The sequence below is a fragment of the Aeromonas sp. 102P genome (assembly GCF_051920345.1).
GTDB lineage: Bacteria > Pseudomonadota > Gammaproteobacteria > Enterobacterales > Aeromonadaceae > Aeromonas > Aeromonas veronii.
In genome coordinates this window covers 1,611,569-1,725,103 of the sequence record NZ_JBQBCZ010000001.1, presented here as the reverse complement: position 1 = coordinate 1,725,103, position 113,535 = coordinate 1,611,569, and the positions used below count along the sequence as shown (strand labels likewise).

Here is a 113,535-nt window from a genome sequence, read left to right as displayed (position 1 = left end):
GAATGTTTAACAACCAAGCGCCCCTATTGCAGGATGCAGCACATCAGTATTAATTAGGCAGGCAATGACGATGGGCCGCCCCCATCGCGCTTTTCTGAGCCTGAGGCACCAAGATCCTGTAATTTTATTTCAGAACCACCGTCTCAAGCCCGCAACCCAGGGATTACTCCCTCATTAAGAGATGATATTCGCTATGGCCGATAAATTAACCCAGCTGAAAGCCCTGACCACTGTTGTTGCCGACACCGGTGATATCGAAGCCATCAAACGCTATCAGCCCATCGATGCCACCACCAACCCCTCTCTGGTTCTGAAGGCCTCCGAGATCCCCGAGTACGCTCCGCTGATCGAAGACGCCATCAAGTGGGCCAAAGCCCAGAGCCAGGACAAGGCACAGCAAATCATCGACGCGGGCGACAAGCTGGCCGTCAACATCGGTCTGGAAGTGCTGAAGATCGTTCCGGGCCGTATCTCTACCGAAGTGGATGCCCGTCTCTCCTTCGATACCGAAGCCAGCATCGCCAAGGCCCGCAAACTGATCCGTCTTTACAACGAAGCCGGCATCAGCAACGACCGCATTCTGATCAAGCTGGCCTCCACCTGGGAAGGGATCGTGCCGCCGAGGTACTGGAGAAAGAGGGTATCCAGTGCAACCTGACCCTGCTGTTCTCCTTCGCCCAAGCCCGTGCCTGTGCCGAAGCCGGTGCCTTCCTGATCTCCCCGTTCGTGGGTCGCATCCTCGACTGGTACAAGGCCAAGCACAACCGTGACTACACCGCCAGCGAAGATCCGGGCGTGGTCTCCGTCACCTCCATCTACAACTACTACAAGCAGCACGACTACCCGACCGTCGTGATGGGCGCCAGCTTCCGCAACACCGGCGAGATCCTGGAACTGGCCGGTTGCGACCGCCTGACCATCGGCCCGGCCCTGCTGGAAGAGCTGAGCAAGACCGAAGGGGCCGTAGTACGCAAACTGGACTACACCGGTGAGCGCAAGGCCAAACCGACTCCGATGACCGAAGCCGAATTCCGCTGGGAACTGAACCAGGACGCCATGGCTCACGAGAAGCTGGGCGAAGGCATCCGCATGTTTGCCATCGACCAGGGCAAGCTGGAAACCATGTTGGCAAGCCGCCTGTAATCGGTTCTTTTTTCTGATAAAAACCGGGCCCCTACCAAGGGGCCCGGTTTTTTTTCATGGGCTTTTTTAGCGCTGTCATAGAGTCGTCACGAAAACGTTTTAATTTCAGATTCGTTATGTTATACGGGTGGTGAAAACGATAAAAACCAAGGAGGGAGCCATGGAAATGTTCAACTTCGATTATGACGAGGTGGTTGAACTCGGTTCGCGTAGCCGCGGGACAACGGGAAAAAAACGTAAATGGCGTGAAATCGAGGCGTTGAAAGACAAACATCGCCTGCAGAAGGAGCTGCAATCCATCGATATCGCCTATGAAGGTCTTACAGACGAGATTGAACTGTAATACCGCCAGACACCTGTAAAAGCGCTCCGCACAGCCGGGGCGCTTTTTTATGCCGCAATCGGATGATCAAGCGTCTTGTCATGCCACCGCTAGTGATGCCACAGGATGCTGCAGGCTAATGACAACCCTCACGAACAGCGTGGCATACCAACCCTGCCCCTTACCCGCGAAGAGTGAGCAGCGCCGTTTCAGGGCGCGTTGGGGCAATCACCGCAAGACAGGTCTTCAGCAATAAAAAACCCCCGTCGCTGACGGGGGCCTGAATACTCGGGGCTGACGGCTGCGCTTAGCAGTAGCCATAACCCAGCAGACGCTGGTAGCGCTGCTCCAGCAGTTGCTCGGTATCGAGCGGACGCAAGGCGTCCAGATCCTGCTTGATGCGAGCCTTGAGGTTTTTGGCCATCTTCTCCACATCGCGGTGGGCACCGCCGAGGGGCTCGTCGATCACATGGTCGATCAACTTGAGCTCTTTCAGACGCTGGGCAGTGATACCCATCGCTTCGGCAGCTACGGAGGCCTTGTCGGCGCTCTTCCACAGGATGGAGGCACACCCTTCCGGCGAGATGACGGAGTAGGTGGAGTACTGCAGCATGTTGACGCGATCACCCACGCCGATTGCCAGCGCACCACCGGAACCGCCCTCACCGATCACGGTGCAGACCACCGGCACAGTCAGACCGGCCATCACCTTCAGATTGCGGGCAATCGCTTCGGACTGGCCACGCTCTTCGGCACCGACGCCGGGGTAGGCGCCCGGGGTGTCGATAAAGGTGATTATCGGCATCTTGAAGCGCTCGGCCATCTCCATCAGACGCAGGGCCTTGCGGTACCCTTCCGGACGCGGCATGCCGAAGTTGCGCTTGATCTTCTCTTTGGTCTCGCGACCCTTCTGGTGACCAATCACCATCACCGGCTCGCCGTCGAGACGGGCGATGCCGCCGACGATAGCCTTGTCATCGGCATAGGCGCGATCGCCAGCCAACTCGTCGAAATCGGTGAAGATATGCTCGATATAGTCAAAGGTGTAGGGGCGCTGGGGATGACGCGCCATCTGGGATACCTGCCAGGCACCCAGATCACCGAAGATCTTCTTGGTCAGCTCTTCGTTTTTCTTCTCCAGCCGGCGGATCTCGTCTTTCAGATCCACGGCGTGATTGCCTTCACTCACATGTTTGAGTTCATCAATCTGCGCCTGCAACTCGGCAATCGGCTGTTCAAAATCCAGAAAAAGACTCATAGGGCCTTAGAACCTCTAATCAAAAACCAATTCAACCCGCTCTCGTCCAAGCAGGACTCGCAAGTCATCTATCAGTTGATCGGTGGGCGTCACCCGCCACTCGGTACCGAGCGTCAATCGCACCCGGGAGCCGGGGCGACGATAGTTTACCTGAACCGGACAGACTCCGGCACGGGCGGGCTCCAAAATCTCGCACAAACGCGGGAAAAAGCGATCATCAATCCGCTGTTCATCGAGGGAGATGCGGATTGCTCTGGCAAAACGCTCCCTCGCATCGTTGATATCCAGTAATTCTCGAGCCGACATTTTAAGGCCACCGGAGAAGTCATCAAAGCTGACCTGTCCAGAAACCACCAAAATGCGGTCTTTTTGCATCAATTCTTCATATTTTTCCAGCGCTTCACTGAACAGGGTCACATCGAGGCGACCGGAACGGTCGTCCAGGGTGAAGATCCCCATCTTGTTGCCACGCTTGGTCACCATGCTGCGGGCCGCAATCACCAGCCCCGCCGCCGTGGTTACGGTATCGCGGGAGGTGGGATGCAGATCGCACAGGCGACCCGAGGTATAACGACGCAATTCGCTGCTGTACTGGTTGATGGGGTGGCCGGTGAGATAGAGCCCGAGGGTCTCGCGCTCCCCTTCCAGCCATACCTTGTCAGGCCAGTGCGGCACGTTGGCAAACGCCTTCTTGACGTCGTCAATCTCTTCGGTGAGCACGCCGAACATGTCGACCTGCCCCACCGCCTGCGCCTTGGCGTGCTGCTCGGCGGCACGCATCGCCTCCTCCAGCGTTGCCATCAGGGCGGCGCGGTGGGGGCCGAGCCGATCCATGGCCCCGGAGAGGATCAGCTTCTCCATCACCCGCTTGTTGAGCTTCTTGATATCGACCCGGTTACAGAAGTCGAACAGATCGCGGAATGGGCCGTCCTGATCCCGGGCGCTGAGAATAGCGTCGATGGGGCCTTCACCGACCCCTTTCACCGCCCCGATCCCGTAGACGATATGGCCATCTTCGTTGACCGAGAAGCGATAGCGGCCGGTGTTCACATCCGGCGGGATGACGGTGAGCCCCATCCGCTGGCACTCATCCACCAGGGTCACGATCTTGTCGGTGTTGTCCATATCGGCGGTCATGACCGCCGCCATGAACTCGGCCGGGAAGTGGGTCTTGAGCCAGAGGGTCTGGTAGGAGACCAACGCATAGGCGGCAGAGTGGGATTTGTTAAAGCCGTAGCCCGCAAACTTCTCCACCAGATCGAAGATCTTCATCGCCAGTTCGCCGTCGACGCCATTCTTGACGGCACCCTCCTCGAAACCGGCTCGCTGCTTGGCCATCTCCTCGGGCTTTTTCTTACCCATCGCCCTGCGCAGCATATCCGCGCCACCCAGCGTATAACCCGCCAGGGTCTGGGCAATCTGCATCACCTGCTCCTGATAGAGGATGATGCCGTAGGTCGGTTCCAGAATCGGTTTCAGGCTCTCGTGCTGCCACTTCTCGTCCGGATAGGAGATCGCTTCATTACCGTGCTTGCGGTCGATGAAGTTATCCACCATGCCTGACTGGAGCGGGCCCGGTCGGAACAGGGCCACCAGTGCGATCATGTCTTCGAAGCAGTCGGGGCGCAGTCGCTTGATGAGATCCTTCATACCGCGGGATTCCAGCTGGAATACCGCCGTGGTCTCGTAGCGCTGCAGCAGGTCGAACGACTTCTTGTCATCGATAGGGATGGCGGCGATATCCACCGGCGGCTTGCCCTCTTTGGCAAGACGCGGGTTGATCATGCCGAGCGCCCAGTCGATGATGGTGAGGGTCCGCAGCCCCAGGAAGTCGAACTTCACCAGACCGGCGTACTCCACGTCGTTCTTATCGAACTGGGTAACCGGGTGATGGCCCTCATCATCGCAGTAGAGCGGCGCAAAGTCGGTGATCTTGGTGGGTGCGATCACCACGCCACCGGCGTGTTTACCGGCGTTGCGCACCACCCCTTCCAGGCGGCGGGCCATGTCGATGAGGTCTTTGACCTCCTCATCCTGCTCGTAGAGCTCGGGCAGCTTGGGCTCGGCCTCGAATGCCTTGGCAAGCGTCATGCCCGGATCCGGCGGGATCAGCTTGGAGATACGATCCACAAAGCCGTAAGCGTGGCCCAGCACCCGGCCCACGTCCCGCACTACCGCCTTGGCCGCCATGCTACCGAAGGTGATGATCTGGGAGACCGCATCCCGGCCATACATGTCGGAGACGTGCTCGATCACCTCATCCCGTCGGTCCATGCAGAAGTCGACGTCGAAGTCGGGCATGGATACCCGCTCGGGGTTCAGGAAACGTTCGAACAGCAGGTCAAATTCCAGCGGGTCGAGGTCGGTGATCTTGAGGGCGTAGGCCACCAGAGAGCCCGCCCCCGAGCCCCGGCCAGGGCCAACGGGAATGCCGTTGTCCTTGGACCACTGGATAAACTCCATCACGATGAGGAAGTAACCCGGGAAGCCCATCTGGTTAATCACTTTCAGCTCGATGTCGAGACGCTCGTCATACTCGGGACGACGCTCGGCCCGCACTTGCGGATCCGGGAACAGGAACTCGAGACGCTCCTCCAGACCCTCTTTCGACTTGGCCACCAGAAAATCTTCGGTAGTCATGTCGCCGGTCGGGAAGTTGGGCAGGAAGTATTCGCCGAGACGCACCGTCACGTTGCAGCGCTTGGCGATCTCCACCGTGTTTTCCAGCGCTTCGGGAATGTCGGCAAACAGCTCCGCCATCTCCTCCTGACTGCGCAGGTACTGCTGGGGGCTGTAGCGACGGGGGCGACGTTTGTCCATCAGGGTATAGCCATCGTGGATGGCAACCCGGATCTCGTGGGCGTCGAAGTCATCGGCGTTGAGGAACACCACCTCGTTGGTGGCGACCACCGGCAGCTCGAACTCGGTGGCGATGGCCACCGCCATGTGCAGGTAGACCTCTTCGTCGGGTCGACCGGTACGCAGCAGTTCGAGGTAGTAGGCATCGGGGAAGTGGGTCTGATAGAAGGCGACGCACTGCTCGGTCATCTGCCGGTTGCCCTTGAGCAGGAACTTGCCCACATCCCCCTCGCGCCCGCCGGAGAGGACGATCACCCCCTTGGCATGCTCGGCGAGCCAGCTCTTGTCGATAACCGGCCGCCCCTGTACGTGGCCGCGCTGGTAACCGCGGGAAATAAGTAGGGTGATGTTCTGGTAGCCGTCGTTATCCATGGCGAGCAGGGTGAGACGGAACTGCTCGTCGCCGAGCTCATCGCTCTGCACCCAGAAGTCGGCCCCGACGATAGGTTTGATCCCCTTGCCGTGGGCGGCGCCATAGAAGCGCACCAGACCGCACATGTTCATCTGATCGGTCAGCGCCAGCGCCGGCATGTTGTTGGCCGCCGCCGCCCCGACGATGGGGTTGATCTTCTGCAGGCCATCGACCATGGAGAAGTCGGAGTGGACTCGCAGGTGGATAAAACGGGGTTCAGCCATCGTCATCTCCTCTCGCTGCTCAAACTAAATGGCATGGTCTACTCGATCCCCAGTGCGCGGCGCACCGGTTTGAAGCTCTTGCGATATTCGGGCAACGGGCCGCGCTCGGCCAGAATGGCGAGATGCTCCGCAGTCGGATAGCCCTTGTGGCGGGCAAAACCATACTCGGGATGACGGCTGTCCAGCTCGGTCATCTCCGCATCGCGGGTTACTTTGGCGAGGATCGAGGCGGCACTGATGGCGGCCACCAGACTGTCGCCCTTGACCACAGCGTGCGCTTCCATCGGCAGCGCCGGACAGCGGTTACCATCGATAAAGACCAACTCGGGGGTGACCTTCAGTCCCGCCACGGCGCGCTGCATCGCCAGCATGGTGGCATGCAGGATGTTGAGCTCGTCGATCTCCTCCGGGCTGGCGCGACCGATGGCCCAGGCGAGCGCCTTCTCTTTGATCTCGTCAAACAGGGCGAGGCGCTTCTTCTCGGAGAGCTTCTTGGAGTCGTTGAGCCCCGCGATCGGATTGGCGGGATCGAGAATGACCGCAGCGGTGACCACGTCACCCACCAAGGGGCCACGGCCCACTTCGTCCACACCGGCAACCAGCTTGTCGTCAGGAATATCGATCATCATCTTTTAGCCTTGAATCAAAACAGGCCCCGTGGGGCCTGACAGGGGTCGACTGGCGCGGCATCACCGCTCGGAAAACGGATTAACGGGCTGCGCGGCGCAATCGACGGTCCGAAATAGCGTTATCTGCCAAGCAGATCCGCCACCGCATCGGCGGCCTGAGAGTCGGCATTGCAGCGGATCAGCTGGTGCAGCTCGGTGAAGGTGTTGACCAGCGCACTGTTGTCGTGCTCGAAGTACTTGCTCACCTCTTCCACCAGATTCTCCGCGGTGCACTCGTGCTGGATGAGTTCCGGCACCAGCATACGACCGGCGAGCAGGTTGGGCAGAGAGACAAATTCGGTCTTTACCAGTCGCTGGGCCAGCCAATAGCTGAAGGGCTTGAGCTTGTAGCCCACCACCATCGGCTTTTTCACCAGCATGGCTTCGAGCGCCGCGGTGCCGGAGGCCAGCATCACCACGTCGGCGGCGATCATCGCCTCGCGGCCCAGCCCTTCCAGCAGCACCATGTCGAGACCCGGCGCCACCTCGGCCTTGATGGCCATAAACTGCTCACGCCGTTTCTGGTTGACCAACGGCACGATGAAGCCGAGATCCGGATAGCGCACCGTCAGGTGTTTGCACGCCTCGAGAAACAGGGGGGACATAAAGCCCACTTCTGCGGTGCGGCTGCCCGGCAGCACCGCCAGCCAGCGGCGATTGGCATCGATACCGAGATTGCGACGCACGGCAGCCTGATCCGGCACCAATGGAATATCATCCGCCATGGTGTGACCGACAAAACGGCAAGGGGCGTCGAAGCGGTCGTAGAAGGCTTTCTCGAACGGCAGGAAGGCGAGCACCATGTCGGTAGCGGCCTTGATCTTGTGAATGCGGTTCTGGCGCCAGGCCCACACAGAGGGGCTGACATAGTGAACCGTCTTGATACCGGCGCGGCGCAGTTTCAGCTCCACTCCGATATTGAAATCCGGTGCATCCACGCCGATGAAGATATCGGGCGGATTGGCAATAAAGTGGCGCAGCAGTTCGCGACGAACCTTGAGGATGCGCGGCAGACGGCCAAGCACCTCGGTAATCCCCATGACGGAGAGCTCTTCCATCTCGAACAGGGCCTTGACGCCGAGGGCCTGCATCCGCGGCCCGGCGATCCCTTCGAACTGCGCATCCGGGTAGCGGGCTTGCAGCTCGCGCACCAGACCGGCAGCCAGAATGTCGCCGGAGACTTCTCCGGCAACGATACCGATACGAACCGGATCAGGCACGGATGATCCCGCGCTCGTTATCTTTGAGGAAGTCCACATAGAGCTGGACGGCCGGTTCGGCTTGCGCCATCTCGATCAGCACCGGCAGCACCTCTTCGATGGTCTTGCCGGAGCGGAAGATCTCTTTGTAGGCACGCTTGACGGCGGAGATCGCCTCAGCGCTGAAACCGCGGCGACGCAGACCTTCGGAGTTGACCCCGAACGGCTTGGCGTAGTTGCCGGCGGCCATCACGTAAGGCGGCACGTCCTTGTTCAGGGCGGCGCAGCCACCGACGAAGGCGTGGGAGCCGACGCGGCCAAACTGGTGAATGGCGGAGAGACCACCAAAGATCACGAAGTCACCGATCACCACGTGGCCCGCCAGGGTCGCGTTGTTGGCGAAGATGCAGTTGTCACCGATGATGCAATCGTGGGCAACGTGAACGTTGACCATGAACAGGTTGCCGCTGCCCACCTTGGTCAGGGATTGATCCTGAATGGTGCCACGGTGGAAAGTGCAGTTCTCGCGAATGACGTTGTTGTCGCCAATCTCGAGGAAGGTGCGCTCACCGGCGTACTTCTTGTCCTGGCAATCCTCACCGATGGAGGTGTGCTGGAAGATCTTGTTGCCGCGACCAATCTTGGTCGGGCCCTTGATCACCACATGGGAACCTACCCAGGTGTTGTCACCGATTTCCACCTCGGTGCCGATGACAGAAAAGGGGCCGATTTCAACCCCTTTACCGATCACGGCAGACTCATGGACGATGGCAGTATCGTGAATGATGGCAGTCTGGTCGATCACGTGTGTTAAACCTCGCGTTTGGCGCACATCAGCTCGGCGGTACAGACCACTTCACCGTCGACGGTAGCGACACCGGTGAACTTGGCAATACCGCGACGCTCTTTCAGGAACTCCACGTCCAGCACCAGTTGGTCACCGGGGCCGACCGGGCGCTTGAAGCGAGCGTTGTCGATTGAGGCAAAATAATAGAGTTCGTTGGGAGACGGCTTGCCCACCATGGTAAAGGCCAGGATACCGGTGGCCTGTGCCATCGCTTCCAGGATCAGTACGCCAGGGAACACCGGCTTGGCCGGGAAGTGCCCCTGGAAGATCGGCTCGTTGAACGAGACGTTCTTGATGGCGCGCAGGGTTTTGCGCTCATCGCTGATCTCGTAGTCGTCTACACGATCCACCATCAGAAACGGATAACGGTGGGGCAGCAGATCCATGATTTCCTGGATACCCAGGCTCTTCTTTTCAGTAGTCAAAACAGTACCCTATACCAATCGTGATTATTCTTGATCCAGCTTCTTCTCAAGCTTGCTTAACCGCTTGTGCATCTCTTCGATACGCATCACCCGGGCGGCGGTCTTGCGCCACTCTTTATTGGTTTGCAGAGGGATGCCGGAAGAGTAGACACCGGGCTCGGTAATGGGTCGCATCACCATGGCCATACCGGTAACGGTGGCCTGGTCGCAGATCTCCATATGCCCGTTAAAGACGGAAGCGCCGCCAATGATACAGTATTTGCCGACCTTGAGACTACCAGCCATCACGGTGGAGCCCGCCACGGCGGTGCCGTAACCGATCTCCACGTTGTGGGCGATCTGGCACTGGTTGTCGATGATGACGTTGTCAGCGATGCGGGTATCTTCCAGCGCACCGCGGTCAATGGTGGTACAGGCACCGATCTCGACCCGGTTGCCAATGGTCACACCGCCGAGCTGGGGGATCTTGATCCACTCGCCACGCTCGTTGGCATAACCGAAACCATCGGCGCCGATCACTGTGCCGGATTGAACCAGACAGTCGGTGCCCATGGTCACATTGTGATAGAGGGTGACGTTGGCCCATAGCCGGGAGCGGGCTCCCAGCCGGGTATTTTTGCCAACAAAACAGCCCGGGCCAATGCGTACATCGTCACCCAGCACGACGCCGGATTCGATCACTGCATTGGCGCCGATGGCCACTCTCTCGCCCAGTTGCACGTCAGCCGCGATAACGGCGCTCGGATGAATATCCGTGGCCGGCTGCGGGGTAGTGTCCAGCAGTTGGGCTACCCGGGCAAAGCCCACATAGGGGTCTTTGAGCACCAGGGCATTGGTGGGACAAAATGGCAGATCCGCTTCGGTAATGAGCACGGCGGTCGCCTTGCTCTGCTCCAGATAGTGCCGGTACTTTTTGTTGGACAGGAAGGTGATATCCCCCTCCCCGGCCTTTTCCAGTGTCGCTACCTTGCGGATTTCCAGGGTTCCGTCGCCATGGACCTGGGCCCCCAGTTGCTGGGCCAGCTGTGCGAGAGTGAATGCCATCAATTAGTTGCTCTTGCTTACCTGAGAAATAACCTGGCCGGAGATGTCCAGCTTGCTGGCGGCATACGGGGCGGCATTGCGCTCCAGCACCAGATCGTAACCATTGCTCTTGGCGATGGAATCGATGGCAGCCTGCACCTTGGTCAGGATCTTGTTGCGCTCTTCGGACTGACGGCGACCGTTGTCCTGCTCAAAGGCTTGACGCTTCTGGTTGAACTCCATCTGCAGCTTGGCCAGCTTCTCCTGGTTCTGCTTCTTCTGCTCGGCGCTCATGAAGGCTTCATCCTTGCGGAACTTCTCGACCAGCTTCTGGCCTTCCTGTTCCAGCTTCTGCAGCTCACGCATACGCGGCTCGAATTCACCTTTCAGCTTGGCTGCAACGGCTTCACGCTGGGGCAGCTTTTGGAAGACTTCGCCCATATCCACCACGGCGATTTTGGTCTCAGCGAAGGCAGAACCCATGCCGGCAGCCATCAGTGCAAAGCTCAAACCAGCTACTTTCAACGCTTTATTCACACTTACTCCTTGTTCCCTCATGGCGAGGGCTACCTGATTTACCCGATTATGCAAGCGGCGTTAGGACCGTCTTGTTACCTGGTGAGGCACGCATACCGCGCGTCCCATCATTGAAGACCCCCACCGCATGGGTGGGGGTAAAACTCTGCTTAGAAAGTACGGCCGATGTTGAAGGAGAAGACTTCGGTGCGATCCCCTTCGTATTTCTTGATCGGCTTGGCCAGGGCGAACACCAGTGGCCCCATCGGCGAGAGCCACTGCAGGGAGACACCGGCAGAGACCCGGATATTGCCCGGGTTGGAGTAGTCCTGGCTCAGATAGTTGCAATCAGAACCGGCGGCGCAAGGATATGCTCCGTTGGCAAAATCGGTGCTCCAGACGGTACCTGCGTCCATAAAGACAGTGGAACGGATCTGCGGACGATAGGTCTCGGAGACAAACGGGGTCGGGAAGACCAGCTCCAGTGAGGCGACGGCCAGAGCGTTACCGCCCACCGAGGTGTCGGAACCTTCGTAGTAGCCAGTTTCACACGGCTGAGAACCCGTGCAACTGCCAGCACCCGGCTTGTTGTAGGTCTTGTAGATCGCCTTGGGACCAATGGTGTTGCTCTTGAAGCCACGTACCGTATCGAAACCACCGGCATAGTAGTTCTCGAAGAACGGCAGCATGGAGTCATCGCCATAGCCGTTACCGTAGGAGACACGACCCTTGCCGATCATTACCCAGCTGTGATCCGCATCGAGCGGGAAGTAGTGGGCATCTTCGGCAGAGAGCTTGTAGTACTGCAGCTCCATGCCCGGTACGGTCACCTTGGCGTTGATACGCTGACGATCGCCAGAAGTCGGGAACATCCCCTTGTTCAGGGTAGAGCGGGTCCAGCCAGCGGTGACATCAACGGTCACGAAATCGAGGTTGGAACCATCCTGTGAATAGGCATTCCAGAACTGATCCATCTGTACCGACTGGCGGTTATCATTCCACTGATCCCAGCAGTAGGTATTGCCATCAGTATCCGGATTGTCCTTCAGACACTCCTGATAGTTCTGGGCATTGAATGACGGACGACTCAGCTTGGTGCTCTCGATACCGGTACTGAAGTCGAGACGGTTGAACTCATTGACCGGGAAGCCGCTGGAGAGACGGAAACCGATGGTTTCGTTCTCGTAATCAACGATATCGGCATCATCGGCGCGGAACTGGTTGTAGTAGACACGACCACCCAGGCTGACACCATCCACTGTGAAGTAGGGGTCGTTGTAGCTCAGGTCAACGTTCTTGGAGTAGTCGTTGGTGCTGGCGTTGATGGAGACCTTTTTACCGGTACCCATAAAGTTGTCCTGGGAGATCCCTGCCTGCAGGCTCAGACCTGACTCGGTGCCGTAACCGATACCGGCGTTGATGGAGCCTGCTGGCTGCTCCTTGACCTTGAAGTCGAGGTCAACCAGGTCATCGTTGCCCGGCACCCGCTTGGTGTCCACTTCGACGCTCTCGAAATAGCCAAGGCGGTTGAGACGGCTCTTGGACTGCTCGATGTTGTCGGAGGAGAGCCAGGTGCCCTCCATCTGGCGCATCTCGCGACGCAGCACCTGGTCTTCGGTGGTGGCGTTACCGCTGAAGTTGATATTGCGCACATAGACACGGGGGCCAGGCTCAACGTTGACGATCAGCTCCACTTCCTTGGTTTTGTCATTGATCTGCGGGAAGGTGACCACTTTCGGATAGGCGTAGCCGTAACGGCCGAGGAACTTGGAGAGCACCTCTTCGGTATGGGTCACCTGACTGGCGGAGTAGGTGCTGCCGGCAGCGATCGGGATCAACCCCTTCATCTCGCCACCGCGGTCGATCAGGTCACCCTTGAGCTGGACACCGGAGACCTTGTACTGATCCCCTTCCTTGATGTTGAGGGTGACGTAGACACCCTTCTTGTCGGGGGTCATGGAGACCTGGGTAGACTCCTGCTGGAAGCGGATATAGCCGCGGTCCATGTAGTAGGAGCGCAGGGTTTCGATATCACCGGCCAGCTTCTGCTTCTGATAGCGCTGATCCGCGGTGAAGTTCCACCAGGGCACTTCGTCGCGCAGGGAGAGCTGGGCAATCAGCTTCTCTTCAGGGAAGACGCTGTTGCCGACGATGTTGATCTGCTGGATCTTGGCCGCTTCCCCTTCCACGAAGGTGAACTTGAGGTCGACCCGGTTGCGCGGCAACGGGGTGACGATGGCCTTGACCTTGGCGGAATATTTACCCACGCCATAGTAGAAATCTTCCAGCCCCTTCTCGAGGGAGGTGAGCACGGTGCGATCCAGCGGATCGCCCACACGGATACCGGAGGACTCCAGACTCTGGGTCAGTTGCTCCTCTTTGATATCCTTGTTGCCGGCAAACTCGATGCTGGAGATGGTTGGACGCTCCTTGACCATCACTTGCAGCACCTGGCCGTCACGGTAAACCTTCACATCCTCGAAGTTACCCGAGGCATAGAGCTTTTTGATGGCGCTGGCCAGAGCCACGGAATCGACGGTATCACCGACCCGGATCGGCAGGTTCAACAGTGCGGCACCCAGGGTCACCCGTTGCAGACCTTCGACCTGGATATCTTGCACCACAAAAGAGGCAGGGGCCGCCTGGGCCAGGAAACTGGCACCCAGCAGGCAACTCAACACCAATGCTTTTTTAACAGCCATTTTGTTCTTATGTGTCCTTGTTGATGCTCTGGCCTCAGAGGCGAGCGAAATCGTTAAACAGCGCAATGCCCATCAATAACATCAGAATGGCGGCACCGATCCTGAAACCCACTTCCTGTATTTTCTCTGATACCGGCTTGCCGGTGACCGCTTCGATCAGGAAATAGACCAGATGGCCACCATCGAGCACCGGCAGGGGGAACAGATTGATAATCCCCAGGTTGACGCTGATGAGCGCCAGAAAACTCAAGAAATAGACCAGACCATAGTCGGCACTGCTGCCGGCGCCCTTGGCAATGGAGATGGGGCCGCTCAGGTTGTCCAGCGACACGATGCCACCGATCAATTTGCCAATCATGTCAAAGGTGAGCGTGATCAGGCTCCAGGTTTTGTCCGCGCCATGCCACAGCGCCTGCAAAGGCCCATACTGTAACAGAATTCGATATTCATCCGGTAATGGAACCAGTTGCGGCGAGAGACCGACGAATCCTACCAGCTTGCCCTGCACCTTGCGGCTATCCGGGGTCAGGGTCACGTTGAGATCACTGTTGTTGCGCTCAACCACCACTTGCAGGGGTTCGCCCGGAGCCTGCTGCACCAGCTCGACAAACTGCGCCCACGCAGTAATAGGCTGATCGCCGACCTGTTTGATACGGTCACCAACCTGCAGCCCCGCCTTTTCACTGGTACTCTTGGCCACCACGGCAGCCACGACGGGCAGCACTTTGCCACTCAGGGGGACGATCCCCAAGCTGCCGATGGGCGACTCTTTATCCGGATCGAAGGTCCAGCCGGTCAGCGACAAGGTTTTATCGGTGGCATAGCTGGTATTGGGTGCCTGCACCTTGAGAGTCACAGCATCGTCACCCAGATGGCTGATAAGGGCGTAAGTGACGCTCTCCCAGTCACCGGTCTGCTCATCGCCGACCCCGACAATCTCCATCCCCGGCAGCACACCCGCCTCGGCTACGATGGATGCCGGACGCACTTCACCGATCACCGGCTTGACGCTCGGCACCCCGATGATAAACATCAGCCAGAGGGCAAACAGGGCAAACACGAAGTTGGCCATGGGACCTGCGGCAACAATCGCCATCCGCGCCCAGACACTCTTGTGGTTGAAGGCATACTGCTCGTCACCGGGCTTGAGTTCATCGACCCGGCCATCGAGCATCTTGACGTAGCCACCGAGGGGGATCAGCGCCAGCACATATTCGGTGCCATCTTTACCCATCCGGCGCCAGATCGCCTTGCCAAAACCGATGGAGAAGCGCTCAACCTTGACGCCACAACGACGGGCCACCCAGAAGTGACCAAACTCGTGCACCGCGACCAGCAGGCCCAGCGCAACAATAAAGGCACCGATATTCCACAACACACCGCCCATCAGCCAAGCTCCTCAATCAAAGTGTGAGCACGGGCTCTTGCCGCACCGTCCAGGGCAAACAGATCATCGAGGGAGCCAACGGCGCTGCTCTCCAGCGCCAGCATCACGGCCTCGTTGATCCGGGCAATATCCATAAAGCCGATGCGCCCGGCCAGGAAGGCGGCAACCGCCTCCTCGTTGGCAGCATTAAGCGCAGTAGTCGTCGCTTGTCCCTTCTGGCAGGCATTTATGGCCAGCGCCAGACAGGGGTAGCGATCGTAATCAGGCCGGATAAAGCTGAACTCTCCGACACTAAAGAAATCCAAAGGTTCCACACCGGAAGGGATGCGATTGGGATAAGCCAGCGCATGGGCGATGGGGGTACACATATCCGGATTGCCAAGCTGGGCCAGCACGGAGCCATCCTTGTACTGCACCATGGAGTGGATCACCGACTGGGGGTGGATCACTACCTGGATCTGTTCGGGCGCCGCATTGAACAACCAGCGCGCCTCAATGTACTCCAGCCCCTTGTTGATCATGGTGGCGGAGTCGACCGAAATCTTGGCCCCCATCGACCAGTTGGGATGCGCGATGGCCTGCGCCGGCGTCACCTTCGCCAGCTCGCTGATCTCGGTGTAACGGAACGGGCCGCCAGAACCGGTCAGCAAAATCTTGCTGATCCCCGCCGCAGCCAGATCGCAAAAACCGGGCTGGCGCTGCACGGCGGTCGGCAGACACTGGAAGATGGCATTGTGTTCACTGTCGATGGGCAACAGCTCGGCGCCATGTTCGCGCACGGCTTCCATGAAGAAAGCACCGGACATCACCAGCGCCTCCTTGTTGGCCAGCAAAATACGCTTGCCGGCACGTACCGCGGCCATGGTCGGGGCCAGACCGGCCGCCCCCACAATGGCGGCCATCACGCTATGGGCATCGGGGTGAGCGGCCACATCGCAAAGGGCTGCTGCACCAGACATGACCTGGGTCGCACTGCCGTGCGCTTTCAGACGGGCTGCCAGTTCACGGGCGGCATCCTCATCGACCATCACGGCAAAACGGGGGGAGAATTCGAGGCAGTCCCGCAACATGGCATCCACGTTGCGGGCGGCGGTCAACGCCAACACTTGCCAACTGCCCGGGTTATGGCGCAGCACTTTCAAGGTACTCTGACCAATGGAGCCGGAGGCTCCCAGAATAACCAGTGACTTGTGCATCAAAACTCCTGACTGAGTAGCAGATAACTGAGCAGAAATACCGGCAGGGCGGCGGTCAGGCTGTCGATCCGGTCGAGAATACCGCCATGACCCGGCAGCAGGGTGCCGGAATCCTTGATGCCCGCCTCGCGCTTGAACATGCTTTCGGTCAGATCGCCGAGTACGGATGCAAGCACCGCCAGCAGAGAGCAAAACAGCACTGTGATCATCTTGGCAGGAACAAATCCCATCGACCAGGTGACACCGATGGCCAGCAGGCTGGAGGTAAAGAGGCCGCCACACATTCCTTCGATGGTTTTGCCCGGACTCACAGCCGGTGCCAGCTTGTGCTTACCGAACGCCTTGCCGAAAAAATACGCGCCAGAATCTGCCGCCCAGACCAGTCCCATCACGAACAACAGGATCCAGGCCCCCATCATGGGGTCATGGTAAAAGTTGTAACCACGGATGGCGACCAGCGACCAGAAGAAGGGAACCAGGGTCACCAGACCAAACAGCGACTTGAGCCAGATAGACTCTTTCCACAGCCTGGCGCTTTGGGGATAACGCAACACCAGCAGCAGACCCAGCAACCACCAGCTTACCGCGGTCCAGAGCACGCCCATCACGAGGGGGTGCAGGTGGGGCGTCCAGAGTTGCTCCACCGGCAGCCAAAAGAGGCTGGCACCGAGCAACAGACAAAATACGATGGGTAACCATTGCTGCGGAGCAGCAGAGACAAACCCACTCCATTCGCGACTGGCCAACAAAAACACCAGCGCAGCCAACAGGGCAAAAAATTTCAATGGCAGAAAGAAGAGCGCCCCCAACACCAGGGGGATCAACATCAAAGCAGTAATAATTCGTTGTTTTAGCAAAAGAAACCTCTCTCTTGGGAGCGGGGTTTAGCCGGTCTGCTGCTCGGCGATCAATTCCCGTATCTGTTCACCCGTGCAACCGAAGCGACGCTCGCGGGCAACGAAAGAGGCGACAGCCTCACTGAACTCGGCCTCGTTGAAATCGGGCCACAATACCGGGGTAAAATAGAGCTCGGCATAGGCGAGCTGCCATAACACAAAGTTGCTGATGCGATGATCGCCACCGGTGCGGATCAACAGGTCCACGGGTGGCAGATCGGCCATGCAAACCTCACGGGTCAACATGGATTCATCAATGTCGTCAGCGGCCAGTTCACCGGCAGCCACTGCTTTAGCCAGCTTGCGGGCCGCCTGGGCGATATCCCACTGGCCGCCATAGTTGGCCGCAATGTTCAGGGTCAACCCCTTGTTATTGGCGGTCAAGGCTTCCGCCTTGGCGATTTTGGCCTGCAACCGCTCACTAAAGCGAGCAGTATCGCCAATCACCTTGAGCCGGATCCCGTTGTTGTGCAGTTTCTGCACCTCACGACCCAGCACTGTGATGAACAGTTCCATCAAGGCACTGACCTCCCCTTCCGGGCGGCGCCAGTTCTCGCTGGAGAATGCAAACAGGGTCAATGCCTCGATCTTGGCACGCGCAGCAAAGGTAACGGCCTCGCGCACTGACTTGACGCCCGCCTTGTGGCCATAAACCCGCATCTTGCCGCGGTTCTGGGCCCAGCGACCGTTACCATCCATGATGATGGCGACGTGACGGGGTAAAGACGAGTTGGCACAATCACCCAACGCAGCCAAAAGCGACATGTAATTCTCCCACAAAGACAAAAGCGCCGTGCAGGGGCACTACACGGCGCTCGTAATATACCTTTCAGACGGTTAGATTTCCATTAGCTCCTTCTCCTTTACGGCAAGGGCCTCATCGACCAGCTTGATGTAGGAGTCGGTCAGTTTCTGGATCTCTTCCTGGGCGCGACGGTCATCGTCTTCGGAGATCTCTTTGTCCTTCAGCAGCGCTTTCAGGTCGGCGTTGGCGTCACGACGGATGTTGCGCACGGCAACACGAGCGTTTTCCGCTTCGGCACGGACGATCTTGGTCAGGTCGCGACGGCGCTCTTCGGTCAGCGGCGGCAGCGGCACGCGCAGGGTCTGGCCATTGCTGGATGGGTTCAGGCCCAGATCGGAGGTCAGGATCGCCTTCTCTACCGCCTGGATCATGGAGCGGTCAAAAATGGAGATGGAGAGGGTGCGAGCATCTTCTGCCACGACGTTGGCCAACTGTTTCAGCGGAGTGGCAGCACCGTAATACTCAACCTGGATGCCATCGAGCAGGCTCGGGTGAGCGCGGCCGGTACGGATCTTGGACATTTGAGTCTTGAGCGCTTCTACGCTCTTGCCCATACGGTCCTTGGCGTCGTTTTTAATCTCGTTGATCACAGTGGTTTTCCTTTTGGCGAACGAGCCGCTACACGGCCCGTGTCTATCTAATTTACTGACGTGATGGATAGGATAAGAGCGCCAGGTGGCTCACTTTTATCTTATTTACCAACGTGGTGGATCAGAGTGCCTTCCGGTTCACCCATGACAACCCGGCGCAGGGCACCCGGTTTGTTCATGTTGAACACGCGGATCGGCAGATCATGGTCACGTGCCAGGGTAAAGGCAGCAAGATCCATCACCTTGAGCTCTTTTTCAAGAACTTCATCATAACTCAGTTCATGATACAGCACGGCATCCGGATTCTTGACCGGATCTTCGTTGTATACACCATCAACCTTGGTGGCTTTGAGCACCACGTCAGCTTCGATCTCGATCCCGCGCAGGCAAGCTGCCGAGTCGGTAGTAAAGAAGGGATTGCCAGTACCGGCAGAGAAGATAACGACTTTGCCAGCACGCAGCTGGCTGATTGCCTCGGCCCAGCTGTAGGAGTCGCAGACGCCTTGCAGGGAGATGGCAGACATCAGACGGGCATTCACATAAGCACGATGCAGGGCATCACGCATGGCCAGACCGTTCATCACGGTTGCCAACATACCCATGTGGTCGCCCACCACGCGGTTCATGCCCGCTTTGGCAAGACCGGCACCACGGAACAGGTTGCCGCCACCGATGACCAGACCGACCTGAACACCCAACTCAACCAGTTCTTTGATCTCTTGGGCCATCCGCTCCAGCACCGCCGGATCAATGCCGAAACCCTCGGATCCTTGCAGGGCTTCACCACTCAACTTCAGAAGAACACGTCTGTATGCAGGTTTGGGATTGGTACTCATGTCACTGATTCCTGGTCATATAAAGACCGCGACATAAGTCGCGGTCTGGGGAAACGGAAAAACCGGTTCGATTAGGCCTTTTGAGCGGCCGCGATTTGGGCTGCAACTTCAGCAGCGAAATCGGTCTCTTGCTTCTCGATGCCTTCGCCCACTTCGAAACGGGTGAAGGAGACAACGTCAGCGCCTTCTTTCTTCAGCAGTTCGGCAACGGTCATGGAAGGATCTTTCACGAACGGTTGACCAGTCAGGGAAACCTCACCGGTGAACTTCTTCATGCGGCCTTCAACCATCTTCTCGGCGATCTCTTTCGGCTTGCCGGAGTTGATGGCGATGTCGATCTGGATTTCGCGCTCTTTGGCAACGACTTCAGCAGATACGTCTTCAGGCTTGACGAATTGCGGGCTGTTGGCAGCAACGTGCATGGCCAGATCTTTGGCCAGCTCGGCAGAACCACCGGTCAGCTTGGTGATAACACCGATGCGGGAACCGTGAACGTAGGTACCCAGGTTGTCACCTTCAACCAGCATCACGCGACGCAGGTTCATGTTCTCACCGATCTTGGCGATCAGGTTGGTGATGGTCAGCTCGACGGATTCGCCGTTACCGAAGTCAGCGGCTTTCAGCGCGTCAACGTCAGCAATTTTCTGGGTCGCAGCGATGTCAGCGATCTTCTGGCCCATTGCCATGAAGCTGGCATCTTTGGCGACGAAGTCGGTTTCGCTGTTCAGCTCGATCATGACGGCAACGTTGCCTTCGGTGCGAGCAAAGATAACGCCTTCAGCGGCGATACGGCCAGCTTTCTTGGCGGCTTTGGCCTGACCGGATTTACGCATGTTCTCGATGGCCAGCTCGATATCACCAGCAGCTTCTTCCAGTGCTTTTTTGCAATCCATCATGCCAGCGGCAGTGCGCTCGCGCAGTTCTTTTACCAGGGCGGCAGTAACGTTAGCCATGTCCAGTATCCTCGGTCTTGAATTGACAAGAAACAGGGGCCACAAGGGCCCCTGCTAACCAATTACATCAGCTTGGTTAATAAGGGCTTTACAGTCCTTATCAATTACTCAGCTTCAACGAAGCCATCTTGTTCGGCTTGAACAACGATGTCCTGAGCGCGAGCTTCCAGTACGGTGTCAGCAGCAGCATTCAGGTACAGCTGTACGGCACGGATAGCGTCGTCGTTACCCGGGATGACATAGTCAACGCCGTCCGGGTTGGAGTTGGTATCAACGATGGAAACTACCGGGATACCCAGGTTATTGGCTTCTTTGATAGCGATATGCTCGTGGTCGGCATCGACAACGAACAGAACGTCAGGCAGGCCGCCCATGTTCTTGATACCACCCAGGCTCTTCTCCAGCTTTTCCATTTCGCGAGTACGCATCAGCGCCTCTTTCTTGGTCAGCTTGTCGAAGGTACCGTCCTGGCTCTGGGTTTCCAGATCTTTCAGGCGCTTGATAGACTGACGAACGGTTTTCCAGTTGGTCAGCATACCGCCCAGCCAGCGGTGGTTTACATAGAACTGGTCGCAACGCTCAGCGGCTTCTTTTACGGCTTCAGACGCGGCACGCTTGGTACCAACGAACAGTACCTTGCCTTTCTTGGCAGCTACGGAGCTGATGAAGTTCATGGCATCGTCAAACATCGGAACGGTTTTTTCCAGGTTGATGATGTGAACTTTGCTGCGGGCACCGAAGATGTAGGATTTCATTTTCGGGTTCCAGTAACGAGTCTGGTGACCGAAGTGAACGCCGGCTTGCAGCATGTCGCGCATAGAAACTTTAGCCATTTTATACCTCTGTATTGGGGTTAGGCCTCCACACATCCCATATAACCGACCCGTTAAGGCACCCCGGCATATGTGTCGATGTGTGTGTGTTGTTTAAGTAAGGGTGATGAAATCGGGACGCAAGTTCCCCATTCCGGCGCGCTTTATACCATAACTTTGATCAGGACACCACCGGCCGACACCCTAAACAGGTGTAAATATGGATCCCGCCAGAGGATGCTGCGACGCTGATTTGACGTTGTGATGACAATCACACTGGAAGTACGAGGGGGTTGCGGATAAAATTTTGCCCTGATTGCAAACGCATCTATTTTTCATTACCTGTCCTGTCTGCCCTCGCAGGCCCAGCGGCAGGCCGCAAGAGAGATCCCATGTCCATTAAAATCAAGACACCGGAAGAGATTGAAAAGATGCGCGTTGCCGGCCAATTGGCCGCCGATGTGCTGGTCATGATTGCGCCCCATGTCAAAGCTGGCGTCACCACTGACGAACTGAACACCCTCTGCCACGACTATATTGTCGACGTACAACAGGCGGTTCCAGCTCCGCTCAACTACCACGGCTTCCCCAAATCCATCTGCACCTCGGTGAACGATGTGATCTGCCACGGTATCCCGAATCACAAGAAGCTGCGTGATGGCGATATCATCAACCTGGATATCACCGTCATCAAGGATGGCTACCACGGCGATACCTCGGCCATGTTCATCGTGGGTGAGACCACCCCGCTGCGCCGCCAGCTCTGCAAGGTTGCGCAAGAGAGCCTCTACGCTGCCATCAAGAAGGTGCGTCCGGGTGCCTGCATTACCGAGATTGGCGCAGTGATCCAGCCCATCGTCGAGAAGGCCGGTTTCTCCGTGGTTCGTGACTACTGCGGCCACGGCATCGGTGCCGAGTTCCACGAAGAGCCGCAGATCCTCCACTACCGCAACAGTGGCAAGCTGGAGCTGAAAGCGGGCATGTGCTTCACCATCGAGCCCATGGTCAACAGCAAGAAGTATCACTGCAAGGTCAATCCGAAGGATGGCTGGACCGTGACAACCAAGGATGGCGGCGACTCCGCCCAGTGGGAACACACCCTGCTGGTGACCGAGGATGGCTGCGAAGTGCTCACCCTGCGCCCCGATGATACTATCGACCGCTTCATCAAACACAGCTAACATCGAACCCCGGCCCTGAACTTGCAAAGCGCCGGGGTTTTTACTTCTGTTTCAGCCGTTTGCCTGCCACTGTGTGTGAGATGCCATGGACGCCAGCCTGCTTTCCCCCATTTGTTACCCGATGACCAGCTCACTCGCGACAACTGCAAAGAGTACCTGAGCCGCTTTCTCGGCTGGCTGCACGCCCGTTTCGACGCTGGTGACAACATCATCGAGCTGGTCGCCACCCGCTCAGAATACATGGATCAGCTGCTCTGCCGGCTGTGGCAGAAGTTTGGCTTCGACAAGAGCGATTTGACCCTGATCGCGGTAGGGGGCTATGGCCGCGGTGAGCTGCACCCCCACTCCGATATCGACCTGCTGATCCTCTATGATGGCGATGAACTGGACGAGGTGCTGGGACTGCGGATCGGTGAGTTCATCACCTTGCTGTGGGATCTCAAGCTAGAGGTGGGTCAGGCGGTGCGCAACGTGGCGGAGTGTCTCGAGCAGGGGCGCGCCGATATTACGGTCGCCACCAACCTGATCGAAGCGCGCTACATCACAGGTCGCCAGGAGGGCTTTCGGCAACTAAAAGAGGCCACCGGCCCCCAGCACTTCTGGCCGAGTGAAGCCTTCTTTCGCGCCAAGCGCCAGGAGCAGGCGGAGCGCCATCAGCAGTTTCTCGGCACCGCCTACAAGCTGGAGCCCGATCTCAAGAGCAATCCAGGCGGCCTGCGCGACATTCAAACCCTCGCCTGGGTCGCCCGCCGCCACTTCGGCGCCACTACCTTGTTCGAGATGACCAGCCACGGCTTTCTCAACCGCGCCGAGTACCGCGAACTGCTCGACTGCCAGAATTTTCTCTGGAAGGTGCGTTTCGCCCTGCATATGGCCATCAACAAGGGAGATAACCGCCTGCTGTTCGATCGCCAGCGCACCGTGGCCCAGATGCTGGGGTTCGAAGGGGAAGGCAACACTCCGGTCGAGCAGATGATGAAGCGCTTCTACCAGACGGTGCGGCGGGTCTCCGAGCTCAACGAGATGCTGCTGCAGCTGTTTGACGAGGCGATCCTCGGCAACACCGCCATGGATGTGCGCCGCCTCTCCGACGAGTTCCAGCTCCGTGGCCGCCTCATCGATGCGGTGGATGCGGAGCTGTTTAGCCGTGAACCGGCCGCCATCCTGCGCCTCTTCTATCAGATGGCCCAGCATCCCGAGATTGCGGGCATCCACTCGGCCACCCTGCGCCAGCTGCGCGAGGCACGCCGCAAACTCAACTGCTGGTTGCAGGACTTGCCTGACTGCCGTCGCCTCTTTATGGCGCTGCTGCGCCACCCCAACGGCATCGGTCTGCCGCTCACCCTGATGCACAAATACGGCATCCTCGCCGCCTATCTGCCGCAATGGAACCTCATCGTCGGCCAGATGCAGTTCGACATGTTCCACGCCTACACGGTGGATGAGCACACCCATCGGCTGCTCAAGAACATTCACCAGTTCCCCAATCCGGCCAGTCGCCAAAGCCACCCACTCTGCCACGAGGTCTTCACCCGGCTGCGCAAACCGGAGCTGCTCAGCATCGCCGCCCTGTTCCACGACATCGCCAAAGGGCGGCGCGGCGATCACTCGGAACTCGGCGCCGTCGATGCGCTGGAGTTCTGCCAGCTGCACGGTCTGGATCGCTACGAGAGCCGACTGGTCGCCTGGCTGGTGCGCCACCATCTGCTGATGTCGGTCACCGCCCAGCGCCGCGATATCTACGATCCCGACGTGGTCACCGACTTTGCCCAGAAGGTGCGCGACGAGCAGCATCTCGATCTGCTCTACTGCCTCACCGTGGCCGATATCTGCGCCACCAATGACACCCTGTGGAACGACTGGAAGGGCACCCTGCTGCGGGAGCTCTACTTCGCGACCCAGAAGGCGCTGCGCCAGGGGCTGGAGAACCCGCCCGACATGCGGCTGCGCATTCGCGAAAACCAGCGTCAGGCCAAGCAACTGCTGGCACAACGGGATGTATCGGAAGAGGCAATCAACCTGCTCTGGGCCGATTTCAAGGCCGACTACTTCCTGCGTCACAGCCCGGAGCAGATCGCCTGGCACTGCCGCCATATCATCGAGCATGGCGACAATCCGGCACCGCTGGTGATCATCGGCAAACACCCGACCCGCGGTGGCAGCGAGGTATTTATCTACTGCCGCGACACGCCGAACCTGTTTGCCACCGTCGCCTCGGCGCTGGATCAGAAGAACCTCAACATCCACGACGCCCAGATCATGAACTCGCGCAGCAACTATGTGCTCGATACCTTCGTGGTACTGGAGCCGAGCGGCGAGCCCATCAGCCCCAACCGCACAGCCACCATCAAGAAAGCGCTGGAGAAGGCGCTGCAGGAGCCTGGCAAGCTGGTGCTGCGCAATAAGCCGCTGTCGCGGCGCCACCGCCAGTTCAGCGTACCGACCCGGGTAGTCTTCCTGCCTCATAAAGGGGAGAGCCGTCACACCCTGATGGAGCTGACTGCCCTCGATACCCCCGGCCTGCTGGCGCGCATCGGTGCGGTTTTCCAGCAGTGCGGGCTGTCGCTGCACGCCGCCAAAATCGCCACTTTCGGTGAGAGGGTCGAGGACTTTTTCAGCCTGACCAGCCTCAATGGCGAGCCATTGACCGCCGAGCAGCAGCTGCAGCTGGAAGAGCGACTGGTACACCAGCTCAATCCCCAACAGTCGGTGCTGGATTAAACGAAGAGTGATTCGAAAGAGGCTGGTTGTCGGGCGTTTTTTGCCATGCCAAACAACTGGTTGGCGCACACCGGATGAAGAAATGGCCACTGGCCGGAAGAATTCCGGTCAACCCCTTAAAAACAGTCGGAAAAGTGTGATACAACAAACAGAATTTTTTAAAGGAAACCTGTCATGACCGAGTTGCAACAGATCATTGAAGCGGCCTTCGAGCGCCGCGACACCATTACTCCGGGCTCCGTGGATAGCGCCACCAAGTCCGCCATCCTGCAAGCCATCGACCTGCTGGACTCCGGCAAGGCGCGGGTTGCAGAGAAGATCGCCGGTGAGTGGGTTGTCCATCAGTGGTTGAAGAAAGCGGTACTGCTCTACTTCCGCATCAACGACAACGGCATCATCAAGGGCGACGACGCCCAGTACTACGACAAGGTTCCCCTCAAGTTCTCCAACTACACCGCCGAGCAGTTCAAGGAAGCGGGTGTGCGCGTGGTGCCGCCGGCAACTGCCCGCAAAGGCTCCTTTATCGCCCCCAATACCGTGCTGATGCCCTCCTACGTCAACATCGGCGCCTTCGTTGACGAAGGTACCATGGTCGATACTTGGGCCACTGTCGGCTCTTGCGCCCAGATCGGTAAAAACGTGCACCTCTCCGGCGGCGTCGGCATTGGTGGCGTACTGGAGCCGCTGCAGGCCAACCCGACCATCATCGAAGACAACTGCTTTATCGGTGCCCGCTCCGAAGTGGTTGAAGGGGTCATCGTTGAGGAAGGTTCCGTCATCTCCATGGGCGTCTTTATCGGCCAGTCCACCCGCATCTACGACCGCGAAACCGGCGAAATCCACTACGGCCGCGTACCGGCTGGCTCTGTAGTCGTCTCCGGCTCCCTGCCCTCCAAGTGCGGCAAATACAGCCTCTACGCGGCGGTGATCGTCAAGAAGGTCGATGCCAAGACCCGTGCCAAAGTCGGCATCAACGCCCTGCTGCGCTCCATCGACGAGTAATCAGCATTGCTGTGATGAAAGGGCGCCTGATGGCGCCCTTTTCATTTTGGCGCCCCTGTCACAGGCAAGCCATGAGGCATCGGTTAAGATGGATGGGACAGGATCGTTTCAAACCGAGGAAGCCTGATGTACGAGAATCTGAAGAGCCTGGGGATCCAGGATCCCGCCTCCGTCGACAGCTACACCCTGCGCCAGGAGGCCAACCACGACATCCTCAAGATCTACTTCAAGAAGCAGAAGGGCGAGTTCTTCGCCAAGAGTGTCAAATTCAAGTATCCCCGCCAGCGCAAGACCATGCTGGTCGACTCCGGTACCCATGAGTACAAGGATGTCACCGAGATCAATGCCAACCTCAAATATGTGGTGGATGAGCTGGACAACCTGACCCAGGGCGTCCATCAGCAAGCCGACCCGGACATCAAGCAGAAGATCCTGCGCGACCTGCGCCATCTGGAAAAAGTGGTGCAGAACAAGATCAGCGAAATCGAGCGGGATCTGGAGAAACTCTAATCCCCCCGACTCGACAAAAGAGCGCCCAGGTGGCGCTCTTTTTATTGGCTGATTACTGGATGACTTTATCTGGCGATAGGTTGATCTGGTGATGGTGCGATAAGGCGAGCGAGACACAACGCCAACATAGGGCATCCCGTTACATATCGCCCCTTGGGCAACGAGACTCCTGCCGAGCTCGATCTGCTGTGACTCGCACGATCCATAACCAGAAATAGCAAGAGGGAGGCTTTCGCCTCCCTCTTCAAACACGCTGATATTCAGGCAACAGGATTAGTTGCTCTTCATCCAGATGTCCATGTCGGTTTTCAGGTTGTCAGACTTGGTACCGAAGATGGCTTGAACGCCGGAACCAGCCACTACCACACCGGCAGCACCCAGTTTCTTCAGACCAGCCTGGTCAACCTTGGCAACATCTTTCACACCAACACGCAGACGGGTGATGCAGGCATCCAGAGAAGCGATGTTCTCTTTACCACCGAAGGCGGCAACCAGAGCAGCAGACATTTCGTCTTTGCCTTGGCCAACGGTCTCTTCAGCAGTCTCGTCTTCACGACCCGGGGTTTTCAGGTTCATGGCACGGATAACGAAGCTGAATACGACGTAGTAGATAGCAGCGTAAACCAGACCCAGACCTACCAGCAGCAGCATGTTGTCGGCACGCGGCGATTGCACCACGAAGTCGATGAAGCCGTTGGAGAAGGTGTGACCGTGTACGATACCCAGAGAGTTGGTCAGCACATAAGCCAGGCCAGCCAGTACAGCGTGAATTGCGTACAGAACCGGAGCGATGAACAGGAAGGAGAATTCAATCGGCTCGGTGATACCGGTCAGGAAAGAGGTCAGGGCTGCAGAGGCCATGATACCAACGATCTTGGCGCGGTTTTCCGGCTTGGCAGCGTGAGCGATGGCGAACGCAGCAGCAGGCAGACCGAACATTTTGAACAGATAGCCACCAGCCAGCTGACCGAAGCCGTTACCGGCAGCGCGGGACGCGTCATCAGCAGTCAGGAAGCAGGTCATGATACCGTGAACAGTTTCACCGGCACCGTTGACACAGGTACCAGCCTGATAGAAGAACGGTACGTTCCAGATGTGGTGCAGACCGAACGGGATCAGGGAGCGCTCAACCACGCCGTAGATACCGAAGGCCAGTACCGGGTTCTGGTTGGCAGCCCAGTCAGAGAAGGCACCGATGGCGCCACCCACTGGCGGCCAAATCACGGACAGGATCACACCCAGACCGATGGAGAGGAAACCGGTGATGATGGGTACGGCACGTTTGCCCGCGAAGAAGCCCAGGTACTCTGGCAGCTGGATCTTGTAGAAGCGGTTGAACGCCCAAGCAGCGATACCACCGGCCAGGATACCACCCAGCACGCCGGTTTCGATGGTTTCAACACCCATCACAGGTGCCATGACCTTCAGGGTTGCGACCATGATGCCGTAGCCAACGATGGCTGACAGACCGGATACACCGTCGTTATTGGTAAAGCCAAGAGCAACACCCACTGCGAACAGCAGGGCCATCTGGCCAAATACAGAACCACCGGCTTGCTCCATCAATTGGGAGACAATTTCCGGCATCCAGCTGAAGTGGGCAGCACCCACCCCCAGCAGAATACCTGCGACTGGCAAGACTGATACTGGCAGCATCAGCGCCTTACCAACCTTTTGCAGATTAGAGAAAGCATTTTTGAACATTGTGTGCGCTCCTGAATGGATTGTCGTCCCTGAACGATCTATCTGGATGAAATAAGGACTGATTCATTCAGATATCTTCGAGTCGGGCTTGTTTATTTTGACCATCAGAATATAACCCGGCGGGTCATAAATTGCTGCTTTCGAAGGCGGGGGAATATTGAATTTGGAGGGAAGATCACAACTTGTTTAGCGGCTAAAAAACGCATCTAATATAAGTTAATAATCCGCATTATCACTCTATTACAAAGACATATAAATAGCAGTTTCACTTTGTATTTTAATAATGCCGTTTACATCAAACGGCAACTCATTGTAACCAAATGTAACGGCGTGATTTTTATTTATTACAGTCTACCGATTAAAAAGGCCTCCAACAAGGGAGGCCTCAATAAATATATCTGACCAGTAAATGGTCGTATTATTCTATTTTTGCGACCGCTTGACCGCATCAATAAACACGCTTTTTGCCTTGGTTGAACCAGCCCGCTCGGCCTCGTTCACCAGCTTCATCGCCTTGTCGATATCCCCCGCCTTGACTGCTTTTTCGATCTGGCTCTGATAGAAGGCTTCAGTTTCACTCAGCATGGCAGGTGCTGAAGTTGATGCTGGTAACACGATGGCACTTTTGCTATTGCCTACGGTAGGCTGAGGTGAGGGAGTGATGGACTGGTTTTGCACTGCACCTAATGACATTACCTGCCCTGAACTCAAGAGCTGGCCAGATGAACGCACCGACAGAGCTAAATTACCAGACATGCTGTGTGAGAACACAGGATCAGCTTCTACCGGCTCGGCCAAGCCAGTCTCCTTTGCCCATTTTCTTGCCGCAGACATTACCTTAGTCTCACCCTGACGACTTTTGGGGTCCGCCTTGATAATCATAAACTCAGCCTGCTGGCCAGATGACGCTTGGTCTAAGGTAATATGGCTATCCAGGGAAATGCGACGACCGATGCTGCCATAAACAAGCTGGAATTGCTCAGCATTGACTTCTTTTATAACTCTTAGATTTTTGTCTAAAAAAAGCACACTTGGCAACATAATGCTATCAGTGAAATAAGACTTAAGCGTGATATCTATTTGGCTACGCTGCTTGGGCAGCTGAAAGGCTTTGAAGTAAGACTTGCCATCATTGAAGTCAAATACAGGCGAAGAAGAATCCAAGACTACTTCCAGAGAGCTGTCATCATCTGGCAATGCATCAAGGGGCATCTGAGCAAAATCCGTGCAACATGCGGGAGACGCCATCAAGGTAGCGAATCCAGAATCCGGAATTGACTGTGAGCTATGACTGGCACATCCACCCAACAGCAGAACTCCAGCCACGATCACTGCCACTTTCGTGTTACGTCTCATAATAGCTATTCCTTTAAATCAAGAAGCGACGCATGAACATGCGCCGCTTCTTTTACTGTTAGCTGAGAATCAGCTTAGAACCACACTTCAGCTTCAACACCATAGAACACTTGGCTCTTCTTGTTATTATCAATGCCAATGTTACCAGCAAATTGTTCATCATCTGCGCTCACCCAAGATACGAAAGGCTTGATTTGCGGGCGACCTTAACCATCCCCTCATATGAGCGAGGCGTGGCGCGGCTTCTGAGGTATGATCGCCATCCTTGACCAGCTAATACCCAACAGACTATCCCCATGTTTAACCACGAACTAATCCTCAACCACATCGACGATATATTTGGACAGGACATGCATGCTAAGCGTGTTCTTTCCCTCGCCAATGCTACCCTCGGGGTTATCGAGTCAGGTTCACTGGCCATCCACGCCATCGGTAGTGGCCTCTCCTTGGCCAACGGTCTCGAACGTAAACATGCGGTTAAACAGGTGGATCGCCTGCTCACTAACACCAAGCTCAATGTCTGGAGCCTCTTTGACGATTGGGTGCCCTATGTGGTCGGTGAACGTACCGAGATCGTAGTCTCCATGGACTGGACCGAATTCGATGCCGATGATCACAGTACCTTGGTTATCAGCCTGCAAACCAACCACGGTCGCAGTACTCCGCTGCTGTGGAAAACCCATCGGAAATCGTTGCTCAAAGGGCAACGCAATGCCCATGAGAAAGAGCTGCTCACCAAGCTCAAGCAGACGTTGCCAGAGGGTATCTTCGTGACGGTAGTAGCTGACCGCGGCTTTGGTTACATGGAGCTGTTCGAACGCCTGGAGCAAGAGCTAGGCTTTGCTTATCTCATTAGATTTAAAGGAAATGTTTTGGTTGGTTACCCTGGTGTAGAGCAGGTTCCAGCTCGGGACTGGCTAACGCCGACCGGGCGCACCCGAACCCTCAAAGCGGTGGAGCTAACTGGGCAGCGACAGCCTGTCGAACGGGTCTATTGTTGTCATAAGAGTGGCATGAAAGACGCGTGGTTTCTGGCCAGTAACCGGACCGACCTGAGCGCCGCCAAGGCGTTGCAACTATACGGCCAGCGCTGGGGTATCGAGACCAGTTTTCGTGATATCAAAGATTACAAATTCGGCATGGGTATGGGAGATGTGCACATCAGTAATCCGGTCCGGCGCGACCGACTGTTTTTATTCAGTGCCCTGGCCATCGTCTTGCTGACGCTGCTGGGTAAGGCTGGAGACAGTGTCGGTCTAGAGAGAACGATCAAGGTCAATACCAGCAAGAGCCGAACCTATTCGTTCTTTCGGCAAGGGGTCATCTATTACCAGTTGCTACCTAAAATGAAAGAAGCCAATGCGGTCTTGTTGATGGATAAATTTATCTACTACCTGAAGCAACACCGCTTATATACCCGCACACTTGGAATTATTTGAGTCTCTAAAAATGAGGGGATCTCTGAGGCGGGCGACCCCAGTAGTCAGCATCAACGGTAAAGGCTACAGCGGCTTCCAGAGCGTAATACTTAGCAGTAGTATCGCTATTGTCTACGTCAGAACCAAACCAATTGGCAGCACCACCGGTGGCCTTCTCATTTTTCTCTACAGAATAAGAGCCGGTAAAGATAGCACGCAAATTATCATTGATTTTATAAGATGGTTGCACTGCCGCAACAAAACGAGATACGTCTAAGTCACCATCCCAACCGACATGTTGCGGTGCCCAGTAAGTGACCTCAGTGCCGATTTGCAGGCGGGGAGTCACGTCAGCCACCCCGTAAGAGGTCAAAAACAGCGCCTTGGAGTCTTTACCAAAGCCACCGTTCCAGGAACCGAAGTTAACCCCACGATTGGAGGCCATACCTTCGCCATAAGCGATAGCCGTTTTGGACCAACCTTTAAAACCATAATAATCACGGTTATAGGCAATAGAGGCACCAACACCGGTATCAGCATTGATGGTGTATTTTCCGGTCACCGGATCTCTGTTTGATGCGGCATCAGCATCGGTATTAGATTGCTTCATCCCCTTCAAATCGAAGTCGAAAGTGCCACCAAGAGCTTGCAGACCATAATAATAAATATTCAGTGACGTAGCGGTGCGATTTTCACCGGTTTTGCCGAAGTCATGGCTATTACGAACTTGGCCTGCATCATCAGCTGATACCACGGCCATACCAAAACCACCATTCTGGAAACCAGCACCGACACCGGAAGATTGTTTCCAGAACTCTTTGGTCAAGATCCCTTGTTCACGGTTCAAATAACGTTGACCTGCCCAAATCTTGGTATCCTTATCAAGGAAATCAAAACCAGCCAGCTCCACATAGGCTTCTTTCATTTCAAATTGGGCATCATCACGCTTTGTCTGCAGTGAGCCTTCTGAGGAAACAAAATAGCCTGTGTCACCTGCATTCTGGTTACCATATTCGGCACGAGTGACAAACTCACCCTTTACACCATTTTTTCCTTCAAATTTCTTTTTTACAGACAACTCGACCTGGTTGGCATTTTCATCCATAGAGGTCACAGTACGGTAGTCCTGTTTCCCCAAGGTGTTCATTTTGCTGGCGCCATCGCCATTCCATTGACCACCCAGACGACCATAACCATGTACTTCCCAACCATTATCTGCGTCAGCAGCAACAACAACACCGGAAGAGAGCGCCATACTTACTGCGGCAGCTATCGGAAGCCATTTTGCATTCATTGTCATTTTCCTTTTCCCGCTGAGGATGAGTGATGTCCTAATAATCAAGGCTTAGCCAGTAGATATATCCAAGTGACAAGCAGGTGCGATTATATGGAGCATGCCATCTGGGTGATATGACAACACTCACAAAATGAACGCCCATTGCCAAACCACAACAAAAAGCACATAAAAAACCCTCAAAAACGACAAACCAGCAGAAATAAAGCCCCAGAAAGCAAATTTAAAGCAATAAGAAACCACTTGAAAGCGATACCAACAAAAATATAAGCCATCAAGAAATGTCTCATTAGCTCCACAATTCTTTAAAAACATGATTGAAATCGCTTTCAGCGATTGAACTATTTAGAAAGAACTATGCACATATTTCCACACGAAAGAGGACTCAAAAGAGAAAAAAATAAAACAACAACAGAGATAATTTCTGGGAACATATGAGAAATGACAGTTCACAAATAACAATCCCCTGCCGGTTAAGGATCAGGGGATTGATATGGCTCTATTTCAGAGAATATTCAGGGCTGAATATCCCACTTTTTCAGCCAGCTGAGTGCCACCTGTTCGGATTCATCGTGCACGGTGGCATCCAGCTCCAGCGGGGGCATCACTCGCGTGGCGCCCAGCTCTTGCAGCAATCCGTCTAGCCGACGGCCCGCGCCACAAAAATGGTCATAGCTGCTGTCGCCCATGGCAATCAGGGCATACCGCAGCCCCTTGAGCCAGGGCGCCTTGTCAGCCAGCTCGCTGGCAAAGGGCTGCAGATTGGGAGGAATGTCACCCTGCCCTGTGGTGGCACTGACCAGCAATAAAAAACGGCCGGGGTCGATGTCCGCCAGCCGTGCTTCTTCGTGCAGAGAACAGTGATGCCCCTTGCGTTCCAGCTCATCTGCCAAGGTCTCGGCCACCAGCATGGCTGCGCCATAGACAGTTCCTACCACGATATCGATCTGCGCCATTCTCCTCTCCCTGCTTGAGTCACTCTTTTGAGCAACTCTATCAGCAAGCTGGCGTCAGATGCCACCGGTTCAAGGCTGAGGATCAGGCGCTTAGTAGTCGCTCTCGCTAGCGGGCCAGCCCAGCTCGGCAAACAGACGCAGCACATCCTGACCGAGCGGCGCCTGGATCCGCATCGGCACCTTGAGCACCGGATGGGTAAAGCTCAGGATGCGGGCCACCAGCAGCAGCCGTTCGCAGCCAAAGTGCTCGCGAAAGAAACGGTTGTGGCGGCCATCCCCGTGGGTGGTATCCCCGACAATGGGGTGGAACAGGTGATCCATATGACGGCGCAGCTGATGCTTGCGGCCGGTCTTCGGGAACAATCTGACCAGACTGTAACGACTGGTGGGGTGCTTCTTGGAGACCGCGTGGGGCAGCTCGACCTGATGCAGGCGACGGAAGGTGGTGACGGCATCCTGCGCCGGGCGATCCGGGTTGCTCATGGCATCGGCAATCTTGTCCAGCTGCTCCTTGAGGGGATAGTCGATCACCCCCTGCTCGGGCGCCCAGCCACGCACCAATGCCAGATACTCCTTGTGCACCTGACGTTGGGTGAAGGCTTCGGTGAGTGCGCGGGCAATCACCGGATCGAGCGCAAACAGCAGCACACCGGAGGTGGGTCGGTCGAGGCGATGCACCGGATAGACATGGCGACCGCCGATGAGATCCCGGGTCATCTGCATGGCAAAACGGGTCTCGCCCTTGTCGAGCCAACTGCGATGCACCAGCAGACCGGACGGCTTGTTGACCGCCACCAGCCACTCATCCTGATAGAGCAGAGTCAGCTTCAAGTCACTCTCTTCTCGGGTTTGATCTGGCATCATTGTTCGATCACTTTGCCGGACAGCAGCAGATCGAAGCGGGCGATCAGGCGCAGCAGCGCTTCTGCCTCGGCCAGATCCTCTTTGTAGACTTCGCTGGCCATGGGATAGAGGGAGACGCTGGTGGGCAGCGGCGCCTGCAACATCACCAGCTGCTCCATGCGCGGGATCAGCACGAACTGTAGCCACTGATCAAAGCTCAGGGTATCGACACAAAAAGGCAGGGTGCTTGCCAGGGCTTCGTCACCGGGATGGTCAGCTTGCCAGCGCTCGAGGCGCTGCAACTCGGCGGTGAGTTCCCCCAACAGGCCAGCTACCAGCAAATATTGATTCATCTCGCTCTCTTCCTCATAACCACAGATTGATCCGCTGACCCGACAGGGTCAGCCAGGATGCCGGTACATTCGGTCGCGCAGCACCGGCGATTCAGCCGGCTCGTCGACATACACGGCAGCCAGCGCGGCCTGCCGCCGTTAAAAAAGGGCGATACTATACACCTCCCCCCGCATGGCTGCCATGTTGATATCTGCCGCAACACGCGTCTGCTGCCACTGGCTATCCTCGGCAAGGGCCTTATAATCGGCCCGCATCACCATTAGCCGGATCTCACCATGTCTGCGACGCCTACTGCCATCAATACCTTGACCGAATTTCTGACTCAGGCTGGCACCCAGTTCCAGCTGTTTGACATGGGCCGCCAGGTGCGGCCACTGGCAAGCGATACTTTTGTGCGCATCGAACAGCAGCAAGAGCCCTATCCCTGGCCGCTGCAACAGCACGCTTGGCTCGGCGTACACTTCTTCCAGCCGAACGAGTCTCGCCACTACCTCTGGTTCCTCAAATTCGCCCTCGATGAGCGCGGCCTGCTGATGTCAAATGGTCCCAAACTGTTCATGGATCAGGTGGTGGAGACTCTGGGCTACAAGCTCACCGGCGATCTGGACGAGGAAAAAGCCCAGCGCTTGGCCGACAATCCCTACACCTTCCGCCCGGCGGAGGCAAAAATGGCCAGTCTGCACGCCAAGCTGGCGCGCCAGCTGGAACAGGCCCCTTCCGCCTATTACGATGCCCTCTGCCACTATCTGGCCACCCCCAACGACACCGGTTGGCAGACGCTGGGGCTGCAGGGCTTTGCCGACCTTGCGGAGCGGCTGCATGATGAGCGCAATCTGGCGCTGATCTGCAAGGCGCTGCCCAAACTGCCGCAGGAACCGCTCTATGCCCTCTGCCAGAGCCTTGAAAACGCCCCACTGCCGCCTGCAGTACAAGGCGCCCTGCTCGAGCGGATCGGCAAGGAGCAGGAGTGCGCCGCCCCCAACCCTGAGACCCTGGCCTACCTCTGCCGCGCCATGGCCTCCTGCCCCGGCAGCACTTTGCGCACCAACAAGCTGCTGACCCTGCTGCAAACCCAGCCGAGCCCGGCACTGCTGCTCGCCATCGCTGGCCGGCTCTGGCCCGATCTGAAAGATGCCAATCTGCTCAGCCACTATCTGGAACAACTGGCACTGCAACCGACCCAGTTCTTCAATCAGGTTTTTGCCGAGTTGGTCACTTTACCGGCCCTGCGCAATGATATGCTGGCCAGACTGCGTGACCCCGAGCGCAGCGATGCGCTGGGCAAGGCCATCGGCCGTCTGTTCGCCTCGACCTGACCCCTCGCCTCACCCTCACGCCACGAGGCAACACGGCGGGAAATAGAAAAGGAGATCGGGAGTGCCGAGCAGGACTCCCGGTTATCGACATCACGATAAGGAAGCCCGCCTATGGGAGAGATGCTCGGAATTTTGTTGCTGATTGCGATTGCTGGCCTGTTCTGGCTGCAACGCCAACAGGCAGAAGTGGCCTGGCAATACATGCGCCGCTACTGCCAGCACCATGACCTGCAACTGCTGTCACTGGCTCACCATCGGCGGGAGCTGGCACATAATCCCCTGCGGCTGCTGACCCACTATCAGTTTGAATTTTCCAGCGATGGTGAGAGCCACTATCAGGGCACCCTCAAGATGCAGGGGCTGCACATCGTAGGCGTTGATCTGCCACCCCATCGCATCCCCTCAGCCTGATCTCCAATCTCGTCTCTGCGCCCGATGGCTGTGCCTGTCTATAATCTCAGGGATTAAACAAAGGGAGAGACGAGATGGAACCCCTTGTCCACGATCTGCCAGCCCTGTTTGCCCAGCTCGGGATGGCCAACGACGAGCTGAGCCTGCACCGCTTTGTGCACGACCATCACCTCGACAATGAAACCCTGCTGCCGGAGGCCGGTTTCTGGAACGCCGCCCAGGCCAGCTTTCTGCGCGATGCCCTGTGGAACGACTCCGACTGGTGTGAAGCGATCGACCAGCTCGATGTGATGTTGCGCCAGCCCCGCTAGCCGCCCACCCCTTTCCTCCCCAGCCGGCTTTGGTTAAGATCCCGCCCCGATATCGATCCCCCCTTCTCACCCAGAGCATGCTTATGTCCGCCCACGAGATCATCCGAATTGCCAACGAGCTGGCCGCCAAGGGCCTGACGCCCACCACTGCCATGATCAAGGCCCGCCTCACTCAGCCCGTGCCGATGGCCGAGCTGCTGAAAGTGCTGAGCCAGTGGAAGCAGCAGCCCGTCGCGACCGCTGAGAGCGAGATCCTGCCAGAGGCTGTGCCTCAGCCAGCGCCGGAGCTCACCCTGCAGCAACTCGCCGAACAGCTCGCGCGCATCGAACAGAAGGTGGATCGCCTGACCGACCTGCTCCTCCAACAGGGGCAAGGCTGAACCATGTATATCGTCGAACTCTGCTTTGAGTGTTACCGCGATACCTCCCTTGGCGACGCCGAGCGGGCCATCGTCAACTACCTCGACATGCTGCGTTATCAGGGCCAGATCCTCGGGCGGGAGTTCCCCACCAGTATGCACGACGGCTATTTCGTCAGTCGGGTGGTCTGCCCGGAGCAGGATAGCCTGCACCCCGATAACCAGAGCGATCAGGTCAAGCTGGCGGAGCAGCAGCTCAATCAGGCCGGGCTGCTGGCGCCGAAACTCCAGCTGCAGGGGGCGGATCTGCTCTCCGACAGCACAGATCCTTGCGGCCAGCAGGGCGAGCGGCCGAGCTGGATGATGCTCTACACCAGCTTTTTGCATACCTGCTCGCCGCTGCGCTGTGGCGACCACTTCGCCCCCATTCCGCTCTACCAACTGCCCGCGGTCGCCAACGGCGATCAGAAGCAGATCATCAAGTGGCAGGAGGATTGGGAGGCGTGCGATCAGTTGCAGATGAACGGCTCCATCGCCGAACATGCGGCGCTGCACGAAATCGGCGAAGTGGGCAGCCGCCTCTACCGGCGCGGCAGCGATCTGGCCAAACGGTTGGAAGTGCTGAGCGGCATCCCCACCTACTACTACCTCTACCGGGTGGGCGGGTTGAGCGCTGCCGAAGAGAAGGCGCGCCCCTGCCCCAGCTGTGGCGGTGAGTGGGCGCTGGCAGAGCCGCTGCACGAGATCTTCGACTTCAAGTGCGACAGCTGCCGTCTGGTCTCCAACCTCTCCTGGGATTTCAAGGATTAAGCGCGTTCCCTGTACACGATGCCATAAAAAAGAGCCTTGCCGCATGGCAAGGCTCTTTTCGTTCCGATGAGTAACCTTGGCTCGAGCAGGTGCTATTGCGGCAACGTCTCCAGCCGTTCCAAAAACGCTGGCAAGGAGGACGCCAACGTCAGACGGCGACCAGAATCGAGCCACTCCAGCCACACCTGACCACTCTCGTTATCCAGCGAGATGAGCGTCATCTCGTTGCGGGTGGTGGCAATAAAGATGGAGGGGGCTCGTTTTAGCTTGCGCAACATCAGCAGATGGCCGATGAGGTTCTCCTTGAGCAGATCGAGATCCGCGTCGTTCCATGGCAAGATCAGTTCAAGGCGCAGCCCCTTGAAGAGGCAGGGGATGGGGCGGCTGAACCAGTGCCCGAACAGGGCAATGGCGCTGGGATGAATTGTCAGCTCAAGGGCATCGGCCATGGCCGTAAAATCGGCGGGCTCGGAGCGATAGTGAGGACGCCAGGCCACCCGACCATCGGCGGGCTCACCAAGCTGGCAGGGGGAACGCCAGTCCGCCTCCCACTCGCACAGGGGCAGGCCTCGTCTGGCCTCGCCATCCCGTTGCCAGCGGGCAAAAAAGTGCTCCAGGGCAGACAAAACTTGATCCGACATCGAAAATCCCCACAATTGCTGGCAAAGTCCGCTATTGCACCACCAAACTCGGTAACAGACAAGGTTGCCAGCCGACCTTGCGACCCGAGAAACAACAGAACCTGGGATACAGAGAGGCCGACGCCCAAGCCAAACGGCTGCGACCATCCGGCCCAGCAATGGCCTGTTTCATTCCACTCATCATGAGCACATTACGTGAGCAACCCTGTGAGCAAACAAGATAGATACGCCGGGGCCAGCGCCCTGACCGGCCTGAGCCTGGGCCAGCAATCCGATTACATCAGCCAGTACACCCCCTCCCTGCTGCAGCCGGTTCCCCGCAGCCTGAACCGGGATGATCTCCAGCTGGGCGATGATCTGCCCTTTAGCGGTTGCGATGTCTGGACCCTCTATGAGCTCTCCTGGCTCAACGCCAAGGGCAAGCCGATGGTAGCGGTGGGGGAAGTGACCATTCCTGCCACCAGTGCGAACCTGATCGAATCCAAATCCTTCAAGCTCTACCTCAACTCCTTCAACCAGACCCGTTGCGACTCTATCGAGGCAGTCGCCGCCATGCTGACCAAGGATCTGAGTGCCTGTGCGGGGGAGACCGTCAAGGTGATCCTGTTCCCCCTCGACAAGGCGCCGCACCAGATTGCCCAGCTGCCCGGCGAGTGCATCGATGAGCAGGATATCGAGGTAGACAATTACGAGTTTGATGCGTCCCTGCTGCAAGGTGCAGCCGGTAGCGATCAGGTAGAAGAGACCCTGCACAGCCACCTGCTCAAATCCAACTGTCTGGTGACCAGCCAGCCCGACTGGGGCTCTGTGGTGATCCGCTACAAGGGGCCGAAACTCGATCGGGAGAAGCTGCTGCTGCGCTATCTCATCTCGTTTCGCCAGCACAACGAGTTCCACGAGCAGTGCATCGAGCGGATCTTTATCGACCTCAAGCACTATTGCCAGCCTGAGCAGTTGACCGTCTATGCCCGCTATACCCGCCGCGGCGGCCTCGACATCAACCCGTTCCGCTCCGATTTCGAAGCCGTGCCCGCCAACCTGCGTCTGATCCGCCAATAAAGTCGAGCTGCGACAGAGAGGGCAGGTACGCTGCCCTCCATGACTGGCAAAAGGCTTCAATTGATGCTTTACGCAGCAGGGATAAGGGGGCTGGATAATAAAATCCAGACGAAACCCACTTGCCGGCCACCAGCAAACCACAGTAAACGCTGGACTCGCAGGGGGGGGCTTGGATAACATGCCAACACCTCTGCGCCGTCCTTAATCCAATGAATCAACTGTTTTTTCTGGCCATGATGATGTCCTCCCTGTCAGCTCCGAATCTGGATCTGGACAAGGAGCAACTCTCTATCGATCTGCAACAAGCGCAATCGATGGTACTGACCGATCCTGCCAGATGCGTCCAGATCACCACCGCCTTCCTGACGCGCGCAGCCAATAATCCCCAGCAAATCATCAGCAATCGCCAGGAGTTCGGTTATCGCGAGCCCATCCTGAGTTACAGCACGGCGGCCCAGACTATAGGCGCCCACCTGCTCAAAGGGGAGTGTCTGCTGCAACTGGGCCAATATCAGGCCACCCAGCAAGCGCTCGACAAGGCGATGGCGCTGGCAGACAAAGAGCGACAACCGGAACTCAAGGCCCACGGCCTCTATCTCAAGATCCGCAGTCAGGCCCTCAAACCGGATAACCAGAGCACCAGCCGTGCCCTGATGGATCAACTGGACGAACAGCTGGCCGTCCCCACGCTCAAGCAGAGCCAGCTCCAGATTTATGGCCGCCTGCAACGCACCAGCTACGACATCGAGAACCAGCACTTCGATGATGCCAAGGCCCACTTGGCAGATGCGCGGATCTGGGCCGCCAAGACCCCCAATCCTCTCGCCAGTGCCTGGGTCAGCGCCATCAGCGGCGACCTCTATCGCGCGCTGCAGCAGCCGCAACTGGCGCTTGGGGAATATATCGATGCCCAGCAACAGGCCAAAAGCCTCAATGACCCGCTCTTTCTCGGCCTGCTGTCGAACCAGATAGTGAAACTCTACCAGCAGGAGCAGGAGCCACAGAAAGCGCTGCAGTATGCCAATGAGGCGGCCAACTACTTCCACTCCATCGGCAACCCCTCCCTGCTGTGCGACTCCCTGATGGTGCTGGCGCGACTCAACCGCGAGCAGGGCGACCTAAATATGGCGCTGGTCTACTTCTTCAATGCGCTGGATCTGCTCGATGAGGGGAGCAACCGACCGCAAGCCTCCCTGCTCAAATACGAAATCGGCAAAACCTACCTGCAAAGCGGCAACCTCTCGCTGGCCAGCAACTACCTCAATGCGGCCCGTCAGTCCCACGAGCTGAACGATGCCAAAGAGCCGCTGATCGATACCCTGTTGCTGCTCGGCGAGCTCTATCTGAAGAAGCAGGAGGCCGCCATCGCCATCCTGCAGTTGGAGAACGCCCGCGCGCTGGCCAATCAGCTCGGTGATACCCGCCGTCAGTACGAGGTATTCCGCCTGTTGTCGCTGGCCTATGAGCAGAAGGGGTATCTGCGCCAGGCCCTCGACAGCTACAAGCGCTTCCACCGTCTTGGCGAGGAGGTGCGCCAGCAGGAGCAGGCTATGGAGCAGGCGGCGATCCGCGACAACTATGTCCAGGTCGAGCGGGTGCAACATATCAAAGAGCTGGAGCAGCGACTTAACAACAGCCAGCATCAGCAGGAGCGCTATCTCTGGTCGAGTATCACCACCAGCCTGCTGCTGGCGCTTTTTATCTACCTCTTCTTCACCCTCTGGCTCAAGCTGCGTACTGCCCGCCTGCAACTGAAACGGACCAATGAGGCCCTGCTGATCGAGCCACGTTCGGGGCTAGCCAACTGGCAGCGTCTGATGAACCGCTGGCCGAGGGAGATGGCAAAGCGCCAGCTGAAATCGGATCGCTGGTACCTCAGTGAACAGCCCTCCAGCGAGTTCGATGACAAGCTGCACTATCTGCTGTTCCGGGTGCCCTTTCTGGTCAACACGCTGGAGCGCCACGGCTATCAGGCCAGCAGAGAAATCGAGCAGGCCTTTGGTGCCTATATGGACACCCTGACCCCGCAAGATGGCCGTATCTATGACTTGCGTGAAGGACACATGCTCTATGTGGTGCCACAGCGCCACGTCACCAACCTGCATCAACTGGCGGGAGACCTGCTGACCGCCATCGCCGCCTTCCCTTGCAACTATCCGCTGGATCGCCGGATCAGCCTCGGGATTGTCAGTCACCCCTTCCTGCCGAAAGCGGCGACCGCGCTCGATCACAATGGCCTGTTTGACCTCTGCTATCTCGCCCTGTCGGGAGCCATTCAGCTCAGTGAAAAATGCCAGCAAAACGCCTGGTTGGAGCTCGCGGCGATCGATTGCCAACAAGCGGCATTTTTTAATGGAGATGTGTGGCAATGCGGCCTGATGGCAATTGACAAGGGACTGGTAAAAGTCAATTCTTCTCATGAAAAGCAATGGGTTAATTGGCCCAGCCTTGCAAGGAAGCCGGCAGCCGATAACCACCAGGAAATAATGTAGATAACAGGCGAGGATCGAAACCAGGTTCGACCACTGTTGCTATCCAACACCAAAAACAATAATGACAACAGGGCGACCTGATAATGAATGACATCGCTGCCGTAGCAGGACAATTGGCAAGACTCAGGGAATCCCTTCAGCAGAAACAGCTGGAACTCGACGGCGTGCTGTCGTTTTCCGATGCAGAGCGTGCTCGCGGCATCCAGTTTATCAACAAGTTGATGCTCTCCTGCCGTGGCTTCGACCGCGAGCTGGACAATCGCTTCGCCAAGCTCAAGCAGAAACTGGATAACAATCCCGCATTTACCTCGCTGGACGCCGACCTGCTGGCCATTGAAAAATTGCTGCAGCAGCACAGCAATGCGCTGGAAGAGTCGATCACCCTGACTCAAACTGCCATCGATCTTGGTTCCAAACAGCTGAAAACCATCAAGGGCTTCCCGGAAGAGACCCGCAAGTCCCTCAAGGAATTTCTGGCAAGTCCGGTCGGTTACGGCATTGCCGACCACCAGAAGAAGGTGATCAAGCTGCTGGAGTTCTACCAGCAGGCGATCAAGATCCAGCTGCTGCCAAGCCAACCCCTGTTGGCACCTTCAGGTGCAACTCAACAAGAAAGCGATACTGCCAGCAACGATGGCCAGCCCGATGTAGACCCGTTTGATCTAAAGGATCACGCTCGCATCGCTGATGAGCTGCAGCGGCTTATCACCGAACTCGACTTTGCCGGCGCCATCGGCGAGAGCCTGAGCGACATTCGCCGCCAACTGCTGATCGGGCTCAACCCTGCCCTGCTGGCGGAAACCTGCCTGCAGGTGATCGAGCTCATCATCGAAGGCACCCGTGAGGAGCGTAAAGCCTCTCGCGCCTTCCTCAGCTCCCTCAACGAGAGCCTGTCCGCAGTACATGTCGGCTTTACCGAATCCCTCGATGAGGGGCGCGCGCTGCAAAACGAAACCCGAGAGACCCGCGAGGCGCTGGTCAACGAGTTGCAGGCGATCGATCACTCCCTGGCCAGCCATAACTCCATCGATGCGCTCAAGCGCGCCATCTCCGGCCATATGGGCGCCATCAACCTGCTGCTTCAAGAACGGGAAAGTACCGCAGCACGGGAACGTCACCTGCTCACCCGCCTCTCCACCATGGAGTCCAAGCTGCGCTTGATGAAGGAGGAGACCGCCGAGTACAAGAAGCGGCTGACCATTCAAAAACACAAGCTGTTCCTCGACAGCCTGACCCAGGTACACAACCGGGCCGCCCTCGATGAACGGCTGGAGCAGGAATACAAACGTTGGCTTCGTTACCGCACTCCGCTCTGCATGGCGATCATCGACATCGATCATTTCAAGAACATCAATGACAACTACGGCCATATGGCGGGTGACAAGGCACTGAAAGTGGTCGCCAAAGCGCTGCAGAGCGCGCTGCGTGACACCGACTTCATCGCCCGTTTTGGTGGGGAAGAGTTCGTGGTGTTGCTGCCCAACATCAACCCGGACAAGTTCCAGAAGCCGCTGGAGACCCTGCGCCAGACCATCAAGAGCATCCCGTTCCGTTTTCGCGATGCCAAGGTGGAGATCACCATCTCCATCGGCGCAACCCTGTTCAAGGATGGGGATAACCCGTCAGATGTGTTTGAACGGGCGGACAAGGCACTCTACCACTCCAAGCACACCGGTCGGGATCAAGTGACACTGGCCTGACAAGCGGCTAAAAAAACAGCGAACAGTCGTCGCCCTATTTCCCTCCACCCTCTGTTACCACTACTATCGATCTCAGGGGATGCAACATAGCGTCCCCTTTTCTCCCCAGGGAAAAACAGAACGATAACAAGTGAGTAAAGGGGAACCTATGATTACGCACATCAATCCCGTCGGCAGCATGGATTTGCTGTCACAGCTTGAGGTGGATCGCCTCAAGCAGACTGCCTCCAGCGATATATATCAACTGTTTCGCAACTGCTCGCTGGCAGTGCTCAATTCCGGTAGCCATACCGACAGCTCCAAGGAGATTCTGGAGCGCTTCAAATCGTTCGATATTCATGTGATCCGGCGCGAGCGCGGGGTCAAGCTGGAACTGTTCAATGCCCCCGAGCACGCCTTTGTCGATGGCGAGATCATTCGCGGCATTCAGGAGCACCTCTTCTCGGTGCTGCGCGACATTCTCTATGTCTCCAATCAGCTCGAGTCCAACCGCCAGGTCAATCTGACCAACTCCACTCATATCTCCAACGTGGTGTTCGCCATTCTGCGCAACGCCAAGGTGATCCTGCCCGGCGCCGATCCCAACCTGATCGTCTGCTGGGGTGGCCACTCCATCAACGAGATCGAATACCAGTACACCCGCGCCGTGGGCAGCGAACTGGGCTTGCGTGAGCTGAACATCTGTACCGGCTGTGGCCCTGGCGCCATGGAGGGCCCGATGAAGGGGGCCGCCGTTGGCCATGCTAAACAGCGGGTGCGCAACGGGCGCTACATCGGCCTGACCGAGCCCTCCATCATTGCGGCCGAACCGCCCAACCCCATCGTCAACGAGCTGGTGATCCTGCCGGATATCGAGAAGCGGCTGGAAGCCTTCGTGCGTCTGGGCCATGGCATCATCATCTTCCCGGGCGGGGTCGGCACAGCCGAAGAGCTGCTCTATCTGCTCGGCATCATGATGCATCCGGCCAACGAGCGGCAGCCGATGCCTATCATCCTGACCGGCCCGAAAGAGAGCGCCGACTACTTCCGTGCCATCGACGACTTCATCAAGGCGACCCTCGGTGAACCGGCGACCAAGCTCTACCGGATCATTGTCGGTGATGCGCCGGAAGTGGCCCGAGTGATGAAAGAGGCGATGCCGAAAATCCGCGAATACCGCAAATCGGTCGGCGATGCCTACTCCTTCAACTGGTCCCTCAAGATTGAGCCGGAGTTCCAGCTCCCCTTCGAGCCGGATCACGCCAGCATGGCCAGTCTGGATCTGCACCGCAACCAGCCGCCCCAGTTGCTGGCCGCCAACCTGCGTCGAGCCTTCTCCGGTATCGTCGCCGGCAACGTCAAGGAAGGGGGCATTCGCGCCATCGAGAAGAAGGGCCCCTTCAAGTTGCACGGCGACAAGGAGCTGATGCACCTGATGGACAAACTGCTGGAAAGCTTCGTCAAGCAGCAGCGGATGAAGCTGCCGGGCAGCCAGTATGTGCCCTGCTACGAAATCGTCCGCTAGGATACAGATACATCATCGACATAGGGGCGCATCGGCGCCCCTCTTTATTGGCTCAATGCCTTCCCGACAGCCATCAATCCCCCATAAGGCAAGCGGTTTGTTACAATGGGGCGTCCCGACCGCCAAGAGTGCCCCATGTCAACTATCCGGCCACACCTGCTCATCATCGATGCCCTCAACCTCATTCGCCGTCTGCACGCGGTACAGGCCCAGCAGGCACTGCCCCCTGCCCAGGCGCTGGTTGCAACCCGCGCCAACCTTATCAATACCTGCCGCAAGCTGCTGGCCAATAGCGAGCCGACCCATGTCATTGCCGTGTTTGATGGCGAGGTGCATAGCTGGCGCAAGGAGGTCTATCCGGCCTACAAGGAGGGGCGAACCCCCATGCCCCCCGAACTGCGTGAGGGGTTGACGACCCTGCAGGACGCCTTCTGGGAGTGCGGTGTCGATGCACTGCTCTCCGAGACCGATGAAGCGGATGACCTTATCGCCACCCTCGCCAGTGGCATCGCCAGCCATGGCCATCAGGCGACCATCATCTCCACCGACAAGGGGTTCTGCCAACTGCTCTGCCCACAGATCCGGGTGCGCGACTACTTCAACAAACGCTGGCTGGATGCGGCCTTCGTCCAGCAGCAATATGGGGTAGCCCCTGCTCAGCTGGTCGACTTCTGGGCCCTGACCGGTATCAGCGGTTCCAATATCAAGGGGGTTCCGGGGATCGGCCCCAAGACCGCCACCCAGCTGTTGCAGCAATATGGCAATCTGGCAGCCATGCTCGAAGCCTGTCAGCAAGAGGACGCCGCCAAGCCACTGCTCAAGCTGCGCCAACATAAGGATGAAGCCCTGCTGGCCCAGCGGCTGGTGCACTTGCAGCGGGATATTCCGCTGGGATTCAACCTGCGGGACATCCGCTACCCGCCCCAGCCGAACTGAAGTGCCGAACAAAAATGCAGGCAAGGGCGTGAACCATGACGAGACTCACCCTCGCTGTTGATAAAAGTGAGTAGAATGTAAAGGAATGTGGTTGGTTTGCTGAGTAAATGCTATAAAGCAGCCCCATCCTCCCCTATACCCTGGAAGTGGAACCCTCTCATGTCCAAAAGAAAAATTACCGTGATCCCCGGCGACGGCATCGGCCCCAGCATCATTGAATCAGCCATCCAGATCCTGACCCATGCGGGCTGTGACTTTGAGTACGAATACGCTGATGCGGGTCTGGTTGCCCTCGAGAAGCATGGCGAGCTGCTGCCCCAGGCTACCCTGGATCTGATTGAGAAGAACAAGGTGAGCCTGAAAGGGCCATTGACCACACCGGTCGGCGGCGGTTTTACCTCCATCAACGTCTCCCTGCGCAAGAAGTTCAACCTCTACGCCAACGTGCGTCCGGTCATCTCCTTCAAGGGCACCAGAAGCCGTTACGACAACATCGACATCATCACGGTGCGTGAAAACACCGAAGGGATGTACTCGGGTGCAGGTCAGAAGCGCAGCGATGACAACAAGAGTGCCGAGGCGATGAGCATCATCACCCGCGAAGGGGCCGAGCGCATCGTCAAGTTTGCCTTCGAGCTGGCTCGTCAGGAAGGGCGCAAGAAGGTCACCATCATCCACAAGGCGAACATCCTCAAGTCAACCTCCGGCCTGTTCCTCGAAGTGGCACGTGACATCGCCAGCCACTACCCGGATATCCAGAGCGAAGAGATGATCGTCGATGCCGCCTGCATGAACCTGGTGATGTACCCAGAGCGTTTCGATGTCATGGTCACCACCAACCTGTTCGGCGACATCCTCTCGGATCTTTGCGCCGGTCTGGTCGGCGGTCTCGGCATGGCGCCCGGCGCCAACATTGGCGATGGCGCGGCCATCTTCGAAGCTGTCCACGGCTCTGCGCCTGACATAGCTGGCAAGAATATCGCCAACCCGACCTCGGTGATCCTTGCCTCCATCCAGATGCTGGAATACCTCGGCATGCAGGATAAAGCAGAGCGGATACGCGAGGCAGTACGAGCCACCATCGAATCCGGTGATCGGGTCACCCGCGATCTGGGTGGCACGGCTTCCACCAGCGAATTCACCCAGGCCATCATCGATCGCCTGTGAGTTAATTCATTGATTTTAAAAGGGAGCTTCGGCTCCCTTTTTTATGTTTCCGAATCCTTTGCCACTCCCCGAACAGCAACTATGTTCAATAGAGAAAAAGAACAGGGAGTGTTTTTCATGAAGGGATACGGGTGCTATCTGGTGTCGGGCCTGATGCTGGTGTGTGGTACTGCCAGTGCTTTCGAGCAGGATCAACAGACCCAAACCGCCAAACTGCCACAGCAGGAAAAACGGACTGCCACCGAGGTATGGCGCTCGAGCCTGAATACCAACGACCTGCTCAAGGCACCCAAACCCCTGTCGTTTGGTATTGAAGTCTCCACCGACAACTTTGGCAATCAAAAGATCACCTCCTACCCGCAGCTCAATCTGACCCCGGAAAAGAGCGTCAGTCTATCGATTGAACGCTTCAGACCCAAGGTCAAATTCAAAGCCGGTGGACTGCATACGGCAATCAGACTGAGAGGGGATGGCATCAAAATGCAGTTCAATCCGGTCGACAAAACCATCCCGCTGCAGATCGAGATCAAGGTGACTGACGACGAATCCTCCCTGCGCCTCGATTACCGTTTCTGATTTTTCGAGCCCTGAATAGCAAAAGACCGACAGGTTTCCCTGTCGGTCTTGGCTTTTATCGTTCTACCTGAACGCTTACATCACGCCTTAGGCTCGAGTTTGGAGACCCAGTACTTGTTGTAAACATGCACGGTGATCTCTTCCCGATCGTGATAGAGCTGCTTGGCCTGGATCACGAACGCGTTGTCGATCTCCTTGAGCATCTCGCGCAACACCTCGATATTGTGTACCGATTCAGCATAACGCTTCTTCATCGGCAACTTGAGGTTGAACATCGCCTCCTGGCAGTCGCCCTCACGGAACCAGTCCGCAATCATATGAACGACCCGCGCCGGTTTATCGACCATGTCGCACACCAGCCAGTAGGTGTTTTTCTTGCTCGGACGCCAGACGAAACCGTCATCCCGGATATGCTTGACCTGGCCGGTATCCATCAGGGATTGGGCCATCATGCCGTTGTCAACCGCCGTCACCATCATGCCACGACGCACCAGCTGATAGGTCCAGCCACCCGGGCAGGCGCCCAGATCCACTGCCTTCATGCCTGAGCAGAGACGCACATCCCACTCTTCCCGCGGCACGAACACGTAAAACGCCTCCTCCAGCTTGAGGCTGGAGCGGCTCGGCGCATCGGCCGGGAAGCGCAGGCGCGGGATCCCCATGTGGAATCCGGAGTTATTGAACGAATAGGAGTAACCCAGCAACACGTGATCATTGGCCATGAAGAAGGCGTGGAACACCGGACGGTTCGGCGTCTCCTTCTTGGTCAGGATCTCGTTGCTGCGCAGCGCCTGACGAAGCGGCACGGTGAACTTGCGGCAGAAGGCTGACAGCTCTTTCGCTTCGTTGGTATCCGCGGTTTCAACCCGCAGATCGCCGCAAATGGTGTAGTCACTCACCGCCTCAAGTATGGGGGAGATCCTGTCCGCGACATCCAGATCCTTCAGCTCATGGGTGACCACCAGCATCTGGCGGATGAAGATGAGCTCCCGGAACGGCAGCTTGCGAGCCAGCAGGTCCGCCTGCTCCTCGTCATACAGTTCGAAGATCACATAACCGCTGTCGTCCTTGACCCGGGCGAAACCGTAGCACTGCATGTTACCGGCACGCTCGGTGATCTCTGCAGCCGCCTCTTTCTCAAAACCGGGGCGGCAATAAAGCAGCAGATTATTCATTTTTTCCTCCAAGACGACAGCCGGCCCAAATCAAAGCCGCCCATCCCAACATAAAACAGAGGCCACCGGCCGGGGTAATCAACCCCAGCCCCTTGCTGCCAAGCAGCACCATGGCGTAAATACTGCCGGAGAATCCGATGATCCCCAGCACAAAAGCGGTGCCAGCCAGGTGGATCACCCTGCTGCACACACCACACCAGCCCAGAACCAGCAGGGCCAATGCGTGAAAAAACTGATATTGCACGGCAGTATTGAATGCCGCCAGACGCTCGGGCGTAATGCCGGTCGCCGCCAATCCATGGGCGCCATAAGCCCCCAGCATGGTGGCCGTCAACCCGAAGAGACCAGCCAGTATCAGCCAATGTCGATGGATCTGCATCCTCACTCTCCCTCTCTCATCACGGCTGGCAATCAAACCAACCCTCTCGTGCTATCCATGTCGAGCCACAAAATGGCTGATGGCCGCCGCTGCATGCTGCATATTCTCCTGCTCACTCACGCCACTGGCTTTACGCGGTTTGAAACCATGATCACCATCGGTCAACCAATGGACCGATACGGCGGGTGAGAAGGGGAAATCGGCCAGTTCGGCACGACTACCGAAGGTGTCGCGCTCCCCCTGCAACAGCAGGGTTGGCACTGCAATATGCTTGAGTACCTCGCCTCGCCAGCTGTCGGGCTTGGCCGGAGGGTGGAAAGGATACCCGAGAATGAGCAATCCTGCAGCATTCATCTCACCCTCGCCTTCGCTATACAGTTCCGCCGCCATCCGCCCGCCCATCGACTTGCCCGCCAGAAACAGCCGTGGATGGGCAAACTCGCGGATCATGTCGCGCCAATGGGCTAGCAGTACAGGTGCTCTGTCCGGCGGACGGCGCTTGCCATTCTGTGTTCGCTTGGTCATGTAGGGAAAGTTGAAGCGCACCACTTCGATGTCGGGGCCAGCCAGCAGGCGTGACAACTCGGCAAGAAAAACATGCTCCATCCCGGCGCCTGCCCCGTGGGCCAGCAAAATGCGAACGGGGGCATCAACTGCCCCCTCGCGGATCACATCAGGCATCGGCGAGCCTTGCTCTGCGACGCGCCTCTTCCTGCTCCACCAGCTCCAGCATCCAGTCGCGGAAGGCAACGATCTTGCCCTGATCCGACTGTTGCTCCTGGCACACCAGATAGAAGGCATTTTTGCTCACCAGCACCTGCTCGAACGGGCAGATAAGGCGGCCAGCCTCAATCTCGGGTTGTGCCAGCACACTGTGGCCAAGCGCCACCCCCTGGCCGTGGATCGCCGCCTGGATCACCATGGTTGAGTGGCTGAAGATGGGCCCCTGATTGACGTTGGGTGCATCGATATCGAGCTGGCGGAACCAGGCCTTCCAGTCGCGGCGGGAGGTATCGTGCAGCAGGGTATGAAGAGTCAAATCTTGCGGCGTACGCAGCGGTTTGGGCCCGGTCAGCAGCAAGGGGGAACAGACGGGGATCAGGTATTCGGTATGCAGCTTGTCACTACGCAGACCAGGCCAGTTGCCGCGCCCGTAGTAGATGGCCACATCCACATCATCGGTGAGCGACCCTTCATCGAGATCGACCGCCTTGATCCGCACATCGATATCGGGGTGACGCTCGCTGAACTTGACCAGCCGCGGCACCAGCCACTGGATGGCAAAACTCGGCTGCAAACTGACAGTCAACGCCCCCTTGGCACTGCGGGCCAGCAGCTTGTCGGTCGCCTCAGAGATGGAGGCAAAGATGTCCTTGATATCCAGGAAATAGCCCTGCCCCTCTTCGGTCAGCAACAAGGAGCGATTTTTGCGGCGGAACAGCTTGATGCCAAGATACTCCTCCAGCGCCTTGATCTGGTGACTGATGGCAGCCTGAGTCACAAACAACTCTTCTGCTGCGCGGGTAAAGCTTAAGTGACGAGCCGCTGCTTCAAAGGCCTTGAGGGCATTGAGCGGGGGTAAACGACGAGACATGACACCAGCCGACGATGAGTTTTTCTAATGGGGCGCATTATAATTTGTCGGTTGCGGGTCGACCAGTGAATAAACATAATTCGCCCAGCAATCAGTCGTCATATGGCTCACATTTTCTACTACGTGTTGGTTTACATGTGTTTTTAGTGAGTCTTTCGACTGCGATTGTGGTGTTGTGTTTCTTCCTCTGCGGGAAGAGGGGCTCAAATCTCACCGGTTTGACCCAGTCTGTCATCTGAATGTGTTTGGCGCCTCCAGCTGGATGGCGCCTTTTTTCATCCCTTCTATACCTTGAACTGCCCCACCAGCTGCTGCTGTTTATCCGCCAGCGCAGAGAGCTCGCGACCATTTTCGGCGGAGGTCGCCGCCTCGGCCCGAATGGTGTGGCTCACATCGCGAATGTTGCTGACGTTGCGGTTGATCTCGTCCGCCACCCGGCTCTGCTCCTGCGCCGCCCGGGCAATCTGCTCATTCATCTGATGGATGGTGGAGACTGACTGGATAATCTGCTCCAGTACCTGCACCGAGAGATCCACCTTGGCGAGGGTCTCGTCAGCCTGTCCATGACCATCGCGGATCGCCTTGACCACGGCGCCGGTACCGGATTGCAGTTGGCTGATCAGGGTCTGGATCTCGACGATGGCATTCTGGGTGCGACCGGCCAGATTGCGCACCTCATCGGCCACCACGGCAAAGCCACGGCCCTGCTCACCGGCCCGCGCCGCTTCAATAGCCGCATTCAGCGCCAGCAAGTTGGTCTGCTCGGCAATTCCCTGGATCACGATAAGAATGTCATTGATGTTGTCGCTGTTGGCGGAGAGCCGCTCCACCACCGGCTGGGCATCGTTGATAATGGTCATCAGCTTGCGCATCGCCTCCTGGGTGTCGGCAACGACATATTTGCCCTCTTGCGCCGCGGCATCAGTGGTGTTGGCAGCCGCCACCGCCGAGCCGGCATTACCGGAGACCTGCAACGCCGTGGCGCTCAGCTCTTCAAATGCCGTTGCCACCAGATCGATCTCCTGATACTGGGCCTGCATGCCACTGCTGGTGCGCTCAGCCACTTGCGCTGCTCGCTCGGCACTGTTGCGCGTACCGGAGACGGTATCAATCACCTGACTGATGGTGGATTGCAACTTGTTGAGGAAGCTGTTGAACCACTTGGCCAGCTCGCCGATCTCGTCTTGCCGCTGGATCTCGATACGCTGGGTCAAATCCCCCTCGCCGCTGGCGATATCCTTGAGACGGGCAACTACGGCGCGGATGGGTGCCACAATCTGGCGCGCCATCAACCAGATAAAACTCAGGGCAACCAGCGAGATCAGCACTCCGATCGACAGCTGCGAGACCACGCTGCGATTGGCCTCACTGGCCAGCTCATCTTGCAGTTGCTGGGCCGAGGCCAGTACTACGGCCCGTGGCAATTCAATGTAGATGCCCCATTTACGGTCGGTGCCACGCATGGATACCGGGACAAAGGTCTGCAACAGGGCGCCGTCGCTGCTCCAGCGAGTCAGCTCCTGCCCCTGACTGAGCCAGCCTTTCAGCTCGCTGGCCAGCCCCTGATACTTCTGATCCAACCCGCGCCCCATGGTCACATCGAACTCATCGGCTCCCGCCACGCGCCCCTCGTGACTGACCAGCAATATTCTGCCCTTGCCCTCATAGAGCTCCTTGTCCATGGTGCTGACCAGACTCTGCAAAGTGGCCAGCGAGATATCGACCCCGACCATCCCCAGCAAGGTCTCCTGCTCCAGCAGCGGGACCGTCACCGAGGTCATCAATATCTGTTTATCGCCCACATCGTCCAGATAGGGCTCCAGCAGGCAGAGGGCACGGGTGCGAATACTGCAGCGATACCACTCGTTTTCGATTCCACCCGCCTCGGTCGGGCTCTCATCGGCCAGTACATCCTCATTCTGCACTTCCGGCTCAATCTTGCCGTTGTCATAGGCCCAGTAACTGGAAAAACGCCCCTTGTCGTTGGAACCCAGCGCCGTTGAGCCCTGATAGTTGCTGTCTTCCCCATCCAGCTGATCAGGCTCGAACACCGCGTAGACACCAAGCAGATTGGTCGATGAGGCAACGGCATCGTGCAGTTGCTGATTGACGGCGCTGCGCAGCGCCTCCGAATGGACAAAGTTCTCGGCCGCATTCTTGCGCTGGAACAACACGCTCTCCGCCAGCAAACTGGCGCGGAAATAGGCCTCATCGAGATAGCTGGTCAGCTTGGCCGCCTGCTCCGAGCCCATCGCCTTCATCCAGTTCTCGGCCGACTGCTGCGCCTCATGCATGGTGGCTTGCCGCACCTGCTGTTGCATCTTGTTCGCGTTGTAAATCGAAGAGGCAACCAGAGCGGCGGCTGTCACCAACAGACAGCAACCGGCGATCAGGGTAATCCGACCCTGGACAGAAAGAGCGCTCATGCCAATATTCCTACGTCATACAGATATGGATAGATTATCGACTTTATAAACAAAAACTTAACTCTCTACAGCAAATCCAGCGAGAGTTGATTAACTTCACCCTCTTTTGGCAAACCCACCACCAAGCCCAGCAGGCGAACCGAACGCCCTTGCGCCCGCTGTAACCCCTCTTTGAGCAGGGGAACGAACAAGGCTGGCTGATAGCCACCCTGACTGCGATAGACAGTGGTCTGGTGGAAATCGGCAAACTTGAGCTTGATTCCCTGCCCCATCACCTGCTCGGCAGGGCACGCCAGCTGAAATCGCCGCTCAAGCTCCGGCAGCAGTTGCTGCAATACCGTCAAACAGGCGGCTTCGTCACAAACATCGCTCGCCAGGGTGGTCTCCACCCCGATGGTTTTGCGGATCCGGTGCGCCTGCACCGGCTGTTCATCCAGCCCCCAGATCCGGGTCGTCAACATCTCCCCCAGCTTGCCAAAACGACTGCACAGCTCTTGTGCCGACAAGGCCCGCGCATCCTCACAGGTGTAGAGCCCCTGCGCCTCCAGCCGCTCGGCGGTCTTGCGCCCCACCCCGGGCAGTTTGCCGAGGGGCAACTGGCAGACAAATTCGGCCACTTCGTCGGGACGAATGACAAACAGACCATCGGGTTTGCGCTGCTCCGAGGCGAGCTTGGCGAGAAACTTGTTGGGGGCCACTCCGGCCGAGGCGGTCAACCCCAGTTCGGAGACGATGGCTTGCCGGATCTCTTGCGCCATCAGGGTAGCGCTGCCGCCACAGCAGCGGCTGTGGGTCACGTCTAGGTAAGCCTCATCCAGCGACAGCGGTTCAACCTGATCGGTATAGCGCAGGAAAATTGCTCTGAGCTGACGGGAGATATCCTTGTACACCGCCATTCGCCCGGGGATCAGTACCAACGGCGGGCAGAGTTTTTTCGCCAGCGCGCTCGGCATGGCGGAGCGCACCCCGAACCGGCGCGCCACATAGTTGCAGGTCGAGATGACACCACGCCGCTCGGAGGACCCACCGATGGCAAGCGGCACCTCCCGCAAGGCCGGATTGTCCCGCATCTCCACCGCGGCAAAAAAACAGTCCATGTCGATATGGATGAACTTGCGCATACCACTGTATAAATAAACAGACACAGCATCATCTTACCCCAAGGATAACCGCAGCTCTATCTCTCTCGTTGCGGCTAAAATAGTAGACTCCAAGGAGACCTTTACTACCACAATTACAAGGAGCGTTCGGGATGAAATATCTTTGGCTGGGACTCTGTTTGCTGCCGTTGACCGGCATCGGCAAGAACAACCCGACGGCAGAGTGCCGCTGGCTCTACGACCGGATTGAGATACTGGAACAGGCCATCAAGAAAGGGGACAAGCTCGGCACAGAGCAAGAGTTGTCACGCTGGCGTGAAGAGTTTCGCAAGAAGAAGTGCAAACAGTACGACTACTGAGCCGGACAAGATGGCGTGACCGACAACGGCAGATAACAAACGGGCCCCGATCAAGATGAGCGGGGCCCGTTTTTCAAAGCATGGCTAGCTGTATTCAGCAACAGAGTGCGCTCAAGGCAGCACCATAGGGCCAGCCACGGCGGTAGCCACATCATCCCCGCGCAGCACCCGAACCAGTTCGAGCGTAAACTCGATGGCGCTGCCCGGCCCCTGACTGGTAATCAGGCGATGAGCCTCATCCCTGACGACCCGCTCATGTGACAACTGCGATGTCGACAGTCGGGACTGAAAGCCGGGATGACAGGTGACGATGGCATCACCCAGCAGAGCGTGATGTTGCAACACCACCACAGGGGCGGCGCAGATGGCAGCGCGCCAGCGACCAAAAGCGGCCTGCTCTTTGAGCCGTTCGATGGCCAGCGGGGTATCGCGGATCACTTCGCTGCCGGGCAGACCGCCAGGCACCACGATGGCTTCAAACTCCCGACTAATCAGCTCGTCGATATGACAATCGGCCACCAGCTGTACCCCGCGCGATGCTTTCACCTGCCGGGATCCAGCAGGGCAACAAGAGGCCAGCACCACCTCGATGCTGGCGCGCACCAGGGTATCGACAATGGCGACCGTCTCTATCTCTTCCGACCCAGGGGCCACCAGCACCAGTACACTCACGTTCGCCTCCTTGCAGCTTGCTCTGCCATGTAAAAGATCAGACGGCCTGACTCTTCTCTTTAATCGCCTGATAGAGACCCTGATTGACCGGTACGGCAATGCCATGCCGGGCAGCCTTGGCCAGCAGGAAGCCGGTGATGGCCTCAATCTCGGTCTCGCGTCCCAGCTCCATATCCTGATGCATGGAGGAGTAATTGTCAGCGGTCAGTTCCACCACTGTCATCACCCGACGCTGCAACTCCTCTGCCGTGGTTGCAACTCCTTCGGCGCACATCACATCCGCCACTTCCACGCAGATCTGCTGCAGGGCATCGGCAAAACGGGGGCCAGCCAGCTCGCCATTTTTCAGCTTGTAGAGGGCCGTCAGGGGATTGATGGCACAGTTGATGGCCAGCTTTTGCCACTGGCGTGCCACTATCTGCTCATCCCAGCCAGCCTGCCCCAGTGCCAACGCCAGCTCGTCCGCGAGCGCGGCATGGGACTTGGCGGCATCGTTGATCGGGCCAAGCCAGGTTTCCCCCTTGCCAGTATGACGGAAGACAAAATGGCCGCACTGCATGGCGCCATGGCTGGTGACACCGGCAATCACCGGGTTATGCGGGAACATCTGGACCACCTTCTCGGCAATCCCCATCCCGTTGTGCAGCAGTACGATCGGCACGCCAGCATCCAGATTGCCAGCCAGTGGAGCTAGGGCGCCAACCACCTGACTGGCCTTGGTCATCACCAGCAAACGCTGGATCTTGCCGGGTTTGCTGACAAACCCGCGCTCGATATTGAGCAGCTGGACCTGCCCCTCCAGCGAGGTGAAATCGATCCCCGGATGGAGCGTGGACTTATGATGTTCGCGCAACAAGACACGGGTAGATTGACCACTCTGGGTCAGCAGGGAGGCAAAAACGCCGCCGAGGGCGCCACAACCCAACAGTGACCACTTCGGAGTAACGGGTGGAATAACGGGCTGTCGGGAATTTTTTAATCCGCTTGGCATGGTGTGACTCTGTCAGGGTAAGGGTTGCAATCCTCTCAACCTGTTACCGGGGATAAATGAAGATGTCGCTGATGGACACTAACGGGTCCACCTATCCTGTGCGCAGGGGATTCTAGCAGAGCAACCCCATCAAAATCAGCAAATTTGCCCGTTTTCTGGTAGATTTGCCCCCCGATAACGCAACATGAGGAGCTCCGGCTATGCCGTCATTCGATATTGTCTCTGAAGTCAAAATGAACGAGGTGTTGAACGCAGTCGACAACGCCAATCGTGAACTGGCCACCCGTTTCGATTTTCGTGGGGTAGAAGCCAGCTTCGAGTTGAACAAGGAAGAGGTAAAACTGGAAGCCGATGCTGATTTCCAGCTCAAGCAGATGGTCGAAATCCTGCGCGGCGCCCTGCTCAAGCGCAACATCGAAAACAGCTCCATGGAAGTGGGTGACTCCGTTCACTCCGGCAAGCGTTTCCACCTGACCGTCAAATTCAAGCAGGGGATCGAGAAAGAGATCGCCAAGAAGCTGGTCAAGCTGATCAAGGACTCCAAAATCAAGGTACAGGTCGCCATCCAGGGTGATGAAGTACGTGTCACCGGCAAGAAGCGTGACGATCTGCAAGAGACCATGGCACTGGTCCGAGGCGCCGAACTGGGTCAGCCGATGCAGTTCCAGAATTTCCGCGACTAAATAATGCTGTTGCGTGGCGCCGCTACCGAGCGCGTCACGCATAGCGCGAAAATAAAAAACCGGAGCCAAGGCTCCGGTTTTTTGTCCCCCAAGTTTGATTAGAACTTGTAGGTAACAGAGAAGTAGTGACCGAAACCGGTAGACTTACTGACATCGTTGTTGTCAATACCGTAGATTTCGTTGAAGTACTTCAGACCGTAACCAACGGCGTAACGGTCTGAGTGCCAGTAGATACCGTGGAAAGTACCCAAACCATCAGAATGGCTAGGCTCTTTCATGCCCCAGGTGTAATCCAGATAACCTTGGTAGGAGACGAAGCTGCCGTTGGAGAAGGTATAGAAAGGTTTGAACCAGTTCATGGAGAACTGCTGACCATTCCAACCTTCACCAGCAACATCAATTTTAACACCCTTATCGTTAATAGAACCTGACTCATTAACATGACGTTTGTACAGGTTCATACCAACTTTGCCAAACCATGGCACTTGTACGTCAGCACCCAGACCGACCATGGATTCAAACAATCCGTGCGGACCACCTACGCTGAACAGAGAGGCAACATAAACTTCCTGCACCGGACCAAAAGAGAGATCCTGACCCGTCAGGGCATCCAGAGACACACGCGGAGCAAACTTCATGTAGAGGTTGTCACCATCGTGCTTGTCGCTGTGCTTGGAATCAAAGATATCGAAGACGTCAACATAACCGTACAGATCGAAGATGCCGGAACGACCGCCAAACTCCATTTCGAAGTAGGTATCGTTGTAGCTACCATCTTCGGTAAAAATCGGACGCTGATCGATGGTGTGCATGATATTGAACTGCATCCACTTGTAGTCATTCTTGTGGATATCACCGCTGTAGTCAGCAGCGAAGGCCGGGGTAGCGGCAGCAGCCAGCAGACCGGCAGCGATCAGAGTCTTGGTAAATTTGGCCATTTTATTGGTCTCTTGTGCGTTAGTTGAGGTTTTCCGTAGCCTGCCCACAAGGAGCGAGAGGGATTCTAATCAAATAAAATTGGGGGTGAAACAACTTCTCGGGAACTTTATCCGGAAGTGTGAATCTAATCACCCCCGATTCTACGCAAACGCTTGCTATTTGTCAGCCGTTGAGAGCAACTCACTCCCTTTTCTGGCGACAAGCACAATCAACAACAACACGGGCAAGCCCAATACACTGGTTCCGACAAAGAAAGCACTGTAGCCAATCAGCTCCACAACCTGCCCGGAAAAACCGGCCAGCAACTTGGGTAGCAGCAACATTACCGAGCTGAACAGGGCGTACTGAGTGGCCGAAAATGCCACATTGGTGAGGCTGGAGAGATAGGTCACGAAGGCCGCGGTCGCGATACCGGCACTGAGGTTGTCGAGAGAAATGATCAGGGTCAGCAGTTCCAGATTGTGACCAACCTGATTGAGCAGGGCAAACAACAGGTTGGTGCTGGCGGTGAGCAGCGCCCCCAAGAACAGGATGCGCAGCGTACCGAAGCGCATCACCAGCACGCCCCCCAGCGCCGCCCCCACTAGCGTCATGATGACACCAAACACTTTGGTAATGGTGGCAACCTCAGTTTTGCTGAACTGCATATCCACATAGAAGCTGTTGGACATCACCCCCATCACCACATCGGCAACCCGATAGCAGGCGATCAGAGCCAGGATCAGCAGCGCCGAGCTACCATAGCGACGAAAGAAGTCGGCGAACGGACACCAGACGGCCTCATAGGCCCAGGCCCCCGCACTCGCCAGCAGTGCAGGCCACCCTTTTTCCAGGAGCTGCGCCTTGCGTTCGGCCTGTTGTTTGCCCTGCTCGGCCAGATCGATTTCCGGCTCGTGGCAAAACAGCGTGGTGATGACCCCGAGTGACATCAGACCCGCCATCACCAGATAGGTAATCTGCCAGCCACGATAGTCATAGCCGCTGTTGCTGCCAAACCAGGCTGCCAGCGCCAGCGCACCGGCGCCCGCCATGATCATCGCCAGTCGGTAGCCAGTCATGTAGGAGGCAGCCATCGCCGCCTGTAGCCGCTCGGGGGCGGATTCGATGCGATAGGCGTCGATGACGATATCCTGCGTGGCCGAGGCAAAGGCCACCAGCAGGGCAAACATCGCCAGCTGGGCCAGCTCGGTCTTGGGATCGCAGAACGCCATGCCGACCAGCGCTGCGGCAATCAGCAGTTGGGAGAAGAACATCCAGCTGCGGCGACGCCCCAGCAGCGTGGAGAGCAACGGCAGCGGCATGCGATCCACCAGCGGCGACCACAGCCATTTAAAGCCATAGGCGAGCGCCACCCAGCTCATATAGCCGATATCGGTCAGGCTGACATCGGCCTCGCGCAACCAGAATGAGAGGGTACCGAACACCAGCAGCAGCGGCAGACCCGATGAAAAACCCATGGCAAAGAGAATAAACACCCGAAATTCGAGATAGACGGCGAGGGACTCTCTCCAGCTTGGTTTGCGGACCATATTCAACTACCTGACGACATTGGGAAAGTGCGTCATTTTGGCAGGTTGAAGGCAGATAGCCAAGGCGAGCAAAGAGATAGGTAAAAGAAGCCCAGAGAAAGAAAAGGCCCATCCCGAACGGGATGAGCCTTGCATTGTGGCCTAACAAGAGCGAGGTAACGTACTGTGTCCGGCGAGGGTTACTTGCCGACGTTCTTGTCGACTTTCTTGTCTGCCGGGGCTTCTGCCAGCAAAATCACCCTCTTCAAAATGATGGGGCTGGTCGGCACATCGTTGGCACGCAAAATGGGGCTGTAACCGGTCTGCACCTTAGCCAGCTTATCCAGCACCGCCATCCCCTGCACTACCTGACCAAATACCGTGTAACCGGCACTGCCATCGGCATTGAGGTTGTTGTTGTCGACCAGATTGAAATAGAACTGACGGGTAGCGCTGTCGACCGCCTGGGTACGGGCCATGGCGATGGTGCCGCGCTTGTTGGGCAGACCACCGCGCGACTCGTTGACCACCGGCTCATAGGTAGGCAGTTGCTGGAACTGCTGGTTGTAGCCCCCACCCTGCACCACGAAATCCTGGATCACCCGGTGGAAGATGCTGCCATCGTAGCTGCCATCAGCCACGTAGCGCAGGAAGTTCTTCACCGTCTGTGGCGCCTGCTTGGACGCCAGCTCCACCACGATATTGCCGTGGTTGGTCTCCATTCTGACTTTCGGCCCCGCGAACGCCAGCGGGGCGATCAGCATGGTCAGCAACCAGAGTTTTTTCATCATCAGACCCCTGCTCCGTTCGGTTGACCTTTCAGGTAACCGCGCAGCGCGTCATCAGCCATGATCTGCTGCAGCACGCTACCCAGTTGCAGGTTCAGTGTAGACTCCAGGTCCGCCATGCTTGGCTCGCTTGGGCCCTCCTTGCTGGAGGACATGTTGAACTGCTTGGTCAGACGGCTGCCCTGGAAATCGGCGATCACCTGCAGGCTGACGCGAGATTTGGTGACATAGGTAAAGGTCTTCTCCTCCACATTGACCGCGGCACTGGAGATCACCAACGTCAGGTTGGTGGTGCCACTGTTGCCCACTTCGAGACCCTGGCTGCGCAGCCCTTCGGCCAGCCGCTCGGCCATCAGCAGATTGAGCGGACGCTCGCTGTTGACCAGCACCGGCGCCTTCTCTTTATGTTTGATGGAGAAGACATAGGCCGCCTCACGCTTGTCTACCCCTTCCATGGTGATGCGATTGCCAGAGTAATATTGCTGGTTGGCGGGGATCACCTGCGGATTGAGCAGCGCCGTCTCTGGCCAATGAGTGGCACACCCGCCCAGCATCAGGGCGGCCAGCAGCAAGAGTGACTTTTTCATCATGGTTTCCTTTGGCTTTAGCGTTTGATGGCTTTCAAAATAACGAATTTGCTGTTCGACGCAACGACTTGTGCGTTGGCAAACAAGCGCTTGAGTTTGTTGTGATAGTCCAGATGACGGTTGCCTACTATCCAGAGTTCCCCCCCTTGAGGCAACACCCGGTGCGCATCGCTGAACATCTGCCAGGCAATATGATCGGTGATCGCCTGCAGCTGATGGAAAGGAGGGTTGCAGAGGATCCGATCCGCCGAACCGGCCGCCACCCCGTCGAGACAGTTGTTGACCATAAAGCGGGCGCGCGGCAGTGCATCGGGCAGATTGTGCTCGACGTTGAGCTGTGCCGAGGCGACCGCCATGTAGGATTCATCGATAAAGGTCACCTCCACCTCGCTGTCTTTGGCGAGCAGCGACAGACCCAGCACCCCGTTGCCACAGCCCAGATCGATCACCTTGCGGGCACTGTGGATGGGCAGGTTGTCCAGCATAAAACGGGCACCAATATCGAGACTGGTGCGCGAGAAGACGTTGGCATGGTTGTGGATGAGCATGCCACTCCCCTCCAGCGGCCAAACAGTCGGGAAGGGGTTGGCCAGCGCGGGACATTCAGCCTGCGGCTCGCAGTGAATGAGGCGCGCCTTCTTCCAGGCCAGCGAGGTACGGGTAGGCCCCAAATACTTCTCGAACAACTTGAGGGTGGAGGTATGAATATCCTTCGCCTTGCCGGCAGCAATAACGCGGGTTGCCGGTGTCACCACCGCACGCAATGCCAGCAGTTGCTGCTCCAATAGAGCCTGATATTTGGAGACCTTGATCACCACCAGCGCAGGGGCATCGGGCAGCGGCGCCAGCGCATCCTGCAAGCGGATCCCGCCTGCATCCAGCCCGTTTTCGGCCAGATTGGCCAGGGTCGCCCGCTCACTGATGTAGGAGTCGGTGACGCAGTAGGGGGAGTGCGGATGCAGATAGGCGGCCAGCGCGCCAAAACCGTCATTCATGATGATGACGGGGCCCGCCTGCTCGAGGGGAGACTCCGCCAGGGTATTGATCAGGTATTCGTCAGCCGCATCCCAGGCTTGCAGGGTCTCCTGACTCTGGCGCGGATAGCGGTAGAGCGTGAGCTGGTAATGGGGAGTGTCGAGAAGGGTTTGCATAGGAAGAGTCCAACCTCGGCTTGATTCGTGTATACAGGCGCCAGGGGCGACGCAAAGTGGCGCTATTCTAGCGAGGAGCAGGAATTTCACCAGTTCGATGCGCATCAAGGGGGCAACTGACGGGTGATTTCCCTCTTCCGGGGGCTTATTCCATCCCGCGACTGCCGATAGAATGGCCCGACATTCACTCTGGAAGCCGATCCGATGACCATCCAACAACTGATTGAAGCCAAGCTGACCGCCGCCCTCTCCCCCACCGTGCTGGAGGTGATCAACGAGAGCCACATGCACCGTGTGGAACCGGGATCTGAGAGCCACTTCAAGGTGGTGATCGTCAGCGAGCAATTTGCAGGGCAGCGGCTGCTGGCCCGTCATCGTCAGGTCAATGCTGTGCTGGCCGACGAGCTGGCCGGTGCCGTTCATGCACTGGCACTGCATACCTACACAGAGACCGAGTGGCGGGGAAAAGGCCACGCCCCGCGCACCCCGAGCTGCGTTGGCAAACCGTCACTCTCCTGAAAGCGGTTGTACCACAGGATTCCCCTCGAGAACCTGCCAACAAAAATTAAACAAATTTCCCCCATTGGCCCCGAAAAGGCTACATCCAAGGGGGTATATTTCGGCATCAAGGCTTTTTGTTGATAGTGGAGACAAAGACAAATACCCCCATCGAGGTATCGAAATAAAAAAACCTTTAAAACCACTACTTACAAGGTGTCGGGGCCTTATTCATTGCAGGTTAATTTTGTGATGGCACGGGGATTTTGCCCATTTGGCATGGCAGAAAATGCACCTTAAGTGGTAAACTCAAGCGCTTTTGAGTGAGCCTGCATGTTGAATAATTGTTGAGCCTGCCCACCTGGCGCAACCACAACATCGACTCATTCAACCACCCGTCGTGATGTATTTCTCGGCGCTAACCAACCTCTCCCGTAACGGTAGTGCAAGTAAGTATGATTACAATCAAAAGAGGACTGGACATCCCCGTGCTGGGTGCGCCAGAGCAAGTAATCTACGATGGCCCCGCCATCACCCGTGTTGCGACACTGGGCGAGGAGTTTGTGGGGATGCGACCTACTATGTTCGTCAAAGTAGGTGATCGCGTCATCAAAGGTCAGGATCTTTTTGAAGACAAGAAGAATCCGGGCGTTAAATTCACAGCTCCTGCCACCGGTGTGGTTTCAGAGATCAACCGTGGTGCCAAACGTGTTCTCCAGTCTGTGGTCATCGACCTCGACGGTTCCGATGAACAGGTGACGTTTGAGCATTTTGCCTCTGCCGAGCTGGCCAAGCTCGAGCGCAGCAAGGTGCAAGAGATCCTGGTCGCATCAGGTCAGTGGACTGCGTTGCGTACCCGTCCGTTCAGCAAAGTCCCCGCGGTAGCGTCTGCCCCGCGCGCCATCTTTGTGACTGCAATGGACACCAACCCGCTGGCAGCCGATGCCGAGCTGATTATCAAGGAACAGCCGCAGGCCTTCCTCGATGGTCTGGCCGTATTGACCCGCCTGACCGACGGCGCCGTCTACGTCTGTAAAGGCGAAGGCAGTCTGCCCCACTCTCCGCTGGCTCAGGTCAAGGAAGAGATCTTCGTTGGTCCGCACCCTGCCGGTCTGCCGGGTACCCATATCCACTTCCTGGATCCGGTCAGCAGCACCAAGGTGCAGTGGCACATCAACTATCAGGATGTGATTGCATTCGGCAAGCTGTTCACCACCGGTCAGATCTTCACTGACAAGGTGATCGCGCTGGCTGGCCCGAACGTGCTCAAGCCGCGTCTGCTGCGTACCCGTCTGGGCGCCTGCATCAGTCAGCTCACCAATAATGAGCTGCGTGCCGACGAAAACCGTATCATCTCCGGTTCTATCCTGAGTGGTGCCAAAGCCGAAGGTGTTCACGACTACCTGGGCCGCTACCACAATCAGGTTTGCGTGCTGGGTGAAGGTCGCGAGAAAGAGTTCCTGGGCTGGATCAACCCCAGCGCCAACAAGTTCTCTATCACCCGTACCACCCTCTCTCATCTGATGAAGGGCAAGCTGATCAACTTCACCACCACTACCAACGGTAGTGACCGTTCCATGGTGCCTATCGGCAACTATGAGCGGGTGATGCCACTCGACATCCTGCCGACCCTGCTGCTGCGGGACATGGTCTCCGGCGATACCGACGGTGCGCAAGCACTGGGCTGCCTGGAGCTGGATGAGGAAGATTTGGCGCTCTGTACCTTTGTCTGCCCCGGCAAGACAGAGTACGGCCCGATCTTGCGTGAGTGCCTGACCAAGATTGAACTGGAAGGTTAAGCGATGAGTTTCAAGCAACTTCTTGAAAATATGGAACACCACTTCGAACCGGGTGGAAAGTACGCCAAGTACTATGCCCTGTTCGAAGCGGCGTACACCCTGTTCTATACCCCGGGTAGCGTTACCCGCAACGCCTCCCACGTTCGTGATGCGCTCGATCTGAAGCGCATGATGATCATGGTGTGGCTGGCCGTGTTCCCGGCCATGTTCTGGGGCATGTACAACGTTGGTAACCAGGCGATTGCCGCCATTGCCCACATGGGCTCGGCTGCTGGTGCCAGCAGCTGGCAATATGCCCTGGCTACCATGCTGGGCGCCTCCCTCGATCCGGCTGTTGCCGGTATCGGCAGCAAGATGCTGATTGGCGCCACCCACTTCTTCCCGATCTACATCACAGTCTTCTTTGTCGGTGGTTTCTGGGAAGTGCTGTTCGCCATGGTGCGCAAACACGAGATCAACGAAGGCTTCTTCGTAACCTCCATCCTGTTTGCCCTGATCGTGCCGCCCGAGCTGCCACTGTGGCAAGCTGCGCTGGGTATCACCTTCGGTGTGGTGATGGCCAAAGAGGTGTTCGGTGGTACCGGCAAGAACTTCCTGAACCCGGCGCTGGCTGGTCGTGCGTTCCTGTTCTTTGCCTACCCGGGCCAGATCTCCGGTGACGCCGTGTGGGTTGCCGTTGACGGTTTCTCCGGCGCGACTGCCCTGAGCCAGTGGGCCCAAGGCGGCCAGATGGCGCTGATCAACGGTGCAACCGGCCAGGCTATCAGCTGGATGGACGCTTTCCTGGGTAACCTGCCGGGTTCCATCGGTGAAGTCTCTACCCTGATGATCCTGCTGGGTGCGGCCATGATCGTCTACATGCGCATCGCCTCCTGGCGCATCATCGCCGGCGTGATGATCGGTATGATCGCCACCTCCCTGCTGTTCAACGTCATCGGTTCCGATACCAACCCCATGTTCAACATGCCGTGGCACTGGCATCTGGTACTGGGTGGCTTCGCCTTCGGTATGGCCTTCATGGCGACCGACCCTGTCTCCGCAGCCTTTACCAACAAAGGCAAGTGGTGGTATGGCGCCCTGATCGGCGTAATGGTCGTGCTGGTTCGCGTGGTCAACCCTGCGTTCCCGGAAGGCATGATGCTGGCCATTCTGTTTGCGAACCTGTTTGCTCCCCTGTTTGACCACTTCGTCGCTCAGGCAAACATCAAGCGGAGGATTGCTCGTGGCGTTTAATAAAGATTCAACCCTCGGCACCGTCAGCGTGGTCACCGGCCTCTGTCTGGCCTGTTCCATCGTGGTATCCGTTGCCGCTGTGGGCCTGCGTTCTACCCAGCAGGAAAACAAGGCGCTGGACAAGCAGAGCAACATTCTCGCCGTAGCCGGTGTGGATGTAAGCGAAGTGGCCAAGCGCGACCTGGCCAAACTGTATGGCGAGAAGATCGAAGCGCGTCTGGTGGATCTGGCGACCGGTGACTTTGTTGACGGCGATGCCGACAACTTCGACACCAAGCAGGCAGCCAAAGATCCGGCCCGCAGCATCCGTCTTGCCGCCGCTGACGACAAGGCCAGCCTGCGTCAGATCTCCAAGCAGATCCCGGTATTCTTCGCCAAGGATGCCGAAGGCAAGATCGACAGCATCATCCTGCCCATCTATGGTCAGGGTCTGTGGTCGACCATGTATGCCTTCGTCGCCGTTGCTGCTGATGGCCAGACCATCAAGGGCATCACCTACTATGACCACGGTGAAACACCGGGTCTGGGTGGCGAGATCGAAAACCCGGCCTGGCAGGCGCTGTTCAAGGACAAGAAACTGTTCGACCAGAATGGCATGCCGGCGCTGCGCGTCATCAAGGGCCATGCTCCGGCGGGCTCCGAGCACGAGATCGATGGTCTCTCCGGTGCCACTCTGACCGGTAACGGTGTACAGCATACCTTCGACTTCTGGATGGGTCCCAAGGGCTTTGGTCCTTTCCTGGCCAAGGTTCGTGCAGGAGAAATCAACAATGGCTGACAAGAGCGAAATGAAGAAGTTGCTGTTGACGCCTGTGCTGGGCAACAACCCCATCGCCTTGCAGGTGCTGGGTGTCTGTTCTGCACTGGCGGTTACCAGCCAGATGAAAACTGCGTTTGTAATGACCCTCGCGGTCATGGCGGTCACCGCCTTCTCAAACCTGTTCATCTCCCTGATCCGCAACCAGATTCCGAACAGCGTCCGGATCATCGTGCAGATGGCGATCATCGCCTCACTGGTTATCGTGGTTGACCAGGTGCTCAAGGCGTACGCCTATGACATCTCCAAGCAACTGTCGGTCTTCGTGGGTCTGATCATCACCAACTGTATCGTAATGGGCCGCGCCGAAGCGTACGCCATGAAGAGTGCCCCGCTACCCTCCTTCCTGGATGGTATCGGCAACGGTCTGGGCTATGGTGCCATTCTGCTGAGTGTCGCGACCGTGCGTGAACTGCTGGGCTCCGGCACCTGGTTCGGCATCGAGCTGCTGCCGCTGGTGAACAACGGTGGCTGGTATGTGCCCAACGGCCTGCTGCTGCTGCCGCCGAGTGCATTCTTCATCATTGGTCTGATCATTTGGGGCGTACGCACCAAGGATCCCAAGCAGGTGGAGGCGAAGGATTAAGGTATGGAACACTATCTGAGTCTGTTGATTAAATCGATCTTCATCGAAAACCTGGCACTCTCCTTCTTCCTGGGGATGTGTACCTTCCTGGCGGTGTCCAAGAAGGTAAAGACCTCCATGGGTCTGGGTATTGCCGTTATTGTGGTGCAGACCATCGCGGTTCCTGCCAACAACCTGATCTACAACTACGTGCTTAAAGATGGCGCTCTGGTATCCGGTCTGGATCTGAGCTTCCTGAGCTTCATCACCTTCATCGGTGTGATTGCAGCACTGGTACAGATCCTGGAGATGGCGCTGGACAAGTACTTCCCGGCACTCTACAACGCGCTGGGTATCTTCCTGCCGCTCATCACCGTGAACTGCGCCATCTTCGGTGGCGTCTCCTTCATGGTGCAGCGTGACTACAACTTCATGGAGTCTGTGGTCTACGGTGTGGGTTCAGGGGCAGGCTGGATGCTGGCGATCGTTGCGCTGGCTGGTATCCGCGAGAAGATGAAGTACTCCGATGTTCCGGAAGGCCTGCGCGGTCTGGGCATCACCTTCATCACCGCCGGTCTGATGGCGCTGGGCTTCATGTCCTTCTCTGGTATCTCCCTGTAATCGGCTTTCCTGCAATCAGAAAGGAACGATAGATGGAAATTATTTTGGGTGTGGTCATGTTTACCGTGATCCTGCTGGCACTGGTGGCAGTCATTCTGTTCGCCAAGTCCAAGCTGGTGACCGCGGGCGACGTGACAATCAGCATCAATGGTGACCCGGCCAAGGCTGTGACCAGCCCGGCCGGTGGCAAGCTGCTCGGCGTGCTGGCTGGCAGCGGTATCTTCGTCTCCTCCGCCTGTGGCGGCGGTGGCTCCTGCGGCCAGTGCAAGGTACGGGTGAAATCCGGTGGCGGCGACATTCTGCCGACCGAACTGGATCACATCAGCAAGGGCGAAGCCCGTCATGGCGAGCGTCTGGCCTGTCAGGTTACCGTTCGCTCCGACATGGATATCGAACTGCCGGAAGAGATCTTCGGGGTGAAGAAGTGGGAATGTACTGTTATCTCCAACGATAACAAGGCCACCTTCATCAAGGAGCTCAAGCTGCAGATCCCCGATGGCGAAAGCGTGCCGTTCCGCGCCGGTGGTTATATCCAGATTGAAGCCCCGGCTCACCACGTGCACTACAAGAACTTCGATATTCCCGAGGAGTATCGCGGTGACTGGGATCGCTTCAAGATTTTTGAGCTGGAGTCCAAGGTCGATGAGCCAATCATCCGTGCCTACTCCATGGCCAACTATCCGGAAGAGTTCGGCATCATCATGCTGAACGTGCGTATCGCGACCCCGCCGCCCAGCAACTGGACTGCCCCTCCGGGACAGATGTCCTCCTACATCTTCAGCCTGAAGGCTGGCGACAAGGTGACCATCTCCGGTCCGTTCGGTGAGTTCTTCGCCAAAGACACCGATGCCGAAATGGTATTTATCGGTGGTGGTGCAGGTATGGCGCCGATGCGTTCCCATATCTTCGACCAGCTGCGTCGCCTGAAGTCCAAGCGCAAGATGAGCTTCTGGTACGGTGCCCGTTCCAAGCGCGAAATGTTCTATGTCGAAGACTTTGACATGCTCGCCGCCGAGAACGAGAACTTCACCTGGAACGTCGCCCTGTCTGATCCGCAACCGGAAGACAACTGGGACGGCTACACCGGCTTCATCCACAACGTGCTCTACGAGAACTATCTCAAGAACCACGAAGCACCGGAAGATTGCGAGTTCTACATGTGTGGACCTCCGGTGATGAACGCTGCCGTCATCAACATGCTCAAAGACTTGGGCGTTGAAGACGAAAACATCCTGTTGGATGACTTTGGTGGTTAATCCATGCACAGTGTTGTAAAGACCTGGCTAGCCTTCGGGCTAGCCTTTTTCTTGACTGGGTGCGGTCAGGAGACGGTCCAATCCAAGCCGGAGATCCACATCACCGGTAGCACCATGGGCACTTACTACTCCATCAAGGTGGCGGACAGCGCCATCACCGATCCAGCCAAATTGCAGGCCGAGGTCGATGTCTTGCTGGAGCGGGTCAACGATCAGATGTCGACCTATCGCCCCGATTCCGAACTGTCACGCTTCAACCAGAGCCGTGACAACAAACCGGTAGTGGTCTCCCGCGATACCGCACGGGTCGTCACAGAGGCCATTCACATTGGCCGTGAGAGCCAGGGGGCGCTGGACGTCACCGTTGGCCCCTTGGTCAATCTGTGGGGCTTTGGCCCGGACAAGAAGCCGACCAAGGTCCCTTCCGACGAGCTGATCACCCAGACTCGCCAGAAGACCGGTCTGGGCAACCTGCACGTCATCACCTCGGTGGATGCCGACACCCTGCAAAAAGACATTCCGGATCTCTACGTCGATCTCTCCGCCATCGCCAAGGGCTTTGGTGTGGACAAGGTAGCCGAGTATCTGGAGTCACTGGGTGCGCGTAACTATCTGGTGGAGATTGGCGGCGAGCTGCGGATCAATGGCGTCAACGGCAAGGGGCACCCCTGGCGCGTGGCCATCGAGAAGCCCACCGCAGGCACCGGCACGGTGCAAGAGGTGATCGTGCCCGGTGACAACGGGGTGGCCACCTCCGGCGATTACCGCAACTACTATGAACTGGATGGTCAGCGCTTCTCCCACACCATAGATCCGCGCAGCGGCAAGCCGATCCAGCACCGTCTGGTGTCGGTCACCGTGATCCACCCCTCCTGCATGACCGCAGACGGGCTGGCCACCGTGTTTATGGTGATGGGGACCGCGAAGAGCCTGGCCTATGCCAACGAGCGCGGCTTGGCGATCTTCGTGATCACCAAGACGGACAACGGCTTTGAAGAGGCTTACTCCGATGCCTTCAAGCCCTATCTGGTCAAGAAGTAAGAGGTAGAGATGCAGATTTTTCTGATCACCTTCGGGGTATTCATGCTGGTGATAGCCGCCATGGCTATCGGTTATATCTTCCAGAAGAAGACCATCTCCGGCTCCTGTGGCGGTCTGGGTAGCGTCGGCATCGAGAAGGAGTGCGACTGCCCCGAACCTTGCGACAATCGCAAGAAGAAGATGGCCAAGGAAGAGGCCCGTCGCAAGATGCTGGAGGAGAACCGGATCATCTGATCTGCCTGCCTTGCGATAGACAAGAGCGCGCCATCGGCGCGCTTTTTTTATTGGCTTTCACACAGAGCACACCGGTCAGGATGTTCGCTCGATGTAGAGGATCACCTCACCCAGATGGATGCCGAACTTGCTGATCTCGGCACGATTGATCAGACGATCTTCGTCCAGCAGATACATCCAGTCATCGAAGCTCACCCGCACGACCTCGCCATCCGGCAGCGCCAGATCGAGCTGATAACGCCAGTTGAGGGCGAACCCTTCGCTTTTACCCACCGCCTCTCCCACCACATCGGAAGCAGTACCTCGCCAGTGACCGTCAACCCCCTTGCTCAGATACCAGGTACGGGTCTGCTGGCGGCCATCATCAAAGTAGAACTGCTCGAACAGCTCTCCCTTGCCATCCTTCCAACGACCCACCATCTCGACCCGAAAGCGACTGGTCACTTCGCCGCTGCGGTCGGTCACCAGGCCGTGAGCCACCATTTTGCCGTTGAAGAAACGGGCGAGATCCCAGTTTGGCCCCTGCCCACGATAGTCATCGAGACTGGCACCACAGCCGCTCAGCAGCAAAAAAGGGAGCAGCAGCAACCAGCGGTATGCACGATAGAAGGACATCAAAGACTCCATGTTCAGGGTTGGCCACGCAGGCGGCGGGTAAGGGCGGGATCGCGGCTGTTGTCAGCCAGCCAGATGGCGAGAAAAGCGGCCGAGAATTGCGGATCGGCCAGGGTGCCGAGGGGTTTTTCCTGCCACCAGAAGTGGCCTGTCCCGCCCTTGTCGACATAGAAGGTGAGCTTGTCGCCTGCCTGCACATCGGGCCAGAGTGCAGCGAGCTGGCCAAGCCAGCGCTGACGCTCGGCGTCAGAGCCAAGACCGAGCCGCTGCCACTCGGCGGCGGTGGCGCTCAGCAGATCTTCCCGCTCGATGGATCTGGCATAGGTGAGGGTCAGGGCCTGCGGATAGTGACCGGGCTGGTAGTGCCCGCTCGCACTGTAGAGGGTGGCATCGTAGAGCTTGAACCAGAGCCAGTTCATCTCCCCCTGCCCGACCGGGCGCAGCTGCTGCCAGGGGGCGGCAGAAGCCTGCACCGCGGTTGCAGCCAAGAGCGTAAACGCCAGCAGCAGCGGGTTAATTCCACCCCATATGCCAGTGGTTGGGGTCTTCCAGTTCATGCCAGTCCATCTCCTGTTCCTGCAGGGTGTTGATATCCTGCATCACCACCTGCACCAGCTGCCCCTGCGCATCCCGCTGGCAGGCAACCACCAGATAGAAGCGATCAGTCAGCTCATGCTGGCTCTCTTTGGTCCATTTGGAAAACAGCAACGAGTCGGTCGAAAAGGTGTTTGTCATGACTCACCCTCCAGCTTGACCATTACCCACAGGAGTACGGGTAACCACCACATCCAGATCACTGCCAGCAGCGCCGTGCTGATCCAGATGCCCCAGGGTAAGTTTACTGCCCCCATGGCGGCCCCCGCCACATAGGAGGAGGCACCGCCAAATACGCCAAACAGCGCCTGCTGCCAGCGAGGCAAGCGCAGCAGCCAGCGCATACCGTGGGCCAGCGTCAGGGCAAAACCGAGCCAGAGCAGCACCAGCCAGAGGGGAAAACCGGACGGGAAACGGAACAGGCCGAGCTGCCAGAGCAGGGCATCCAGCAGACAGCCGACGACCGCGATGGGAAGCAGCCGCCAGTCACGCTGGCGGCTGGGTGAGAAGAGAAAATGCAGCAGCAACATTGCCAGCAGCGGGCCCGGCTGCTGCCACTTCACCGCCAGCAACCAGTAGAGGTTGAACCCCAGCAGGTGAGCCCACTGCCACATGGTCAGTGACCGCTTACTGGCACATCACCCGACCAGCCAGCAGGCCCCGGCTTGGCGGCCTCCAGCTGCACCAGACTGATGGTGCGCTCCCAGAATCCCCCCTCGCAATAGGCGAAGTAGAAGTGCCACAACCGGATGAAATCCTGGCTGTAACCGAGCTTGGGCAGCTCGGGCGCCAGCGCCAGAAAGCGATCGCACCAGTGAGCCAGGGTACGGGCATAGTGATGGCCGTGATCGTGCAACCGAACCAGCTGCATGTCGGTCTCCCGCGCCAGCAACCCCGCCATCTGGGAGACGCTCGGCAGGCAGCCACCGGGGAAGATGTAGCGCTGGATGAAATCGACTCCGCGCAGATACTGGGCATGGCGCTGATCGGCGATGGTGATGGCCTGAATCAGCAGGCGGCCACCGGGCTTGAGCAGCCGTGACAACTGACGGAAATAGTCGGGCAGGAAGGCGTGGCCTACCGCCTCGATCATCTCGATGGAGACCAGCTTGTCATAGGTGCCCTCCAGCTTGCGGTAATCCTCCAGCAGCAAGGTGATGCGATCCCCCAGCCCCTCCCGTGCAATCCACTCCTTGGCATAGTCATGCTGGGCCCGGGAGATGGTAGTGGTGGTCACCCGGCAGCCATAGTGGCGGGCGGCATAGACGGCGAGGCCGCCCCAGCCGGTGCCGATCTCCAACAGATGATCGTCAGGCCCCAGCGCCAGCCGCTCGCAGATGGTGCGCAGCTTGGCCTGCTGTCCCTCTTCCAGCGTGGCCTCGGCACTCGGATAGATGGCGCTCGAGTACTGCATATGGCTGTCGAGAAACCCCTGATAGAGGGTATTGCCGAGATCGTAGTGGGCGGCGATGTTGGAGCGCGAACCTGTCAGGGTATTGCGGTTGAGCCAGTGGCGCACCTTGTTGAACGGGAAACTGAGCCAGCCGAGGCGCCGCTCGAGGGAGTCGAGCAGGGTCAGGTTGCGGGCCAGCAGCCGCACCAGCGCCACCGGGTCCGGGCTGGTCCAGAGCCCCTCCACCCAGGTTTCCCCGGCGGCAATGCTGCCCCCCAGCAACAGGCGACGATAGAAGGCAGGATCTTGCACCACCAGTTCGGCATGCAGATCGGTACCCGCGACGCCAAAGCTGTGGCGCTCACCGCCATCCCGCAGCAGCAGCTGGCCATGTTCTAGGCGACCCAGCAGATTGAGCAGCAGTTGTCTTGCCCCCTTGTCGATGAAAGAGGCAGAGAGGGTTGATTGAGCAAGTTCCATTAGCGGCTCTCCGGATGGGTAAATATCGGGGTTCGTTTGATAAAAAGACGCAGGGCCTGCCAGTAGATCCCGAGCAGCACCTTCATGGTCATCCATGGCCAGCGGGCCAGCAGGGCCACCAGCCCCTCGCGCGACAAGGGTTCGCGAGTGAGCGCCAGGGTGGCGTCAAACAGCTTGGCTTCACCGGATACGGGGTGACTCTCGATATGGATCAGAGTCTCCTGCGCGGGCGGCCTGATCCGCCAGTGATAACGCATCGCCAGCCCCATAAAGGGGGAGACGTGAAAATCCTTGTCATGGGGCGCCAGCGCCACCAGATCCAGCAGGTAGTAGTGACGCTCGTTCCAGGGGGTGTTCGACACCTCTGCCAGCAGATAGCGCGCCTCGCCCTGCCGGTAGCAGAAGTAGAAGTTGACCGGGCTGAAGTAGAACCCCAAACAGCGCACATTACCGAGAAGCAGTACCCGCCCCTCGGGCTCGGCATCGCCACCCAGCTCGCTCACCTTCTGCCACACCGCCTGCTTGAGGCTTCCCTCACTCCCCTTGAGATAGTCGTCGCGGTGAAACGAGAGCAGCCCCGAGCGCTCCACCCCGAACCAGCGCCCCTGATCGAGCTGTGGCAGTTCGTCGAGATCCAGTCCCAGCATAAAAAGGCTGTAGGAGAAGGCGTGAGCCCGCGGTGCAAAACGGCGGTGGCGCACCGAGCCCTGCCAGATGGCGCTGGTGACGCCAGCCAGTTCGTCGGCATGCTCATGTTCGGTGGCCACGGTGGCGCCGTTCATAGCTCGGCTCCGAAGCGCCTGGCGACATCCAGCGCGCTGCGCACCCCATCCTCATGGAAGCCGTTGTACCAGTAGGCACCGCAGAAGTGGGTGTGCTGCTGGCCGCAGATCTCCGCGCGCCGCTGCTGGGCGGCAATAGAGGCCTGATTGAACACCGGATGGTGATAGACGAAGCGGCGCAACACCTTGCTCTCATCCACCTTGCCCTTGGGGTTGAGACTGACGCAGAAAGGCTCCGGCGAGTTCACCCCCTGCAGGATGTTCATGTTGTAGCTCACCAGCGGCCGCGCCTCATCGTTGCCATCGAGCTGATAGTTCCAGCTGGCCCATGCCTTGCGGCGGGTGGGCAGGCAGCGCGCATCGGTATGGAGCCAGACATCGTTGGCCTGATAGGGCATATCGCCGAGAATAGCCTGCTCCCGCTCGCCGGGGTCCGCCAGCAGCGCCAGCGCCTGATCGCTGTGGCAGGCGAAGATCACCTCGTCAAACCGCTCCTCGCCGTAACTGCTCTGGATCACCACGCCATCCGCTTCCCGTCGCACACTCTGCACCGGACAGGCGAGGCGGATCTGCGGCTGCCAGCCCGCGGTAAGGGGGCCGATATATTCCCGCGAGCCACCCGGGATCACGTACCACTGGGGGCGATTGGCCACATCCAGCAGGCCGTGGTTGGCAAAAAAGCGCAGGAAGAAGCCAAGGGGGAAGGCGCGCATATCGGCCAGGGTCGATGACCAGATTGCCGCCCCCATCGGCAAGATGTAGTGGCGGGCGAAGTAGTCGCTAAACTCCCCCGCCTGCAGAAAGTCCCCCAGCGTCAGCTCGGGGCCAGCCCCCTGATGCTGACCATCCGCCAGCCAGGCCCGTGCCTCCCGATTGAATCGCAAGATCTCGGCGACGAAGCCGTAGAAACGGGGGCTCAACAGATTGCTGCGCTGGGCAAACAGGGTGTCGAGGTTGTGACCGTTATACTCCAGCCCCTCCGGGCTCTTTACCGAGAAGCTCATCTCGGCCGGTTGCCGCGCCATGCCGATCCGCGCCAGCAACTTCAAGAAGTTGGGGTAGGTGCGATCATTGAAGACAATAAAGCCGGTGTCGATGGCATAGCTGCGGCCCGCCTGATGCACATCGACGGTGGCGGTGTGACCGCCCAGAGTCGGCGCCGCCTCAAACAGGGTAATGTCATGGAGTTTGTGGAGCAGAAAACCGGCGGTGAGCCCCGAGATCCCTGAACCGACGATGGCGATCTTTTTCTTCATTAATGGCTTCCTTTCGATACGAGTGCGCGGCCAAGGCGCAGCCAGAGCCCCACCGGCAGCGCACCAAGCAGGCGCAGCAACCAGATGAAACGGCGGGGAAAGTGGATCTGGTGACGACCAGCGGTCAGCCCGTCCATGATGGCGCGGGAGGCCTGCTCCACCGTCACCAGACAGGGCATGGGAAAATCATTTTTGGCGGTGAGCGGCGTCTGGACAAAGCCGGGGCGGATCAGGGTCACCCCGATCCCTTTGCTGGCCAAATCGAGGCGCAAGGTATCCGCCAGATAGTCGAGGGCTGCCTTGGAAGCGCCATAAGCCTCGGCCCCCAGCAGCACCAGCCAGCTCACCGACGAGCTGACGATGGCAAGGCGCGATCCCGCCCCGAGCAGCGGCAAGAAGGCGGCCAGTGCATGACCGGTGGCGGTCAGATTGGTGTCGATCACCCGGGCAAACAGCTCGCTGTCAAACCCCTCAGCCACATCCATGTACTCGCAGTTGCCTGCGTTGAGGATCAGCAGATCGAGGAATGGCAGCGTAGCAGCCACCCCGCTCATAGCGGCCAGATCCCGGGCATCAAATTGTAACGGTGTGACGCCATCCAGCCCCAGCGCCTGCAGCCGTTCGCCATCGCGGCCACAACCCCAAACCTGCCAGCCTGCCCGCCGGTAATCCAGCGCTAACTGGCGACCGATGCCGGAAGTCGCGCCTGTAATAAGCACCCGGCCGCTCATGCGCCAAGCCTCATCTTGATGGTGCGCACCACGGGCCCAAGCAGCGGCAACTGCTCGTAGAGCATGGCGCCCAGGTCAAAATAGTCCCGGTGCTGGCACACCTTGCCCGCCTCGTCGAATTCGAGGCGGGTGACCCCCTCCACCGTCACCGGCTCACCACCACGCAATCTGGGGTGAGAGAAGGTCATGGTCCAGCCGAGCCAGGCCTGCGGCCCTTGCTGCTGCTGACTGGTGATGACGAAACGACAGTAGGCGAGGCGCTGATAGAGGGCGGCAAAATAGTCGCCAAGGGCCGCCAGCCCCTCAATGCGGTGGGCCGGATCGGTAAAGACCACCTGTTCGGCATAGACCTCGGGCAATCGATGCAACTGCTGTTTGTCCAGTTGCTGATAGAGGCCAATAAAGCGGGCCAGCGGCTCGTTCATGCTATTTCTCCAGAGAGCGAAACATCTCGATGGCTCTCACCCGGGCAACGGCGTGATCCACCATGGGTGCCGGATAATCCTGTCGCCCCTTGAGTCGCAGCCAGTCGTGGGGCTGATGCACATAAGCGGCGGGAATATCGGCCAGTTCAGTTACCCAGGTACGGATAAACTCCCCTTGTGGATCAAATCGTTGCCCCTGAGTGGTGGGGTTGAAGACCCGAAAGTAGGGCGCCGCATCGGCGCCGGTGCCCGCCGCCCACTGCCAGCCGCCGTTGTTGGCCGCCAGATCTCCATCGATGAGCCGACTCATGAAGTAATCCTCCCCGAGCCGCCAGTGGATATGGAGATCCTTGGTGAGAAAGCTCGCCACTATCATTCGCAGCCGGTTGTGCATCCAACCGGTAGCGTTGAGACAGCGCATCGCTGCATCGACGATGGGGTAGCCGGTGCGCCCCTCGCTCCAGGCGGCGAAGGCATCCGGGTCCCAGCTCCACGGCAAGGCTGCCGTCTCGGGTTTGAAGGGGTGATTCATGGAGAGGGTCGGGATCAGCACCAGCAGGTGGCGATAGAACTCGCGCCAGACCAGCTCATTGAGCCAGACAAAGCCGGGCTGGGCCTTGGACTGGGGCCGATAGCCAAGCCGCGGCTGAAGCGCCGCCACACACTGACGAGGACTGATGATGCCCGCCGCCAGATAGGGGGAGAGCACGGACGTGCCCGCGATGGCAGGAAAATCGCGGGTCTCGCCATAGTCGAGCACTGCCTGCTCCAGAAAAATGTTCAAACGACGCAGAGCTTCCGCCTCCCCCACTGGCCAACGCGGATCAACCGTCAGCTCGCCGAGCCCTTCATCAACCCACGCCCGCTCGGCCAGCGGCTGCCACGGTAGCGGCTCACCACGGCGCGCAGGAGCGCGATGAATGACAAACCCATCCTCGTCAAGGGCCTTGAGCCAGGCTCGGCTGAAGGGGGTGAACACCTTGAACATCTCACCCGAGCCGGTCAGCACCCGCCCCGGCGGCAATACGCAACAGCCGTTGAACCAGTGACAGCTCACCGCCTGCTCAGCCAGCGCGGCGCTGACGGCATGGTCGCGGCGCTGCTCATCGAGCTCGATAGCCTGATTGGCATAGAGCTGGGTCACCCCCAGCTCGCGGCAGAGGTCTGCCAACGCTGCGGGCGCCTCGGCAAAGGTCTCCACTCGCAGCAGATGGAGCGGGATGCCGAGGGCCGCCAGCTCGCGGCCCAATTCATCTACCTGCGCCAACATAAAGCGCTGACGGATGGGGGCCATTTTGTGCTGCCGCCATTGGGTAGGAGAGATGATAAAGAGCGCGGCGACCGGTTCATCACCGGCGCAGGCATGGCGTAGCGCCGGGTTGTCGGCAAGGCGCAGATCATTGCGAAACCAGACCAGTTTCATGATTTTTTCCTCCCGCGTCCGCTTGTGCCAGCAGCATTTGGGGCATCCGCCATCAGCTCGGCAAGGCTCGCCTGCCAGCAGTGTGCTTTAAGCCACTCATCGTCGTAGAGGCGCCCCAGCTCACCAAACAGGCGCGTGCCTACGGGCCACCCGGCGGCCAGCTCCTGTTTGCCAAGCCCGGCCCCCAGCAGCACCAGCCAGGGAGTGGCTGCACGTCCTTCCAGCAGGCTGGCATGGCGCGGCTCCACCGCCCCCAGCAGTTGCACCTCATAGCCCTGACCGATCAGCTCGTAGGCGGCCCAGACCAGATCGAGGGGGCCCACCTGTCCCCAGCTCGCCAGCGTGATCGGCACGCCCTTCTCCTGCTCGATCAGGTGGCGGGCGAAGCGGGTATGCAGCCAGCCCAGCCACACCTGTTGCAACAACTCGCCATCGGGCCGCTCGCGCCACAGCCCCAACAGCCGCTCCACCAGCGGTTGCAGTACCCGGCTGCGCACCAGCTCGAACGGGTAACTCGCCAGCAGGTCGTTAAGCTCGGACTCCGCCTTGCGCTGGTTGAAGGCAAGCAGCGCCTGACTGAACTGCTCCAGAGTTTGCTGCCAGTGATCGCTCACCGGCGCGGAATGGGGTTCGCTCAAGAGCCCCTTCACCTGCCCGATACTCACTCCCCGCTCCAGCCAGCTCAGGATCTCGCCGATCTGGCGAATATCCTGCTCGCTGTAGAGGCGGTGGCCCTTTTCGGTACGGGCCGGCTGCACCAGACCGTAGCGGCGCTGCCAGGCGCGCAGGGTCACGGCGTTAACGCCGGTGAGACGGGAGACCTCGCGAATGGGGTAGATCCCCTCATCAGCGAGAGGAGCAACTTCTTGCGGTAAATCAGACATGACAACGTCCATCAAACAGAGGGGTAAGGCTCCCCGGCGCAAACCATGCGCCGGGGCAACAGAACGGATTCAGAGCCCGTAACGCAATTTCAGCGTATCGGGGTGCGGATTGAGATAAACCTGCTCGGCGAGATAGGGATTGGGGTACTCGCGCAGGTAGTGGCGGATCAGGGTGAGCGGCACCAGCAAGGGGAAGATACCGGTGCGGTACTTGTCGATGGTATCGGCAAGCTCCTGCTTCTGGGCCGGGGTCAGCACCCGCTTGAAGTAGCCCTGCAGGTGCATCAGCACATTGGTGTGGCTGCGACGGTTGGCCCGCAGGGTCAGCGCCGTCATCAATCCCTTGATGTAGTTGTCGGCCACCTCCTGCAAATTGGTGGACTTGCCCAGATTGCCGAGCAGCTTGCCAAGCGCCCGGTAGTGGGTGGTGGCGTGGGAGAGCACCAGATACTTGTAGCGGGAGTGGAAGCGGATTAACGCAGAGGCGGTAATGCCGCGGGCGCAGAGTTGCTGCCAGTCATGGTAGGCGAAGACCCGCAGCACGAAGTTCTCCCGCAGGATGGGGTCGCACAGGCGGCCATCCTCTTCCACCGGCAACAAGGGGTTGGCCTCCATCAACGCCTTGGCAAAGAGGCCAATCCCCTCCTTGGCGCTCCCCTCGTTGTTGGCGCCATAGACCTTGACCCGCTCCATGCCACAGCTGGGTGATTTGGCACAGAGGATATAACCAGAGATAAAGTCGAGCTGGCGCGCTTTCTGCTCGCTAAAAGCAATCAGCTTTTCGGTGACATCGAAGCTGCCGTTGCTCGCCTCGGCGCGGATCTCGCCGTTGCGCTTGACCAGCCGGATGGCGGCGCGAGGCGCCCCCAGACCAATGGCCATCTCGGGACAAACGGGGTGATAGTCAAAGTGAGCGCCAAGATCCCGTTCGCAGAAGCTGGAGCGCTTGTGGCCCCCATCGAAACGTACCTCTTGTCCCAGCAGGCAGGCACTGATACCGACTTTAATCTTGTACATGATGACGCTCCTTGTATAAGCATTGATTCAGTTATAGCAGTTATACAAAAAAATGAAAGTTGTATAACTATTTGCGACTGATACGACACAAGGAGAAAAAAGGGATCACCAGAAAAAGAAAAAACCCATGGCGAACGCCATGGGTAAAAAACAAGACACTACGGACTACGGGAAGGAAAATTAGAAGCTGTACTTCACACCCAGGCTGGAGATGGAACCTTTTTGTAGATCCCAGTTGCGATAGGTGTAATCGGCAGTCAGCGCCCAGTTCTGGTTGAGCTTGTAGGCACCGCCCACCTTGAAGTCGTGCATATCGTCGGTCATGTTGGCGTAGCGATAAGCGGTGGAGAGCTCGACATTGCCGATGTCATAGCGCAGACCCACTTCACCGTACATGCTGCCGCTATCTTTGCGAGCAACAGCATCCCACCCTTTGTTAGCGATATCGCTGGCAAGTTCACGCTCCAGCATGTAGCCGGTCACACCGGTTTCACCGTAGAGGTTCAGACCCGTGCTCAGCGGAGTAAAGACACCGACACCGATGCTGGAGATCGACATGCTGTCGTTGCCGTTGCTGCGAGAGGTGTATTCAGTGCTGCCGCGACCATAGAAATTGGACCCGAAGCTCTTGGAGAGATCCAGGCTCAGACCGCCAAAATCACGGGTTCCTTTGCTGTCATTGCTGAAGGTACCGCTGAGATAGTCGGATTTGGTGTGCGCCCAGGTGGCGGAACCCTTGGCGTAGCTGAAGGCATCCTGCGCCATGACGGAAGTAGAGGCAAACCCGGCCAGAACCAGAAGAGAGACAGTTGCTTTTTTCATGATGATAACTCCATGTGATTGGGCCCGTTGCTAGCGAGCTGGTATGGAGTCATTGTGCGATCAGGTTCCCGGCTTGCCGAGCTGCAAGCTGTTGCAGAACCATGTCAGATGTAAGCAGATATTGCAGGGGGTGTCAGCGGCAACAAGTTGCCGGCCCACACGGTTTGCATGGGCCGGAACAACGCCAAATCAGCGGAAGACCACTTCGTCAATTTCGACCCGCACCAGCGGCTGACCGGTCAATCCGGCAGGACGGGGGATCTCGAGGGCCAGCGACGGGCGGGCTTGCCCCTTGCGCAGATAGGTTTCCGGCAGACGATTCTCGGCAACCCAGAAGCGGGCCTCCTGACGGCTCAGCTGCACCCCGTCAGCACTGAACAGGGTCACCATGCCACGCACCCCGACCACATTGCGGGTACCGGTATTGCTCACCATAAAGGTCAGCACCAGCGGGTCAGATCCCTCGATCTTGTCGAGCTTGACCACCACACCATCGCGCGCCATCTGGGCAAGCAGGTCCGGATTGGCCTTGGCCTGATCGGTCAGCACCGGAGCAGCGACGGCCACCACGGCCCCAGCCTTCCCATCAGCAGCCACGCCCTGTACGGACTCGGCCGGTTTGACCACCAGATACTCCCAGGTGAAGTCGTCGTTGAGCTGAACCTGCCGACCATCGGGCAGCGTCACCTGAGAAAGAGGGGCAGCCTGCACCAGTACGGGGGAGAGGCACAGGGCAATCAGCAGACGGGAGAAGGGTTTCATAGGGCGAAGCTCGGTAACGGGTGAAAGGGCGACAGTATAAACAGTCCCGTCGCCCCTTGCCTATGACAGCACTCACGTTCTGGTACCCGCATCGCTTGCCCGCAGGCTAGATGGCGAGATCGTGCCGCTCTTTCTGTGCCATATCCAGGGTCACCAGATCGAACTTGCTCCCCTTGAGGGCGGACAGAATATCCGATTGCATATCAAAGGCCTGCGCACGCTGATGCTCGGGCAGACGCACCCGGGCCAGGGTGGTGGAGCAGTCGCACAGGGTATGGAAAAAGACCTGTGCCTCGTCCAGCCCCATGTCGGCCAGCATCTGCTCTGCCTGATCCACCATTCGCAGATAACGCTGCTCAAGCTGCCGTGGATTGGTGAAGCGATTGCTGAGGCAACCGTTGCTCCCCTTGCCCCAACGACCGAGCTGACGCTTGTTGAAGCCGTAACGATAATCGCGGCGCATCAATCCGTTGTCGGCAAAAAACCAGATTGAGTTGGCAGGCAGAGACCCGAACTGGGCAAGATAATCATCACGCTCCTCCACCGCTGCCGGAACCAGCAACGGCAGATGAGCCCATTCCGGACGAGTCTGCACATACTCACCAATGCGGCGAACCGGGTCGATCAGCCCTTCAATATTTGGCAGGCGATCGCAAAAGACGATCTCGTCACTCTTGATGACCCAGTGATCGATGTCATAACGCTGGCAATAACGGCGGGCTCGGGCCACTTCGCTGCGACTGCGGGTCGGATTATCGAGGGTAATTGCGTGGATTTTCACACCGGCAGCGCGGCACAGCTCGATGCTGTAGCAGGATTCCAACCGTCCCGAAAAAGAGACAACCAGCTCGTCAAAACTTGCCAGTCGCTCAATCAGCAGCTGTTCCCTGGCTTGAAAAGAGTGATCATATCCCTGATTCAGTACAACTACATTGGCACCCATTAAACAGCTCCGGATGATGAACAGGTGCAGTATTGTGCGGCAAACAAACTGAATAGACCCTTAAAGAGTCTGGTTAAAATTAAAACTTGATGATTATTTCCTGTGATTCTGCTGCTAAATCTTCATTTTGGGCGTCATAAATTCGTAATCTTGCTTGGTGAACCCGATGGGCTCGCAAGAAACCCTGCGCCTGATCCAGCGAGGTGAAGGTCAAGCGCCCTCCCTCACTGTCGGTCAGGCAGAGGCACTCCCCTTCTGCCTCAACACAGAGCTGATAACCGCTGCCATCCTTGCAGGCGATGATCAGGGTCGCCTCGGGATAGTGACTGAGCCAATTGCGAAACCGGCCATGCTCCATAGTGCTCCTAGAGGGGCATCACCCCCTGCCGGTGGCGGGCAAACAGCCCAGCTCACCCAGTTGCTGACGACAACTTGCCGCGTCGGTAAAGACGATCCCCCTGATACCGAGGGCCTCGGCGGCCGCAATGTTGGCGGGACTGTCATCGATGAAGATGCACTCTGCCGGTTTCAGATCGAACGACACCAGCAGATAGCGATAGATATCCGGCTCCGGCTTCATCATCCGCACCCGCGCCGACACCACCTTGCCGCTAAAGAAGCGCCAGAAATCCTGATGCAGCTCCAGCCAGTCGATACTGGCATGACCCATGTTGGAGAGGGCATACAGGGTGTGCCCCGCCCCGTGCAGCTCGGCTATCAGGGTTAGCATAGCGGGATCTGGCAGCAGGGAAGCGGGAACTGCCTGTAAAATGGCCAGATTCTCCGCCGTCGAGAGGCCGGTGCGCGCTTGCGCTTCCCGGGCCATGGTGTGGAGCGACATGGTGCCTCTGTCTACCTCCAGCCAATCCGGGTGGTTAAAGAGCTGCTCGGCCAACTGTTCGGCCCCTTGCGGACCACGCACGGAACGCACTATGCCTACCGGATCCCAGCTCACCACCACCCGTCCCAGATCGAAAATAATCGCCATCGTCTTTACCTCCCCCACTGGGTTTCAGTCATAAAAACAGAGTCAATAGAACATCATTCATACGCCATTTTCTTAACCGGATACCCTGCCCCCATCCCCGCCCGCGGGCAAGTTTTACTTGCATCAGACCGGCAAATCCCTTAATGGTTATGACGTTACTTCAAGGACACACCTATGCACGCACCATTCTTCTTTGCTTTCTCGTTTACCCGGCCCGCTTGAGGGAAGGCCTGTCGTCGTGTGAACAGAAAGCAAAGACGAATCGAGCCTCCCCTAGCGGAGGTTTTTTTTTGCATTAATATCAATCGATTACTTGGATAGGGAACAATCATGGCAACGCTCGACGAGATCAGACAAGACATCACCCGGTTGGATCAGGAGCTGCTTGCCCTGCTGGCGAAACGCAAGACCCTCAGCATCGAGGTCGCCCGTGCCAAGCAAGCCAACCCGCGCCCCATTCGTGACCACCAGCGGGAGCAGGAGCTGCTGGTCGCCCTGATCCAGAAAGGGCGCGTGCTTGGGTTGGATGCCCAGTACATCACTCGCATCTATCACACCATCATCGAAGACTCTGTGCTCTCCCAGCAGGCCTATCTGCAGAGCCTGCTCAACCCGGAGCAGCAGGAGCCGATGACCAGCGTCGCCTATCTGGGGCCGCGCGGTTCCTACTCCAGCCTGGCCGCCCGCAAATATCTGGCCCGCTACAAGGATCAGGTGATCGAGGTGAACTGCCAGAACTTCCGCGAAGTGCTGGATGCCGTGGAGTCAGGCCGCGCCGCCTTCGGTGTGCTGCCCATCGAGAACACCAGCTCGGGCTCCATCAACGAAGTCTATGACGTGATGCAGCACACCAGCCTCTCCATCGTCGGCGAGCTAACCTACCCCATCGAGCACTGCATACTCACCGCCGTACCGACCGAGCTTGGCCGCATCAAGACCTTCTATGCCCACCCGCAGGTGTTCCAGCAGTGCTCCCACTATCTGAGCAAGCTGGAAGGGGCGCGTCACGAGATCTGCGACTCCTCCTCCAGCGCCATGATGAAGGTGAAAGAGCTGGCCAGCCCGGAGGCCGCCGCCATCGGCAGCGCCGCCGGTGGCGAACTGTATGGTCTGGACGTGCTGGCCGAGCAGCTCGCCAACCAGAAAGAGAACTACAGCCGCTTTATCGTGGTGGCACGCAAGCCCATCGACGTGGCGCCGCAGATCCCGGCCAAGACAACCCTCATCATGTCCACCTCCCAGAAGCCGGGTTCGCTGGTCGAGGCGTTGCTGGTACTGCGCAGCCACGAGATCAACATGACCAAGCTCGAATCCCGTCCGGTGCAGGGCAACCCGTGGGAAGAGATGTTCTACCTCGATGTCTCCGCCAACCTGCAGACCCCGGCGATGCAGGCCGCACTGGTGGAGCTGACCAAGATCACCCGCTATATCAAGGTGCTTGGCTGCTACCCGAGCGAGGATGTGAAACCCACCGCAGTGCCGCCGGTGCTGATGGGGAGCTAACCAGCCCACAACGACAAAAGGCGAGCACCCTGCTCGCCTTTTGTTTTGATGCCGGTTTTCACGGCAAGCCCATCAACTCAGAACTGACCGGCCATCAGCTGGTTGATGTTGTAGAGGGCACGGGTATCGAGCTCCATCTCGGTGGCATAGGTATTGCCGCGCGGATAAGAGGCAACCACCCGGGCACCACGCACCACACCAGCGACCGACACATCCAGCGAGTTGGAGGTCTGGGTCAAGTCGCGGTAGCTGCTCTGACCGCGCACCTGCTGACCATTGAGCTGCTCTGCCAGCTCGCGATAAGCATCCATCTTGGAAGCGCGAATGGCTTGCAGCATCTTCTCCGACTGAGAGGGGCCGGGCTGGATGTCGATCACCGCATACCCCACCGCCTTGAGCACCGGAAAATCATCGGGCTTGCCACCCTGGGTGTAATCCACCACCCGGTTGTAGCTGCAACCGGTGAGCAAGAGTGCCAACAGGCAACCAAACAGGATCTTCATGACTCGCTCCTCACGGGGTCAGGTTGACCAGATGACCGCCCGGCCGGGCCTGACTGTCACGCATCAGATAACCGCGATTGATCGATGCCCGACCAAACGAGTTGTTGGCACCGAACAGATATTTTTGCGGGATCAGGCTCTGGGCCGTGGTCTCCACCATCTTGGTGCGCATGTCGATAACGCGGGCGTTGACCAGGATCCCCTTGCTATTGCGGCTGAAGGTGCCGACCAGAATGCGGGAGATCGGCAAACGGGAGGAGAGCTCCTTATAGTTTCGGCTCAGCACGAAGTCCCCCTGTGGCGTCACCTTGATGCTGCCGGTCAGCTTGAAGTCCACCACCACCTCGCCACGACGGTTGAGCTCGTAGATAAAGCTCTCCTCAATCTGCTGCCCCATCCAGTTGGTATCCTGCAGGGTATCGAGATCGACGAAAGAGGCCACCGCGATGGGCTCGGTCAGGGTGGTCAGCGATTTGCGCTCCATCAGCTGATCGGTCATGCGCGCCACCAGCCAGTTGAGTTCCATCCCCTGCGCCGCCTGGCGGGGGTCACCCTGATCCCGATTGATAGGGTCGGAGCCACACCCGGTCAATGCCAGGGCAAGCGCCAACGCCGTGATGAGTTTGTTCATGGATACCTTTCCTGTATCTGCACCTGACTTATTATCGGACGCGCCGGACAAAGCTTGAGCCGGGAATGAGGCATGATTCTTGCTTTTTAATGGACATAGTCAGCGCCAACGTGCGCTGCCACTTGGAACGTGTTGTGATCCATGTCGGCCAGCAGGCGTCATTTCCTCAAAATGGCTCGGCTGCCCGCCAACTCAAGGTATCTGCTATGAAATTACCGCTGCTGTTGACCCTGCTGCTGGCCAGCCTGAGCGCCCGCGCCGAGCTTATCGAAGCGCAGGGCAGCGCCGCCATTCTGGGGGGCGATGAGGTCTATGCCCGCGAACAGGCGACCCGCGACGCCCTGCGTCAGGCGCTGCTGGCCAGCGGCGCGGCCGTTTCCAGCGTGCAGCGTCTGGAAAATGGCAGCCTGCGATCCGAGCAGATCCAGATCCGCTCCGGCGGCGACATTCGCCAGTACCGCCTCAAACGGGAAGAAGTGCGCAACGGCCGCATGTACATCACCCTGGTGGCCGACATTCAGGCCGAGCGCCAGATCTGCCAGACCCAGCACTTCGCCAAGGATTTGACACTGGTGAGGCTGCGGATGCGCTATCCGGATCAGGCAAGCTATGGCGCCATGGACGACATGCCGGAAAACCTCTCGCGGCGGCTATTCGAAACTCTCGCCAATGCGTCGCAAGGGGTCGCGGTGCGCCAGTGGCTGGATGAAAACCTGCGCATCGATCCGCTCCATCTGCAACAGGGGGATCGCAGTGCTCTGGAAGAGATCAAGGCGCTCAGCCTGCGTACCGACAGCCAATACCTGGTGCTTGGCAGCATCGACGATCTCTCCATAGAGCCGCAGGGCAACCAGCTGACCAGCTGGTATGAGGATCCGGTGCGCAACTTTCGCATGCAGCTCTACCTGTTTGATGGCATCAACGGCACTCTGGTCAACCGTAAGGTCTACGAAGGGCGCGCCACCTGGACCTTTGGCAAGCGGGAGCAAGTGGGCAGCAGCAGCGGCCAGTTCTGGCAGTCAAGTTATGGCCAGGAGGTCAACTACCAGTTGCAACAGGCGGCTCAGGATCTGGTAGCCCAGCTCACCTGCGCCCCGGTCACCGCCAGGGTGGTCGGCCAGAACGAACGCGGCCCCTACATCAATCTGGGGCGGCGCAACGGCGTCAAACTCGGCGACCAGTTCAGGATCCAGCACAACGCCGACTTCATCGACTCCTACGGCAAGTCCCGCATGATGCGCAACCCAGTCGACGGCCTGTTCGAGGTAGTGCAGGTATTCGACGATGGCGCCATCATCAGCAGCCAGAACAAATATTCGCCGTTTAACATCCAGAATGGGGATTTGGCAGTATTGGAATAAAAATCAAGGGTTTAAAAGGGAGTTGCTTCTTGTATAATGCCCGCCACACAGCTCCCGTAGCTCAGCAGGATAGAGCGGTCCCCTCCTAAGGGACAGGCCACTGGTTCGACTCCAGTCGGGAGCGCCATATAAAACAAGGGGTTGGCATCGTGATGATGCCAACCCCTTGGTCGTTTTTGGCCCCGTACCCCTCTCCGTACCCCTCCAATGCAGTTCATTGCACAACACCATCATGCTGTAACGCCACTCTTAAAAAATGAGAATTGAATGGTAAATACATCCTATTCAATAAACTTTCAAACCTATATCACCCCCATGAGTTAGCAGGCTGAATGTCTGCATTTCACTATTCCTGGAGGAGATATGGCTCACCTGATTGACACCATGGCCTACACCGGCCAAACCCCTTGGCATGGCCTTGGCAATGTTTTGCCCCCGCAACAATCTCTCGATATCTGGTTACAGGCAGCCGGGATGGATTGGACCATCGAGCAGGGCGACGTGATGTTTAACGTCGCCTCCGATGCGTTGCATATTCGCCCCTACAGCGACAGCAAGGTGCTTTATCGCTCCGATACCCTCGCCCCCCTGTCGGTGGTCTCAAGTCGTTACAACGTGGTACAGCCTCACGAGGTGCTGCACTTCTATCAAGACTTGGTGGAAGCCGGTGGTTTTGAGCTGGAAACAGCAGGCTCGCTCAAAGGCGGCCGCAAGCTGTGGGCACTGGCTAAAACCGGTCAGGACCTCAAACTCAAAGGCAATGACTTGGTAAAGTCCTATCTGCTGCTGGCGACCAGTTGCGACGGCACACTCTGCACCACGGCGCAGTTCACCTCGCTGCGGGTGGTCTGCAATAACACCCTGCAGATGGCACTGCGCGGTGCTACCGGAGCCATCAAGGTGCCCCACTCCACTCAGTTCGATGCCGCTGCAGTCAAAGAGTCGCTTGGGCTCGGGCTCTCTCATTGGGATGAGTTCAAGGCACAGACCAAGGCGCTGGCACAACGGCCCGTGTCCCCCGAAGAGGCGCTGCGCTTTTTCAGCGACCTGTTGGCGCAACCGCTGGATGAGGAGAACATCATTCTCACCAAGCCGGTACAACGCCTGCATGAGCTCTATCAGGGTGCGGGTATGGGTTCAGAGCTTGCCAGTTCCCGCAATACCGCCTGGGGGCTGGTCAATGCGGTAACGGAATACGTGGATCACCACCGCCGTGCCCGCAGCCAAGATCACCGGCTTGATTCCGCTTGGTTCGGTCAGGGTGCCCAACTCAAATCCCAAGCCTTGAATCAGGCACTCACTCTACTGCAGTAATTCCGCTTCTCCATTCAAACCGCATAACGACCTCACCCGGACTGGCACAAGCCAATCCGGGCGTCGCCATTTATGCCGTCAACAAGGACTAGTCATGAAAGCAAAAGCCAAATACGGCCAAGCCCTGCGGCTGGCCTCTACTACCCAATTAACCCGCGAGCAGTGGCTCGCTATCCGCAAACTCGGCATTGGCTCCTCCGATGCCGCCGTGGCAGTGGGGCTCTCTCCCTACAAATGTCCGCTCAGCCTGTGGTTGGAGAAGACTGGTCGTAAGGAGCCGGAAGATATCTCCCACAAAGAAGCGGTGCTGTGGGGCATTGAGCTAGAGCCGGTCTTGGCGCAGGTCTATGCCAAACGCACCGGCTACAAGGTGCGCCGGGTCAATGCGGTGCTGCAACACCCCGAGCATCCTTTCATGCTCGCCAACCTCGACCGGGAGGTAATCGGCCATCCCGATGGGCCGGGCATTCTGGAGATCAAGACCGCCAGCTATCACAGCGCCCCCCAGTGGGAGGAAGGGGTGCCGGTGGCTTACCAGTGTCAGGTACTGCATCAACTGGCCGTCACCGGCCATGCCTGGGCCGAAGTGGCAGTGCTGATCGGCGGCCAGGATTTTCGGATTTATCGCATCGAGCGCGATGAGGAGAAGATCCAGGATCTCACCGAGCGGGAAGCGCAGTTCTGGCAGATGGTGCAACAAGATCAGCAACCTGAACCTGACGGCTCCAGCGATGCCGCCAATGCCCTGAGTTAGCTCTTTCCCCGCGATGATGGTCAGACGCTGGATCTCTCGGATTCTCCCGAGTTCAACCAGCTGTTTGGGGAGCTACTGCGCTTACGTCAGCAAAAGGAAGCTGTCGAGCAACAAGAGTCACAACTCAAACAGCGGCTGCAAGCCACCTTGGGTGAAGCGACAGCCGGGTTGTTTGCCGATGGCAAGAACACCTGGAAGCGCAGTAAAGACCGGCTAGCACCGGATCTGGATAAGCTCGGTCAGGATCATCCCGACCTGCTCACCCGTTACGTCAAACCGGTACCCGGCGTGCGCCGTTTCACCATTCAACCCTTGAGGCAAACACCATGATCAAAGGACTGGCGATCACCCCGCCCGTGATCGGGCGGATCTGCATCGGCAAGCTGGTGCAAAAACAGGATAAGTGGGTGCCGGAGAAGGACGACAGCTTCACCCTCACCACCCAGGTACAACAAAAAGGGGGATGGTTGCTCCATCCCCTGCATCAACACTACTCATCGCAAAAGAATAACCAAGGGCAGGAGCAGACCAAGATCCGCGCCATTCCGGTGCGGGTGCTGTTCAACGACAGCGACTTGAATCTACGGGCGGAATACAGCGCGTTTGACCGGCAAACCGGCAGGCCGCTCTGTGTCGGGAATGGGGAGGTGGCAAGACGTGTAGGGGCACAAGGCATGGAGGAGGTCAGCTGCCCTGGACCTGAGCGCTGCGCCTTTGCAGGCCAACAGGGTTGCAAGCTGTACGGACGACTGAACCTGTTTGTGGAGGGGCAAGGGGATGAGTTGGGTAGCTTTATCTTCCGCACCACCGGCTACAACTCGGTGCGCACTCTGGCTGCTCGGCTGAAGTACCTGGAGGCTTTGAGCGGGGGCCATACCCGCTATCTGCCGCTCACCCTACGGTTGCGGGCCAAGAGCACTACCCAGTCCTACCGCACACCGGTCTACTACGTGGATTTAACCTTGCGGGAGGAAACCAACCTGACCGAGGCAGTCAGGCAAGCACAAGAGGCGGCACTGCGTGACCAGGAGGCGGGTCTCGCCATCGACCAGATGGAGCAGGTCGCGCGTGAATTGCTGCGTAACGGCCAGTTTGAAGATATCGATGAAGAGGTGCCGATGCTGTTGGAGGAGTTCTATCCCGAAGCCAACAGCGACGAGACGGCGAATGGTAACGCTGGTGTGGAGGCGACTACTTCGCATGCCGCACCGCAAAGCCAAGCAACCAGAACGCCGCAGAGGCCGCAACCAAGAAGGAGTCCACTCACCAACAAATTGGGGAAAGGGAACCCATCCCCTCCCCAGTGAATGGCGGGTGATCAGCGGGGACGCGCCAACCGCTCCACCAACCGTTCTACCGTTTCCAGCAACAGGGTTCGGTCAGCATCATCGAGCCGAGCCAGTTGCTGGCTCAGCACAATGCCCTGCTCGGTCGGGCGGTTACTGGTCTCACGCAGAAAGTCGGCTAGCTCACAACCAAACAGTTGAGCGAGCTCCGCCAGCCGCACCACGGTCGGCACCACAATTCCCCGCTCCATTCGAGAGACGGCTTCCATCCCGATATTGAGGTGTTCAGCCACATGCTCTTGCGTGAATCCGGCTTGAGTACGCTTGTGGCTGATCGCCTTGCCAACGCTCTTGGCTAACAGCTCAAGGTTGATATCTGTCATGGGTCCTCCAGTCAACCTCTATGGTTGACCATGGACCCATTGACGATAAGGACTCAAAAGGTAGACTAAAGACTTAATGAGTCCATAAACGGCAATTGGCGCTGATTTGACACAGATGCGAGGCCCTCAACCAATAAACCAGCGTGACCAACTCGCAACAGGTGGGCTCCATAAGACCCTTTTACTAAACGACCAAGGAAACAAAACATGGAAAGACTGACTTATGAAGATCTAGGTACTGACAAGCTGGCCTCACTGATCCGTGCACGAAAATCTTTCGAAGTCGTGGGGCTATCTGGGCGTATGAGCGCCGCTGTGACAAAACTTGAAAACAGCATCGAACCTGCCGGGCTGAAATGCCGGGTGTATACCAAGGGCCGGATCGCCGCAGCAGGGGCCAGTGTCTTTGGCGGTATTACCGGTCTAGCCGGGATCGCATCTGCCGTCACCATCGCGGCACATAATCTCGCCACTTACAATCCAGACTATGAAATCGTTAAGCACTTGGTGGATAACTCACTCAGCGTGCTTTACAAAAAATAACCACGTTAATGGCTCATCTAAATCCTTGAGCCTTTAGGAGTCACAGGGATGAAAAAACTCTTCATTACCTCAACAGCACTGCTGCTGTGCGGCAACGCCATGGCGTATGGCGAGGCCGGACGCTGGAGCAGTGGCTGGGGTCAGGGCACCAGCGAATACACGGCGGTGGTCAACGAGCAGAACCATCTCTATATCGCCTGTAGTGACACCCGCAAGGTCAGCATGACGGCCACCGTGCAGGGCAAGGAGTACGGCTCTTATGCTGGGCAGGCTTTCACCATCATCGTCGATGGCAGCCAATATGATGCGCCCTATGAGACCGAGTCCCGTGTCGGTGAGAACAATTTCTTCGACATGTGGGGCAAGCTACGTAAGGCAAAGTCGATCCGCATTTTGACGGCTGATGGCAAGCAGCTCGCACTGCCGACCCAAGAGGTCGCATCTGTTCTGCCAGCCACCAACACACCCGAGTTTGACTGCTTGATGTGGGACCAATAGGTCACACCCATTCCCATCCAAGAGGAGGCATTTGCCTCCTCTTTTTATTTCTACCATTCACCCACTCTTGAAGGAGACACACTATGCCCCCCTGCATTCCCCCTGAATGCGAGCAGTTCGATCACCCAGGTTTTTGGCACAAACTCTGGGCCTTTGCCAAACGTGCCGGTCGGCCCTTTATCGAGACCTGCTTGTTGCTCTACTACACCAGCCAGAAGGATGATCTGCCGCTTTGGGCCAAACTGCTGATCTATAGTGCGCTGGCCTACTTTATATCGCCCATTGATGCGATCCCGGATGTGTTGCCGATGGGACTCGCCGATGACATCGCGGTACTGAGTGCAGCTCTCGCCAGCATTGCCGCCTTTATTGATGAACAGATCCGTGCCCGAGTGGCCAGAAAAATGCGCGAGCTGTTCGGCCAAGATTAACCTCCACAAGGAGTACACCATGACCATTCCCTTTTTCCGGGACGGCTTTGCCCTGCCCGTTGCACAAGCATTGCTGGTTCTGCTCGACCAAGAAGTCGCTAACACCGAGCTCAATCTTGAGCGCTTAACCCAACTGACTTTCAACTTTCGTAACCCCGGCTACAGTGCCGAGCAAGGCGGCGTGCACCCAGTCGAGATCCGCCTGATCCGTGGGCTCGATGGCTGGCTGTTCGATTACGTCACCGATTTCAGTTATCAGGGGCTGGGCCAGGATGCCGAGCTCTGCAAAGAGCTCGATTTCAACTTCCTCGATGGGGAACACACCATGTTGGGCTGGGGACCACTGCGGCTGGCAGAAGCGCGGGAGCTGTTCGATATCTGGCAGAGCAACTTCATTGCCTACTGCCGGTTGGAGTGTTTCAGCGTCACGGTCGCAGGAGATTAGGAGGACACGATGAGCCAAGAATTAGCGCTCTCCCACTACTCACGTCAGTGGCTGGGACGAGTAGCCACCAGTGCAAAGCTAACCCCCACTCACAGTGGCCAGCGCTGGCTGCTAAACCTGACACCGGATAGCCCACACATCCGCACAGTCACCCTGCAAGTCCGTTGGTCTGGTGCGCAGTGGCAATTGCTCTCCCTCAGCAATGCTGATGACGGGCGCACTATGAGCCAGCCGAGAGATGAGATCTGTATCGACCCTAAACACAGCTGTTTCTGGCGTTGCCAAGAAGGACCAGTCTCACTCACCGATCAGCCTCGCGTGCTTGCAAGCTTCCTGGCTGACCTGCAGCGCATCTGCATCCACCGCGGCTATGCCGTGGAGAGTGACCCCATCGCCGAGAAGGAGAGCGAAGATGATTAACGCCGTGATCGCCATCGAGCTGGAGGGTTATCTTGAGCACGATGGTCAGATTGGATCACCGCTGGCTAACCCAGCTAGGCACCCTACTAGCCACCAGTTACCACATTCCGCTGCACGACTACACCCCGCACACCTTGGCGGCCTGAACACTGCCAACCAAGCCTGTGGTCACACTCCATTCAGTAACCCATTAACCAAATAGCTCGCCTACCCTGCCGCATCCAACGCGGTGGGGCGATGGTGTATGGAGCCTAATCATGTTGCATCACAAACTGATCGCTGGGGAGCTCCCCGGCACCTATCTCGTCACTGAGTTGATTAACGAAGAGGAGCTGTTGACTATCGCCAACCAGATCGCCCGTCAGAAACTGGCCAAGGGAGAAGCTATTACCGACAAACACTTGGCACAGCATGCACTACAAACCCTGTTGCAGAGCAGAGAGCATGAAGTATTTGCCATGCTGTTCTTGGACAACCAGCATCGGATCTTGGCATATGAGGAGCTGTTTCGCGGTACGCTAAGCAGTGCCTCCGTCTACCCACGGGAAGTAGTTAAACGTGCGTTGGCGCTCAATGCTGCAGCTCTGATGCTGGTGCATAACCACCCCTCCGGCCCCCCGGAACCCAGTAGAGCGGATATCGAGATCACCCAAAGATTGCAAAGCGCCTTGGCACTGGTGGATATCCGCACCCTGGATCATCTAGTTGTGGGCGGCGAAGGCATCGTGTCGCTGGCAGAGAGAGGGGTACTTGCCTAACGAATAAGGGCTCAGCCAAGCTATCCTTCGGCCTTGCTGAACCCTTTTCTTTTTATTTTTTCAGGTGAGGCGCACCAATGATCCTAGATTGGCCCTTTGAATATCCAGATCCTATCTAACCACATCACCGCCTCACATCCATTATTAATCCACGCGCCCGCGGAGGGGCGCGACACTTAACCCCAGTGAGGCGACAAGCCTTGCCCTGTTTCAATCCACGCGCCCGTGGGGGGGCGCGACGTTGTCAGCGGTACCTTGAGTAACAAACGGGTTAGTTTCAATCCACGCGCCCGCGGAGGGCGCGACAAGCCCCCACACCCCAGCCCACAAACCCCAACTTGTTTCAATCCACGCGCCCGCAGGGGGCGCGACCCGCTGTCGGCTACTGCTCCAAGTACGTGGCTAAGTTTCAATCCACGCGCCCACGGGGGGCGCGACCTCGTTCTGCACCGCATCGGTAATATGCATGATGTTTCAATCCACGCGCCCACAGGGGGCGCGACTCGTGGCCACCGCCGCCCCCTTCACCGGCAAGGATGTTTCAATCCACGCGCCCGCGGGGGCGCGACACCCATGTGAGGGGCGATGACCACAGCCATCATTTGGTTTCAATCCACGCGCCCGCGGAGGGCACGACGTCAAGCCGTCCATCACCATCACCTACAACTGGTTTCAATCCACGCGCCCGTGGGGGGCGCGACATCACCCCCTTAGCTATGTCCCTATCGTCCCGGTGTTTCAATCCACGCGCCCGCAGGGGGCGCGACCACGCATCGTCGCCACACCAGGCCTGGATCTGGGTGTTTCAATCCACGCGCCCGTGGGGGGCGCGACTAGCGTACCCTTCCAGAATGCCGCACTTGTAGTCGTTTCAATCCACGCGCCCGCGGGGGGCGCGACATCTGCAGCGCCGGTTCCTGGTGGCCACCCTCTGGTTTCAATCCACGCGCCCGCAGGGGGCGCGACCTGAATGAGCTTCACCGAGTCCTGCATCACCTGGTTTCAATCCACGCGCCCGCGGGGGGCGCGACGGACGTGCTGGCTGCTAACTGGGGGAGCGCGAAGTTTCAATCCACGCGCCCGCAGGGGGCGCGACCTGTTACATCCTCTGGCGTGACGGTCGGCAACGCGTTTCAATCCACGCGCCCGCGGGGGGCGCGACTTCTGCGGCACACCTTCGCCAGCCACTTCATGATGTTTCAATCCACGCGCCCGCGGGGGGGCGCGACCAAAAGCCCCCGAGAAGGGCGGCCTCGATACGCAGTTTCAATCCACGCGCCCGCAGGGGGCGCGACCAGGGAGATTGCGCATAATGTTCGGGGTTATGTTGTTTCAATCCACGCGCCCGTGGGGGGCGCGACCTTTTCCCACAAAGGTTCTTTTTGCGATAACGTGGTTTCAATCCACGCGCCCGTGGGGGGCGCGACCGAAGTTCACTTCGCTCCGAGTAGCCGAGAAGCGGTTTCAATCCACGCGCCCGTGGGGGGCGCGACCGAGTGGAAACGGCTTGGACACGTAAAGGTAAGGTTTCAATCCACGCGCCCGTGGGGGGCGCGACCGATGCCATCCTGAACGCTACATCATGGGTAGTAGTTTCAATCCACGCGCCCGTGGGGGGCGCGACTGGCCTTGGCGTTCTCCAGCTGCCCAATCAGGGAGTTTCAATCCACGCGCCCGTGGGGGGCGCGACAAAAGCCGAAAATACATGTAGGTGCCAAGGGCAGTTTCAATCCACGCGCCCGTGGGGGGCGCGACAATTAACTGGGCAGATGTCTCAAACAACTGTAAAGTTTCAATCCACGCGCCCGTGGGGGGCGCGACCCGTGCGCGTTCACTACGGCATCCCCGAGACCATGTTTCAATCCACGCGCCCGTGGGGGGCGCGACTTGGCGGCATTCGTCCCTGCTACTGCATTCCGTGTGTTTCAATCCACGCGCCCGTGGGGGGCGCGACGGGAACTCGATGGTTTCATCGTCATAGAGGTAGTGTTTCAATCCACGCGCCCGTGGGGGGCGCGACCTGCGCCGTTCCCCATGATTGCCCCGCTCAAGAGGTTTCAATCCACGCGCCCGTGGGGGGCGCGACGTTACTACGGCGACACCATGATCATGGTGACCAAGTTTCAATCCACGCGCCCGTGGGGGGCGCGACATCACCAAGCCGATGATCCGCCGCTTCTACAACTGGTTTCAATCCACGCGCCCGTGGGGGGCGCGACACCGGCCAAATACCCCTTTTAACCACCATGATGTTGTTTCAATCCACGCGCCCGTGGGGGGCGCGACGATTACAGGATCCTTGAGCGTGGCCAAGTGCGGGGTTTCAATCCACGCGCCCGTGGGGGGCGCGACGACAGCGCGGAATTCAATCGCCTCTTTTGAAAAGTTTCAATCCACGCGCCCGTGGGGGGCGCGACCACAAGCCCAGCTCGAAGAGACCATGCGAAAAGAGGTTTCAATCCACGCGCCCGTGGGGGGCGCGACGCCCGCATGAACTCGCCGCGCACATCGTAGATACGGTTTCAATCCACGCGCCCGTGGGGGGCGCGACATGTGCAGGTATTCGCCCGTTTCGGTGGCGGTGATGTTTCAATCCACGCGCCCGTGGGGGGCGCGACTTGGCCACTCATCCTCGCCAGACTCCACAAAGGTGTTTCAATCCACGCGCCCGTGGGGGGCGCGACTTGGGGTTCTGATATGCCAGTATGGGCTGTGACAGGTTTCAATCCACGCGCCCGTGGGGGGCGCGACATAAAAGCCATGTTAGTGAAGAGATACAGACGGGGTTTCAATCCACGCGCCCGTGGGGGGCGCGACGGGTCGTACTTCCCTACCCCATCCGCCATCTTAGAGTTTCAATCCACGCGCCCGTGGGGGGCGCGACCATTGTTGGTGTGGTACTCATCGCCGTCTTTGGTGTTTCAATCCACGCGCCCGTGGGGGGCGCGACTGGTGCTCGTGATGGTGCTGGTCGTCCCAAGGGGGTTTCAATCCACGCGCCCGTGGGGGGCGCGACTGTCGATCAGTTCGAGCCGCTGACGGGTCATTTGTGTTTCAATCCACGCGCCCGTGGGGGGCGCGACTGCAGATCGAGTACGTCGACAACTCCTATGCGGGTGTTTCAATCCACGCGCCCGTGGGGGGCGCGACGCGTACTGACGACGGCACGGAGATAACCATCGCTGTTTCAATCCACGCGCCCGTGGGGGGCGCGACTAGGGCGCTGCCAAAAGACCCGACGACCTTTGTTAAGTTTCAATCCACGCGCCCGTGGGGGGCGCGACGCGATATCCTTGGCCGTTCGGCCACGAAGCAGGTTTCAATCCACGCGCCCGTGGGGGGCGCGACCGTCTTCTTGCAAAGACAGAAACCGCCTATCGGAAAACGGTATTCTGCGCCAACCCATGTCAGTTGGATCACAAATAGACGATCCCGAAAGGCGGCCTTTCAATATATCGCTATTTATCAATTAGTTAAAAAATGCCAATATTCCGGATTTTTAATGAGCACTAGCGGTTGGCGTTCAGATAATCAGGTCACTCTTGAAGATATCTAGGGCGCGTTTGGCACCATGATGCTCCACCTTGCTGCGCCACTCCTTTCCGAGACGATAAAAACGCAGGCTATCGACATCCGGATCATAGGTCTTTAACAGTTGATCCCGAAACCGCACCCACTGATCTGGTTCCACTTCGCATTCAAACACCGAGTACTGTACGCGCACACCATAGTCCAGACAGATTTTTGCCAGATGGCGCAGACGCCGAGGCCCGTCAGGATCTTCCAGAGAAACATCGTAGGTTACCAATATCATCATGGCTGTACTACCTCACCGATGTACATAGGGCGGATATTCCACCAAATCACCGCGCAGATGTTGCGCAAGCAACATGGCCTGCACATGCGGCAGCAGGCCGACGGCTACTTTTTCACCCAAGAACGGATGGGTAACTTCTTCCTGCTTTCTGGCTTGCCAGCTCTGTAACAACAACCGCCGGGTATCTTCCTTCATGGCAACTCCGCCCAGCATATCGGTTGTAAAATCACCCACCTTGACCTGCTGACGATTGATCAGGGTCAACACCAATCGATCCACTATCGGCGCCCGAAACTCCTCCAGCAAGTCCAACGCCAAGCTATCCCTTCCCGGCCGTTCTTCGTGCAAGAACCCCACTTGTGGATCCAGACCCACGCCCTGCAGCGCGCCACTGATCTCTTTCGAAAGCACGGAATACATAAATGACAACATGGCATTGACGGGATCCTTGGGGGGACGCCGAGTCCGGCCATCAAAAACGAACCCCGTTTGCGAGTTGATCAGCTGACTGAATACCCCGAAATAATGACGGGCCGCTTCCCCTTCAAAACCAAGGATCCGCTCCGGATCGCTCTGGCTTTTCAACTCGGCCACGATCTGCCGTAACCGATGCGCCGCTGCAGAGACATCCGGATTTGAACCATATGTTCGAAGATGCCGTTGCAGCACTACCCGCGAGGAGTGCACCTTTGCCACGACAATGTTGCGGGCAATATGGTTTTCACGACTATCCACGCAATCCGCGCGGCGAAACTGGGCGCGCCGCAGCAAGACATTCCCGGTTTGTTTGCCCACCACCCGGGCCTGAAAACGGCCGAAGGCATCGTAAAACGCCAGCTGTGTGCCATTTTCACCACAAAAGCCCATCAACTGCGGCGACACCAGCACATTGCCAAAGCAAAAGATGTTACCCACCGAATGAATGGGTATCTGCAACAATTTTTTGCGTTGCCCCTCGACCGTCTGCTCCACCAGCAGCGTTTCCCGCTCCTTGTGCAGATAGGCGCCATCGCGAGTGATATAGAGGCTGTTTTGCAATTTTTTCACTCGTCGCCCTCCTGCATTGAGAATAGATCCGCTACGTAAGCCACTGAGCGATCCCTTGCCTGATATTCCGGCTGACACCACTCCCACAATGAACAGGCCTGGCAATGCTTGCCCGGCTTCACATGTGGGATCTCACCCGATTTCAGCAATAAGGCGACCTGCGCGATGACCTGATGCGTCCGCTCCCGCAGTGCCGCATCCAGCACCACTTCTGTCCGATGCCGTATCTGCCAGTACCAGAGCGCACCCCGCTGTATAAACTGGCCGGTCATCTCCTCCAGACACAGCGCCTGGGCACACAACTGGATAGCATCGGCATCATGGCTCTTGGGTTTGCCACGCTTGTATTCCACAGGTAGCAGCTCCCCGCTGACCAGATCCTTTTCCAGCAGATCAAGCTTGCCGGTCAGACCAAGACGGAGGGCACTGACCAGTACCCCACGCTCATAACGCACGCCCTTGCGCGTCTCCGGCTCACCCTGATCCACACGCTGATGCAGCAATAGCCCCTGCGCTGTCAGCCAGTTTTCAGCCCAGACTTGACCGTTATGAATCAGGGCACATTGCCTTGGGCAAAACGCATAGTGCTGCAAAGCAGAAAGTGGGATCAGGCGGGGATCGTCCATTGTTTTCACCAAGTGACATCATCTGAGGCAATGACAATCAAAAGCCTTCGATAATTTCCGGTACCAAACCGTCAAGGGATTCGACTGATATTGTCCCATCGGCATTCACAACCAGAGATCGATGTACTTTAGCCGATGAGTATTGACCGGCTTTACAATTGTGTTTCCACCAAATCACCTTGACGACTTCCATGCTGCCCTCTGGCCGTGCAGATGATGCATCGTTCTCGAAAAGCCGGGGCAGCACAGACTTGAAGATGTCAGCATCCGCATCACTGAAGCCGGTTTTTTCGGCCAATTGAGGGTTGATACTGCCATAGCACTCATAAATGCTCATGCCATCAACGCGATGCTTCATCCCCATTGTGTCAGAACCACGCTTACTGCCATCACCTTCACCATTCACGCTCTTGGTGATCTGGGTGCTGGTGATACTGACCGGCTCCTTGCTGAAAGCCGACTGCACCGTCACCGGGCCCCGGACTGGTATAGAAACACCGCTGGCGTCAGCGTCTTTGCCAAAGGCAAAAACCTGACCGAAGGCGCGGACATCGAACCACTTGGCACAAGCCTTCTTGGCTGCATCGTCCTTCTTGGTTTTCTTCGGGTTCCAGTTGTCTTTACCCAAGCCATTCAGACTGGACTCGGCACGATTACGCAGACTGGTTTCGTCATCCGTTTTGCGATCATCCGATTGCACAAAGATGGATTGACCTGCCTCTTGCAGCCGATCACGCAACTTGCGTTTGATACAAACATCGGTGATCTCACCAAAGCCACCGTAATCGGTGCGCGGGCGATTGCCATTGAGCGGATCACCATTGGGATTGGCATTCTTCACGCGCAGAACCAGGGCGTAGTCGATCTTGTTTTGTAATGTGCTCATAGGTGGCTCCTTAGCCGGCTACGGTTTCTTCGGTGGATTGTTCTTCGGCACTAGCGGCATCGCCAGAGCGCAGCGCTTGCCGCTGGCAGTGATACCCCAGGAGAAATTCGCCAGTAAGTTGCGAGTCTTTGGTGAAGTCCTCACTCTGGAAAAGCCCCATTACTTCATCCAGCAATTTTTCCATGGCATACAAGAAACCCGCCCTTTGGGTGCGCAAACGGGTCTTGTAGGATGAAAGTGACAGCTCTATCGTTTTCCATGTGGAATAGGGCCGGTCAGCAAAGCGCTGCATCAACCGCGCAGCCATGGTGTCACGCTTTTCACCAGCTACGAACAGCGCCCGGCTTTCAATATTTTCGGCCACAGCCAACAGGCGACCATAGAGATAATCGCGGGTAATTCGGTCTTGCTCTAGTGCCATTTGGTAATTCCTTTGTTTGTTATGCCCCCTGAAAAGCGCACAGGCGATACCCAAGCACTTTTCCCATTCCCAATGCTCTTTGAAACCAACCCGATTGCTGGCACGTCGTGTTGTCGTCTCAACGAGATCCCGCGGCAGTTGCGAACCATCAATAATGCAAGGTAACAGTCTCTCGACAGTGGCTTTGCTCAGCTTGTCATCCAGCCTGCGACCATAAGCCGCTTCGGCAATATCTCGTGGCGCGGGCGCGCCTATGAACTTCCTGTCCTTACCGAAATACTGTGGCCATGCGCTATTTGCATGCCAAGCCTCGATACGATTCAGGAATTCAGAGCCTTTCAACTCGCGGTAGAAGGTGATACCCATGCGTCCAGGTGTCGCTGAGTCAATGCCCATGACAACGATATCGGTACTGGGCTCAAGCTTGGTGCCGTAGCCTGCTATTGCGCGTTTAAGCCGCAGAGCAAACGACTGGGCTGTGTCGGCATGGCCAGTGGCCATTGAGGTTTCGACAGGCTCAATACCGAAAAGATCCAGAGTGCTGGCAAAAGGATCTGGTACAGGCTGCCCCGTCACGGCCCAGCTCACAATCACTTGCTCGCTATTGCGCGAACCTTGTCGTGGGATCAGCCAGCGCAACGCGTTGTGTGCTTTTTGTGTGACCTCAAATCCCACCGAAACGGCCTCATCAGCGCCGAGAAATCTGCCCCTAAATGTGTAGCCAGCCGTGTCGTTTGATGAAATCAGCTTGGCCTTGTCACCGCCATGCCTGAGTTTTGCGGGGTGCTGAACGGCCAGTGCCATTTCAGTACCGGCTGCCATGCAGTATCCCCGCATGCTCTGCGTACTTTGGTAATGCTTGACCCAAGCAGAGATCAGTTCCGCATCTTCCCATGTGGCCGACACAGGATTGCCGATTTCTTCGACGCGCCAGCGAACAAAAGCATCTTCAGGCGTTTGTGTCGCCTGGATCACTTTAAAAATGGCAGGGGCAGCATCTTTGTCACCCTGCCAAGATTTCATCAGCATGCCATCAGAATGGATCGGAAGAACTCCTGCTGAAACCAGATCAGAAACCAAGGTTCCGCGTTCCAAATACTTAAGAACTGCTTTTAGCTTGGGATGGGAATATGGCGATTCTGCCCATGCCCGCAAATCCTTTAAGAGCGAAACGTGTGGCTCATCCGGTTTGGCTGCGAATCCGGAAGTGACCTTCCCGCCGAACCGTAGAAAATCCCCGGCGACATATTGCAGTTTGTCCGCGAAAGGGTGATTGACTGGCTTGGATCCAGCACGCCCACCAGACGACTCAGTACAAGGAATCATCGTGGTCGCAGCTCCCTTGTCTATAACAGATGCCCTTCTGAAAACGCCGTCTTGATCCAGGACAACTTCGATTTGCACCTGTTGTGTGGTATGACAAATCGGCATCAAAGGTTCAGCACCCTCCGGCTCCCTACCTACGCAAGCATCGTAAGTTTCATACAGCTTCTGAATCCAGCTCATGCCTGCTTCTCCAGTTCAACCCATTCCTCATCTGCCGCACGCACTGTTTCACTCAACCCAAAAGTCTTCACGCTCATCGCCCGCACGCGCTTTCTAACGGAACATTGCTCAGGCCGGTCGAAGCGGATCACGCCGTCACGCATCACGATACGGGCGAAGCGCGCATGGAGCGCATCACCACCGACTTCGTCGGGGTAGTCGAAACCATGAAACATCAGGCCCAGCGCCAACTCGCCAGCACTATCTAGTTCACTGGCTCCCGATCCAAATTCACAGGGTTCGACATAGCCCTGGCAGTCACGAGTGCCAAGGAAAATATCCTGCCGACCGCCGCGCTCCAGCATGCGTCGGGCGATGTTGTGGTGCTTGTGCTCGTTGCGGTCGGCTTCGAGTTCAGGGCGCGCTGTATTCCATTCGAAATGGGCGCGAACTTGATACTCCACATCGGCCAAAAAGGTGTAGATCGCCAGCGTATTCCCGCCACTGTACTCCTGCGGCTTAGTGCCCTTGGTCTGGGTGCGGATGCGCTTCATCACGCGCACTTCGTCGATGACCCAGACCAGCGTCGGCTTCCAGTAGATGGATTTACAGATGCCTTTCAGTGCTTCATACGTCGGCACCTGGTACGAAAACTTCTCGCCACCTACCTTGGTGAGTGGATCGGTGAACAGGGCATAACGCCCCCACACCCTGAATTCAATGCTGTTGCGATGCTCAGTCGACATAAAGCGCCTCCATCGTGGATACGGGTTCGGTTGAGATCCCGAACTGTGGGCTGTAATAACGAGGATCGAGGGTCAGGATACGAGCCTGTTTGTTGGGGTCGGCCGAATGAACGGCCCCAGCCTTCACGAGTTGCTCAAACACGTTGGGGAAGACGTTGACCGTAAATTGCTGAGCGCGGCGTAGCAGCGGCACATCCAATTCCACGTCAAAAGAGGCATGCAACTTCGCGATGATATCTATACCTTCCGGGCCATAGGGCACAACGACTCCTTGCGTTGGAGCGTCGATGGCCTTAAAGGCTTTGGCTGCCGCCATGAAAGACTGATTCAGCATACGCTCAGGCGTTTTTCCGTATTTGCGACGGCAGTCGGCATCGGCTCCCGAGTTTTCAGCCAACAGGTTAGCGATGGAGTCATCACGCCCCAGTGCAGAGGCCGAGACACTGTAGTCCATTTCTTTCTGACGCTCGAAAAAGTAGTACTGATAGAAGTCGCTCAGTGCCGCAGGCCCGAACAGGTTGTCGGCGTAACGTGCGGGGACAACGGCATAGTCATCCAGCAGCCGCAATGCGACGTCGCGCCCCTTGGCAATGTCCGGCAACCAGGTCAGTTTTTCGTCTTCGGGTCGAGGGTTGACGATATGGACAATGCCTGGCTCTGGCCGACCATTTCGATTGCAGCGGCCGGCCGCTTGCGCAATAGAATCCAGACCTGCGAGATAGCGGATGACCACACCAAAATCGACATCCACGCCCGCCTCGATCAGTTGCGTGCCGACGCACAGGGTCGGTAAGCCTTCCGCCAGACGAGCCCGAACGTTGGCAAGCTCATCCTTACGATGGGCCGGGCACATATCGGTGCTGAGATGGAAAGCCTGTCCCTGCTCTAGCTGCGTGTGGCAGAGCTCGAAGACTTCTTGCGCGGCACGCTTGGTATTAACGATGACAAGGCTGCTGCCTGCACGCCTCAGCTCATCCAGCGCGAGCTGTGCTACCTCAACCACGCTCCAGCCACCCGGTTTACGTTGGTCGCGCACATCGACGCGCTTCAGATCGGCAAAGAGCTTGTGCACATCCGGCATGATTTCGTGCTGTGCCGCCAGCCGGATCGCACCTTTTTCCACAGCCACCTTGTGAAGCAATGGTTGCGTGGCGGTGCAAAGCACAACGGTGCTATTGCACTGTTCGGTAAGAAAGTTGATGGCGTTATTGAATAGGTGGGTGCATTTGATGGGCAGGGTCTGCACTTCATCGAAGATCAGCACTGTATTGGCGAGCTGGTGCATGCGCCGGGCGCCACGGGTTCCTGCCCCGAACAAGGCCTCCAGAAGTTGCACCATGGTGGTGTAAACCACGGGGGCGTCCCAGTTCTCGCACAGGATCTTCTCGCGCCAAGTCTGTTGCTCAGGCGTGACGCTGCTGTGATGTTCCAGCACTATTTTCCCGTGATCTTCCGGTGCATCTGCAGGTTCAAGGATGTCACGAACGACTTGCGCATTCTGCTCGATGATCGATGTGAAGGGGATAACATAGATGATCCGATCAAGCTTGCGCTGTTGTGCGTGATGGAGCGCAAAACGCAGGCTGGCTAGCGTTTTGCCACCACCCGTTGGAACGGTCAGCGTATAGGTACCGCCGGGCCGTGTTGCGGCATCAAGGCAGTGCTGCGAAATGTCCCTGCGCAAATGGTCGATAGGCCGTGTGGGTAACATGGCCGAGAGCTTGCGTTCCAACCGAGTAATCAACGCTGGCCATTTGGCGTAGTCGCCGTTCGGACGGAACAGTTTGACTCGCTGGTGTTCGAAATCGGCGGTGTCTATCCGGTCTGCGTCGATCAGGCAACTGAACAGGTAGCGCACTGCCAGCCCGATTTGTTGGTGGGCGTTTCGGAGCTTCCCTTTGTGGGGCTCACGGTTTTTGGCAAAGATGTTGCCGATGCTGTTGCGCAGTTCTGTAAACAGTTCGGGCATACCCAGCAGTTCATCGATCCGCGCCATGATCTCGGTATCAGCGGCGCGACACACTTCATCCAGGTGTGTCTTGTCCTTAGCCTTGTTCATTCGACGGGAGAAGTTGTCTTCACCTTCCACATCCAAGCAATCAATCAGGCCGGAGTGATGCGATGCCACGCAAAGGGCAAGTACTTGAGCAAAGAGGGACTCCAGCCCCCCCCTTTCGGACAAAGCTCGCCAAATGTACTGCGCTCCTGCGCTAGAGTGATCTACTTTGCCACGCTGGGCATCAGCATCCACATAGTCATCTTCGTCACAATTCACTAGACCAAGTGCGGATTGGATATAATCCTGAAACTCTTGGCTGTACTTGCCAATGTCATGCAATAACCCAATCAACTCACCTGCCAGAGCAATATTCAACTTCCCGGCAAATCCGGCAGCTAGTAACCCCACGCTCCACAGATGTTCACCGACCAAATGCGTTGTATTGTCACGCTTTCGGTAATGAGCCATCGCTGGTTTAACAGTCAGAGGATCCATTGACTGCCTCTTGTTAAAAAGGGATTGCTCGCTATGCATGGGATCCTCATGATCTACAAATAACTACTCGTTGCTGAAGCTGTTGATTAAAAAGAACAAGTTTCTAGTGAGGCCATCATACAGAGTATTCATTACATCCTAAACGGGTGTATAAATGCACATGTCGCATTTTGGAGCACATATGCCCGCCAACGAACTCACCTGGGATCAAACCCTGCGCTTTCGCCTGTTGGAGATCGTGTTGCAATGGGAAGGACGGCTGACCACCAATCACCTGACAACCGCCTTCAATATCGGCCGCCAGCAAGCCTCGCGAGACATCAATCGCTATATGAGTGACTACGCCCCTGAAGGGCTGGCCTATGACCGACGCCTGAAAGGGTACAAACCTACCGCGCAATTTGTGCCCCGCTTTAGTGAAGGCAAGGTGGACGAATACCTGATGCTGTTGCACCGTGAAAAGCAGCACCAACGCCAACATGAAGCGGGGCTGTTGACCCTGCCGCTGATGGATTTGCGCTACGGCCATATCGAGATCCTGGATGTGCCCAACCGCCATATCGACCCCAAGATTGTGCGGGGTCTGGTGCAAGCGGCTCGCGGTCAGTTGCGGGTCGATGTCGATTACGTATCCCTCAGCTCAGAGGAGCAGAGCGGCCGCAATATCGTGCCCCATACCCTGGTCTATGACGGGATCCGCTGGCACGTTCGCGCTTACTGCGAGAAGAAAGGGGTGTATCTGGATTTTGTGATGAGCCGGTTTCGTGGGGAACCTGAGCTACTGGATACCTCCCCTCACGGCCGGGATAAGGATCTTGAGTGGAACACCCAGGTCACTGCGGTGGTCATACCCAATCCAACCCTCAGCGCAGGACAACAGGCCATCATTGCCAGTGACTATGCCATGCCAGATGGCAAACTACTGCTCAACCAGCGCATCCCTTTGATGCATTACGTGCTGGAGCGCATGCAAGTGAGTTATAACGGCGATCATGAACAGCATCCGCTGCTCTACCCGCTGGTGCTGGCAAACCGGGACGAGTTGGTAGCCAAGGGCTGCATCTTCAAGCTACGAAGCCCGGATTTGCGCGAGAATTAAGGTACTTAGGGTGTTCCCAGAATAAAAACATGGCTACAGGAAGGCTAGCCCCGCTTGTACCTACTTACTTGCTCAAGAAAGTAGCTGCTCAGCTCACCCTTATGCTGGCTTGCTTCGCTTTCTGCGCTGGCCAAGTGACCGTTGCGCTCCTTCCATACCGCATATGCGGCGGCCTTCTCGACCTCGACCCGTTCTTGCTGCTCTTTCGGTAGGGCACACAGATTGTGACTCATACTGACCTCTTTGTTATTTGTTGGCGTCATGGTACGCCATCACTGGCATGCGGGACTTGCGCTGGTTCAAAGGTGGTGCGCTATAATGCCTGTATATAAATACAGGCGTTGTTACCATGAAGCTGTTAACCCCAGACCCATCACCCGCCGATGTGACCATCCCGCTGTTCTTGCACCGCGCCTCTTGCGGCTTTCCCAGCCCAGCCAGCGACTATCTGGAAGGGAAGTTGGACCTCAACTCCCACTGCGTGGCGCACCCTGCAGCAACCTTCTATCTGCGTGCCGAGGGGGAGAGCATGACCGGGGTCGGCATCTTTCCCGGTGACTTGCTGGTGGTCGATAAGAGCCTCACCCCGCGCCATGGTGATGTGGTGATTGCACTACTCGATGGCGGCTTCACGGTAAAGACCTTGCAGCTCAAGCCGAGGTTGCGGCTGTTGCCAGCCAATCCGGCGTTCGCGCCTATCGACCCTTGTATGAGCCTCTCTTTGGAGTTGTTCGGAGTGGTCACCCATGTGATTGGCAATCTGAGGCAGCGTGATGGCTATAGCGCTCGTTGATGTAAACAACTTCTACGCCAGCTGTGAGCGGCTGTTTCGCCCTGAGCTGCGTGGCCGCCCGATCGTGGTGCTCTCCAACAACGATGGATGCGTGGTGTCGCGCAGCCCTGAAGCCAAGGCGATGGGTATCAAGATGGCCGGGCCCTACTTCAAGATCCGCGAGCAGTTGGAGGCGCATGGCGGTGTGGCATTCAGCTCCAACTACGCGCTCTATGGAGACATGTCTGGCAGGGTGATGAGCACGTTGGAGACCATGGCCCCCGAGCTTGAGGTCTACTCCATCGATGAAGCGTTCATGGCGTTGTCGGAGTCGTTTGCCGGGGACCTGACAGCTTATGGACAACAGATCCGGCAGCGAGTGTGGCAGTGGACCGGCCTAACGGTAGGGGTCGGGATCGGCCCCACCAAGACCCTCGCCAAGCTGGCCAACTATGCAGCCAAGAAGTGGCCTGCCACTGGCGGTGTTGTGGATTTGCGTGACGAGCTGCGCCGCGCCCGGCTGATGGCGATTACCCCGGTGGATGAGGTGTGGGGCATAGGACGGCGCTTGGGGGCCAAGTTGGTGGCACAAGGCATCAACACCGTGGCTGACTTAGTGGCCAGTGATGCCAAAGGGTTGCGCGCCCAATACGGCGTGGTGGTCGAGCGGATCGTACAGGAGCTGCGTGGCTTGCCTTGCGCAGAGCTGACCGTTGAACCGGTGGCGAAGCAGCAGATCCTCTCGAGCCGTTCCTTTGGTGAGCGCGTGACAGAGCGTGGGGAAATGGCCCAAGCGTTGTCAGGCTTTATGGCTCGCGCAGCCGAGAAGTTGCGGGCCGAGGGGATGTGTTGCCAGCGGGTGCACCTGTTCGTGCGGAGCAGCCCCTTTGACGAACGTGCGCCTTACTACAGTGAGCAGGCTGGCGTTCGGCTGGTCTGCCCTAGCGATGATACCCGGTTGCTGCTGCAGCAAGTGAACGTGCTGCTACCGCAGATTTGGCGCGACGGTTACCGCTATCAGAAAGGCGGGGTCATGCTGAGCGAATTCACTCCCAAGGGGCAGCAACAGGCCGATCTGTTTGCCCCGCAGTCCGCTCAATCGGATGCGCTGATGGCAGTGATGGACCAGATCAAAGCCAAGGGATTGGGGCGAGTAGGCTTTGCCAGCCAAGGCATGGGGTCAGCTGAGTGGATGATGCGACAAGAGCACCTGAGCCCCTGTTATACCACCCGCTGGGAGGACCTGCCGGTAGCGAGGTAGTCCCTGAGTTCGCAGACCTGAGGTTGAGTCAACCCAAGTGATGACACTAGGTTGCTGTAGATCAAAACCGTCGCTTGCCATAAACGCATCCTCAGTTCAGTCGGGACGCCTGATTCACCAAGGGTGCCATTACATTAACCGCTCACCTCGAAAGATCCCCCTAAAGATAAACCACGTTGAGCACGCTGACTCGACATTAGTCCCGTAATTTAATTACGCAATATAAAAACAACATCGACTAAATACCCACCCCAAGCCACTGCTTTATAGGTGACAAATAAAAAATAATAACTTAACACCTCTGATCAATATGCTTTATTTGTGACGGATGTTCAATTTTTAACATTTTACAGCGATTGAACTCACTGCAACTTACTGATTCTGGTTAGTGACAAAAAACACACGTTAAGGTGGTGTGATTTATTTGCATCTAAATTGCTTCTCTTTAGTGTGCTTTTAGTGGTTAACTTACCACATTACTCAATGGAAACGAAAAATTAACAATATCAGTTACATAAATAAACGTTTTTGTGCGTAGCTCACAGTTTTTGAGCGATGGAGGGATTTCGTATATTGCAAATTTTATATTGGCACAGCTAGGTAGGATGAATACCAGCACTCTCCCCCTACGTCCAAAAAGGTGAGCCAAGGTGAAACATTCCATTTTCAAAGTCGGTGCACTCTCTCTGGCAATGCTATCTGCCGGCGTGATGGCCAAAGAGTACGAGATCGTTAACGTAGTGAAGGTGTCCGGGATCCCATGGTTCAACCAGATGAACAAAGGGATTGAGCTGGCGGCTAATGACTTAGGGGTGAATGCCCGTCAAGTAGGACCTTCAACGCCAGATCCTGCTCAGCAGGTAAAAATAATTGAAGATTTAATTGCCAAAGGTGTTGATGCAATCACTGTTGTCCCTAACGACGTTACAGTATTAGAACCTGTATTTAAGAAAGCTCGAGAAAAAGGGATTGTAGTATTAACTCACGAGTCTCCTGATAAGCACAACGCCGACTGGGACATCGAGACCTTGGACAACACCGTATATGCCAAGGCAACAATGGATGAACTAGCCAAGCATATGGGTAAAAAAGGAGGCTATGTAGTGTATGTCGGCTCCTTGACTGTACCACTGCATAACAACTGGGCAGACCTCGCCATTGCGTACCAGAAACAGGTTTATCCTGAGATGCATGAGGTGACTAGCCGTATGCCTGTCGCCGAAAGTGTGGATGCTTCTTATGCCACGACTAATGACTTAATGAAAGCTCACCCAGATATGAAGGGGATTGTTTCTTACGGTTCTTTAGGGCTGATCGGTGCCGGTGAGGCGCTCAAAAAGAAACGCGCCAAAGATAAGATAAGCGCGGTAGGTATCTTGATGCCAAGCCAAGCGGCTCCTTATCTGATCCGTGGGGAAATTGATAAAGGTTTCTTATGGGATCCTGCAGATGCTGGTTATGCATTAGTTTCCGTTGCCAAAATGATGCTTGATGGTAAAGAAATTAAAGGTGGGCTAGAAATCCAGAATCTGGGCAAGGCTGAAGTAAACGCAGAGACTAAAGTCATCAAATTTAACAAGATCTTAGAAGTAGATAAAACTAACGCAAGCAGCTTGGGATTCTAAGTCCACTATCCCTTATGGTGAGTCAGTATAACTCTACACCTGACTCACCATTTTTAGAGGCCTGTGGCCGCACATCTGGTTACCTGGCAGGATATTTATGTCCAACGAATTCATTACCCTCAAAAACGTCTCAAAACATTTTGGTTCTGTAAAAGCTCTGAGCAATGTAAATATCAGCTTCAATCGTGGCGAAGTACACTGTTTGGCAGGAAAAAATGGCTGTGGCAAGAGCACTCTATTCAAGGTTATCTCTGGCGTTCACGCGCCAGAAAAAGGCGCCAGTATAATTATCGAGGGTAAGTCATACAGTCGTCTAACTCCCCAAGAGTCGCTCGAACATGGGGTTCAGGTTATTTATCAAGATCTATCTCTTTTCCCGAACCTTACTGTATTTGAGAACATCGCTATGCAGGACCACATTCCGTGGTACAAGGGGTTTGTCAGTACAGTTCGGCTAAAGGAGATTGCCAAACGCGCAATGAAAATAGTGGGGGTTGACCTGCCACTGGATAAACGGGTGGAACAACTCTCTATCGCACAGTGCCAGTTGGTCGCCATCTGTCGTGCCATGGCTGCTGATGCAAAACTTGTGATCATGGATGAACCTACCGCCTCACTGACCCGTAGCGAAGTGAACAACCTTATAAAGGTTGTGGTGGATCTTAAATCCAGAGGGATTACCGTCGTTTTTGTAAGCCACAAGCTCGATGAGGTGATGGAGATCTCTGATCGAATTACAGTTATCCGTGATGGCGAAACTGTTGGGACCTTCGGTGCTGATGAGGTGAATAGCGATGAATTGGCTTTTCTGATGACTGGCCAACGCTTCGAGTTCACGCCTATAGGTGACTTCACTGCCAAAGCAGATGACAGTGATATCCGTCTATCAATAAACCAACTGTCAAAAAAAGGGCAATATCACAATATCGATCTCACATTGCGCGCAGGGGAAATCGTCTCTATTACCGGCCTTTTAGGCTCGGGGCGTAGCGAACTGTGTCTCTCACTATTTGGCATGACTCGTCCTGATAGTGGCACTATTGCCGTCAACGGAGAACCGGTTTGTTTCAACAACAACCGGGATGCAATTGCCAAGGGGATCGGCTATGTGTCCGAAGATCGTATGTCTACAGGACTGGTGATGGCCCAAAGCATCGCCGATAATACCACTGCAACAGTTCTATCCAAGCTATCAAACAACGGTTTACTAGATCATGACAAAGCCAAATCCTTGGTCAGTAGACTCATCACTTCCCTGGCGATTAAAGTCGCAGATCCCGCACTGCCTGTTACCAGCCTTTCTGGCGGGAATGCACAGCGTATCGCTATTGCTAAGTGGATTGCTGCAGATCCTCAGATACTGATCTTGGATTCACCGACAGTCGGTGTCGATATCGCTAATAAGGAGAGTATCTATCAAATTGCCAAAGATCTGGCTGCTCAAGGCATGGCAATACTAATGGTCAGCGATGAAATCCCCGAGGTTTATTACAACAGCCACAGAGTTATTGTGATGAAAGAAGGTTATTTTACTCATGAGTTTAAACCCTCCTGCTGTACCGAATTAGAAATTATGGAGGCGGTTAATGCTTAATATTAAAAATTATATCAAGCACCACGAGTTTTATCTGGCACTGCTGATCATTGTGTTGATTATTGGCCTGAGTGCCACGACAACAGACTTTATGACTCTGGGTAATATTTTTGATATGACGGTCAGCTCAGCCATTCTTTGCATCATGGCTTGTGGATTGTTTGTTGTTTTGATCGCAGGAGGAATTGATATTTCTTTCCCTGCAACTGCAGCTATTTCCCAGTATGTGATGGCCAGCTATATCCTCGCCAATGGCGGAAATTTCGTTATAGCCTTTGCTATCGCAGCAGCAGTTGGGATAGCGCTGGGCATCCTTAACGCGACCTTAGTTTATCGGCTCAAGGTCCCCGCAATTATCATCACTATAGCAATGCTAAATGTCTATTTTGGCTTGCTGATTTACTTCAGTAATGGCGAATGGCTCTATGGTTTTCCTGACTGGTTTATGGAAGGGGCTGAAGTGCTTAGTTTTAGCGGTAGTGATGGCTATGATTATGGACTTAACCTCCCAATCATGGTGCTGCTTGCCTCCGTAGCATTGACCTCTTTGCTTATGAATAAAACCCGAATTGGTCGCCAGATCTATGCGATGGGTGGTAATAGTGATGCGGCTGGTCGCGTTGGCATCAATTTGTTCGGTCTTAATTTGTTTGTTTATGGCTATATGGGCGCCTTGGCTGGCATTGCTGCTGTGGTACAGACCCAAATTACGCAGTCAGTAGCACCTAACTCGCTAATGGGGTTTGAGTTAACTGTATTGGCCGCAGTGGTATTGGGTGGGGCCAGCATGACTGGCGGAAAAGGCTCCTTGCTCGGCGTTATCCTGGGCGTGGCATTGCTGGCGATCCTCAAGAATGGGTTAACGCTCTTGGGTGTACCTTCCTACTGGCATACGGTGGTCACAGGTCTAATCATCCTTTTGAGTATCAGCATTACTGCACTGAATGAAAAACAGCAAGCGAAGCAGGAGGCTTGATGGACACGCTAATTAATACCTTAAAACTGCCGACTGACAGAAACATCCGCTACTTACTGGTGATCATGGTTGCCATTCTGGTTCTGATGGCTGTTAGTTCAGGTAGTGCCTTTTTTTCCTTGGCAAATCTACAGTCCATGTCATCCCAAATGCCACTGCTGGGCATACTGGCACTGGCTATGATGGTGTGTATGCTGACCGGAGGGATCAACCTCTCAATTATCGCAACCACGAATGCTTGCGCATTAGTGATGGCCAGCGTAATCACCCAAAGCCCAGACAGCTATTTAGTACTGATAACCGCACTGGCTGCAGGTTTCGCTACCGCGGTTGTAGTAGGACTGGCCAATGGTTTCCTGATTGCCTATGTGGGCGTCTCTCCTATCCTTGCCACTCTGGGCATGATGACCTTTATCAACGGCCTGAACGTGCTGATCTCCGGAGGCAGCGTGATCTCCGGATTCCCTGATGCTTTGTTGGCACTGGGCAATGGAAATGTGCTCGGGGTTCCCATGCCACTGGTGTTGTTTGGCCTGTTTGCCTTGGGACTGTGGGCAATGCTGGAACACACCCCTCTGGGCAGGGCGATTTATCTGATCGGCTCCAATGAAAAAGCCAGCCGCTTTTCCGG

The 113,535-nt window shown here is 57.2% G+C and carries 110 protein-coding genes, 1 tRNA gene, 3 pseudogenes, 2 CRISPR repeat arrays and 1 other annotated feature (1 of these 117 running past the window's edge); of the genes and pseudogenes, 49 read left to right on the top strand and 65 right to left on the bottom strand.

Annotation, left to right across the window (positions count from 1 at the left end; all coding sequences use genetic code 11):
* The first annotated feature begins 193 nt into the window (after positions 1–193).
* Together tal and ACTG1K_RS08365 are read left to right on the top strand one after the other, a co-directional pair.
* A pseudogene (gene tal / locus ACTG1K_RS08370) lies at positions 194–1,143 on the top strand (transaldolase).
* Between the two features lie 160 nt (positions 1,144–1,303).
* Positions 1,304–1,486, top strand: coding sequence for a DUF3545 family protein (locus ACTG1K_RS08365; RefSeq protein WP_005338547.1), 183 nt, complete (start codon positions 1,304–1,306; stop codon positions 1,484–1,486).
* A gap of 286 nt (positions 1,487–1,772) precedes the next feature.
* Here the strand turns inward: ACTG1K_RS08365 and accA are convergent, their stop codons facing one another.
* The 17 genes from accA to rpsB form a co-directional block, all read right to left on the bottom strand.
* On the bottom strand, positions 1,773–2,723 hold the full coding sequence (accA, locus tag ACTG1K_RS08360; protein WP_005338549.1) for an acetyl-CoA carboxylase carboxyl transferase subunit alpha: 951 nt from the start codon (positions 2,721–2,723) through the stop codon (positions 1,773–1,775).
* 15 nt (positions 2,724–2,738) lie between these two features.
* Positions 2,739–6,218 carry a DNA polymerase III subunit alpha gene (dnaE, locus tag ACTG1K_RS08355; RefSeq protein WP_043818966.1) on the bottom strand — a complete coding sequence of 1,160 codons (3,480 nt, stop codon included), beginning with the start codon at positions 6,216–6,218 and terminating at the stop codon, positions 2,739–2,741.
* Positions 6,219–6,256: 38 nt separating this feature from the next.
* Positions 6,257–6,847 (bottom strand): ribonuclease HII, encoded by a 591-nt coding sequence (gene rnhB / locus ACTG1K_RS08350; protein ID WP_440005077.1) that lies wholly within the window; start codon positions 6,845–6,847, stop codon positions 6,257–6,259.
* 119 nt (positions 6,848–6,966) lie between these two features.
* Positions 6,967–8,106 (bottom strand): lipid-A-disaccharide synthase, encoded by a 1,140-nt coding sequence (lpxB, locus tag ACTG1K_RS08345; protein ID WP_440005076.1) that lies wholly within the window; start codon positions 8,104–8,106, stop codon positions 6,967–6,969.
* Positions 8,099–8,890, bottom strand: a complete 792-nt coding sequence (gene lpxA, locus ACTG1K_RS08340) for an acyl-ACP--UDP-N-acetylglucosamine O-acyltransferase (RefSeq protein ID WP_440005075.1) — start codon at positions 8,888–8,890, stop codon at positions 8,099–8,101. The genes lpxB and lpxA overlap by 8 nt, the downstream gene beginning before the upstream one ends.
* A gap of 5 nt (positions 8,891–8,895) precedes the next feature.
* Complete coding sequence (gene fabZ, locus ACTG1K_RS08335; protein WP_005338559.1) at positions 8,896–9,357, bottom strand: 3-hydroxyacyl-ACP dehydratase FabZ; 462 nt, start codon at positions 9,355–9,357, stop codon at positions 8,896–8,898.
* 24 nt (positions 9,358–9,381) lie between these two features.
* Positions 9,382–10,401, bottom strand: a complete 1,020-nt coding sequence (gene lpxD, locus ACTG1K_RS08330; RefSeq protein WP_005338561.1) for a UDP-3-O-(3-hydroxymyristoyl)glucosamine N-acyltransferase — start codon at positions 10,399–10,401, stop codon at positions 9,382–9,384.
* A gap of 3 nt (positions 10,402–10,404) precedes the next feature.
* Positions 10,405–10,917 carry an OmpH family outer membrane protein gene (locus ACTG1K_RS08325; protein ID WP_005338563.1) on the bottom strand — a complete coding sequence of 171 codons (513 nt, stop codon included), beginning with the start codon at positions 10,915–10,917 and terminating at the stop codon, positions 10,405–10,407.
* Between the two features lie 149 nt (positions 10,918–11,066).
* Entirely contained in the window at positions 11,067–13,598 is a 2,532-nt protein-coding gene (gene bamA / locus ACTG1K_RS08320) for an outer membrane protein assembly factor BamA (RefSeq protein WP_021229212.1), read from the bottom strand.
* A 34-nt stretch (positions 13,599–13,632) separates the two neighbouring features.
* A complete protein-coding gene (rseP, locus tag ACTG1K_RS08315) occupies positions 13,633–14,985 on the bottom strand; it encodes a sigma E protease regulator RseP (protein WP_440005074.1) in 1,353 nt (450 codons plus the stop codon).
* On the bottom strand, positions 14,985–16,181 hold the full coding sequence (gene ispC, locus ACTG1K_RS08310; protein WP_440005073.1) for a 1-deoxy-D-xylulose-5-phosphate reductoisomerase: 1,197 nt from the start codon (positions 16,179–16,181) through the stop codon (positions 14,985–14,987). The genes rseP and ispC overlap by 1 nt, the downstream gene beginning before the upstream one ends.
* On the bottom strand, positions 16,181–17,038 hold the full coding sequence (locus tag ACTG1K_RS08305; RefSeq protein WP_440005072.1) for a phosphatidate cytidylyltransferase: 858 nt from the start codon (positions 17,036–17,038) through the stop codon (positions 16,181–16,183). The genes ispC and ACTG1K_RS08305 overlap by 1 nt, the downstream gene beginning before the upstream one ends.
* Before the next feature lie 27 nt (positions 17,039–17,065).
* On the bottom strand, positions 17,066–17,842 hold the full coding sequence (uppS, locus tag ACTG1K_RS08300; RefSeq protein WP_005338574.1) for a polyprenyl diphosphate synthase: 777 nt from the start codon (positions 17,840–17,842) through the stop codon (positions 17,066–17,068).
* A gap of 72 nt (positions 17,843–17,914) precedes the next feature.
* Positions 17,915–18,472, bottom strand: coding sequence for a ribosome recycling factor (gene frr, locus ACTG1K_RS08295; protein WP_005338576.1), 558 nt, complete (start codon positions 18,470–18,472; stop codon positions 17,915–17,917).
* Positions 18,473–18,573: 101 nt separating this feature from the next.
* The gene (pyrH, locus tag ACTG1K_RS08290; protein WP_005338577.1) at positions 18,574–19,308 is read right to left on the bottom strand and encodes a UMP kinase; all 735 of its coding nucleotides are present in this window, start codon (positions 19,306–19,308) and stop codon (positions 18,574–18,576) included.
* 71 nt (positions 19,309–19,379) lie between these two features.
* Positions 19,380–20,261 (bottom strand): translation elongation factor Ts, encoded by an 882-nt coding sequence (tsf, locus tag ACTG1K_RS08285; protein ID WP_005338578.1) that lies wholly within the window; start codon positions 20,259–20,261, stop codon positions 19,380–19,382.
* Between the two features lie 104 nt (positions 20,262–20,365).
* Positions 20,366–21,094, bottom strand: coding sequence for a 30S ribosomal protein S2 (rpsB, locus tag ACTG1K_RS08280; RefSeq protein ID WP_005303470.1), 729 nt, complete (start codon positions 21,092–21,094; stop codon positions 20,366–20,368).
* Between the two features lie 371 nt (positions 21,095–21,465).
* Between rpsB and map the strand changes: the two genes are divergently transcribed.
* From map to ACTG1K_RS08260, 4 genes and pseudogenes are all read left to right on the top strand, one after another.
* Positions 21,466–22,254: a type I methionyl aminopeptidase gene (map, locus tag ACTG1K_RS08275; protein WP_005338579.1), complete on the top strand. Its 789-nt coding sequence runs from the start codon at positions 21,466–21,468 to the stop codon at positions 22,252–22,254.
* Positions 22,255–22,339: 85 nt separating this feature from the next.
* Positions 22,340–24,975: pseudogene (gene glnD / locus ACTG1K_RS08270) on the top strand (bifunctional uridylyltransferase/uridylyl-removing protein GlnD).
* A 174-nt stretch (positions 24,976–25,149) separates the two neighbouring features.
* On the top strand, positions 25,150–25,977 hold the full coding sequence (gene dapD / locus ACTG1K_RS08265) for a 2,3,4,5-tetrahydropyridine-2,6-dicarboxylate N-succinyltransferase (protein WP_005338581.1): 828 nt from the start codon (positions 25,150–25,152) through the stop codon (positions 25,975–25,977).
* Positions 25,978–26,103: 126 nt separating this feature from the next.
* Positions 26,104–26,487: a DUF3461 family protein gene (locus ACTG1K_RS08260; RefSeq protein WP_005338583.1), complete on the top strand. Its 384-nt coding sequence runs from the start codon at positions 26,104–26,106 to the stop codon at positions 26,485–26,487.
* 273 nt (positions 26,488–26,760) lie between these two features.
* On the opposite strand, the gene ptsG is transcribed toward ACTG1K_RS08260, so the two are convergent.
* Positions 26,761–28,191, bottom strand: coding sequence for a PTS glucose transporter subunit IIBC (gene ptsG / locus ACTG1K_RS08255; RefSeq protein ID WP_076492930.1), 1,431 nt, complete (start codon positions 28,189–28,191; stop codon positions 26,761–26,763).
* Positions 28,192–28,614: 423 nt separating this feature from the next.
* A complete protein-coding gene (locus ACTG1K_RS08250) occupies positions 28,615–29,547 on the bottom strand; it encodes a MalM family protein (protein WP_257687079.1) in 933 nt (310 codons plus the stop codon).
* Positions 29,548–29,843: 296 nt separating this feature from the next.
* Here ACTG1K_RS08250 and ACTG1K_RS08245 point away from each other — a divergent pair, with 296 nt between their 5' ends.
* Complete coding sequence (locus ACTG1K_RS08245; protein WP_041204923.1) at positions 29,844–30,986, top strand: IS4-like element ISAs18 family transposase; 1,143 nt, start codon at positions 29,844–29,846, stop codon at positions 30,984–30,986.
* A gap of 4 nt (positions 30,987–30,990) precedes the next feature.
* Here ACTG1K_RS08245 and ACTG1K_RS08240 read toward each other — a convergent pair whose 3' ends face one another.
* The 4 genes from ACTG1K_RS08240 to ACTG1K_RS08225 all read right to left on the bottom strand — a co-directional run bounded on the left by ACTG1K_RS08240 (position 30,991) and on the right by ACTG1K_RS08225 (position 34,411).
* Positions 30,991–32,259: a carbohydrate porin gene (locus ACTG1K_RS08240; RefSeq protein ID WP_440005071.1), complete on the bottom strand. Its 1,269-nt coding sequence runs from the start codon at positions 32,257–32,259 to the stop codon at positions 30,991–30,993.
* A 515-nt stretch (positions 32,260–32,774) separates the two neighbouring features.
* Complete coding sequence (locus tag ACTG1K_RS08235) at positions 32,775–33,215, bottom strand: flavodoxin (RefSeq protein WP_103251463.1); 441 nt, start codon at positions 33,213–33,215, stop codon at positions 32,775–32,777.
* A 90-nt stretch (positions 33,216–33,305) separates the two neighbouring features.
* Positions 33,306–34,079, bottom strand: coding sequence for a tRNA pseudouridine(65) synthase TruC (truC, locus tag ACTG1K_RS08230; protein ID WP_103251462.1), 774 nt, complete (start codon positions 34,077–34,079; stop codon positions 33,306–33,308).
* Positions 34,076–34,411, bottom strand: coding sequence for a YqcC family protein (locus ACTG1K_RS08225; protein WP_005338596.1), 336 nt, complete (start codon positions 34,409–34,411; stop codon positions 34,076–34,078). The genes truC and ACTG1K_RS08225 overlap by 4 nt, the downstream gene beginning before the upstream one ends.
* A 276-nt stretch (positions 34,412–34,687) precedes the next feature.
* Between ACTG1K_RS08225 and ACTG1K_RS08220 the strand changes: the two genes are divergently transcribed.
* The 5 genes from ACTG1K_RS08220 to ACTG1K_RS08200 all read left to right on the top strand — a co-directional run bounded on the left by ACTG1K_RS08220 (position 34,688) and on the right by ACTG1K_RS08200 (position 37,619).
* The gene (locus ACTG1K_RS08220; RefSeq protein ID WP_440005070.1) at positions 34,688–35,728 is read left to right on the top strand and encodes a DUF3549 family protein; all 1,041 of its coding nucleotides are present in this window, start codon (positions 34,688–34,690) and stop codon (positions 35,726–35,728) included.
* A gap of 111 nt (positions 35,729–35,839) precedes the next feature.
* On the top strand, positions 35,840–36,139 hold the full coding sequence (locus ACTG1K_RS08215) for a DUF3301 domain-containing protein (protein WP_335820540.1): 300 nt from the start codon (positions 35,840–35,842) through the stop codon (positions 36,137–36,139).
* Positions 36,140–36,213: 74 nt separating this feature from the next.
* Positions 36,214–36,450, top strand: a complete 237-nt coding sequence (locus ACTG1K_RS08210) for a DUF2789 family protein (protein WP_005338602.1) — start codon at positions 36,214–36,216, stop codon at positions 36,448–36,450.
* Positions 36,451–36,533: 83 nt separating this feature from the next.
* Positions 36,534–36,830, top strand: a complete 297-nt coding sequence (locus ACTG1K_RS08205) for a DNA-binding protein (protein ID WP_005343755.1) — start codon at positions 36,534–36,536, stop codon at positions 36,828–36,830.
* Positions 36,831–36,833: 3 nt separating this feature from the next.
* Positions 36,834–37,619 (top strand): Zn-ribbon-containing protein, encoded by a 786-nt coding sequence (locus tag ACTG1K_RS08200; protein WP_346215476.1) that lies wholly within the window; start codon positions 36,834–36,836, stop codon positions 37,617–37,619.
* 92 nt (positions 37,620–37,711) lie between these two features.
* Here the strand turns inward: ACTG1K_RS08200 and syd are convergent, their stop codons facing one another.
* Entirely contained in the window at positions 37,712–38,260 is a 549-nt protein-coding gene (gene syd, locus ACTG1K_RS08195; RefSeq protein ID WP_440005069.1) for a SecY-interacting protein, read from the bottom strand.
* A gap of 207 nt (positions 38,261–38,467) precedes the next feature.
* Here syd and queF point away from each other — a divergent pair, with 207 nt between their 5' ends.
* The 7 genes from queF to ACTG1K_RS08160 all read left to right on the top strand — a co-directional run bounded on the left by queF (position 38,468) and on the right by ACTG1K_RS08160 (position 47,694).
* Entirely contained in the window at positions 38,468–39,319 is an 852-nt protein-coding gene (gene queF / locus ACTG1K_RS08190) for an NADPH-dependent 7-cyano-7-deazaguanine reductase QueF (RefSeq protein WP_440005068.1), read from the top strand.
* A 209-nt stretch (positions 39,320–39,528) separates the two neighbouring features.
* Complete coding sequence (locus ACTG1K_RS08185; RefSeq protein ID WP_257690594.1) at positions 39,529–41,811, top strand: tetratricopeptide repeat protein; 2,283 nt, start codon at positions 39,529–39,531, stop codon at positions 41,809–41,811.
* A gap of 83 nt (positions 41,812–41,894) precedes the next feature.
* Complete coding sequence (locus tag ACTG1K_RS08180) at positions 41,895–43,511, top strand: diguanylate cyclase (protein ID WP_429017662.1); 1,617 nt, start codon at positions 41,895–41,897, stop codon at positions 43,509–43,511.
* Between the two features lie 148 nt (positions 43,512–43,659).
* The gene (gene ppnN / locus ACTG1K_RS08175; RefSeq protein ID WP_005338611.1) at positions 43,660–45,015 is read left to right on the top strand and encodes a nucleotide 5'-monophosphate nucleosidase PpnN; all 1,356 of its coding nucleotides are present in this window, start codon (positions 43,660–43,662) and stop codon (positions 45,013–45,015) included.
* Between the two features lie 135 nt (positions 45,016–45,150).
* A complete protein-coding gene (xni, locus tag ACTG1K_RS08170; protein ID WP_440005067.1) occupies positions 45,151–45,951 on the top strand; it encodes a flap endonuclease Xni in 801 nt (266 codons plus the stop codon).
* Positions 45,952–46,110: 159 nt separating this feature from the next.
* Positions 46,111–47,118: an isocitrate dehydrogenase gene (locus ACTG1K_RS08165; RefSeq protein ID WP_136501477.1), complete on the top strand. Its 1,008-nt coding sequence runs from the start codon at positions 46,111–46,113 to the stop codon at positions 47,116–47,118.
* A 117-nt stretch (positions 47,119–47,235) separates the two neighbouring features.
* Positions 47,236–47,694, top strand: coding sequence for a hypothetical protein (locus tag ACTG1K_RS08160; RefSeq protein WP_139437254.1), 459 nt, complete (start codon positions 47,236–47,238; stop codon positions 47,692–47,694).
* 80 nt (positions 47,695–47,774) lie between these two features.
* Here the strand turns inward: ACTG1K_RS08160 and rlmM are convergent, their stop codons facing one another.
* The 6 genes from rlmM to dinB form a co-directional block, all read right to left on the bottom strand.
* Positions 47,775–48,869 (bottom strand): 23S rRNA (cytidine(2498)-2'-O)-methyltransferase RlmM, encoded by a 1,095-nt coding sequence (gene rlmM / locus ACTG1K_RS08155; protein ID WP_005338617.1) that lies wholly within the window; start codon positions 48,867–48,869, stop codon positions 47,775–47,777.
* A complete protein-coding gene (locus ACTG1K_RS08150; protein ID WP_157161258.1) occupies positions 48,862–49,248 on the bottom strand; it encodes a DUF423 domain-containing protein in 387 nt (128 codons plus the stop codon). The genes rlmM and ACTG1K_RS08150 overlap by 8 nt, the downstream gene beginning before the upstream one ends.
* A 51-nt stretch (positions 49,249–49,299) precedes the next feature.
* Positions 49,300–49,929, bottom strand: a complete 630-nt coding sequence (locus ACTG1K_RS08145; RefSeq protein ID WP_157161259.1) for an alpha/beta family hydrolase — start codon at positions 49,927–49,929, stop codon at positions 49,300–49,302.
* Positions 49,922–50,842: a transcriptional regulator GcvA gene (locus tag ACTG1K_RS08140; protein ID WP_005338622.1), complete on the bottom strand. Its 921-nt coding sequence runs from the start codon at positions 50,840–50,842 to the stop codon at positions 49,922–49,924. Before ACTG1K_RS08140 ends, ACTG1K_RS08145 begins: the two co-directional genes overlap by 8 nt.
* 284 nt (positions 50,843–51,126) lie before the next feature.
* On the bottom strand, positions 51,127–53,268 hold the full coding sequence (locus ACTG1K_RS08135; RefSeq protein WP_440005066.1) for a methyl-accepting chemotaxis protein: 2,142 nt from the start codon (positions 53,266–53,268) through the stop codon (positions 51,127–51,129).
* A gap of 65 nt (positions 53,269–53,333) precedes the next feature.
* Positions 53,334–54,389, bottom strand: coding sequence for a DNA polymerase IV (dinB, locus tag ACTG1K_RS08130; protein ID WP_440005065.1), 1,056 nt, complete (start codon positions 54,387–54,389; stop codon positions 53,334–53,336).
* A 131-nt stretch (positions 54,390–54,520) separates the two neighbouring features.
* Between dinB and ACTG1K_RS08125 the strand changes: the two genes are divergently transcribed.
* On the top strand, positions 54,521–54,727 hold the full coding sequence (locus ACTG1K_RS08125) for a hypothetical protein (protein ID WP_106842353.1): 207 nt from the start codon (positions 54,521–54,523) through the stop codon (positions 54,725–54,727).
* A gap of 111 nt (positions 54,728–54,838) precedes the next feature.
* On the opposite strand, the gene ACTG1K_RS08120 is transcribed toward ACTG1K_RS08125, so the two are convergent.
* Together ACTG1K_RS08120 and ACTG1K_RS08115 are read right to left on the bottom strand one after the other, a co-directional pair.
* The gene (locus tag ACTG1K_RS08120; RefSeq protein WP_440005064.1) at positions 54,839–55,399 is read right to left on the bottom strand and encodes a DJ-1 family glyoxalase III; all 561 of its coding nucleotides are present in this window, start codon (positions 55,397–55,399) and stop codon (positions 54,839–54,841) included.
* Between the two features lie 37 nt (positions 55,400–55,436).
* The gene (locus ACTG1K_RS08115; RefSeq protein WP_440005063.1) at positions 55,437–56,390 is read right to left on the bottom strand and encodes a ketopantoate reductase family protein; all 954 of its coding nucleotides are present in this window, start codon (positions 56,388–56,390) and stop codon (positions 55,437–55,439) included.
* A 200-nt stretch (positions 56,391–56,590) separates the two neighbouring features.
* Between ACTG1K_RS08115 and ACTG1K_RS08110 the strand changes: the two genes are divergently transcribed.
* Positions 56,591–57,073 carry a YajQ family cyclic di-GMP-binding protein gene (locus ACTG1K_RS08110; protein ID WP_005338634.1) on the top strand — a complete coding sequence of 161 codons (483 nt, stop codon included), beginning with the start codon at positions 56,591–56,593 and terminating at the stop codon, positions 57,071–57,073.
* A gap of 98 nt (positions 57,074–57,171) precedes the next feature.
* On the opposite strand, the gene ACTG1K_RS08105 is transcribed toward ACTG1K_RS08110, so the two are convergent.
* The 5 genes from ACTG1K_RS08105 to ACTG1K_RS08085 all read right to left on the bottom strand — a co-directional run bounded on the left by ACTG1K_RS08105 (position 57,172) and on the right by ACTG1K_RS08085 (position 62,046).
* The gene (locus ACTG1K_RS08105; RefSeq protein WP_252656030.1) at positions 57,172–58,011 is read right to left on the bottom strand and encodes a nucleoside-specific channel-forming Tsx family protein; all 840 of its coding nucleotides are present in this window, start codon (positions 58,009–58,011) and stop codon (positions 57,172–57,174) included.
* 156 nt (positions 58,012–58,167) lie between these two features.
* Entirely contained in the window at positions 58,168–59,547 is a 1,380-nt protein-coding gene (locus ACTG1K_RS08100; RefSeq protein ID WP_440005062.1) for an AmpG family muropeptide MFS transporter, read from the bottom strand.
* A 173-nt stretch (positions 59,548–59,720) separates the two neighbouring features.
* Positions 59,721–60,308, bottom strand: coding sequence for a peptidylprolyl isomerase (locus tag ACTG1K_RS08095; protein WP_440006810.1), 588 nt, complete (start codon positions 60,306–60,308; stop codon positions 59,721–59,723).
* A gap of 2 nt (positions 60,309–60,310) precedes the next feature.
* Entirely contained in the window at positions 60,311–60,895 is a 585-nt protein-coding gene (locus ACTG1K_RS08090) for a YajG family lipoprotein (RefSeq protein ID WP_440005061.1), read from the bottom strand.
* Between the two features lie 17 nt (positions 60,896–60,912).
* Positions 60,913–62,046: a methyltransferase gene (locus tag ACTG1K_RS08085; protein WP_440005060.1), complete on the bottom strand. Its 1,134-nt coding sequence runs from the start codon at positions 62,044–62,046 to the stop codon at positions 60,913–60,915.
* A 204-nt stretch (positions 62,047–62,250) separates the two neighbouring features.
* Here ACTG1K_RS08085 and ACTG1K_RS08080 point away from each other — a divergent pair, with 204 nt between their 5' ends.
* The 9 genes from ACTG1K_RS08080 to nqrM all read left to right on the top strand — a co-directional run bounded on the left by ACTG1K_RS08080 (position 62,251) and on the right by nqrM (position 70,110).
* Positions 62,251–62,565 (top strand): BolA family protein, encoded by a 315-nt coding sequence (locus ACTG1K_RS08080; protein ID WP_323874685.1) that lies wholly within the window; start codon positions 62,251–62,253, stop codon positions 62,563–62,565.
* Between the two features lie 434 nt (positions 62,566–62,999).
* Positions 63,000–64,343: a Na(+)-translocating NADH-quinone reductase subunit A gene (locus tag ACTG1K_RS08075; RefSeq protein ID WP_005349684.1), complete on the top strand. Its 1,344-nt coding sequence runs from the start codon at positions 63,000–63,002 to the stop codon at positions 64,341–64,343.
* A gap of 3 nt (positions 64,344–64,346) precedes the next feature.
* The gene (locus ACTG1K_RS08070; protein WP_005338642.1) at positions 64,347–65,576 is read left to right on the top strand and encodes an NADH:ubiquinone reductase (Na(+)-transporting) subunit B; all 1,230 of its coding nucleotides are present in this window, start codon (positions 64,347–64,349) and stop codon (positions 65,574–65,576) included.
* Positions 65,566–66,354, top strand: coding sequence for a Na(+)-translocating NADH-quinone reductase subunit C (locus ACTG1K_RS08065; RefSeq protein WP_005338643.1), 789 nt, complete (start codon positions 65,566–65,568; stop codon positions 66,352–66,354). Before ACTG1K_RS08070 ends, ACTG1K_RS08065 begins: the two co-directional genes overlap by 11 nt.
* Complete coding sequence (locus ACTG1K_RS08060) at positions 66,347–66,979, top strand: NADH:ubiquinone reductase (Na(+)-transporting) subunit D (protein WP_005338644.1); 633 nt, start codon at positions 66,347–66,349, stop codon at positions 66,977–66,979. The genes ACTG1K_RS08065 and ACTG1K_RS08060 overlap by 8 nt, the downstream gene beginning before the upstream one ends.
* 3 nt (positions 66,980–66,982) lie before the next feature.
* Positions 66,983–67,579 (top strand): NADH:ubiquinone reductase (Na(+)-transporting) subunit E, encoded by a 597-nt coding sequence (gene nqrE / locus ACTG1K_RS08055; protein ID WP_005338645.1) that lies wholly within the window; start codon positions 66,983–66,985, stop codon positions 67,577–67,579.
* A 32-nt stretch (positions 67,580–67,611) separates the two neighbouring features.
* On the top strand, positions 67,612–68,835 hold the full coding sequence (gene nqrF, locus ACTG1K_RS08050) for an NADH:ubiquinone reductase (Na(+)-transporting) subunit F (protein WP_005338656.1): 1,224 nt from the start codon (positions 67,612–67,614) through the stop codon (positions 68,833–68,835).
* Positions 68,836–68,838: 3 nt separating this feature from the next.
* Complete coding sequence (locus ACTG1K_RS08045) at positions 68,839–69,876, top strand: FAD:protein FMN transferase (protein ID WP_440005059.1); 1,038 nt, start codon at positions 68,839–68,841, stop codon at positions 69,874–69,876.
* A 9-nt stretch (positions 69,877–69,885) separates the two neighbouring features.
* On the top strand, positions 69,886–70,110 hold the full coding sequence (gene nqrM, locus ACTG1K_RS08040) for a (Na+)-NQR maturation NqrM (protein ID WP_005338668.1): 225 nt from the start codon (positions 69,886–69,888) through the stop codon (positions 70,108–70,110).
* 75 nt (positions 70,111–70,185) lie between these two features.
* Here the strand turns inward: nqrM and ACTG1K_RS08035 are convergent, their stop codons facing one another.
* From ACTG1K_RS08035 to ACTG1K_RS07955, 17 genes are all read right to left on the bottom strand, one after another.
* Complete coding sequence (locus ACTG1K_RS08035) at positions 70,186–70,725, bottom strand: DUF3833 domain-containing protein (protein ID WP_429220731.1); 540 nt, start codon at positions 70,723–70,725, stop codon at positions 70,186–70,188.
* Between the two features lie 14 nt (positions 70,726–70,739).
* Entirely contained in the window at positions 70,740–71,282 is a 543-nt protein-coding gene (locus ACTG1K_RS08030; protein ID WP_429220732.1) for a chalcone isomerase family protein, read from the bottom strand.
* Positions 71,239–71,460 (bottom strand): TIGR02450 family Trp-rich protein, encoded by a 222-nt coding sequence (locus ACTG1K_RS08025; RefSeq protein ID WP_005338671.1) that lies wholly within the window; start codon positions 71,458–71,460, stop codon positions 71,239–71,241. Before ACTG1K_RS08025 ends, ACTG1K_RS08030 begins: the two co-directional genes overlap by 44 nt.
* Entirely contained in the window at positions 71,457–71,933 is a 477-nt protein-coding gene (locus tag ACTG1K_RS08020) for a DUF2878 domain-containing protein (RefSeq protein WP_159163039.1), read from the bottom strand. The genes ACTG1K_RS08025 and ACTG1K_RS08020 overlap by 4 nt, the downstream gene beginning before the upstream one ends.
* 2 nt (positions 71,934–71,935) lie before the next feature.
* Positions 71,936–73,192, bottom strand: a complete 1,257-nt coding sequence (locus ACTG1K_RS08015) for an SAM-dependent methyltransferase (protein ID WP_021230329.1) — start codon at positions 73,190–73,192, stop codon at positions 71,936–71,938.
* Positions 73,192–73,974: a DUF1365 domain-containing protein gene (locus ACTG1K_RS08010; protein WP_429220733.1), complete on the bottom strand. Its 783-nt coding sequence runs from the start codon at positions 73,972–73,974 to the stop codon at positions 73,192–73,194. Before ACTG1K_RS08010 ends, ACTG1K_RS08015 begins: the two co-directional genes overlap by 1 nt.
* Positions 73,971–75,230: an NAD(P)/FAD-dependent oxidoreductase gene (locus ACTG1K_RS08005; protein WP_425854072.1), complete on the bottom strand. Its 1,260-nt coding sequence runs from the start codon at positions 75,228–75,230 to the stop codon at positions 73,971–73,973. Before ACTG1K_RS08005 ends, ACTG1K_RS08010 begins: the two co-directional genes overlap by 4 nt.
* Positions 75,230–75,961 (bottom strand): SDR family NAD(P)-dependent oxidoreductase, encoded by a 732-nt coding sequence (locus ACTG1K_RS08000; RefSeq protein ID WP_440005058.1) that lies wholly within the window; start codon positions 75,959–75,961, stop codon positions 75,230–75,232. Before ACTG1K_RS08000 ends, ACTG1K_RS08005 begins: the two co-directional genes overlap by 1 nt.
* Positions 75,958–76,386, bottom strand: coding sequence for a nuclear transport factor 2 family protein (locus ACTG1K_RS07995; RefSeq protein ID WP_425854069.1), 429 nt, complete (start codon positions 76,384–76,386; stop codon positions 75,958–75,960). Before ACTG1K_RS07995 ends, ACTG1K_RS08000 begins: the two co-directional genes overlap by 4 nt.
* A gap of 1 nt (position 76,387) precedes the next feature.
* The gene (phrB, locus tag ACTG1K_RS07990) at positions 76,388–77,809 is read right to left on the bottom strand and encodes a deoxyribodipyrimidine photo-lyase (RefSeq protein WP_440005057.1); all 1,422 of its coding nucleotides are present in this window, start codon (positions 77,807–77,809) and stop codon (positions 76,388–76,390) included.
* Complete coding sequence (locus ACTG1K_RS07985) at positions 77,806–78,693, bottom strand: MerR family transcriptional regulator (RefSeq protein ID WP_440005056.1); 888 nt, start codon at positions 78,691–78,693, stop codon at positions 77,806–77,808. Before ACTG1K_RS07985 ends, phrB begins: the two co-directional genes overlap by 4 nt.
* 69 nt (positions 78,694–78,762) lie before the next feature.
* Positions 78,763–79,710, bottom strand: coding sequence for a YbgA family protein (locus ACTG1K_RS07980; protein ID WP_005343644.1), 948 nt, complete (start codon positions 79,708–79,710; stop codon positions 78,763–78,765).
* 180 nt (positions 79,711–79,890) lie between these two features.
* Positions 79,891–80,532: an autotransporter gene (locus ACTG1K_RS07975; RefSeq protein WP_042080712.1), complete on the bottom strand. Its 642-nt coding sequence runs from the start codon at positions 80,530–80,532 to the stop codon at positions 79,891–79,893.
* A gap of 189 nt (positions 80,533–80,721) precedes the next feature.
* Positions 80,722–81,294: a DUF3157 family protein gene (locus tag ACTG1K_RS07970; protein ID WP_421269615.1), complete on the bottom strand. Its 573-nt coding sequence runs from the start codon at positions 81,292–81,294 to the stop codon at positions 80,722–80,724.
* A gap of 106 nt (positions 81,295–81,400) precedes the next feature.
* On the bottom strand, positions 81,401–82,237 hold the full coding sequence (locus ACTG1K_RS07965) for a hypothetical protein (protein WP_139741874.1): 837 nt from the start codon (positions 82,235–82,237) through the stop codon (positions 81,401–81,403).
* 79 nt (positions 82,238–82,316) lie between these two features.
* A complete protein-coding gene (locus ACTG1K_RS07960) occupies positions 82,317–82,595 on the bottom strand; it encodes a DUF6482 family protein (RefSeq protein ID WP_005338699.1) in 279 nt (92 codons plus the stop codon).
* Between the two features lie 18 nt (positions 82,596–82,613).
* Positions 82,614–83,225: an HAD family hydrolase gene (locus ACTG1K_RS07955; RefSeq protein WP_201937346.1), complete on the bottom strand. Its 612-nt coding sequence runs from the start codon at positions 83,223–83,225 to the stop codon at positions 82,614–82,616.
* A 170-nt stretch (positions 83,226–83,395) separates the two neighbouring features.
* Positions 83,396–83,517: a sequence feature (Phe leader region), on the top strand.
* Positions 83,518–83,555: 38 nt separating this feature from the next.
* On the opposite strand from ACTG1K_RS07955, the gene pheA reads away from it, so the two are divergent.
* On the top strand, positions 83,556–84,728 hold the full coding sequence (gene pheA / locus ACTG1K_RS07950; RefSeq protein ID WP_005338715.1) for a prephenate dehydratase: 1,173 nt from the start codon (positions 83,556–83,558) through the stop codon (positions 84,726–84,728).
* Between the two features lie 77 nt (positions 84,729–84,805).
* Here pheA and ACTG1K_RS07945 read toward each other — a convergent pair whose 3' ends face one another.
* Together ACTG1K_RS07945 and ACTG1K_RS07940 are read right to left on the bottom strand one after the other, a co-directional pair.
* Positions 84,806–85,231, bottom strand: a complete 426-nt coding sequence (locus ACTG1K_RS07945; protein WP_005349622.1) for an LPP20 family lipoprotein — start codon at positions 85,229–85,231, stop codon at positions 84,806–84,808.
* Positions 85,232–85,241: 10 nt separating this feature from the next.
* On the bottom strand, positions 85,242–85,862 hold the full coding sequence (locus tag ACTG1K_RS07940; protein ID WP_005338718.1) for a FlgO family outer membrane protein: 621 nt from the start codon (positions 85,860–85,862) through the stop codon (positions 85,242–85,244).
* Positions 85,863–86,068: 206 nt separating this feature from the next.
* On the opposite strand from ACTG1K_RS07940, the gene ACTG1K_RS07935 reads away from it, so the two are divergent.
* The 5 genes and pseudogenes from ACTG1K_RS07935 to ACTG1K_RS07915 all read left to right on the top strand — a co-directional run bounded on the left by ACTG1K_RS07935 (position 86,069) and on the right by ACTG1K_RS07915 (position 90,598).
* Positions 86,069–87,223: a flagellar assembly protein FlgT gene (locus ACTG1K_RS07935; protein WP_440005055.1), complete on the top strand. Its 1,155-nt coding sequence runs from the start codon at positions 86,069–86,071 to the stop codon at positions 87,221–87,223.
* 50 nt (positions 87,224–87,273) lie between these two features.
* A tRNA-Arg gene (locus tag ACTG1K_RS07930) sits at positions 87,274–87,350 on the top strand.
* Between the two features lie 236 nt (positions 87,351–87,586).
* Positions 87,587–88,537 carry a DUF932 domain-containing protein gene (locus ACTG1K_RS07925; protein WP_440005054.1) on the top strand — a complete coding sequence of 317 codons (951 nt, stop codon included), beginning with the start codon at positions 87,587–87,589 and terminating at the stop codon, positions 88,535–88,537.
* A 94-nt stretch (positions 88,538–88,631) separates the two neighbouring features.
* A pseudogene (locus ACTG1K_RS07920) lies at positions 88,632–89,621 on the top strand (YqaJ viral recombinase family protein).
* Positions 89,618–90,598, top strand: a complete 981-nt coding sequence (locus tag ACTG1K_RS07915; RefSeq protein WP_440005053.1) for a recombination directionality factor — start codon at positions 89,618–89,620, stop codon at positions 90,596–90,598. Before ACTG1K_RS07920 ends, ACTG1K_RS07915 begins: the two are co-directional and overlap by 4 nt.
* A gap of 11 nt (positions 90,599–90,609) precedes the next feature.
* Here ACTG1K_RS07915 and ACTG1K_RS07910 read toward each other — a convergent pair whose 3' ends face one another.
* Positions 90,610–90,960 carry a helix-turn-helix domain-containing protein gene (locus ACTG1K_RS07910; RefSeq protein WP_101530889.1) on the bottom strand — a complete coding sequence of 117 codons (351 nt, stop codon included), beginning with the start codon at positions 90,958–90,960 and terminating at the stop codon, positions 90,610–90,612.
* Positions 90,961–91,167: 207 nt separating this feature from the next.
* Here ACTG1K_RS07910 and ACTG1K_RS07905 point away from each other — a divergent pair, with 207 nt between their 5' ends.
* From ACTG1K_RS07905 to radC, 6 genes are all read left to right on the top strand, one after another.
* On the top strand, positions 91,168–91,503 hold the full coding sequence (locus tag ACTG1K_RS07905) for a hypothetical protein (RefSeq protein ID WP_042658366.1): 336 nt from the start codon (positions 91,168–91,170) through the stop codon (positions 91,501–91,503).
* A 48-nt stretch (positions 91,504–91,551) separates the two neighbouring features.
* Positions 91,552–92,001 (top strand): hypothetical protein, encoded by a 450-nt coding sequence (locus ACTG1K_RS07900; RefSeq protein WP_440005052.1) that lies wholly within the window; start codon positions 91,552–91,554, stop codon positions 91,999–92,001.
* Positions 92,002–92,084: 83 nt separating this feature from the next.
* Positions 92,085–92,432 (top strand): YkvA family protein, encoded by a 348-nt coding sequence (locus tag ACTG1K_RS07895; RefSeq protein WP_201952346.1) that lies wholly within the window; start codon positions 92,085–92,087, stop codon positions 92,430–92,432.
* Positions 92,433–92,451: 19 nt separating this feature from the next.
* Positions 92,452–92,877: a DUF2787 domain-containing protein gene (locus ACTG1K_RS07890; RefSeq protein ID WP_201952349.1), complete on the top strand. Its 426-nt coding sequence runs from the start codon at positions 92,452–92,454 to the stop codon at positions 92,875–92,877.
* 9 nt (positions 92,878–92,886) lie between these two features.
* Entirely contained in the window at positions 92,887–93,297 is a 411-nt protein-coding gene (locus tag ACTG1K_RS07885) for a hypothetical protein (RefSeq protein WP_201952352.1), read from the top strand.
* 257 nt (positions 93,298–93,554) lie between these two features.
* The gene (radC, locus tag ACTG1K_RS07880; RefSeq protein ID WP_047435410.1) at positions 93,555–94,055 is read left to right on the top strand and encodes a RadC family protein; all 501 of its coding nucleotides are present in this window, start codon (positions 93,555–93,557) and stop codon (positions 94,053–94,055) included.
* A 605-nt stretch (positions 94,056–94,660) separates the two neighbouring features.
* Positions 94,661–95,217: direct repeats of the CRISPR family, unit length 32 nt; unit sequence GTTTCAATCCACGCGCCCGTGGGGGGCGCGAC.
* A 100-nt stretch (positions 95,218–95,317) separates the two neighbouring features.
* Positions 95,318–97,403: direct repeats of the CRISPR family, unit length 32 nt; unit sequence GTTTCAATCCACGCGCCCGTGGGGGGCGCGAC.
* Positions 97,404–97,578: 175 nt separating this feature from the next.
* Here radC and cas2 read toward each other — a convergent pair.
* From cas2 to cas3, 7 genes are read right to left on the bottom strand one after another with little or no spacing between them, the layout of a single operon-like run.
* Positions 97,579–97,872, bottom strand: coding sequence for a CRISPR-associated endonuclease Cas2 (gene cas2, locus ACTG1K_RS07875; protein ID WP_101531518.1), 294 nt, complete (start codon positions 97,870–97,872; stop codon positions 97,579–97,581).
* Positions 97,873–97,884: 12 nt separating this feature from the next.
* Entirely contained in the window at positions 97,885–98,919 is a 1,035-nt protein-coding gene (cas1c, locus tag ACTG1K_RS07870) for a type I-C CRISPR-associated endonuclease Cas1c (RefSeq protein WP_201952354.1), read from the bottom strand.
* Positions 98,916–99,545, bottom strand: a complete 630-nt coding sequence (cas4, locus tag ACTG1K_RS07865) for a CRISPR-associated protein Cas4 (protein WP_322862572.1) — start codon at positions 99,543–99,545, stop codon at positions 98,916–98,918. Before cas4 ends, cas1c begins: the two co-directional genes overlap by 4 nt.
* 37 nt (positions 99,546–99,582) lie before the next feature.
* Complete coding sequence (gene cas7c / locus ACTG1K_RS07860) at positions 99,583–100,431, bottom strand: type I-C CRISPR-associated protein Cas7/Csd2 (RefSeq protein ID WP_042081050.1); 849 nt, start codon at positions 100,429–100,431, stop codon at positions 99,583–99,585.
* 10 nt (positions 100,432–100,441) lie between these two features.
* Positions 100,442–102,358, bottom strand: coding sequence for a type I-C CRISPR-associated protein Cas8c/Csd1 (cas8c, locus tag ACTG1K_RS07855; protein ID WP_440005051.1), 1,917 nt, complete (start codon positions 102,356–102,358; stop codon positions 100,442–100,444).
* A complete protein-coding gene (cas5c, locus tag ACTG1K_RS07850) occupies positions 102,355–103,083 on the bottom strand; it encodes a type I-C CRISPR-associated protein Cas5c (RefSeq protein ID WP_042081052.1) in 729 nt (242 codons plus the stop codon). The genes cas8c and cas5c overlap by 4 nt, the downstream gene beginning before the upstream one ends.
* Positions 103,073–105,616, bottom strand: a complete 2,544-nt coding sequence (cas3, locus tag ACTG1K_RS07845) for a CRISPR-associated helicase Cas3' (RefSeq protein ID WP_440005050.1) — start codon at positions 105,614–105,616, stop codon at positions 103,073–103,075. Before cas3 ends, cas5c begins: the two co-directional genes overlap by 11 nt.
* 142 nt (positions 105,617–105,758) lie before the next feature.
* Here cas3 and ACTG1K_RS07840 point away from each other — a divergent pair, with 142 nt between their 5' ends.
* Positions 105,759–106,676 carry a WYL domain-containing protein gene (locus tag ACTG1K_RS07840; RefSeq protein WP_201952368.1) on the top strand — a complete coding sequence of 306 codons (918 nt, stop codon included), beginning with the start codon at positions 105,759–105,761 and terminating at the stop codon, positions 106,674–106,676.
* 44 nt (positions 106,677–106,720) lie between these two features.
* Here ACTG1K_RS07840 and ACTG1K_RS07835 read toward each other — a convergent pair whose 3' ends face one another.
* Entirely contained in the window at positions 106,721–106,909 is a 189-nt protein-coding gene (locus tag ACTG1K_RS07835) for a DUF3283 family protein (protein WP_094697154.1), read from the bottom strand.
* Between the two features lie 116 nt (positions 106,910–107,025).
* On the opposite strand from ACTG1K_RS07835, the gene umuD reads away from it, so the two are divergent.
* The 6 genes from umuD to ACTG1K_RS07805 form a co-directional block, all read left to right on the top strand.
* Positions 107,026–107,469 (top strand): translesion error-prone DNA polymerase V autoproteolytic subunit, encoded by a 444-nt coding sequence (umuD, locus tag ACTG1K_RS07830; RefSeq protein WP_201952371.1) that lies wholly within the window; start codon positions 107,026–107,028, stop codon positions 107,467–107,469.
* Positions 107,450–108,709 (top strand): translesion error-prone DNA polymerase V subunit UmuC, encoded by a 1,260-nt coding sequence (gene umuC, locus ACTG1K_RS07825; protein WP_440005049.1) that lies wholly within the window; start codon positions 107,450–107,452, stop codon positions 108,707–108,709. The genes umuD and umuC overlap by 20 nt, the downstream gene beginning before the upstream one ends.
* Before the next feature lie 650 nt (positions 108,710–109,359).
* Positions 109,360–110,334: an autoinducer 2 ABC transporter substrate-binding protein gene (locus ACTG1K_RS07820; protein ID WP_201952386.1), complete on the top strand. Its 975-nt coding sequence runs from the start codon at positions 109,360–109,362 to the stop codon at positions 110,332–110,334.
* Positions 110,335–110,431: 97 nt separating this feature from the next.
* A complete protein-coding gene (locus ACTG1K_RS07815; RefSeq protein WP_201952388.1) occupies positions 110,432–111,928 on the top strand; it encodes a sugar ABC transporter ATP-binding protein in 1,497 nt (498 codons plus the stop codon).
* Positions 111,921–112,904, top strand: a complete 984-nt coding sequence (locus ACTG1K_RS07810; RefSeq protein ID WP_201952392.1) for an ABC transporter permease — start codon at positions 111,921–111,923, stop codon at positions 112,902–112,904. The genes ACTG1K_RS07815 and ACTG1K_RS07810 overlap by 8 nt, the downstream gene beginning before the upstream one ends.
* Positions 112,904–113,535, top strand: the 5' portion of a protein-coding gene (locus tag ACTG1K_RS07805; RefSeq protein ID WP_139437192.1) for an ABC transporter permease. The gene runs 328 nt beyond the window's last position; 632 of the gene's 960 nt are visible here — the first part of the coding sequence; the start codon lies at positions 112,904–112,906; the stop codon falls past the right edge of the window. The genes ACTG1K_RS07810 and ACTG1K_RS07805 overlap by 1 nt, the downstream gene beginning before the upstream one ends.

Excerpts from the sequence above, each read along its gene's own strand:
- ACTG1K_RS08365 (WP_005338547.1), top strand. The coding sequence starts at position 1,304 with ATGGAAATGTTCAACTTCGATTATGACGAGGTGGTTGAACTCGGTTCG.
- accA (WP_005338549.1), bottom strand. The coding sequence starts at position 2,723 with ATGAGTCTTTTTCTGGATTTTGAACAGCCGATTGCCGAGTTGCAGGCG.
- dnaE (WP_043818966.1), bottom strand. The coding sequence starts at position 6,218 with ATGGCTGAACCCCGTTTTATCCACCTGCGAGTCCACTCCGACTTCTCC.
- rnhB (WP_440005077.1), bottom strand. The coding sequence starts at position 6,847 with ATGATGATCGATATTCCTGACGACAAGCTGGTTGCCGGTGTGGACGAA.
- lpxD (WP_005338561.1), bottom strand. The coding sequence starts at position 10,401 with ATGGCATTCACTCTCGCACAGCTGGCCCAGCAACTGGGGGCCCAGGTC.
- bamA (WP_021229212.1), bottom strand. The coding sequence starts at position 13,598 with ATGGCTGTTAAAAAAGCATTGGTGTTGAGTTGCCTGCTGGGTGCCAGT.
- rseP (WP_440005074.1), bottom strand. The coding sequence starts at position 14,985 with ATGGGCGGTGTGTTGTGGAATATCGGTGCCTTTATTGTTGCGCTGGGC.
- ispC (WP_440005073.1), bottom strand. The coding sequence starts at position 16,181 with ATGCACAAGTCACTGGTTATTCTGGGAGCCTCCGGCTCCATTGGTCAG.
- uppS (WP_005338574.1), bottom strand. The coding sequence starts at position 17,842 with ATGTCGCTTTTGGCTGCGTTGGGTGATTGTGCCAACTCGTCTTTACCC.
- pyrH (WP_005338577.1), bottom strand. The coding sequence starts at position 19,308 with ATGAGTACCAATCCCAAACCTGCATACAGACGTGTTCTTCTGAAGTTG.
- tsf (WP_005338578.1), bottom strand. The coding sequence starts at position 20,261 with ATGGCTAACGTTACTGCCGCCCTGGTAAAAGAACTGCGCGAGCGCACT.
- rpsB (WP_005303470.1), bottom strand. The coding sequence starts at position 21,094 with ATGGCTAAAGTTTCTATGCGCGACATGCTGCAAGCCGGCGTTCACTTC.
- map (WP_005338579.1), top strand. The coding sequence starts at position 21,466 with ATGTCCATTAAAATCAAGACACCGGAAGAGATTGAAAAGATGCGCGTT.
- dapD (WP_005338581.1), top strand. The coding sequence starts at position 25,150 with ATGACCGAGTTGCAACAGATCATTGAAGCGGCCTTCGAGCGCCGCGAC.
- ACTG1K_RS08260 (WP_005338583.1), top strand. The coding sequence starts at position 26,104 with ATGTACGAGAATCTGAAGAGCCTGGGGATCCAGGATCCCGCCTCCGTC.
- ptsG (WP_076492930.1), bottom strand. The coding sequence starts at position 28,191 with ATGTTCAAAAATGCTTTCTCTAATCTGCAAAAGGTTGGTAAGGCGCTG.
- ACTG1K_RS08250 (WP_257687079.1), bottom strand. The coding sequence starts at position 29,547 with ATGAGACGTAACACGAAAGTGGCAGTGATCGTGGCTGGAGTTCTGCTG.
- ACTG1K_RS08245 (WP_041204923.1), top strand. The coding sequence starts at position 29,844 with ATGTTTAACCACGAACTAATCCTCAACCACATCGACGATATATTTGGA.
- ACTG1K_RS08240 (WP_440005071.1), bottom strand. The coding sequence starts at position 32,259 with ATGAATGCAAAATGGCTTCCGATAGCTGCCGCAGTAAGTATGGCGCTC.
- ACTG1K_RS08235 (WP_103251463.1), bottom strand. The coding sequence starts at position 33,215 with ATGGCGCAGATCGATATCGTGGTAGGAACTGTCTATGGCGCAGCCATG.
- truC (WP_103251462.1), bottom strand. The coding sequence starts at position 34,079 with ATGATGCCAGATCAAACCCGAGAAGAGAGTGACTTGAAGCTGACTCTG.
- ACTG1K_RS08225 (WP_005338596.1), bottom strand. The coding sequence starts at position 34,411 with ATGAATCAATATTTGCTGGTAGCTGGCCTGTTGGGGGAACTCACCGCC.
- ACTG1K_RS08220 (WP_440005070.1), top strand. The coding sequence starts at position 34,688 with ATGTCTGCGACGCCTACTGCCATCAATACCTTGACCGAATTTCTGACT.
- ACTG1K_RS08215 (WP_335820540.1), top strand. The coding sequence starts at position 35,840 with ATGGGAGAGATGCTCGGAATTTTGTTGCTGATTGCGATTGCTGGCCTG.
- ACTG1K_RS08210 (WP_005338602.1), top strand. The coding sequence starts at position 36,214 with ATGGAACCCCTTGTCCACGATCTGCCAGCCCTGTTTGCCCAGCTCGGG.
- ACTG1K_RS08205 (WP_005343755.1), top strand. The coding sequence starts at position 36,534 with ATGTCCGCCCACGAGATCATCCGAATTGCCAACGAGCTGGCCGCCAAG.
- ACTG1K_RS08200 (WP_346215476.1), top strand. The coding sequence starts at position 36,834 with ATGTATATCGTCGAACTCTGCTTTGAGTGTTACCGCGATACCTCCCTT.
- syd (WP_440005069.1), bottom strand. The coding sequence starts at position 38,260 with ATGTCGGATCAAGTTTTGTCTGCCCTGGAGCACTTTTTTGCCCGCTGG.
- ACTG1K_RS08185 (WP_257690594.1), top strand. The coding sequence starts at position 39,529 with ATGAATCAACTGTTTTTTCTGGCCATGATGATGTCCTCCCTGTCAGCT.
- ACTG1K_RS08180 (WP_429017662.1), top strand. The coding sequence starts at position 41,895 with ATGAATGACATCGCTGCCGTAGCAGGACAATTGGCAAGACTCAGGGAA.
- ppnN (WP_005338611.1), top strand. The coding sequence starts at position 43,660 with ATGATTACGCACATCAATCCCGTCGGCAGCATGGATTTGCTGTCACAG.
- xni (WP_440005067.1), top strand. The coding sequence starts at position 45,151 with ATGTCAACTATCCGGCCACACCTGCTCATCATCGATGCCCTCAACCTC.
- ACTG1K_RS08165 (WP_136501477.1), top strand. The coding sequence starts at position 46,111 with ATGTCCAAAAGAAAAATTACCGTGATCCCCGGCGACGGCATCGGCCCC.
- ACTG1K_RS08160 (WP_139437254.1), top strand. The coding sequence starts at position 47,236 with ATGAAGGGATACGGGTGCTATCTGGTGTCGGGCCTGATGCTGGTGTGT.
- rlmM (WP_005338617.1), bottom strand. The coding sequence starts at position 48,869 with ATGAATAATCTGCTGCTTTATTGCCGCCCCGGTTTTGAGAAAGAGGCG.
- ACTG1K_RS08150 (WP_157161258.1), bottom strand. The coding sequence starts at position 49,248 with ATGCAGATCCATCGACATTGGCTGATACTGGCTGGTCTCTTCGGGTTG.
- ACTG1K_RS08145 (WP_157161259.1), bottom strand. The coding sequence starts at position 49,929 with ATGCCTGATGTGATCCGCGAGGGGGCAGTTGATGCCCCCGTTCGCATT.
- ACTG1K_RS08140 (WP_005338622.1), bottom strand. The coding sequence starts at position 50,842 with ATGTCTCGTCGTTTACCCCCGCTCAATGCCCTCAAGGCCTTTGAAGCA.
- ACTG1K_RS08135 (WP_440005066.1), bottom strand. The coding sequence starts at position 53,268 with ATGAGCGCTCTTTCTGTCCAGGGTCGGATTACCCTGATCGCCGGTTGC.
- dinB (WP_440005065.1), bottom strand. The coding sequence starts at position 54,389 with ATGCGCAAGTTCATCCATATCGACATGGACTGTTTTTTTGCCGCGGTG.
- ACTG1K_RS08125 (WP_106842353.1), top strand. The coding sequence starts at position 54,521 with ATGAAATATCTTTGGCTGGGACTCTGTTTGCTGCCGTTGACCGGCATC.
- ACTG1K_RS08115 (WP_440005063.1), bottom strand. The coding sequence starts at position 56,390 with ATGCCAAGCGGATTAAAAAATTCCCGACAGCCCGTTATTCCACCCGTT.
- ACTG1K_RS08110 (WP_005338634.1), top strand. The coding sequence starts at position 56,591 with ATGCCGTCATTCGATATTGTCTCTGAAGTCAAAATGAACGAGGTGTTG.
- ACTG1K_RS08105 (WP_252656030.1), bottom strand. The coding sequence starts at position 58,011 with ATGGCCAAATTTACCAAGACTCTGATCGCTGCCGGTCTGCTGGCTGCT.
- ACTG1K_RS08095 (WP_440006810.1), bottom strand. The coding sequence starts at position 60,308 with ATGAAAAAACTCTGGTTGCTGACCATGCTGATCGCCCCGCTGGCGTTC.
- ACTG1K_RS08090 (WP_440005061.1), bottom strand. The coding sequence starts at position 60,895 with ATGAAAAAGTCACTCTTGCTGCTGGCCGCCCTGATGCTGGGCGGGTGT.
- ACTG1K_RS08085 (WP_440005060.1), bottom strand. The coding sequence starts at position 62,046 with ATGCAAACCCTTCTCGACACTCCCCATTACCAGCTCACGCTCTACCGC.
- ACTG1K_RS08080 (WP_323874685.1), top strand. The coding sequence starts at position 62,251 with ATGACCATCCAACAACTGATTGAAGCCAAGCTGACCGCCGCCCTCTCC.
- ACTG1K_RS08075 (WP_005349684.1), top strand. The coding sequence starts at position 63,000 with ATGATTACAATCAAAAGAGGACTGGACATCCCCGTGCTGGGTGCGCCA.
- ACTG1K_RS08070 (WP_005338642.1), top strand. The coding sequence starts at position 64,347 with ATGAGTTTCAAGCAACTTCTTGAAAATATGGAACACCACTTCGAACCG.
- ACTG1K_RS08060 (WP_005338644.1), top strand. The coding sequence starts at position 66,347 with ATGGCTGACAAGAGCGAAATGAAGAAGTTGCTGTTGACGCCTGTGCTG.
- nqrE (WP_005338645.1), top strand. The coding sequence starts at position 66,983 with ATGGAACACTATCTGAGTCTGTTGATTAAATCGATCTTCATCGAAAAC.
- nqrF (WP_005338656.1), top strand. The coding sequence starts at position 67,612 with ATGGAAATTATTTTGGGTGTGGTCATGTTTACCGTGATCCTGCTGGCA.
- ACTG1K_RS08045 (WP_440005059.1), top strand. The coding sequence starts at position 68,839 with ATGCACAGTGTTGTAAAGACCTGGCTAGCCTTCGGGCTAGCCTTTTTC.
- nqrM (WP_005338668.1), top strand. The coding sequence starts at position 69,886 with ATGCAGATTTTTCTGATCACCTTCGGGGTATTCATGCTGGTGATAGCC.
- ACTG1K_RS08035 (WP_429220731.1), bottom strand. The coding sequence starts at position 70,725 with ATGTCCTTCTATCGTGCATACCGCTGGTTGCTGCTGCTCCCTTTTTTG.
- ACTG1K_RS08030 (WP_429220732.1), bottom strand. The coding sequence starts at position 71,282 with ATGAACTGGAAGACCCCAACCACTGGCATATGGGGTGGAATTAACCCG.
- ACTG1K_RS08025 (WP_005338671.1), bottom strand. The coding sequence starts at position 71,460 with ATGACAAACACCTTTTCGACCGACTCGTTGCTGTTTTCCAAATGGACC.
- ACTG1K_RS08020 (WP_159163039.1), bottom strand. The coding sequence starts at position 71,933 with ATGTGGCAGTGGGCTCACCTGCTGGGGTTCAACCTCTACTGGTTGCTG.
- ACTG1K_RS08015 (WP_021230329.1), bottom strand. The coding sequence starts at position 73,192 with ATGGAACTTGCTCAATCAACCCTCTCTGCCTCTTTCATCGACAAGGGG.
- ACTG1K_RS08010 (WP_429220733.1), bottom strand. The coding sequence starts at position 73,974 with ATGAACGGCGCCACCGTGGCCACCGAACATGAGCATGCCGACGAACTG.
- ACTG1K_RS08005 (WP_425854072.1), bottom strand. The coding sequence starts at position 75,230 with ATGAAGAAAAAGATCGCCATCGTCGGTTCAGGGATCTCGGGGCTCACC.
- ACTG1K_RS08000 (WP_440005058.1), bottom strand. The coding sequence starts at position 75,961 with ATGAGCGGCCGGGTGCTTATTACAGGCGCGACTTCCGGCATCGGTCGC.
- ACTG1K_RS07995 (WP_425854069.1), bottom strand. The coding sequence starts at position 76,386 with ATGAACGAGCCGCTGGCCCGCTTTATTGGCCTCTATCAGCAACTGGAC.
- phrB (WP_440005057.1), bottom strand. The coding sequence starts at position 77,809 with ATGAAACTGGTCTGGTTTCGCAATGATCTGCGCCTTGCCGACAACCCG.
- ACTG1K_RS07985 (WP_440005056.1), bottom strand. The coding sequence starts at position 78,693 with ATGTCTGATTTACCGCAAGAAGTTGCTCCTCTCGCTGATGAGGGGATC.
- ACTG1K_RS07980 (WP_005343644.1), bottom strand. The coding sequence starts at position 79,710 with ATGTACAAGATTAAAGTCGGTATCAGTGCCTGCCTGCTGGGACAAGAG.
- ACTG1K_RS07975 (WP_042080712.1), bottom strand. The coding sequence starts at position 80,532 with ATGAAAAAAGCAACTGTCTCTCTTCTGGTTCTGGCCGGGTTTGCCTCT.
- ACTG1K_RS07970 (WP_421269615.1), bottom strand. The coding sequence starts at position 81,294 with ATGAAACCCTTCTCCCGTCTGCTGATTGCCCTGTGCCTCTCCCCCGTA.
- ACTG1K_RS07965 (WP_139741874.1), bottom strand. The coding sequence starts at position 82,237 with ATGGGTGCCAATGTAGTTGTACTGAATCAGGGATATGATCACTCTTTT.
- ACTG1K_RS07960 (WP_005338699.1), bottom strand. The coding sequence starts at position 82,595 with ATGGAGCATGGCCGGTTTCGCAATTGGCTCAGTCACTATCCCGAGGCG.
- ACTG1K_RS07955 (WP_201937346.1), bottom strand. The coding sequence starts at position 83,225 with ATGGCGATTATTTTCGATCTGGGACGGGTGGTGGTGAGCTGGGATCCG.
- pheA (WP_005338715.1), top strand. The coding sequence starts at position 83,556 with ATGGCAACGCTCGACGAGATCAGACAAGACATCACCCGGTTGGATCAG.
- ACTG1K_RS07945 (WP_005349622.1), bottom strand. The coding sequence starts at position 85,231 with ATGAAGATCCTGTTTGGTTGCCTGTTGGCACTCTTGCTCACCGGTTGC.
- ACTG1K_RS07940 (WP_005338718.1), bottom strand. The coding sequence starts at position 85,862 with ATGAACAAACTCATCACGGCGTTGGCGCTTGCCCTGGCATTGACCGGG.
- ACTG1K_RS07935 (WP_440005055.1), top strand. The coding sequence starts at position 86,069 with ATGAAATTACCGCTGCTGTTGACCCTGCTGCTGGCCAGCCTGAGCGCC.
- ACTG1K_RS07925 (WP_440005054.1), top strand. The coding sequence starts at position 87,587 with ATGGCTCACCTGATTGACACCATGGCCTACACCGGCCAAACCCCTTGG.
- ACTG1K_RS07915 (WP_440005053.1), top strand. The coding sequence starts at position 89,618 with ATGATCAAAGGACTGGCGATCACCCCGCCCGTGATCGGGCGGATCTGC.
- ACTG1K_RS07910 (WP_101530889.1), bottom strand. The coding sequence starts at position 90,960 with ATGACAGATATCAACCTTGAGCTGTTAGCCAAGAGCGTTGGCAAGGCG.
- ACTG1K_RS07905 (WP_042658366.1), top strand. The coding sequence starts at position 91,168 with ATGGAAAGACTGACTTATGAAGATCTAGGTACTGACAAGCTGGCCTCA.
- ACTG1K_RS07900 (WP_440005052.1), top strand. The coding sequence starts at position 91,552 with ATGAAAAAACTCTTCATTACCTCAACAGCACTGCTGCTGTGCGGCAAC.
- ACTG1K_RS07895 (WP_201952346.1), top strand. The coding sequence starts at position 92,085 with ATGCCCCCCTGCATTCCCCCTGAATGCGAGCAGTTCGATCACCCAGGT.
- ACTG1K_RS07890 (WP_201952349.1), top strand. The coding sequence starts at position 92,452 with ATGACCATTCCCTTTTTCCGGGACGGCTTTGCCCTGCCCGTTGCACAA.
- ACTG1K_RS07885 (WP_201952352.1), top strand. The coding sequence starts at position 92,887 with ATGAGCCAAGAATTAGCGCTCTCCCACTACTCACGTCAGTGGCTGGGA.
- radC (WP_047435410.1), top strand. The coding sequence starts at position 93,555 with ATGTTGCATCACAAACTGATCGCTGGGGAGCTCCCCGGCACCTATCTC.
- cas2 (WP_101531518.1), bottom strand. The coding sequence starts at position 97,872 with ATGATGATATTGGTAACCTACGATGTTTCTCTGGAAGATCCTGACGGG.
- cas4 (WP_322862572.1), bottom strand. The coding sequence starts at position 99,545 with ATGGACGATCCCCGCCTGATCCCACTTTCTGCTTTGCAGCACTATGCG.
- cas7c (WP_042081050.1), bottom strand. The coding sequence starts at position 100,431 with ATGAGCACATTACAAAACAAGATCGACTACGCCCTGGTTCTGCGCGTG.
- cas8c (WP_440005051.1), bottom strand. The coding sequence starts at position 102,358 with ATGAGCTGGATTCAGAAGCTGTATGAAACTTACGATGCTTGCGTAGGT.
- cas5c (WP_042081052.1), bottom strand. The coding sequence starts at position 103,083 with ATGTCGACTGAGCATCGCAACAGCATTGAATTCAGGGTGTGGGGGCGT.
- cas3 (WP_440005050.1), bottom strand. The coding sequence starts at position 105,616 with ATGCATAGCGAGCAATCCCTTTTTAACAAGAGGCAGTCAATGGATCCT.
- ACTG1K_RS07840 (WP_201952368.1), top strand. The coding sequence starts at position 105,759 with ATGCCCGCCAACGAACTCACCTGGGATCAAACCCTGCGCTTTCGCCTG.
- ACTG1K_RS07835 (WP_094697154.1), bottom strand. The coding sequence starts at position 106,909 with ATGAGTCACAATCTGTGTGCCCTACCGAAAGAGCAGCAAGAACGGGTC.
- umuD (WP_201952371.1), top strand. The coding sequence starts at position 107,026 with ATGAAGCTGTTAACCCCAGACCCATCACCCGCCGATGTGACCATCCCG.
- umuC (WP_440005049.1), top strand. The coding sequence starts at position 107,450 with ATGGCTATAGCGCTCGTTGATGTAAACAACTTCTACGCCAGCTGTGAG.
- ACTG1K_RS07815 (WP_201952388.1), top strand. The coding sequence starts at position 110,432 with ATGTCCAACGAATTCATTACCCTCAAAAACGTCTCAAAACATTTTGGT.
- ACTG1K_RS07810 (WP_201952392.1), top strand. The coding sequence starts at position 111,921 with ATGCTTAATATTAAAAATTATATCAAGCACCACGAGTTTTATCTGGCA.